This is a genomic window from Streptomyces sp. NPDC111520 (assembly GCF_055635295.1).
The window spans coordinates 1-108355 of the sequence record NZ_JBVKBW010000024.1 but is presented as its reverse complement, the minus strand read 5'-3'; the positions used below and the strand labels follow the sequence as shown (position 1 = coordinate 108355).

At 68.5% G+C, this 108355-nt stretch carries 91 protein-coding genes, 1 tRNA gene and 9 pseudogenes; 48 read left to right on the top strand and 53 right to left on the bottom strand.

Annotation, left to right across the window (positions count from 1 at the left end; translation table 11 throughout):
- Nucleotides 1-90: 90 nt before the first annotated feature.
- A pseudogene (locus tag ACZ7MY_RS37580) lies at nucleotides 91-773 on the top strand (IS5 family transposase); the annotation flags it as partial.
- Here ACZ7MY_RS37580 and ACZ7MY_RS37575 read toward each other — a convergent pair.
- Entirely contained in the window at nucleotides 748-1083 is a 336-nt protein-coding gene (locus ACZ7MY_RS37575) for an ankyrin repeat domain-containing protein (RefSeq protein ID WP_499609332.1), read from the bottom strand. The pseudogene ACZ7MY_RS37580 and the gene ACZ7MY_RS37575 sit on opposite strands and share 26 nt — an antisense overlap.
- Nucleotides 1084-1306: 223 nt before the next feature.
- Between ACZ7MY_RS37575 and ACZ7MY_RS37570 the strand changes: the two genes are divergently transcribed.
- Entirely contained in the window at nucleotides 1307-2413 is a 1107-nt protein-coding gene (locus tag ACZ7MY_RS37570) for a hypothetical protein (RefSeq protein WP_499609329.1), read from the top strand.
- 320 nt (nucleotides 2414-2733) lie between these two features.
- Here ACZ7MY_RS37570 and ACZ7MY_RS37565 read toward each other — a convergent pair whose 3' ends face one another.
- From ACZ7MY_RS37565 to ACZ7MY_RS37555, 3 genes are read right to left on the bottom strand one after another with little or no spacing between them, the layout of a single operon-like run.
- The gene (locus ACZ7MY_RS37565; RefSeq protein WP_499609326.1) at nucleotides 2734-3318 is read right to left on the bottom strand and encodes a carboxymuconolactone decarboxylase family protein; all 585 of its coding nucleotides are present in this window, start codon (nucleotides 3316-3318) and stop codon (nucleotides 2734-2736) included.
- A gap of 45 nt (nucleotides 3319-3363) precedes the next feature.
- Nucleotides 3364-4242, bottom strand: a complete 879-nt coding sequence (locus tag ACZ7MY_RS37560) for an NAD(P)-dependent oxidoreductase (RefSeq protein ID WP_499609324.1) — start codon at nucleotides 4240-4242, stop codon at nucleotides 3364-3366.
- Between the two features lie 6 nt (nucleotides 4243-4248).
- Nucleotides 4249-5055, bottom strand: a complete 807-nt coding sequence (locus ACZ7MY_RS37555) for an SDR family NAD(P)-dependent oxidoreductase (RefSeq protein WP_499609321.1) — start codon at nucleotides 5053-5055, stop codon at nucleotides 4249-4251.
- 306 nt (nucleotides 5056-5361) lie between these two features.
- Here ACZ7MY_RS37555 and ACZ7MY_RS37550 point away from each other — a divergent pair, with 306 nt between their 5' ends.
- From ACZ7MY_RS37550 to ACZ7MY_RS37515, 8 genes are all read left to right on the top strand, one after another.
- On the top strand, nucleotides 5362-6213 hold the full coding sequence (locus ACZ7MY_RS37550; protein WP_499609319.1) for a methylenetetrahydrofolate reductase: 852 nt from the start codon (nucleotides 5362-5364) through the stop codon (nucleotides 6211-6213).
- A 61-nt stretch (nucleotides 6214-6274) separates the two neighbouring features.
- Nucleotides 6275-7621 (top strand): aminomethyl transferase family protein, encoded by a 1347-nt coding sequence (locus ACZ7MY_RS37545; protein WP_499609317.1) that lies wholly within the window; start codon nucleotides 6275-6277, stop codon nucleotides 7619-7621.
- A 67-nt stretch (nucleotides 7622-7688) separates the two neighbouring features.
- Nucleotides 7689-8537, top strand: coding sequence for a formyltetrahydrofolate deformylase (gene purU, locus ACZ7MY_RS37540; protein ID WP_499609341.1), 849 nt, complete (start codon nucleotides 7689-7691; stop codon nucleotides 8535-8537).
- 42 nt (nucleotides 8538-8579) lie between these two features.
- Entirely contained in the window at nucleotides 8580-9080 is a 501-nt protein-coding gene (locus ACZ7MY_RS37535; RefSeq protein WP_499609314.1) for a VOC family protein, read from the top strand.
- 369 nt (nucleotides 9081-9449) lie between these two features.
- The gene (locus ACZ7MY_RS37530; protein WP_499609312.1) at nucleotides 9450-10319 is read left to right on the top strand and encodes a cupin domain-containing protein; all 870 of its coding nucleotides are present in this window, start codon (nucleotides 9450-9452) and stop codon (nucleotides 10317-10319) included.
- The gene (locus tag ACZ7MY_RS37525; protein ID WP_499609309.1) at nucleotides 10316-11668 is read left to right on the top strand and encodes a M24 family metallopeptidase; all 1353 of its coding nucleotides are present in this window, start codon (nucleotides 10316-10318) and stop codon (nucleotides 11666-11668) included. Before ACZ7MY_RS37530 ends, ACZ7MY_RS37525 begins: the two co-directional genes overlap by 4 nt.
- A gap of 218 nt (nucleotides 11669-11886) precedes the next feature.
- Nucleotides 11887-12876 (top strand): MBL fold metallo-hydrolase, encoded by a 990-nt coding sequence (locus ACZ7MY_RS37520; RefSeq protein ID WP_499609306.1) that lies wholly within the window; start codon nucleotides 11887-11889, stop codon nucleotides 12874-12876.
- A gap of 108 nt (nucleotides 12877-12984) precedes the next feature.
- Nucleotides 12985-14070 carry an aldehyde dehydrogenase family protein gene (locus tag ACZ7MY_RS37515; RefSeq protein ID WP_499609304.1) on the top strand — a complete coding sequence of 362 codons (1086 nt, stop codon included), beginning with the start codon at nucleotides 12985-12987 and terminating at the stop codon, nucleotides 14068-14070.
- Nucleotides 14071-14076: 6 nt separating this feature from the next.
- On the opposite strand, the gene ACZ7MY_RS37510 is transcribed toward ACZ7MY_RS37515, so the two are convergent.
- Both ACZ7MY_RS37510 and ACZ7MY_RS37505 read right to left on the bottom strand, forming a co-directional pair.
- Nucleotides 14077-14556, bottom strand: coding sequence for a hypothetical protein (locus tag ACZ7MY_RS37510; protein ID WP_499609301.1), 480 nt, complete (start codon nucleotides 14554-14556; stop codon nucleotides 14077-14079).
- Between the two features lie 170 nt (nucleotides 14557-14726).
- On the bottom strand, nucleotides 14727-15977 hold the full coding sequence (locus ACZ7MY_RS37505) for an IS256 family transposase (RefSeq protein ID WP_499609298.1): 1251 nt from the start codon (nucleotides 15975-15977) through the stop codon (nucleotides 14727-14729).
- 125 nt (nucleotides 15978-16102) lie between these two features.
- On the opposite strand from ACZ7MY_RS37505, the gene ACZ7MY_RS37500 reads away from it, so the two are divergent.
- Nucleotides 16103-16522 carry an aldehyde dehydrogenase family protein gene (locus ACZ7MY_RS37500; protein ID WP_499609295.1) on the top strand — a complete coding sequence of 140 codons (420 nt, stop codon included), beginning with the start codon at nucleotides 16103-16105 and terminating at the stop codon, nucleotides 16520-16522.
- A gap of 377 nt (nucleotides 16523-16899) precedes the next feature.
- Here ACZ7MY_RS37500 and ACZ7MY_RS37495 read toward each other — a convergent pair whose 3' ends face one another.
- A complete protein-coding gene (locus ACZ7MY_RS37495; protein WP_499609292.1) occupies nucleotides 16900-18243 on the bottom strand; it encodes a dihydrolipoamide acetyltransferase family protein in 1344 nt (447 codons plus the stop codon).
- Between the two features lie 62 nt (nucleotides 18244-18305).
- Nucleotides 18306-20486, bottom strand: coding sequence for an alpha-ketoacid dehydrogenase subunit alpha/beta (locus tag ACZ7MY_RS37490; protein WP_499609289.1), 2181 nt, complete (start codon nucleotides 20484-20486; stop codon nucleotides 18306-18308).
- A gap of 377 nt (nucleotides 20487-20863) precedes the next feature.
- Between ACZ7MY_RS37490 and ACZ7MY_RS37485 the strand changes: the two genes are divergently transcribed.
- Nucleotides 20864-22159 carry an MFS transporter gene (locus tag ACZ7MY_RS37485; RefSeq protein ID WP_499609286.1) on the top strand — a complete coding sequence of 432 codons (1296 nt, stop codon included), beginning with the start codon at nucleotides 20864-20866 and terminating at the stop codon, nucleotides 22157-22159.
- On the opposite strand, the pseudogene ACZ7MY_RS37480 reads toward ACZ7MY_RS37485, so the two are convergent.
- Nucleotides 22052-22537, bottom strand: a pseudogene (locus ACZ7MY_RS37480) (bifunctional methylenetetrahydrofolate dehydrogenase/methenyltetrahydrofolate cyclohydrolase); the annotation flags it as partial. The gene ACZ7MY_RS37485 and the pseudogene ACZ7MY_RS37480 overlap by 108 nt on opposite strands.
- A 247-nt stretch (nucleotides 22538-22784) precedes the next feature.
- On the opposite strand from ACZ7MY_RS37480, the gene ACZ7MY_RS37475 reads away from it, so the two are divergent.
- Entirely contained in the window at nucleotides 22785-25817 is a 3033-nt protein-coding gene (locus ACZ7MY_RS37475; RefSeq protein WP_499609283.1) for an AfsR/SARP family transcriptional regulator, read from the top strand.
- Between the two features lie 866 nt (nucleotides 25818-26683).
- Here ACZ7MY_RS37475 and ACZ7MY_RS37470 read toward each other — a convergent pair.
- Nucleotides 26684-27274 (bottom strand): hypothetical protein, encoded by a 591-nt coding sequence (locus ACZ7MY_RS37470; protein ID WP_499609280.1) that lies wholly within the window; start codon nucleotides 27272-27274, stop codon nucleotides 26684-26686.
- A gap of 243 nt (nucleotides 27275-27517) precedes the next feature.
- Nucleotides 27518-27904, bottom strand: a complete 387-nt coding sequence (locus ACZ7MY_RS37465; protein ID WP_499609277.1) for an ArsR/SmtB family transcription factor — start codon at nucleotides 27902-27904, stop codon at nucleotides 27518-27520.
- Between the two features lie 93 nt (nucleotides 27905-27997).
- Here ACZ7MY_RS37465 and ACZ7MY_RS37460 point away from each other — a divergent pair, with 93 nt between their 5' ends.
- The 3 genes from ACZ7MY_RS37460 to ACZ7MY_RS37450 all read left to right on the top strand — a co-directional run bounded on the left by ACZ7MY_RS37460 (nucleotide 27998) and on the right by ACZ7MY_RS37450 (nucleotide 33574).
- The gene (locus tag ACZ7MY_RS37460) at nucleotides 27998-30013 is read left to right on the top strand and encodes a heavy metal translocating P-type ATPase (RefSeq protein WP_499609275.1); all 2016 of its coding nucleotides are present in this window, start codon (nucleotides 27998-28000) and stop codon (nucleotides 30011-30013) included.
- Nucleotides 30010-30555 (top strand): GNAT family N-acetyltransferase, encoded by a 546-nt coding sequence (locus tag ACZ7MY_RS37455; protein WP_499609273.1) that lies wholly within the window; start codon nucleotides 30010-30012, stop codon nucleotides 30553-30555. The genes ACZ7MY_RS37460 and ACZ7MY_RS37455 overlap by 4 nt, the downstream gene beginning before the upstream one ends.
- Nucleotides 30556-30886: 331 nt before the next feature.
- The gene (locus ACZ7MY_RS37450; protein ID WP_499609270.1) at nucleotides 30887-33574 is read left to right on the top strand and encodes a helicase associated domain-containing protein; all 2688 of its coding nucleotides are present in this window, start codon (nucleotides 30887-30889) and stop codon (nucleotides 33572-33574) included.
- A gap of 199 nt (nucleotides 33575-33773) precedes the next feature.
- On the opposite strand, the gene ACZ7MY_RS37445 is transcribed toward ACZ7MY_RS37450, so the two are convergent.
- Nucleotides 33774-34346: a dihydrofolate reductase family protein gene (locus tag ACZ7MY_RS37445; protein ID WP_499609267.1), complete on the bottom strand. Its 573-nt coding sequence runs from the start codon at nucleotides 34344-34346 to the stop codon at nucleotides 33774-33776.
- A gap of 527 nt (nucleotides 34347-34873) precedes the next feature.
- Between ACZ7MY_RS37445 and ACZ7MY_RS37440 the strand changes: the two genes are divergently transcribed.
- The gene (locus ACZ7MY_RS37440) at nucleotides 34874-35101 is read left to right on the top strand and encodes a hypothetical protein (RefSeq protein WP_499609265.1); all 228 of its coding nucleotides are present in this window, start codon (nucleotides 34874-34876) and stop codon (nucleotides 35099-35101) included.
- A gap of 214 nt (nucleotides 35102-35315) precedes the next feature.
- Here the strand turns inward: ACZ7MY_RS37440 and ACZ7MY_RS37435 are convergent, their stop codons facing one another.
- Nucleotides 35316-36542, bottom strand: a complete 1227-nt coding sequence (locus ACZ7MY_RS37435) for a HEAT repeat domain-containing protein (RefSeq protein WP_499609262.1) — start codon at nucleotides 36540-36542, stop codon at nucleotides 35316-35318.
- A gap of 91 nt (nucleotides 36543-36633) precedes the next feature.
- On the opposite strand from ACZ7MY_RS37435, the pseudogene ACZ7MY_RS37430 reads away from it, so the two are divergent.
- Together ACZ7MY_RS37430 and ACZ7MY_RS37425 are read left to right on the top strand one after the other, a co-directional pair.
- Nucleotides 36634-37071 (top strand): annotated as a pseudogene (locus ACZ7MY_RS37430) (transposase family protein); the annotation flags it as partial.
- Between the two features lie 841 nt (nucleotides 37072-37912).
- Complete coding sequence (locus ACZ7MY_RS37425) at nucleotides 37913-38464, top strand: barstar family protein (protein WP_499609259.1); 552 nt, start codon at nucleotides 37913-37915, stop codon at nucleotides 38462-38464.
- A 453-nt stretch (nucleotides 38465-38917) separates the two neighbouring features.
- On the opposite strand, the gene ACZ7MY_RS37420 is transcribed toward ACZ7MY_RS37425, so the two are convergent.
- The 3 genes and pseudogenes from ACZ7MY_RS37420 to ACZ7MY_RS37410 form a co-directional block, all read right to left on the bottom strand.
- On the bottom strand, nucleotides 38918-39451 hold the full coding sequence (locus tag ACZ7MY_RS37420; protein ID WP_499609257.1) for a hypothetical protein: 534 nt from the start codon (nucleotides 39449-39451) through the stop codon (nucleotides 38918-38920).
- A 1134-nt stretch (nucleotides 39452-40585) separates the two neighbouring features.
- Nucleotides 40586-41071, bottom strand: a pseudogene (locus ACZ7MY_RS37415) (IS5 family transposase); the annotation flags it as partial.
- Nucleotides 41023-41526, bottom strand: coding sequence for a DUF6262 family protein (locus ACZ7MY_RS37410; protein ID WP_499609255.1), 504 nt, complete (start codon nucleotides 41524-41526; stop codon nucleotides 41023-41025). The gene ACZ7MY_RS37410 and the pseudogene ACZ7MY_RS37415, both read right to left, overlap by 49 nt.
- 262 nt (nucleotides 41527-41788) lie before the next feature.
- Between ACZ7MY_RS37410 and ACZ7MY_RS37405 the strand changes: the two genes are divergently transcribed.
- Nucleotides 41789-42358 (top strand): hypothetical protein, encoded by a 570-nt coding sequence (locus ACZ7MY_RS37405; RefSeq protein ID WP_499609252.1) that lies wholly within the window; start codon nucleotides 41789-41791, stop codon nucleotides 42356-42358.
- 32 nt (nucleotides 42359-42390) lie between these two features.
- Here the strand turns inward: ACZ7MY_RS37405 and ACZ7MY_RS37400 are convergent, their stop codons facing one another.
- From ACZ7MY_RS37400 to ACZ7MY_RS37375, 6 genes and pseudogenes are all read right to left on the bottom strand, one after another.
- A complete protein-coding gene (locus tag ACZ7MY_RS37400) occupies nucleotides 42391-42621 on the bottom strand; it encodes a hypothetical protein (protein WP_326581589.1) in 231 nt (76 codons plus the stop codon).
- 176 nt (nucleotides 42622-42797) lie between these two features.
- Nucleotides 42798-43895, bottom strand: coding sequence for an AbiJ-related protein (locus ACZ7MY_RS37395; protein WP_499609250.1), 1098 nt, complete (start codon nucleotides 43893-43895; stop codon nucleotides 42798-42800).
- 907 nt (nucleotides 43896-44802) lie between these two features.
- Nucleotides 44803-45300 (bottom strand): Imm1 family immunity protein, encoded by a 498-nt coding sequence (locus ACZ7MY_RS37390; RefSeq protein WP_499609338.1) that lies wholly within the window; start codon nucleotides 45298-45300, stop codon nucleotides 44803-44805.
- A gap of 2 nt (nucleotides 45301-45302) precedes the next feature.
- On the bottom strand, nucleotides 45303-45698 hold the full coding sequence (locus tag ACZ7MY_RS37385; protein WP_499609247.1) for a DddA-like double-stranded DNA deaminase toxin: 396 nt from the start codon (nucleotides 45696-45698) through the stop codon (nucleotides 45303-45305).
- Nucleotides 45699-45794: 96 nt separating this feature from the next.
- Nucleotides 45795-46151 (bottom strand): annotated as a pseudogene (locus tag ACZ7MY_RS37380) (polymorphic toxin-type HINT domain-containing protein); the annotation flags it as partial.
- 297 nt (nucleotides 46152-46448) lie between these two features.
- The gene (locus ACZ7MY_RS37375; RefSeq protein WP_499609245.1) at nucleotides 46449-47327 is read right to left on the bottom strand and encodes an ALF repeat-containing protein; all 879 of its coding nucleotides are present in this window, start codon (nucleotides 47325-47327) and stop codon (nucleotides 46449-46451) included.
- Nucleotides 47328-47425: 98 nt separating this feature from the next.
- Here ACZ7MY_RS37375 and ACZ7MY_RS37370 point away from each other — a divergent pair, with 98 nt between their 5' ends.
- Nucleotides 47426-48271, top strand: coding sequence for a hypothetical protein (locus ACZ7MY_RS37370; protein ID WP_499609243.1), 846 nt, complete (start codon nucleotides 47426-47428; stop codon nucleotides 48269-48271).
- A 28-nt stretch (nucleotides 48272-48299) separates the two neighbouring features.
- Here ACZ7MY_RS37370 and ACZ7MY_RS37365 read toward each other — a convergent pair.
- A pseudogene (locus ACZ7MY_RS37365) lies at nucleotides 48300-48539 on the bottom strand (DUF6225 family protein); the annotation flags it as partial.
- Nucleotides 48540-48720: 181 nt separating this feature from the next.
- On the opposite strand from ACZ7MY_RS37365, the gene ACZ7MY_RS37360 reads away from it, so the two are divergent.
- The gene (locus ACZ7MY_RS37360) at nucleotides 48721-49827 is read left to right on the top strand and encodes a hypothetical protein (RefSeq protein ID WP_499609240.1); all 1107 of its coding nucleotides are present in this window, start codon (nucleotides 48721-48723) and stop codon (nucleotides 49825-49827) included.
- A gap of 399 nt (nucleotides 49828-50226) precedes the next feature.
- The gene (locus ACZ7MY_RS37355) at nucleotides 50227-50805 is read left to right on the top strand and encodes a DUF6300 family protein (RefSeq protein ID WP_499609237.1); all 579 of its coding nucleotides are present in this window, start codon (nucleotides 50227-50229) and stop codon (nucleotides 50803-50805) included.
- Between the two features lie 103 nt (nucleotides 50806-50908).
- On the opposite strand, the gene ACZ7MY_RS37350 is transcribed toward ACZ7MY_RS37355, so the two are convergent.
- The 5 genes and pseudogenes from ACZ7MY_RS37350 to ACZ7MY_RS37330 all read right to left on the bottom strand — a co-directional run.
- Entirely contained in the window at nucleotides 50909-51337 is a 429-nt protein-coding gene (locus ACZ7MY_RS37350; RefSeq protein WP_499609234.1) for a hypothetical protein, read from the bottom strand.
- A gap of 151 nt (nucleotides 51338-51488) precedes the next feature.
- Nucleotides 51489-52211, bottom strand: coding sequence for a GNAT family N-acetyltransferase (locus tag ACZ7MY_RS37345; RefSeq protein WP_499609232.1), 723 nt, complete (start codon nucleotides 52209-52211; stop codon nucleotides 51489-51491).
- Entirely contained in the window at nucleotides 52177-52998 is an 822-nt protein-coding gene (locus ACZ7MY_RS37340; protein ID WP_499609229.1) for an ATP-grasp domain-containing protein, read from the bottom strand. Before ACZ7MY_RS37340 ends, ACZ7MY_RS37345 begins: the two co-directional genes overlap by 35 nt.
- A 39-nt stretch (nucleotides 52999-53037) precedes the next feature.
- Entirely contained in the window at nucleotides 53038-54141 is a 1104-nt protein-coding gene (locus ACZ7MY_RS37335; protein WP_499609226.1) for a GNAT family N-acetyltransferase, read from the bottom strand.
- Nucleotides 54142-54409: 268 nt separating this feature from the next.
- A pseudogene (locus tag ACZ7MY_RS37330) lies at nucleotides 54410-55282 on the bottom strand (MFS transporter); the annotation flags it as partial.
- Nucleotides 55283-55961: 679 nt separating this feature from the next.
- On the opposite strand from ACZ7MY_RS37330, the gene ACZ7MY_RS37325 reads away from it, so the two are divergent.
- Nucleotides 55962-56633 (top strand): hypothetical protein, encoded by a 672-nt coding sequence (locus tag ACZ7MY_RS37325; RefSeq protein ID WP_499609223.1) that lies wholly within the window; start codon nucleotides 55962-55964, stop codon nucleotides 56631-56633.
- A gap of 403 nt (nucleotides 56634-57036) precedes the next feature.
- Here the strand turns inward: ACZ7MY_RS37325 and ACZ7MY_RS37320 are convergent, their stop codons facing one another.
- From ACZ7MY_RS37320 to ACZ7MY_RS37300, 5 genes and pseudogenes are all read right to left on the bottom strand, one after another.
- Entirely contained in the window at nucleotides 57037-57510 is a 474-nt protein-coding gene (locus ACZ7MY_RS37320) for an IS3 family transposase (protein WP_499609220.1), read from the bottom strand.
- Nucleotides 57507-57806, bottom strand: a complete 300-nt coding sequence (locus ACZ7MY_RS37315) for a transposase (RefSeq protein ID WP_499609335.1) — start codon at nucleotides 57804-57806, stop codon at nucleotides 57507-57509. Before ACZ7MY_RS37315 ends, ACZ7MY_RS37320 begins: the two co-directional genes overlap by 4 nt.
- 611 nt (nucleotides 57807-58417) lie before the next feature.
- Nucleotides 58418-58645 (bottom strand): annotated as a pseudogene (locus ACZ7MY_RS37310) (helix-turn-helix domain-containing protein); the annotation flags it as partial.
- Nucleotides 58646-58805: 160 nt separating this feature from the next.
- Nucleotides 58806-59201 carry a hypothetical protein gene (locus tag ACZ7MY_RS37305; protein WP_499609218.1) on the bottom strand — a complete coding sequence of 132 codons (396 nt, stop codon included), beginning with the start codon at nucleotides 59199-59201 and terminating at the stop codon, nucleotides 58806-58808.
- A 1474-nt stretch (nucleotides 59202-60675) separates the two neighbouring features.
- Nucleotides 60676-60749, bottom strand: a tRNA-Met gene (locus tag ACZ7MY_RS37300).
- A gap of 266 nt (nucleotides 60750-61015) precedes the next feature.
- On the opposite strand from ACZ7MY_RS37300, the gene ACZ7MY_RS37295 reads away from it, so the two are divergent.
- Nucleotides 61016-61165, top strand: coding sequence for a hypothetical protein (locus ACZ7MY_RS37295; RefSeq protein WP_499609215.1), 150 nt, complete (start codon nucleotides 61016-61018; stop codon nucleotides 61163-61165).
- 77 nt (nucleotides 61166-61242) lie between these two features.
- Here ACZ7MY_RS37295 and ACZ7MY_RS37290 read toward each other — a convergent pair whose 3' ends face one another.
- Together ACZ7MY_RS37290 and ACZ7MY_RS37285 are read right to left on the bottom strand one after the other, a co-directional pair.
- Nucleotides 61243-61761 carry a DUF2716 domain-containing protein gene (locus ACZ7MY_RS37290; protein WP_499609213.1) on the bottom strand — a complete coding sequence of 173 codons (519 nt, stop codon included), beginning with the start codon at nucleotides 61759-61761 and terminating at the stop codon, nucleotides 61243-61245.
- Nucleotides 61762-61953: 192 nt separating this feature from the next.
- Nucleotides 61954-62196 (bottom strand): hypothetical protein, encoded by a 243-nt coding sequence (locus tag ACZ7MY_RS37285; RefSeq protein ID WP_499609212.1) that lies wholly within the window; start codon nucleotides 62194-62196, stop codon nucleotides 61954-61956.
- Nucleotides 62197-62431: 235 nt separating this feature from the next.
- On the opposite strand from ACZ7MY_RS37285, the gene ACZ7MY_RS37280 reads away from it, so the two are divergent.
- From ACZ7MY_RS37280 to ACZ7MY_RS37260, 5 genes and pseudogenes are all read left to right on the top strand, one after another.
- Nucleotides 62432-63496 (top strand): hypothetical protein, encoded by a 1065-nt coding sequence (locus ACZ7MY_RS37280; RefSeq protein ID WP_499609210.1) that lies wholly within the window; start codon nucleotides 62432-62434, stop codon nucleotides 63494-63496.
- Nucleotides 63497-63752: 256 nt separating this feature from the next.
- Nucleotides 63753-65354, top strand: coding sequence for a hypothetical protein (locus ACZ7MY_RS37275; protein WP_499609207.1), 1602 nt, complete (start codon nucleotides 63753-63755; stop codon nucleotides 65352-65354).
- Nucleotides 65355-66103: 749 nt separating this feature from the next.
- Complete coding sequence (locus ACZ7MY_RS37270; protein ID WP_499609204.1) at nucleotides 66104-67147, top strand: L-dopachrome tautomerase-related protein; 1044 nt, start codon at nucleotides 66104-66106, stop codon at nucleotides 67145-67147.
- Between the two features lie 213 nt (nucleotides 67148-67360).
- Nucleotides 67361-67408 (top strand): annotated as a pseudogene (locus tag ACZ7MY_RS37265) (hypothetical protein); the annotation flags it as partial.
- A gap of 104 nt (nucleotides 67409-67512) precedes the next feature.
- Nucleotides 67513-67692, top strand: coding sequence for a hypothetical protein (locus ACZ7MY_RS37260; RefSeq protein WP_499609201.1), 180 nt, complete (start codon nucleotides 67513-67515; stop codon nucleotides 67690-67692).
- A gap of 93 nt (nucleotides 67693-67785) precedes the next feature.
- Here ACZ7MY_RS37260 and ACZ7MY_RS37255 read toward each other — a convergent pair whose 3' ends face one another.
- The 3 genes from ACZ7MY_RS37255 to ACZ7MY_RS37245 form a co-directional block, all read right to left on the bottom strand.
- The gene (locus tag ACZ7MY_RS37255; RefSeq protein WP_499609198.1) at nucleotides 67786-68367 is read right to left on the bottom strand and encodes a DUF421 domain-containing protein; all 582 of its coding nucleotides are present in this window, start codon (nucleotides 68365-68367) and stop codon (nucleotides 67786-67788) included.
- Nucleotides 68368-68505: 138 nt separating this feature from the next.
- The gene (locus ACZ7MY_RS37250) at nucleotides 68506-69513 is read right to left on the bottom strand and encodes a zinc-binding alcohol dehydrogenase family protein (RefSeq protein ID WP_499609195.1); all 1008 of its coding nucleotides are present in this window, start codon (nucleotides 69511-69513) and stop codon (nucleotides 68506-68508) included.
- A 206-nt stretch (nucleotides 69514-69719) separates the two neighbouring features.
- Entirely contained in the window at nucleotides 69720-70535 is an 816-nt protein-coding gene (locus ACZ7MY_RS37245) for an alpha/beta fold hydrolase (RefSeq protein WP_499609192.1), read from the bottom strand.
- A 595-nt stretch (nucleotides 70536-71130) separates the two neighbouring features.
- Between ACZ7MY_RS37245 and ACZ7MY_RS37240 the strand changes: the two genes are divergently transcribed.
- The 5 genes from ACZ7MY_RS37240 (at nucleotide 71131) to ACZ7MY_RS37220 (ending at nucleotide 78107) form a co-directional block, all read left to right on the top strand.
- Nucleotides 71131-73920 carry an AAA family ATPase gene (locus tag ACZ7MY_RS37240; protein WP_499609190.1) on the top strand — a complete coding sequence of 930 codons (2790 nt, stop codon included), beginning with the start codon at nucleotides 71131-71133 and terminating at the stop codon, nucleotides 73918-73920.
- Nucleotides 73921-74164: 244 nt separating this feature from the next.
- Nucleotides 74165-75001, top strand: a complete 837-nt coding sequence (locus ACZ7MY_RS37235; RefSeq protein WP_499609187.1) for an alpha/beta fold hydrolase — start codon at nucleotides 74165-74167, stop codon at nucleotides 74999-75001.
- Between the two features lie 62 nt (nucleotides 75002-75063).
- Nucleotides 75064-76071 (top strand): alpha/beta hydrolase, encoded by a 1008-nt coding sequence (locus ACZ7MY_RS37230; protein ID WP_499609184.1) that lies wholly within the window; start codon nucleotides 75064-75066, stop codon nucleotides 76069-76071.
- Nucleotides 76072-76388: 317 nt separating this feature from the next.
- On the top strand, nucleotides 76389-76961 hold the full coding sequence (locus ACZ7MY_RS37225; protein ID WP_499609181.1) for an NAD(P)H-dependent oxidoreductase: 573 nt from the start codon (nucleotides 76389-76391) through the stop codon (nucleotides 76959-76961).
- Between the two features lie 324 nt (nucleotides 76962-77285).
- Nucleotides 77286-78107: a helix-turn-helix transcriptional regulator gene (locus ACZ7MY_RS37220; protein ID WP_499609179.1), complete on the top strand. Its 822-nt coding sequence runs from the start codon at nucleotides 77286-77288 to the stop codon at nucleotides 78105-78107.
- A 5-nt stretch (nucleotides 78108-78112) separates the two neighbouring features.
- Here ACZ7MY_RS37220 and ACZ7MY_RS37215 read toward each other — a convergent pair whose 3' ends face one another.
- Nucleotides 78113-78469 (bottom strand): nuclear transport factor 2 family protein, encoded by a 357-nt coding sequence (locus tag ACZ7MY_RS37215; protein ID WP_499609177.1) that lies wholly within the window; start codon nucleotides 78467-78469, stop codon nucleotides 78113-78115.
- 265 nt (nucleotides 78470-78734) lie between these two features.
- On the opposite strand from ACZ7MY_RS37215, the gene ACZ7MY_RS37210 reads away from it, so the two are divergent.
- From ACZ7MY_RS37210 to ACZ7MY_RS37190, 5 genes are all read left to right on the top strand, one after another.
- The gene (locus tag ACZ7MY_RS37210; protein WP_499609174.1) at nucleotides 78735-80165 is read left to right on the top strand and encodes an aldehyde dehydrogenase family protein; all 1431 of its coding nucleotides are present in this window, start codon (nucleotides 78735-78737) and stop codon (nucleotides 80163-80165) included.
- Nucleotides 80166-80263: 98 nt separating this feature from the next.
- The gene (locus tag ACZ7MY_RS37205; protein WP_499609172.1) at nucleotides 80264-80593 is read left to right on the top strand and encodes a helix-turn-helix transcriptional regulator; all 330 of its coding nucleotides are present in this window, start codon (nucleotides 80264-80266) and stop codon (nucleotides 80591-80593) included.
- A gap of 110 nt (nucleotides 80594-80703) precedes the next feature.
- Nucleotides 80704-81060: an HAD family hydrolase gene (locus tag ACZ7MY_RS37200; RefSeq protein ID WP_499609170.1), complete on the top strand. Its 357-nt coding sequence runs from the start codon at nucleotides 80704-80706 to the stop codon at nucleotides 81058-81060.
- A 3-nt stretch (nucleotides 81061-81063) separates the two neighbouring features.
- Nucleotides 81064-81327, top strand: a complete 264-nt coding sequence (locus tag ACZ7MY_RS37195; protein WP_499609169.1) for an HAD family hydrolase — start codon at nucleotides 81064-81066, stop codon at nucleotides 81325-81327.
- Nucleotides 81328-81844: 517 nt separating this feature from the next.
- Nucleotides 81845-82324: a RidA family protein gene (locus ACZ7MY_RS37190; protein ID WP_499609166.1), complete on the top strand. Its 480-nt coding sequence runs from the start codon at nucleotides 81845-81847 to the stop codon at nucleotides 82322-82324.
- Nucleotides 82325-82553: 229 nt separating this feature from the next.
- Here the strand turns inward: ACZ7MY_RS37190 and ACZ7MY_RS37185 are convergent, their stop codons facing one another.
- Nucleotides 82554-83534, bottom strand: a complete 981-nt coding sequence (locus ACZ7MY_RS37185; RefSeq protein ID WP_499609165.1) for an L-dopachrome tautomerase-related protein — start codon at nucleotides 83532-83534, stop codon at nucleotides 82554-82556.
- A 463-nt stretch (nucleotides 83535-83997) separates the two neighbouring features.
- Nucleotides 83998-84951, bottom strand: coding sequence for a LysR family transcriptional regulator (locus tag ACZ7MY_RS37180; RefSeq protein WP_499609163.1), 954 nt, complete (start codon nucleotides 84949-84951; stop codon nucleotides 83998-84000).
- Between the two features lie 146 nt (nucleotides 84952-85097).
- Between ACZ7MY_RS37180 and ACZ7MY_RS37175 the strand changes: the two genes are divergently transcribed.
- Nucleotides 85098-85913 carry a glycine betaine ABC transporter substrate-binding protein gene (locus tag ACZ7MY_RS37175; protein ID WP_499609160.1) on the top strand — a complete coding sequence of 272 codons (816 nt, stop codon included), beginning with the start codon at nucleotides 85098-85100 and terminating at the stop codon, nucleotides 85911-85913.
- A 354-nt stretch (nucleotides 85914-86267) separates the two neighbouring features.
- On the opposite strand, the gene ACZ7MY_RS37170 is transcribed toward ACZ7MY_RS37175, so the two are convergent.
- Nucleotides 86268-87209, bottom strand: a complete 942-nt coding sequence (locus ACZ7MY_RS37170; protein ID WP_499609157.1) for an oxidoreductase — start codon at nucleotides 87207-87209, stop codon at nucleotides 86268-86270.
- Nucleotides 87210-87304: 95 nt separating this feature from the next.
- Here ACZ7MY_RS37170 and ACZ7MY_RS37165 point away from each other — a divergent pair, with 95 nt between their 5' ends.
- A complete protein-coding gene (locus ACZ7MY_RS37165) occupies nucleotides 87305-87943 on the top strand; it encodes a TetR/AcrR family transcriptional regulator (RefSeq protein WP_499609154.1) in 639 nt (212 codons plus the stop codon).
- A complete protein-coding gene (locus ACZ7MY_RS37160; RefSeq protein WP_499609151.1) occupies nucleotides 87927-88394 on the top strand; it encodes a PPOX class F420-dependent oxidoreductase in 468 nt (155 codons plus the stop codon). Before ACZ7MY_RS37165 ends, ACZ7MY_RS37160 begins: the two co-directional genes overlap by 17 nt.
- A gap of 60 nt (nucleotides 88395-88454) precedes the next feature.
- Here the strand turns inward: ACZ7MY_RS37160 and ACZ7MY_RS37155 are convergent, their stop codons facing one another.
- Complete coding sequence (locus ACZ7MY_RS37155) at nucleotides 88455-88736, bottom strand: helix-turn-helix domain-containing protein (protein ID WP_499609148.1); 282 nt, start codon at nucleotides 88734-88736, stop codon at nucleotides 88455-88457.
- 537 nt (nucleotides 88737-89273) lie between these two features.
- On the opposite strand from ACZ7MY_RS37155, the gene ACZ7MY_RS37150 reads away from it, so the two are divergent.
- Both ACZ7MY_RS37150 and metE read left to right on the top strand, forming a co-directional pair.
- Nucleotides 89274-89588: a zinc-binding dehydrogenase gene (locus tag ACZ7MY_RS37150; protein ID WP_499609145.1), complete on the top strand. Its 315-nt coding sequence runs from the start codon at nucleotides 89274-89276 to the stop codon at nucleotides 89586-89588.
- Between the two features lie 143 nt (nucleotides 89589-89731).
- Nucleotides 89732-92050, top strand: coding sequence for a 5-methyltetrahydropteroyltriglutamate--homocysteine S-methyltransferase (gene metE, locus ACZ7MY_RS37145; protein ID WP_499609143.1), 2319 nt, complete (start codon nucleotides 89732-89734; stop codon nucleotides 92048-92050).
- Between the two features lie 341 nt (nucleotides 92051-92391).
- On the opposite strand, the gene ACZ7MY_RS37140 is transcribed toward metE, so the two are convergent.
- From ACZ7MY_RS37140 to ACZ7MY_RS37105, 8 genes are read right to left on the bottom strand one after another with little or no spacing between them, the layout of a single operon-like run.
- Nucleotides 92392-94143 carry an ABC transporter ATP-binding protein gene (locus tag ACZ7MY_RS37140; RefSeq protein WP_499609140.1) on the bottom strand — a complete coding sequence of 584 codons (1752 nt, stop codon included), beginning with the start codon at nucleotides 94141-94143 and terminating at the stop codon, nucleotides 92392-92394.
- Complete coding sequence (locus tag ACZ7MY_RS37135) at nucleotides 94140-95900, bottom strand: ABC transporter ATP-binding protein (protein ID WP_499609137.1); 1761 nt, start codon at nucleotides 95898-95900, stop codon at nucleotides 94140-94142. Before ACZ7MY_RS37135 ends, ACZ7MY_RS37140 begins: the two co-directional genes overlap by 4 nt.
- Entirely contained in the window at nucleotides 95897-97081 is a 1185-nt protein-coding gene (locus tag ACZ7MY_RS37130) for an alpha/beta hydrolase (RefSeq protein WP_499609135.1), read from the bottom strand. The genes ACZ7MY_RS37135 and ACZ7MY_RS37130 overlap by 4 nt, the downstream gene beginning before the upstream one ends.
- Nucleotides 97082-97085: 4 nt before the next feature.
- Complete coding sequence (locus ACZ7MY_RS37125; protein ID WP_499609133.1) at nucleotides 97086-97940, bottom strand: ABC transporter ATP-binding protein; 855 nt, start codon at nucleotides 97938-97940, stop codon at nucleotides 97086-97088.
- On the bottom strand, nucleotides 97937-98995 hold the full coding sequence (locus ACZ7MY_RS37120) for a FecCD family ABC transporter permease (RefSeq protein WP_499609131.1): 1059 nt from the start codon (nucleotides 98993-98995) through the stop codon (nucleotides 97937-97939). Before ACZ7MY_RS37120 ends, ACZ7MY_RS37125 begins: the two co-directional genes overlap by 4 nt.
- The gene (locus tag ACZ7MY_RS37115) at nucleotides 98992-100035 is read right to left on the bottom strand and encodes a FecCD family ABC transporter permease (protein ID WP_499609129.1); all 1044 of its coding nucleotides are present in this window, start codon (nucleotides 100033-100035) and stop codon (nucleotides 98992-98994) included. The genes ACZ7MY_RS37120 and ACZ7MY_RS37115 overlap by 4 nt, the downstream gene beginning before the upstream one ends.
- Nucleotides 100032-101042 carry an ABC transporter substrate-binding protein gene (locus ACZ7MY_RS37110; protein ID WP_499609127.1) on the bottom strand — a complete coding sequence of 337 codons (1011 nt, stop codon included), beginning with the start codon at nucleotides 101040-101042 and terminating at the stop codon, nucleotides 100032-100034. The genes ACZ7MY_RS37115 and ACZ7MY_RS37110 overlap by 4 nt, the downstream gene beginning before the upstream one ends.
- 41 nt (nucleotides 101043-101083) lie before the next feature.
- A complete protein-coding gene (locus ACZ7MY_RS37105) occupies nucleotides 101084-102949 on the bottom strand; it encodes an SIP domain-containing protein (RefSeq protein ID WP_499609124.1) in 1866 nt (621 codons plus the stop codon).
- Nucleotides 102950-103076: 127 nt separating this feature from the next.
- Here ACZ7MY_RS37105 and ACZ7MY_RS37100 point away from each other — a divergent pair, with 127 nt between their 5' ends.
- The 3 genes from ACZ7MY_RS37100 to ACZ7MY_RS37090 all read left to right on the top strand — a co-directional run bounded on the left by ACZ7MY_RS37100 (nucleotide 103077) and on the right by ACZ7MY_RS37090 (nucleotide 106871).
- The gene (locus ACZ7MY_RS37100) at nucleotides 103077-104690 is read left to right on the top strand and encodes a helix-turn-helix domain-containing protein (RefSeq protein WP_499609121.1); all 1614 of its coding nucleotides are present in this window, start codon (nucleotides 103077-103079) and stop codon (nucleotides 104688-104690) included.
- Between the two features lie 318 nt (nucleotides 104691-105008).
- Nucleotides 105009-105326, top strand: coding sequence for a hypothetical protein (locus ACZ7MY_RS37095; RefSeq protein WP_499609118.1), 318 nt, complete (start codon nucleotides 105009-105011; stop codon nucleotides 105324-105326).
- A 351-nt stretch (nucleotides 105327-105677) separates the two neighbouring features.
- Nucleotides 105678-106871 carry a DUF4241 domain-containing protein gene (locus ACZ7MY_RS37090; protein WP_499609115.1) on the top strand — a complete coding sequence of 398 codons (1194 nt, stop codon included), beginning with the start codon at nucleotides 105678-105680 and terminating at the stop codon, nucleotides 106869-106871.
- A gap of 225 nt (nucleotides 106872-107096) precedes the next feature.
- Here the strand turns inward: ACZ7MY_RS37090 and ACZ7MY_RS37085 are convergent, their stop codons facing one another.
- Complete coding sequence (locus tag ACZ7MY_RS37085) at nucleotides 107097-107528, bottom strand: hypothetical protein (RefSeq protein WP_499609112.1); 432 nt, start codon at nucleotides 107526-107528, stop codon at nucleotides 107097-107099.
- A 28-nt stretch (nucleotides 107529-107556) separates the two neighbouring features.
- A complete protein-coding gene (locus tag ACZ7MY_RS37080) occupies nucleotides 107557-107997 on the bottom strand; it encodes a hypothetical protein (protein WP_499609109.1) in 441 nt (146 codons plus the stop codon).
- Between the last annotated feature and the right edge of the window lie 358 nt (nucleotides 107998-108355).

Below are 108355 nucleotides of genomic sequence, written 5' to 3'. Positions count from 1 at the left end.
GTGGTGCAGTCCTAGACAGCTCCACCACACCGGAGGTCTTCGCCTTGATCAAGCCCCCGCAGGTGTCAACAACGCTCGTGATCAATACACCTAGCGGCCATCGTGTTCGTGGCGACGTCGGGGTGCACGTGGCAACAGCTGCCCGCTCCGTCGTTCGGACCGTCGGGAGCGACCGCCCATCGCCGGTTCACGGAGTGGACCAAGGCCAGGGTGTGGGCAAAGCGGCACCGCCTGGTGCTCGACGAACTCGGCTCGCGCGGTGAGCTGGACTGGAGCCGGTGCGCTATCGACTCGGTGAACATGCGGGCCCTGAAAGGGGGACCTGACAGGTCCGAATCCTGTCGACCGGGGCAAGAAGGGGTCGAAGATCCACTTGATCACCGAAGGCTCCGGTCTGCCCGTCTCCATCGGGATCTCGGGAGCGAACACACACGACAGCCAGGTCCTGATACCCCTGATCCGCGGCATACCTCCGATCCGCTCCCGCCGCGGACCACGCCGGCGAACAGCCCTCCAAGCTCTACGCGGACAAAGCCTACGACTACGCTCACCTGCGACGATGGTTACGGCAACGAGGCATCGCCCACCGTATCGCCCGCAAGGGCATCGAGTCCTCCGCACGCCTGGGCCGACATCGCTGGAAGATCGAACGCACCATGGCCTGGCTCGCCGGCTGCCGCCGTCTCCACCGCCGCTACGAGCGCAAAGCCGAGCACTTCCTCGCCTTCACGAGCATCGCCTGCACCCTCATCTGTTACCGGCGGCTCGCCTGATGATGTGGGCCCGCAGCAGATTCACCGCCAGGTCATGACCGTAGTGGGCGGCCATGTCCAGGGGGGTGTGACCGTCTGGATCCGCGAGCTCCGGGTCTGCGCCGAAGGCAAGCAGCACATCAGTGATGTGAACGGTCAGTGGCTTACCGCTCTGCAGGGATCCGTCACCCTCCGCATCGATGGCGTGGGTCAGCAACGTCATGTTGCTGAAAACCTCGTCGGGGTCAGCGCCGTCGGCCAGCAACCGGGCGAGGGCCTCCGCATCGTCGTGCTCGACCGCGTGATGGGCGGGTGTCCAGTAGTTACTCACCAAGGCATCCAACCGCCATCGCGACCCGCCTGCCAGCGTCTGGCTTTGTTCACGAGAACGGACAGCAGATGTTCACCACTTCGGGAGGTACGAGGCACGTTGAGGATTCGAACGGTGACGCTTCACGTCGTGGCGATGCCCCGCTGCGCAGCGGGTGAGAAACACGTTGGCTGGTCCGCCGCGGAGCTGCGACGATGCCTTCTGTTTTTCTAGCGGAGGACGTTTGTTCGCTTTCGTGTGTGCAGGGTGCGGTGCCAGGCTGACCATCCCGCTGTCCCAGGTCGCACTGCCGACCCACGCCCGTCAGAAGTACGGGAACGGGATTCAGCTCCCGGTGCTCATGGAGTCGGGCACGTTCGCTGTGGATCCGGAGCCCTGGGGGCCGCCGTGGCGGAGCGGGGAGGAGATCGATCCGGAGGAGGCGGCAACCCGCGGCATCTACGCGCCGGTCCACGCCTTGTCCGAGGGCGCGCCCGGCACGATCGTCATCGCACCTGGGGATACCCGTGGCACCGTGCTGCTCCCGGAGAAAGCCGGCGGCTACTGCTGTGGCCTCGACTGGGGTGACGGCCCCAACATGGCCTGCGAGGCGTGCGGCCTGCTTGTGGCGAACCGGATCGACGACTGCTCACTCTGGCAGGCGGTCTGGCTCGCGCCAGACGCCGTTCGCCGCGTCACTGTCGACAACGCCGGCATCGCGATGCTCTCCTGGGCGGAACTGCTGGTGGAAGGAAAGGGCACGCCCCCTGTTGCGCCGATCACCAGATGGGGTTCGCTGCTCGGGCTTTACCACTGGTGGTCATGGAGCCCGCAGTGGGAGGCGGCAGTCGGCCGGGCGCTCGCTCACCTGCTGGCAGCCTCGGAAGGTCGGCCGGTGAAGGTTCCGCACGGCCTGATCGCGGAAGTGTTCCAACGCGCCCTCGATGCTCTGCTGCCTGCGGGCCCGCCGGCGCGGCGCGCCTTCCTGGCCGGACCGGGGCTGTCCGACCCCGACGCGGACGCCGACATACTCCTCCTGCCGACCCACCCGCAGACAGGAGAGCTCTGGAGCCCGACCGGCCCGGCCGCCTCGGCATACCCGGTACCGCTGCCATTCGGGGTGTGGATGTGGCTGGCCTTCCCCGAGCCACACCTACCCCTCCCCGCCTCGGGCACCATGCCCGACGGCGTTCTCCGCGACGACCCGCCCGCGCCGCGTCCCCATCACCTGTTCCGGGCCGACCCGGGGACCTTCGAGCACACCCTGGTTCGGCTGCCGGCCGTCCGCAGCCGATGGCTGCGCGAGATCCTCGAGAACCTCACGCAGTACATGCGCGCCGGCCTTTTCTAGCCGGATGACAGGGGGCGCCCGTACTCACTCTCCGAAACCGCTGCTATCGAACAGTGCCGGGCAGGGGTGCCTCCCGAAGTGGTGAACATCTGCTGTCCGTTCTCGTGGACAAAGCCACAGCGTCCATCTCCGTTGGTAACAACCATTTGAGATGACTTCTTAAGCCCTCAGCGGTTCGGGGCCCCACGCTGACGTGCCCGGCCGATCGCCGCCGTCGACGGCACCCGGCACGTCTTCTCTCACCTCCGATCGTACTCAAGCCCGCAGGTCAACAGCCGGGCTACTTCCTTGCAATAACCTCAAAGTCACCGGTATTGCATCTAGACCGCAGCGTCCACCGCGGCCGGCGGCTCACCGAGATCAAGGTCAAAGTTCATCACTCGGTGAAATCGACTGAGGGCGTTCCACAGTCCGACGGACATGACGAGTTCGACGAGCTCTCCGGGTGTGAAGGCGTCCCGCATTTGAGCCAGCAACTCAGGGTCGACTCCGGTGACGCTGCCGCTCCGGTCGGTGACCGGGATGTCGACCGTCAGAGCGCGCGTGAACTCAAAGGCGCGGCGCTCCCTGGTGGTGAACGACGCGAAGTCGCCGGCGGCGAGCCGCTCCAGTTCCTTCTCGCTGACGCCCTTGGCCAACGCCGAGTAGCAGCGGTGGCTCGTTGTGTACCGGCAGTGGTTGAGCAGGGCAACGTAAACTGCGGTGAGTTCCTTGACGCGCTGGTCCAGTGCTCCGGGACCGCTGACGGCGCGGACGAACGGCAGGTACGTCGCGAACATGCCGGGGCTGTTGGCGATGGCTAGCCAGGTATTGAGCAGCGTGCCGAACGACTCCTCCCCCGCCTCGATCAATGGCAGGTCGATCGGATCCATCTGCTCTTTGCTCACCAGCGGTACGAGTGCCATGTCAGGACCTCCGTCAGTCGGATGGTGATGGTTTGCACATATTGGTCAGCCATGTCGAAGCACTTCCACAATGGACGCCCAGTCGTGGTCGGCCCCGCCCTGGTCGATTGCGGCCTCGAAGGTCCGTCGCAGTGCGGGCATCGCGGGCAGGTCCAATCCGACCGAACTGGCGGCGGCCTCAGCCAGACCGAGGTCTTTCGCGCCCAGTGCGGTACGGAAGCCCGCGGGTAGGTATACGCGGTCCGCCATCAGCTTGCCGTATCCCTGGTACACCGGGCCCGGCAGCAGGGTTCCCGAGATCAGCTCCCGCAGTTCGTGCGGGTCGACCCCATGGCGCTCCGCCAGCGTGAAGCCCTCTGCCATCGCCTCCAGCGCGTGGATGATCAGGAGGTTCATGGTGATCTTCACGACGTTGGCCTGCCACGCTTCGTCGCCCACACGCCACGTCCGCCTGCCGAGCACAGAGAGCACCGGTTCCAGGGAATCGATCAACCGACTGTTTCCGGCGGCGAGGAGGTTCAACTGCCCCGCCTCGGCGACGGACGGGCGTCCCAGCACCGGGACCGCCAGGTAGCCGACCCCGGCGGTCCGGTGCTTCTCGGCCATGGCCCGTCCGGCTTCCACCGAAATCGTGGACATGCCGACGTGGACGGCCTCCGGCCCGGCAGCGGCGAGCACCGCGTCGTCGAAGACCGCGGCGACCGCGGCGTCGTCGGCCAGTGCGGACAGCACGGGTCCAGCGGCGAACAGTTCGGCAACGGACTCGGCGCGCTCGGCGCCCAACCCTACGAGCTCGTCGCAGGCCTCGGGTGTCCGGTTCCAGACGGTCACCCCGAAGCCCTCCGCCAGCAGGCGGCGGACCATGCCCTGACCCATGTTGCCCAGACCCGCGATGGACACCTGTCTCATGCGAAGCTCCCTCACCCGTGGTCAGATGACGGACTTGCCGAGACCGCCGTCGACCTGGAGGACCTGCCCGGTCACGTACGAGGCGAGGTCCGAGGCCAAGAACAGCGCCGCGGCCGCGATCTCCTCCGGGCGCCCCCAGCGGCCGAGGCGGATCCCGAGGTTCTCGACCATGCCCTCCCGCACCTGCTCGGCCGTGAGGTTCTTCGCCTTCGCGGTGGCCTCATGACGGTCGCGCCAGACCTGGGTGAGCGTCATGCCCGGCGAGATGCCGTTCACCAGCACGCCCTGCGGGGCCGCTTCGGCGGCCAGGTAGCTGGTCAGGGCGACCACGGCCGCGTTCACCGCGGCAGCGACACCGATGTTCGGGACGAGCACGTGCGCGGCCATGCCGGCGACGTTGATGATGCGTCCGGTTCCGTCCTTCTCGATGAGCGGAAGGGCGGCGCGTGCGACCCGCAGGTACCCGACGGCCTTGGCGTTCAGGGCGTCGGCGAGGACGGCCTCCTCGGCGTCCGCCAACGGGCTGACGGCGAGCAGCGGAGCAGCGCAGTTGACGACGATGTTCAGCCGGCCCTGCCACTCGTGGACCTGGCGCAGCGCGTCGGCCACCGCCTCGTCGTCGTTGACGTCCGTCACCACGGAGAGCACCGGGCTGCCACCGCGTCCGGCAAGCCGCTCGGTGGCCGCCTCCAGCTTCGCCTTGTTGCGGCCCAGGACGGCCACGGCCGCGCCTTGTGCGTGAAGTGCCTCGGCCGTGGCGAGGCCCAGTCCGCTGCCGCCGCCCGTGACGAGAGCCACGCGTCCGTCCAGTCCGATCCCAAGGGTCATTTCCGTTTCTCCGTCCGTCGATTCCGTACTGCTTCTTAAAACGTCAATCGTGATCGTCCGTCACGGACGGGAAAGCGACAAGGGCGATTAACGCCGTGGAGGGTTCCGCCGGATCCGGTTAACGCTTCCCTAACCGTTCACGCCATAGGATCTCTCCCCGCAAAGGCTTCTGCAATCGACGACTTCCGTCGACGGAGCGGGACCGCCGTCCATGAGCGGACAGGGGAACTCCGGGTTCGAGGACCCGGGGTGACCGGACCGTCGCGCTGTCGGATCAGCTCCAGCTCGAGAAAGCGGAGAATATCAATGACCCAGCCAGTCGGCAGGGAAACGTCGGTCGACGACATCGTCCGAAATTCGAGTATCGAGATCATTCCCCTCAAGGGTGCGGAGGAGAAGGTCACGGTCGTGCCTGCCGGCACGACCGTGACCATCACCTGCTCGCCCAGGTTTGGGCTGGCGCGCACTCTCGACCACGTCGAGGCGGCATGCAGGACGGGGCACCGGGTCGTGCCGCACCTGGCGGCCCGGATGGTCGGCGATCGCCGGGAGCTGCGGGAGTTCGTCCGCAGGATCACCGACCTCGGCGTCGACGACCTTTACGTGGTCGGCGGCGACGGAGAGGAACCCGTCGGCAGGTTCGGGGAAGCCGCGGAGATCCTCGAGGAGCTGGGCGAGTTCGACCACACGCTGAAGCGGCTGGGGGTCGGATGTTATCCCGAGGGCCATCCGAAGATAGCCGACGAAACGCTGTTCGCCGCCCTGGCGCGCAAACAGCGGTACGCCGACTACATGGTCAGTCAGCTGTGCTTCGACGCCACCGCCCTGATCCGCTGGTTGGGCGTCGCTCGCGAGCGCGGCGTGACCCTGCCGTTGCGCATCGGCGTCGCGGCCCCGCTGCAGACGAGGAAGCTGATCGAGCTCTCGATCAAGATCGGTGTCGGCCAGTCGGTGCGGTTCCTGTCCAAGCAGCACGGCGTGGTCGGCAACCTCCTTCTCGGGCGGGCCTACGAGCCCATGGACCTGCTGCTCGCGCTCGGCAAGGGGATCTCGTTCGACGATCTCGGGGTCGAGGGACTGCACTTGTTCTCGTTCAACCAGGTCGAGATCACCCTCGACTGGCTCTCCCGCGCCGGCACCGCGGAGAGGGCGGGATAGCTCAACGACCCCGATTTCGGCACCGGCAAGCCCCCACGAACCGAAGACAGGGCGTGACCCCATGAATCTCGACGAGAAGATCCAGAAGAGCGGCAACGTGGCGGACATGCTTCGCAATGCGCCACAGGGCCCCTATGCATATCCCATGCGTGCCGAGTACACCAATTGGCGGGACGAACAACGCGCTTGGAAGGAGAGCGCCGTTCTGTTCGACCAGTCCCACCACATGACGGACATCTACTTCAAGGGTCCGGACGCGCTGCGGCTGATGTCCGACCTGGGAGTCAACGGATTCAAGAACTTCGGCAGGAACAAGGCCAAACAGCTCATCGTGTGCAACTACGACGGCCATTTCGTCGGTGACGCCATCCTGTTCGGCTTCGAGGACGACGAGTTCAGCCTCGTGGGCCGGCCGGTCGCTCCCAACTGGGTCGCTTTCCACGCGGAGACCGAAGACTACCGGGTCGCCGTCACTCGTGACGAGCGCTCCATCGCCAACAACGGCAGGAGGCTCACCTTCCGTTTCCAGCTCAACGGCCCCGCCACCCACAAAATCGTCGAGAGGGCGGTCGGCGCTCCACTGCCCCGCATCAGGTTCTTCACCATGGGCGAGTTCGAGATAGCCGGTGTCCCGGTGCGCGCGCTGAACCACACCATGGTCGGTGTCCCCGGGCTCGAGTTCACCGGACTCGAACTCGTCGGACCGTCGGAGCACTCCGAGCGGGTCAGAGAGGCACTCCTGGAGGCGGGCGAGGACTTCGGGCTGCGCCAAGGCGGCGCACGGGCCTACCCGTCCACGGCCATCGAGTCCGGATGGATACCCGCGCCGGTGCCGGCCATATACACCGGCGAGGCGATGCGGCCCTTCCGGGAGTGGCTGTCCGCGGACGGCTTCGAGGCGAACGCATCCATCGGCGGCAGCTTCGTTTCGGACGACATCAAGGACTACTACGTCACCCCGTGGGACCTGGGCTACGGACACGTCATCAGGTTCGACCACGAGTTCATCGGCCGGGCGGCCCTGGAGCGGATGGCTACGTTGCCGCACCGAAGGAAGGTGTGGCTGCGCTGGAACGACCGGGACACCGCCGAACTGATCGCCGACAGCCTCTTCGGCGGCGGGTTGCACGCGAAGTACCTGGAGATGCCGGTGTCCAACTACGCCACCAATTCCTACGACCAGGTCCTCGTCGACGGACGCCTGGTGGGAGTCTCCGCCAACGCCGGCTACAGCGTCAATGTGGGCGGCTGGTCCTCACTGGCCATGGTGGACGAAAGCGAGGCGATCGACGGCCGTGAGGTGACGATCGTTGTCGGCGAGGAGAACGGCGGATCGGCCAAGCCCACCGTCGAACGCCACGTACAGCGCCGCATCCGCGCGACGCTCCGCACCCAGCCGCTCGTATGACGGCGTCCCACTACAGCATGCCTGGGTGGCCCGACCTACGGCGGAGGACGTGATCGGTTTGACCTCGATGCGCTATGTACTGACCCTGACCTGTGTCGATAGGCCTGGGATCGTCTACCACGTCTCGAAGTTCCTGCTTCGCAACGGGTGCACCGTGGTGGAGAGCCAGCAGTTCACCGACCGTGCGGCGGACAAATTCTTCATGCGGGTGGAGTTCGAGGCCACGGACGCGCACACGACGGCCGACTCCTTGCGAACGGATTTCGGCACGGTATCGGAACAGTTCTCCCCGGAATGGCGACTGCTGGAAGCCGCCAGAAGGCAACGGATCCTCATCATGGCCAGCAGGTTCGGGCACTGCCTGAACGACCTGCTGTTCCGGGCTTTCAACGGAGGGCTGGACGTCGAGGTCGCGGGCGTCGTCTCCAACCACGCGGACCTTCGTTACCTCGCCGAGGCCTACGGCGTCGCCTACCACCACATCCCGATCACCCAGGGGACCAAGGCGGCTGCCGAGAGGGAACTGGTCGGCCTGGTCCGTGACCTCGAGGTGGACCTCGTGGTGCTGGCCCGCTACATGCAGATCCTGTCCGCCGACCTCTGCAAGACGCTCGATGGACGCGCCATCAACATCCACCACTCCATGCTCCCCAGCTTCAAGGGTGCCCGACCGTACTACCAGGCACACGACAGGGGCGTGAAGATCGTGGGTGCCACCGCGCACTACGTGACTGCCGATCTCGACGAGGGGCCCATCATCGAGCAGGAAGTGGCGCGCGTCGACCACTCGATGACCGCCGTCGAGGTGACCACCCTCGGCCGCGACGTCGAATGCCTGGCTCTGTCCCGTGCGGTGCGCTGGCACACCGAGAACCGCGTGCTCCTCGACGGCAACAGAACCGTGGTCTTCCCCTGATCAGGCCACACAGGCCGACGGCAACCGATGGAGGTTCGTTCGATGCCCATCCCCGGTATCACCCGTGTCGACCATTTCGGGATCACGGTTCCCGATCTGGATCAGGCGCGGCAGTTCTTCGAAGAGGTACTCGGCCTCGAGTACCTCTACAGGCTCGGTCCACTGCGGGGCGAGGGCCACTGGATGAGCGAGCACCTGAACGTGCACGACGAGGCGGTGGCACCGCGGATCTACTTCTTCCGACTCGGTGGTCAGGCGATTCTGGAGGTCTTCGAGTACGCATCACCCGACCAGCGATCGGAGCCGCCGCGCAACAGTGACATCGGCGGCCACCACTTGGCACTGTACGTCGAGGACATCGATGCCGCAGTGGCCGACCTGCGTCGGCGCGGAGTGCGGGTGCTGGGTGAACCCACGCGGAGCAAGGGCCCCCACGAGGGCCAGCGCTGGGTGTACTTCCTGGCGCCCTGGGGGCTGAACTGCGAGCTGGTCTCCTACCCTGAGGGCAAGGCGTACTTCCGTGACCCGCAGGCATTCGCCTGAGCCGCTTCGTCAGGCACCGGCTCGTCGGCCGGCACACGCTGAGCGCGTGCCGGCTCGAACAGCCTGAGCAGCTTCACACCAACAGCCCGGCCCCTTCGTCCAGGACGCAGGAGCCGGGCTGATGCGTACATCGTTGTCGGTCGCCGGCTCTCGTCACACGCTCCGCCTTCCGCGTTAATCCGCCCTGGCGGAATCGAGCGGGTGCACACCATGAACGCTGTCGGCGAGGGCGGCTCGGGTTCACCCCTCTCCCTCCTCGCCCGTGTCCATCACGCGACGACGACTGCGGACCGCTGATTGCGAGGCAATTAACGCCCCTTCCACCACACTCAAGCCCGCCACATTCTGCCAAGGTGGGAGGAGAACCTCATGACTTACCACATCTCACGCGCCTCCGAACGTGAGTGGGTCGACGTCAAGGACGTGCCGGGACTACGCCAAGCGCTGATGGTCGGCGAGATCCACGGATCGCACCACATGGAGATCTCCCTCTACGAACTCGAAGCAGGCGCCACGCTCGGCTGGTACCGCTGCCCGTTCGAGGAGTCGTGGTTCGTGACGGCCGGCAACGGGCGTGCCGCAATAGCCGGGCTGGAGTACGACCTCGGCGCTGGGGACTACGGCGTGGCCCCCGTCGGGCTCGCGCACTCCCTGTCGGCCGGGGACCAGGGTTTGAGCTGGTTCTCCGTCCGGGCACCGAAGCCGCCCACGTTCGACGGCGCGCGCAGCAGCATCTCGACGCTGCCGCTCTCCGGCGAGTACCTGGGACGGCCGTCGGAGACCGACCCCCGGCACCGCTTCGTCGGGCACTTCAGTGAGTCGGACGTGGCCCCGCACGGCGATCTGGCCATGCCCGGGTACCACGGCCCCAACATCAAGAACATCAGCATCCGCATGATGGTCGACCAATTGCTGGGCGCCCAGCACCACACCACCTTCATCGCCAGCATCGCGCCGCGCTCCGGCCCCGGCAAGGCCGCCAAGGTGCACTACCACCCCTTCGAAGAGATCTACTACTTCATCGGAGGAGGCATGCGCGGATGGATCGACGGCAACGAGGAGGTCACCGAAACCGGCGACCTCGTATGGGTGAGCACCGACGGCACCCACGGCTTCGTCAACGACCGTGACGAGCCCGCACGCTGGATCGAGGTGCAGTCGCCCGTGCCGCCGACGTCGGACGCCTTCTTCTTCCCGGACGACTGGCGCGCGCTGCCCTCGGACGGGGAAACCCGATGACCTCCGCGGCCACCTCCACGTTCGGCCTGAACACCGTCGACTGGGAGCGCCGTATCGACGTCGACGGGCTCCGCGACGACCGGCTGCAAAGGCTCCGAGAGCAACTGGAGGCATCGGAGCTGGGCGCCGTCCTCGCATTCGACTTCACCAACATCCGCTACATGACCGCCACCCACATCGGCACCTGGGCGGTCGACAAGCTGATCCGGTTCGCCCTTCTGGTGCGAGGCGGCGAACCCATCGTGTGGGACTTCGGTTCGGCTGCGCGGCACCATCAACTGTATGCACCGTGGCTCGACCACCCGAACAACGAGCGCAACCCGTCGGGCGCGCGAGCCGGCATCTCCACCCTGCGCGGCGCGTTCGATCCCAACGCCGGTGTCGCGGCCGAGGTGGCCCGTAAGGTGCGCCACGAACTCGACCTCTACGGCCTGGCCGGAGAACCGGTGGGCGTGGACGTCATCGAGATGCCCGTTCTGGCAGCGCTGCAGGACGCCGGCGTGACCGTGACCGACGGTCAACAGGTTTTCCTGGAGGCCCGCCGCATCAAAACCGACACGGAGATCACGCTGCTGACACAGGCGTGCGCCATGGTGGACGCCGCATACGACTCCCTGTACACGTTCCTGCGCCCCGGCGTACGCGAGAACGAGTGCGTCGGGTTGGTCAGCAAGGCCTTGTACGACCTGGGCTCCGAGCACGTGGAGGGGGTGAACGCGATCTCCGGCGAGCGGTGCTCCCCGCACCCGCACGTCTACTCCGACCGCATCATCCGGCCCGGTGACCCCGCGTTCTTCGACATCCTGCACAGTCACATGGGGTACCGCACCTGCTACTACCGCACCTTCGCGGTCGGCAGCGCGTCCCCGGCGCAGCGCGACGCCTACACGCGATGCCGCGAGTACATGGATCGGGCCATCGAACTTGTGAAGCCGGGTGCCACGACCGCGGACATCGTCTCTGTGTGGCCGACGGCCCAGGAGTTCGGCTTCCCAGATGAGGAGGCCGCCTTCGCCCTGCAGTACGGCCACGGCGTGGGACTGTCGATCTGGGAGAAGCCGATTTTCTCCCGCCTGGTCTCGCTGGACCATCCAGAGGTCCTCGAGAAGGGCATGGTGTTCGCCCTCGAGACCTACTGGCCGTCTTCCGACGGCCTGGGGGCCGCCCGGATCGAGGAGGAGCTGGTCGTCACCGAGGACGGCTGCGAGGTGATCACGAAGTTCCCGGCGGAGGAGCTGCTGGTCGCAGGGCAGCGCTACTTCGCCGTCGGCGGCCCGCTACCCACGCTCCGGGAACCCCAGTCGCACCGCAACCGTCCCGCCACCGACCTGTTCGACCCGGCGTCCTGACGGTCCGGACATGACCGAAGCGGTGGCCGGCCTCGGGCCGAACCGGTCGCCGTACTCGCGGAGCCACTGCCCGGGGCTGCCCGGCCAGCCCTGACACGGGCGCCCCGGGCGGTGTCCGCCCGCCTCCGGCACCGGGCGAACACGACGTCGGCACCGCGCCCTACCCGGCCTGCGACCCCGTCAGGCCGGACGAAGCCCCTGACGGAAAGCGAGGAACCATGACGCGGACAAGCCGCGGAACCGACATCCCACCCGTCCCCCAGAACGCACTCGGCCCGGAGGTACCGCCGGCCGGCTACCTGGTCCAGGAGATCGTCGACGGCGTCCACTGGATCACGGACGGCGGATACCAGTGCGCGTTCGTCGTGTGCGACGACGGGGTGATCGCCATCGACGCACCCCCGTCGCTCGGCGACCTCGTCACCCGCGCCATCCGCGATGTGACCAGTAAGCCCGTCACCCACGTGGTCTACACGCACTTCCACGGCGACCACATCGGCAGGGTCGACCAGTTCCCCGACGACGCCGTGCGGATCGCGCAGCAGGAGACGCACTCGATGCTGCGCGAGACCGGCGACCCGCTGCGCAGGCTCCCGGACGTGACCTTCAAGGACTCGTACCGCATCGAGGTCGGCGGCCAGGTCCTCGAGATGCACTACAAGGGCAGCAACCACGCACCAGGCAACAGCTTCGTCCATCTGCCCCGGCAGAAGGTCCTGCTGCTGGTCGACGTGATCTACCCGGGGTGGGTGCCGTTCACCAACATCGCCCAGTCCAAACACATCCCCGGATTCATGGCACACCATGATCACGCCCTCGCGTTCGACTTCGACACGATGATCACCGGGCACCTGACCCGGCTCGGCACACGCCAGGACGTCGAGACGCAGCGCGAGTACATGCTCGACATCCGTGAGGCCGCCCAGCACGCGCTGGAGATCACGCCCGTCAAGCGCGCCCTCGCACGTGACACCGTCGGCACGCATCACATCTACGAGTACTTCAAGACCATGTACGAGGGGGCGGCCGCGGAGGCGGCCAGGCCGGTCATCGACAAGTGGTCCGGCCGGCTCGGCGGAGTGGAGACCCTCGGGGTGAACCACGTGCTGACGATGTATCACAGCCTGCGTCTGGACGGCAATGTCGAGCCCCACGTGGTCTTCTTCCCGCCCACCGACGGCAGCGCCGGCGCCGATCACGTGTGCTGACGGAGAGCCGCCCGAACGGGCTCCCGGACCGGCACGGTCCGGGAGCCCGTTCGGCCGCTCGCCACGCAGGAGCGTTCATTGCAAACGACAGATCCGAAGAGGCTGCCCATGAGAACTGCCGAGCAAGACATGATTCTGCGGAACGTCCCGGTCGACCTGTTCGTCGGCGGGTCCTGGCGGCCCGCGTCCGACCGCCGCCGGATCCCGGTGCACGATCCGGCGACCGGCCAAGAGATCGCCGACGTGGCGAGCGCTTCGGTCGCCGACGGGCTCGCCGCGGTTGGTGCCGCGCACGACGCCGCGTCGGGATGGGCCGCGACCGCGCCACGGACGCGGGCCGAGATCCTGCGGCGTGCCTTCGAACTGATGACCGAGCGCGCCGAGGAGGTGGCAGCGCTGATCGTGCTGGAGAACGGGAAGACGCTGTCCGACGCACGCGGAGAGGTCGCCTACGCCGCCGAATTCTTCCGGTGGTACGCCGAAGAGACCGTGCGGGCGGACGGCACCCTCCAGATCGCACCCTCAGGCACCAACCGCATTCTCGTGGTGCGCAAGCCCGTCGGCGTGTCCGTGCTCGTCACGCCGTGGAACTTCCCGGCAGCCATGGCAACACGGAAGATCGGCCCAGCACTGGCCGCCGGGTGCACGGTCGTCCTCAAACCGGCCAGTGAGACACCCTTGACGGCGCTCGTCCTCGCCCGCATCCTCACCGAGGCGGGGGTGCCCGCCGGCGTGGTGAACGTACTGCCCTCCGCTCGCTCAGGGCCTGTCGTGCAGGCGATGCTGGATGACCCGCGCGTGCGAAAGTTGTCGTTCACTGGCTCGACTGAAGTCGGCAGGCACCTACTCGCGAGCGCGGCCAGGTCCGTCGTCAGTTCGTCGATGGAGCTCGGCGGCAACGCCCCCTTCATCGTCTTCGACGACGCTGATCTCGACACCGCCGTGGAGGCCGCGATGGTCGCCAAGATGCGCAACGGTGGTGAGGCGTGCACTGCTGCGAACCGCTTCTACGTCCAGCGGGGCGCGGCACCCGAGTTCACCGCTCGTCTTGCCGCACGCATGGCGGAACAGAAGGTGGGCCATGGCCTGGACCCGGAAGCGACGCTCGGGCCTCTGGTCAACGCCGCTTCACGGGACAAGGTGGCGCAACTCGTGTGGAGGAGCAATAGTCAAGACTTGTGGGTGGGGCGCTGAGCTTGTTCAGCCTCCGTGGGCTTCGGGGCAGTGCGCTGCGACCCACGTAGCGGTGATGTCGTTGCAGGTGACAATGACCGACCCGGGCCTGAAGGCCATCTCGTGAGTGCAGCCCTGGTCGTGCGGAAGGATCTCGTCCAGGATCAGCGTGCCGAGGGCGTTCCAGGTCGAGGGCTCGTTCGGAGTGCTGATCTGGACGGCTGTCACCCCCGCATAACGAATGACCAGGTCCTCCTCGTGCTTCCAACAGTTGTGACGGAGGCGGAGGTCGAGGGCTTGACCCTCGTCGAGCAACGTCGCCTGGTGGAGCGTCAGGTCCTTGACGCAGCGCTGCCCAGTGAAGTCGTAGTGGCTCGGTTCGGTGGCGAACGCCCTGGCGCCCGGGGGGAGGCTGGTGCTCAGCGCAGGTAGAAGCTCAAGGTAGGGGCCAGGGTCGAGGACCCCGGTCAGTTCGCCGACCCGGGCATCGAGATCGACATACTTCATTGCTCACTCCTGCAATCGTCCAGCGGTCCGCCCTTGGGCGACCTCAGGGTGACATGCCGGCTTGTGCGCCGCTCAGGCATTTCCACCGTTCGTCGACCTCGTCCGCCTCAGCAACCTGCTGTAACTCGTCGAGGAGGCGCTCGCCTGGTTCCGCAGGATGCCGTGGAAGGTCACGCGGCCTGTTCCTCGCGCTCGACCAGGACGCCGTTCTCGAACCGCGCACCGGCACGGACCAGGGACACCAAGTGGGCGCCGGTGATCGCGCGCCACCTAGCCTGGGCCGACTCGACCAGCTTGAACACCATCGCGAGCGCGGCCGCGGGGCTGCCTGCACCGCGGGTGACCTTGGTTCGGAGTTTCACCGTGGAGAAGGTCGACTCGATGGGGTTGGTAGTCCGCAGGTGGATCCAGTGCTCAGCCGGGAAGTCGTAGAACGCGAGGAGTTCGTCCCGGTCGTCGGTGATCTTTGCGACGGCCTTCGGGAACTTGGCTCCGTAGGTCTTCGCGAACACCTCGATCGCCTTCTCGGCATGGATGCGGGACTCCGCGTTGTAGATCTCCTGCATGGCCTTCGTTGCGCCGGGCTGTGCCGACTTCGGCAGGCAGTTCGAGACATTCCGGGCCTTGTGAACCCAGCACCGCTGCGGCCTGGCTGCGGGGAACACCTCGGCGAGCGCCCGCCAAAGGCCCATGGCGCCATCGCCGACCACAAGCTCGGGGTCGCGCATCCCGCGTCGGCGGCAGTCGCGCAGCAGATCGGCCCACGACTCAGTGGACTCTCGCAGTCCCTCGGACAGCGCGATCAGCTCCTTCGTGCCGTCCAGACGGACACCGAGTAGGACCAGGACGCAGGAGCGAGCCTGGCCGAGCCGGACCTTCGGGTGCACGCCGTCGGCCCACACGTAGACGTAGTCGCGGTCGGACAGGTCTCGGGTCTGGAAGGAGGCGTGGTCGTCGCTCCACTGCTTGGTCAGCCTGGTGACGGTGGCCGGGGACAGGCCGGCGGTGCCGCCGAGGAACTGTTCCAGGGCGGGGACGAAGTCTCCGGAGGACAGGCCGTGCAGGTAGAGCAGTGGCAGCACCTCGGAGATCTTCGGCGACTTACGGCACCACGGCGCGAGGATCTTCGAGGAGAACCGCTTGCGCTCGCCCGTGGTGTCGTCGACGCGGCGGTCGTTCACGCGCGGGGCCCGGACCTCGACCGAGCCGGCGGCGGTAACCACGGTACGGGGTCGGTGGTGACCATTGCGGACCACCAGCCGGTGCCCCTGCTCGTCGGTCTCGGCCGTCAACTCGGCTATGTACTGGTTGACTTCAGCTTCCAGAGCGGCGGCCAGCATCCGGCGGGCGCCCTCGCGGACGATCTCATCGATCAGGGATCCGGACTGGGTGGAGCCGTCGTCGGTGACTACGCTGAGCACGGGCGTGCCTTCCCGACCCGCGCTGCAACCCCGGCCTACTCGGTGACCATCACAGGATCAATCGGGAAGGTACGCCTACTGCGTTCCTCCCGGCGTCGATCCACAGGTCTTGAGCATTGCTCCTCGTGGAGGTGACTGTGGCGATGGGCGCATCCGTCGTCACGGGAGGAGCCCCCGTGGACGGTCCCGGCTACTTCTACCTGCCGACGGTGCTCGCCGAGGTACCGCCGGGTGCACCGGTGCTCACTGAGGAGATCTTCGGACCGGTCGCTCCCGTGGTGGTCTTCGACGACGAGGCCGAGGTCATAGCTATGGCCAACGACTCGGAGTACGGCCTCGTGTCCTACGTGTGCACCCGTGATCTCGGAAAGGGACTGCGCGTCGCCGAGGCCATGGATTCCGGCATGGTGGGCCTCAACCGCGGTGTGGTCTCCGACCCGGCGGCGCCGTTCGGCGGAACGAAGCAGAGCGGACTCGGGCGTGAGGGGGGACACGAAGGGCTGATCGAGTTCACCGAGTCGCAGTACATAGCAGTCGAATGGTGAGGACACCTGGCGCGCGGGAGGGGATTCCGCAGACACAGGCCATCGATGCAGGCACCACCGAGGGCATCCGGCACTTCGAACGACTCGGAGGAGCTGCCCCGGACCGCCGGTGCGCCGACACCGGCCTTCACGGCAAGGTGTAGGGTCCTGCGGCCGCCACCCGCGTAACGACTGCCCCTCTGGGGCCATGCGACCCGGCAGGCGCGAGCCTGCCGGGTCGCCGTCGTTCCCTCGCCGGAACGAGTGCACACCGACGCATGGGCGCGCACAGATTCATGCCTACTACGCTAATTCCACGGACACGGACGGCGCCGAAACAACAGCCCGGCTCTCACTGTTGCTGCCGTCCTGGCGGCACCGCGCCGTGCTCGCGGACTTCACGTGACAAGGAGCAGCGGCTGCTCGACAGCCTTGACGAACTCGTTCATCCAGAGCGCGGCATCCGCGCCGTCGGCCGCGCGGTGATCGACGGACAGCACGACCCGTACGATGGTCGCAGAGCTGATCTTCCCGTCCTCACCGACGACCGGTCCGGGCCGGCCCGCGCCCACGGCGAGGATGGCAGCCTGGGGCGGATTGATGATCGCGGAGAATTCCTCCACCCCGTACATGCCAAGGTTCGTGATCGTGAGGGTCCCGCCTTCGAGGTCGCGCTGGGTGAGCCTGCCGTCATCGGCCTGCTGGACGTAGTCCTTGACGCGTTGGGCGACTGCGCTCAGGGACAGGGACTCCACGGACCGGAGTACTGGGGTCACCAGTCCCCGAGAGGAGGCGATGGCAACGCCGATGTCCACGGAGCTGTAGTGCAGCATGCCTTCGTCCTGCCAGACGACGTTCAACTCCGGCACCCGGCGGTGCGCGACCGCGGCCGCCTTGATGAGAAAGTCGTTCATCGAAACGCGCACGGACGACGCGTCGTTGACCTGGCGGCGCAGGTCAAGCAGGCCATCGAGGCGGGCACTGCCCTTGACGTAGAAGTGCGGTGCGGTCTGCTTGCTGCGGGTCAAGCGTTCGGCGACGGAACGTCGCAGCCGGGTGTGCGGTATCAGCTCCGCGGGCGTCGGCCCGGTCGTCCGCCCTGCGGCGACGACGGGCAGGGATGCGGGCTCCGCTCGCCTGACCGGAGCGGGTCGTGAGGGCTGCGGCGGGGCAGCCGCTGCGGCCGGTGTCGCCCCGGCTGCGATCCCGTCCCGTGCCTTCGCGGCGATCACACGCTCGACGTCCTTGCGCACGATGCGGCCATGGGGTCCAGTACCGGACACGTCGGACGGGGACAGACCGGCCTCCTTCAGGAGCCGCCTCGCCAGCGGGCTCGCGAACACGCGTTCCGGCACCGGGGCGACAGGCTGCCACGTGCCCACAGAGGGAGACTCCGTGCGCACGACCGCACCCCCAACGGCCTGTCCGTCACTCTCCGGACGGCCGGAGGCGCCACCCACATTCAGCTCCGCGAGGAGCGCCGCCATGTCGGCAACCTGCTCGCCCGGCGCGAGCAGTACGGCCACCGGCGACCCGACCTCCACCCGCGCGCCTGCGTCGACGAGCGTCTTGGCGAGGGTGGCGTCGAGTTCCGACTCGACCTCGACCATCGCCTTGTCCGTCTCCACCACGGCGATCGGATCGCCGGCGGCGACGTCGGCGCCCTCTTCGACGAGCCACTGCGAAAGCAGCGCCTCCGTCGAGCCCGCAGCAACCTCAGGCATGTGCAGAACCCTGGCCATGACCCCTCCCTCGCTCCTTCCGGTCCTTCATACCGCCAAGAACTCGATGTGTTCGGTCCACGTCAGTCAGCACGGATCTCACGGATCCTCGAGACGATCTCCTCGGTACCGGCGATGGCAGCGCGTTCGAGCACTTTGCTGATGCTCGGAGACGCCTCCGCGCCGGTCACGCGCTGCACTGGCTGGTCCAGCCAGTCGAAGAGGCGGCGCTGGATCTCGTCCGCCAGCCAGCCGCCGTACGAGGTCCCCGAGGCGCCCTGCTCGACGATGAGGACGTTGTTCGTCTTCTTCACGCTCTCCTCGATCGTGGCCCAGTCCACGCTGGCCCGGTCGAGCCACCGCAGGTCGATGACGTCGGCCCGCACTGACCCGATCTCGTCCAGGGCCTCCAGGCACCGGGCCACCATCGAGAGGTAGGAGATGACCGTGAGGTCGTCGCCTCGGCGGCGGACCGCCGCCCGACCCACGGGGATGCAGTAGTCGAAGTCGTCGACCGTCCCCATATCCGAGGAGTTGTACAGGTCCACGTGCTCCACGACGACGACGGGGTCCTTGCACCGCAGCGCGGTGTTCATCAGCCCCACGTAGTCGAAGGGTGTGGTCGGGGCGACGACACGCAGGCCCGCGGCCGTGGTGAGAACCCCCACGGGATCCATCATGTGCTGGGATCCGTATCCCGTTCCCGTCGCAACCTTGCTGCGCAGGACGAACGGTACGTCGTGGTCACCGCCGAACATGTGCCGTGCCTTGGCGACCTGGTTGAACAGCTGGTCTGCCGCCACCCACATGAAGTCGGCGTACATCAGTTCGACGACGGGTTTGAAGCGGCCGTCGAGGGCTATGCCGCCGGCCAGTCCCACGAAGGCATTCTCACTGATGGGCGTGCCGAGGACGCGAGTGGGGAAGCGCTCGGGCAGGTCCTTGGTGGCTCCGTTGGTGCCTCCCTTGAGCTTGTGGACGTCCTCCCCCATCACGACGACGGATGCGTCCTCATTCATCCGGCGCAGCATCACCGCACTGACGGCGTCGATGAACTTGACCGTCCCCGTCGTGCCGGTGAAGCTCTCGGCCTCCTCGAACCTGACGCCGTCGAATTCGCTCAGGTCACCACGGACACCCACGTCGACGAAGCCGGGTTCGGGCCACTCCGACGCCTTGATCCGCCGTCGGCCGGGCTTGCCCCCCGGTACCGGTTCCAGCAGTTCGTCACCCAATGCGGTCATCGTGGCGCGGATGTCCGCCTCCGCGGCGACGACCTCTTCTTCGGTGGCCAGTTCGCGACGGAGTACGTGGCGCTTCACCTCTGCGATCGGATCCCGGTCGCGCCAGGCCTTCTCCTCGCTCTTGTCGCGGTATCCGAAGGCGCTCCCCGGGTAGGGGCCGTTCTGGTGGAAGTAGCGGTAGACGTCCGCCTCGATGATGGTCGGTCCGCCGCCCGCTCGCATGACCTTGAGGGCCTCCTCCATCGCCTGGTACACCGCGAGCGTGTCCATGCCGTCCACCCGCCAGCTGGGGATGTTGAACCCCAGGCCCCGCGCGGACAATCTCGGCTCGGCGGTCACCTCGTCCACATGGGTGGCGACCGCGTACCGGTTGTTCTCGATGAAGAAGCAGATCGGGAGCTTCCACGCGGCAGCCAGGTTGAACGTCTCAAGGACTGAGCCGATGTTCACGGCTCCGTCGCCGAAGTACGTCACCGACACCGCGTCAGTGCCCGCCTGGCGGTGGGCCCACGCGTAACCGGCAGCCTGCGGCACTCCGCCGCCGACGATCGCGTTGGTACCGATCGCACCTGCCTCGTGCCATTGCAGGTGCATGGATCCACCACGGCCGTGGCAGAAGCCGCTCGCAAGGCCGCAGATCTCCGCCAGGGTGCGCTGCAGGACCGTACGGACCTCCGGTGTGATCTCGGCGAGCCTTCCGGTCGGCGCCCCGGCCACGTGGCCGAAGGCCTTGGCCAGGAACTGGTGGTGGCCCCGGTGAGAGCCATTGACCACGTCGTCGCTTCGAAGCGGCAGCACCGACCCAACGGCGCCTCCCTCCTGCCCGATGCTGGAGTGCACCGGACCATGGATCAGACCCTGCCCGGAGAGCTCCAGTACGTACTCCTCGAAGGAGCGGATCCAGAGCAGGTGGCTGAGCATCCGGCGAAGTACATCGCTGTCGGCGCTGTCCCAGTCCGCGGGGGTGGAGCGCAGTTCCACCCAGTTCGACGCCGGACGCAGGCGGTGGTGCGTGGCCATGGAGCCTCCTCGCAACGGGCTCGATGCAGCCCGACGTTGACACACGTTGGATCCAACAACAGCGTCCAAGAAAACCTCGACGGCGTTAATCTGCGGGTTTTCTCCAGGACTTCGCACCGATCGGTTACCTATGGGATCCAATCTCACACCGTTCCCGGAAGGGTCCGGCTGACCCGCGGGCGCGGCACGGCCACCGGGACACCTACTCGTCCGCGCACGCCGCTACGAGTGAATTAACGCTCCGCCGATGACACTCGAGCCGGCCACGGGCTCCCCCGCCTGTTCGGAGACCGCCCCCGCACCGGCCCGCGACTCAAGCACGACAGCACCGCTCATGAGACCTGCGCCCGTTCGCGACCGACCTCCAGGAGAACCTCATGACCGAAGCACCATCCACCGCCGCGTCAACGGCCGCTGCGGCCCCGGCCCCGTCCTTTCCCAAGTGGTATCGCTCCCTGCCAAAGGCACACCGTCCGGCGTTCTGGGCCGGATCCGCCGGGTGGGGTCTGGACGCTTTCGACTTCACCACCCTTCCGCTGGCCTTGGGCTCCATAGCCGCCGCGTTCAGCCTGAGCACCACCCAGTCGGGCCTGATCATGACAGTGACCCTCCTGGCCTCGGCCGTCGGCGGAGCCCTGGCAGGCGTGCTGTCGGACCGGGTGGGCCGGGTACGGGTCCTGATGATCACCATCGCGACCTTCGCGGTCTTCACCGCACTGTCCGGGCTGTCCCAGAACTACGGTCAGATGCTGCTCTTCAAAGGGCTCCAAGGCCTCGGGTTCGGTGGCGAATTCGCTGCCGGCGCCGTCCTGATCGCAGAAGTCGCCCCGGCCCGGCACCGTGGCCGGATCCTCGGCTTCGTGCACAGCTCCTACGCGGTCGGCTGGGGCCTGGCCGTCCTCGCTTACACCATCATCTTCAGCCACGCCGGCCCGGACGCCTGGCGCTACCTTTTTCTCATCGGCATCCTGCCCGCGTTCGCGCTGCTCTTCATCCGGCGCAACGTCAAGGACTCCGACGCGTCAGTGCACCATCGCCGCCGGATCGCAAAGGGGACGGCCGGGCCGGCCCGGAGCGGACTCGTCGCACTCTTCCACGGCGACCTACGCCGCACCACCCTGCTCGCCCTGCTGGTCGGGATCGGAGTGCAGGGCGGGTACTTCGCCGTCTTCACCTGGCTGCCCTCCTACCTGCACACGGAGCGCGGTCTGACAGTCGTCGGCACCGGTGGCTACCTCTCAGTCGTCATCGCCGGTTGTTTCCTCGGCTACGTCAGCGCAGGGTTCCTGCACGACTGGATCGGCCGCCGGGCAACGTTCGTCCTGTTCGCGGTCAGCGGCGTGGTGTGCGTGGTGTCGTACACCTGGATCCCCGAGGGGGCCAACGGGCTGCTCCTGGTACTGGGCGCACCATTGGGAACGGCGGCATGCGGATCGCTCGCCGGTACCGGAGTGTTCTTCAGCGAGCTGTTCCCCAGCCCGGTGCGCGGCACGGGTGTCGGAGTCGTCCACAACTTCGGCCGGGGTGTAGCCGCCTTCTTCCCGTCCCTCGTGGGCGCTCTCTCCTCAGCCTTCGGACTGGAGGCGGCCATGGCTGTCGGAGCTCTGGGGTACGTCCTGGTGATCGTCGGAGTACTGGCCCTCCCTGAAACCAGGGGGAGGCAGATCTCCTAGGACCGACGCAACCATCTGTGCGGCATCCCAGGAGATGATCAGGTGGGCGGATCCGACGGCCGCGACGACGACGTCGGCCCGCCTGAGGTGCACGGAGAGGTCTCGGATGCCGGCGTGGCACTGGGTCACCCTGGCGTTCTCTCCACGTCGGCTGACCAACAGCGGCACCGGACGGCCGGTGGTCACGCCGCGGCCTACGACCACCACCATCGCGCTGTCGACTCGCACGCCGTGGCGGTGGAGCAGTGTCAGGACGCCGCTGGGGGTGCAGGGCAGAGGACCGGGGTCGTTCAGGACCAGTCGCCCTAGATTCATCGGGTGCAGGCCATCTGCGTCCTTGCCGGGGTCCATCAGCGGGAGGACGCTGTTCGAGTCGATACGTGCCGCGGACAAGCACAGGTGGACACGTCATCGCGCGACGCTGCAACCCCTGGATGTCACGGTCGGCAGCCGCCACATGACGAGTAAACACCGTGTCCTCGCTGTTAATTACGGCGAAACCGTGCTTGACCCAGCGGCATCAGGCTGCCGAACATTGTCGCGTGGGGTCGCCCGGCTCTGCCCCGCGGCAGCGGTGGCCGACCCGAAGAGGGCGCACGTGCGACTCCGAGTGAGGCGGGCCACGATGGAGGACGATCCGGGTTCTGGGGCGAACAACCGGCGGATGGTGATCCGGCGAAAGCTCACCGCACCCGAGCCCGGTGAGGACCTCGTACCACGGGACCGGCTGACTGAGCACATCCGATCGCTCATCGACGTGCACCCGGTGGTCACGGTATGCGCGAGTGCCGGCGGCGGCAAGACAACGGCCGTCGCGTCGGCGCTACGCGATCTCGAACGCCCCGTCGCCTGGCTGTCGCTCGACGGAACGGAACAGGCACCTGGCCGGTTGCTGGTGTACCTGGAAGCCGCGGTCGAGAAGTACGTCCCGGCAGCCGCCCGCGTCGCCTCCGACGCGCTGCGGAACGGGATCCAGACCGGCGAGGCTGCGGGCCTGCTGGCGGAGAGCCTGGAGGGAAGCCGCCTGGTACTGGTGTGCGACAACGCCGAACGGATCACGGCCCATGAGGGGTCGGTCGTCGTCCTGTCGGCGCTGGCCCGATACCTGCCGGGCGACGTCACCCTGATGCTCATCTCTCGTACGAGCGTCCCGCTGGAGATCGGCTCGATCCGCGACATGGCCCGCGTTGGAGAACTGGGTGAGAGGGACCTGGCGTTCGACGCCGGCGAGGTGGCTGCGGCCCTCCAGTTGATCGGCCACCCCAACGCCGATGTCCAGGACATCGTCGAGATGACGGGGGGCTGGGTAGCGGGAGTGCTCTTCGAGGGCTGGCGGTCCGCGGAGGTGACGAAGAACCAGTCCGACGCCCTGCGCGGCTACCTGTCCGCCAACATCCTGTGCACCCTCTCCGCAGCCGAGCGAGCCTTCCTGCTGCACACAAGTCCCCTGGCGGAGATCTCGGTTGCCGACGCGGTGGCGCTGGGGCAATCCGACGCGGTTCGGCTGATGACCTGCCTGCGGGTCAAGCGGCTGCCCGTCGCCTGGTCCAGAGACGGTAGCCGGCTGACCCCGCATCCCCAGTTCCGCGAGTTCCTTGCAGACGAACTGACCAGGACGGAGGATCCGGAGACCGTACGCCGGCTGCATCGTCAGCACGCGGACCTACTGGTGCAGCGCGGAGAGCTCGAGGAGGCCGTCGACGCGCTCCTGCGCCTTGGCGAGACCGAAGACGCGTGGCGACAGGCCGCGGTCGCCCTTCCCGATCTCGTGGGACGGATGGACTTCGCGCTCGCGGCCCGGTGGCTGGACGCACTGGACGCCTCCAGCAGAACACCCACCCCCGAAGTCGGCACCATGGTCCTGCGTGTGTCCTTCGCCCTCGAACACTGCCGACGTGGCAACGAACTGCTTGAGCGGCACGGCCAGGACTGGTTGCCGTCGCCCGGCTCGCCTCACTTCGACGAAGCCCTCCTGCTCACCACGTGGTGCTTGTGGCACGCCGGCAGGCTTGCAGAAGCACGCGCACTGGCCGACAGGATGCCCGCCGGCCGTTCCCGAGAAGCCGCCGAAAACTTGCTGGCGTTGGCCGACGGCAGTGCCCCGCCCTTCCCTGAGTACGCGCCGGTGCCCTCCGGCACCGCCGACGGAATGCTGATGCGGATCGGATACATACGAGGCCGCCTGAGCGGACTTGACCGGCCTCCCGCCCTTGACCCGTGGCGAACCATGCTCGGCGCGCCGTGGGTCATCGCCGGACTGCGGGCGACCGGGCGCCTGCACGAGGCTATGGAGATGTACGAAGTGCGCCGCGATTCATGGCAGCCCCCTTGGCTGCACGCATTCGACGCCGTCGATCTCATGGTCGACCTCGGCCGGGGCGACGAAGCGATCGCCGCTCTGGAACGCGGCCACCGGCTGATCGCCGAGACGGGCTCCAGGGTCTACCGGGTGTACGGACTCCTGAACGAGGCGAAACTGTGCCTTCGGCTCCACCATGACACCGAGGCGGCCGACCGCGCGCTCGCCGAGGCGGAAGCCAGCGGAGCGGCTGAATATGCGTTCAGCCGCGAACTGTGCCAACTGTGGCGCGGGCTGTCCCTCCTCTTTCGCAACCGGAACGCCGAAGCACGCGAATCACTGGAAGCATGCGTGGAAGGAATGCGACGCGGCGACCGGCGCCTGGAACTCGCAACCGCCGCAGCGTACCTGGCCGAGGCTTACTGGCGACTCGGAGAGGAGGACGCCTCCGACGCGGCCGCCGAACTCGCACTGGCCGAGTCCGCGGCGCAGGGATCACAGCACCTGCTGCTCAGCGCTCTGACCGATGTGCCGGCTGTGGCCGTCAGGGAAGCGGACGCATCCCCGACCCGCATGTCGCGCTGGCATGAACTCACCACCGCCTTGTCCAGACAGGACACGTTGCGGGTCACCACGAGAGCCCCCCGCCTGCTGCTGGAAGAGTTCGGAGAACCCGTCCTCACCGTTGACGGCCAGCAGTCGCCGCTACGACTGAACAAGAGCATCGAGCTGCTCAGCTACCTACTCGGCGCACGACACCCGGTGCCCAGGCAAGAAATCCTGGACGCGCTGTTCGACAACCGGAGTGAGGCCGCCGGACGTAACTACCTGCGCCAAGCGCTGTACCGGCTGCGCGAAGTACTCCCCGAGGACCTCGTACCGCAGCAAGACGGGAATCGCCTCTACCTTGCGCACCCTGACCTCGTCAGCGGCACGGCACAGGTCGTGCTCGACTCGCTCGTCCAGGCCGACCACCAGGACGGGGAGGTCCGCCTGCGTACCATGACCGAGGCGATCGCCCACGCCGACCGGGGACCGTACTTGTCAACACTGACCAGCGTCTGGGCGGAGGAGCGGCGTTCCGAGATCGGCGAACGGGTCACCACCGGCCGCATCGAAGCGGCCAGACTGGCCTTCCGGCTGAGCAGGTACCGGGAGGCCCGCCAGCTTGTGGACGACGTGCTCAAGGTCAGCCCCTACCGCGAGCAGGCATGGCAATTGGCGATTTCACTGGCTCACGCGAGCGGCAGCGACGATGCCGTGCTGGCTCTGTACCAGCGGTACTCGGCGGCGATGCGTGAGTTCGGCGTCGCCCCATCTGCTGAGATACGCCGGCTCGTCAAGCATCTGCGGCGGTAGCGGCCGGTTACGGAAGGATCAAGGCTCCTCCCACCGCAGTCAAGGTTGGCATGATCCGCCAAACGCGCGCGGCATCCGCGGCACAGCACCGTGCTTGAGCCACGTGCTCATCGCGCTTGCGGCGACGGCACGCCCGGTCCCCTGGACGGGCGGCCGTAGCACGTCCGCCGTGCGTGTCCACCATCACGGGGGAAGGCGATGAACGTGACGCCCAGGTCCACCGCGCGGTTGAGCGTGCTCACGGATTCCCGCTCGTCGCCCACCCTATAGTCCCCGCTCATCCCCATCGCGGTGAGGCCCAGCACCGGCACGCGCAGTCGCTGACTGCCGAGGTCCACCGTCCGCATCGAGAATCCCTCTCCCAGTTGTCCAGGTCCGCCGCGGTGCACCCTCACGGCGAACGTCGGCCATAACCAGACCGCCATCACGAAGAGTGCCGAAGGCGCTACGTCGCGTTGGATCGGACCGTTGACGGATCGCATTGAGGCCGAGACTTACCAAGCCCCGTCTTCGAGGTTGTTCGATGCATACCGAACAACCTGCACGCTCACCCTCCACACATGCGCCCGCTCTCTGCGTGACGACGCCCTCACCGTCGGATACACGCGATGTCACATGCCGCCAGTTGTGATCCGATCGGCGCAAAGTCATGCGCATCGAACAAGTTGACGTCGGCCGATCTTGTCAGTGAGGAGCGCCTGGAGCTCCACCCGGCCGGCACCGAATGCGTCGATCATGTAATCGAAGGAGACGTCAACGTTCTCACGGCGAGCCCTGTCCTTCGCTTCCTCCACAGCCCCCATCGCGTCGCCCGCGTGATCCGGGAACTCACCGCGTCGACCACCGCAACGTCCGGTGCGATCCAGCTACCGAACCCGGCCGCCGACCGCGCTCTCAACGATCTCCCGAGCCCGATCCTCGCCGATACCGTTGTAGGCCAGGAACCATCCGAGGACCTGCATGCAGTGCCCGTACCAGCCGCTTTCTGCTTGTGTCCGGTCGGCCACCACGGTGACCAGGCGCGTGCACGCACGCTCCCGGTGCCAGGGATCCACCGAGGAGACGGTCGACGGCGGTGCCAGGGCGGGGAAGCGCTCCGCCAGATCCTCCAGCCAGTCACGCCATTCAAGCAGGGCTGCGACGACCAGCGGGGCCGTCGTGTCCGGAGTCGTGACGGAATGGACGGCGCAGCACCAGGCGCCGACGACCCCGCCATCGGTGTCGCCCTCACCCACCGACCAGTTCCACCCGCAGGCCCATCGGCCGTTGCGGTTCACCAGGAACTCTGTGACGGGAACCAGCGAGCGCCAGCGCTCCTCCTCCGCGGTATCGGCGTTGGGCAGCAAGGGCGCGACAGCACCGGCCAGCTCCTTCGCCGAATCCTCGTCCAGCTCGAACGGATGCCGCAACGGATCCACTTCTGCCCAGGTCAGGGCATGCGCCCACAGCTGAGTCACCACGCCACTCTGCCGTGCGCAGCCGTGCGAAACCAACCTCATATCGAGCACACGGTCATGGCTTAGGGGAACGATCTCCAACGGAACGGGAAGCGATCTTCATCCGTCTCTGGAGTGCCTGGCCAGAGGTGCTCGTGAACAGCCCTGAGGCTATTCGGGATCAGCGTTGGCACAGCAATGCGCTACATCGCTGCCGCACATCCCGAGCGCACGGCCGAGCTCCCGCGGTAGCCGACGCAGGACTCAGTCGGCGGGGACAGCTTCAGGCAGCTCTGCCGACACATCGCGCACGCCCATACGCAGGTGCTCGACGTGGTACAGGGCTTGGTCGAGGAGCTGGGCGACGTGGTTGTCGTAGAGGGCGTAGATGATCGACCGCCCCTGGCGCTCGCCGGCGACCAGACCGAGGTTGCGCAGCAGGCGCAGTTGGTGGGAGCAGGCTGATGCTTCCATGCCGGCCGCTTCGGCGAGGTCGCTCACCGAGCAGGGGCCTTCCCGGAGCCGCGCCAGGATGTGGAGCCGGGACGGGGTTGCGAGGGCCTGGAGGGTGGCGGCGACGTCGGCGGTGCCGACGGCGTCCAGGCGCTCGCGAGTGGTGGCACTGCTGGTTTCGTCGCGTCCGTGGCCCATGGCGCCATCATACCGATAACACATGAAGACCTCTTCATATGTTCCTGTATGGTGGATGTGTTGCCCCCTCCGCCCGCGAAGGGTCCCTTTGTCATGCCTTCTGTCCTGGACCAGCGGTCCGCACCGGCCCTCGCCGACCCTCGGCCGGCAGCCACTACCCGCCGCCGCACCCGGGTCCTGGCGCTACCGGAGGCCCGGTGGGCGCTCGCCGCGCTGGTCCTGTTCCTGTCCGCCCTCCCCCTGCACCTCCTGGGCGCGCCGACGTGGCTGTGGGGAGCGCTGTTCGCCGCCACCTACGTCACCGGCGGGTGGGAACCGGGCTGGGAAGGACTGAAAGCCCTCAAGGACAAGACGCTGGACGTGGACCTGCTGATGGTGGTGGCAGCGCTCGGTGCCGCCGCGATCGGCCAGGTCCTCGACGGCGCGCTGCTGATCGTCATCTTCGCCACCTCCGGCGCCCTGGAAGCGGTCGCCACCGCCCGTACCGCGGACTCCGTACGTGGGCTGCTCGACCTTGCGCCGTCGACCGTCACCAGGGTCATGGCCGGTGGCGGCGAGGAGACCGTCGATGCGCGACGCCTCGTGGTGGGGGACATCGTCCTGGTGCGTCCGGGCGAGCGCGTTGGCGCGGACGGGCAGGTCCTCGAGGGCGCCAGCGACGTCGACCAGGCCACCATCACCGGCGAGCCTCTGCCGGTCGCAAAGCAGATTGGTGACGAGGTGTTCGCCAGCACCGTCAACGGCACCGGCGCCCTGCGAGTACGGGTCGAGCGGGACCCTTCCGACTCGGTGATCGCCCGGATCGTGAAGATGGTCGAGGAAGCATCCGAGACCAAGGCCCCGACGCAGCTGTTCATCGAGAAGATCGAGCAGCGCTACTCGATCGGCATGGTCATCGCGACCCTGGCCGTCTTCGCCGTGCCCCTCGTTTTCGGCGACCATCTGCAGTCGGCTCTGCTGCGGGCCATGACGTTCATGATCGTCGCCTCGCCGTGCGCGGTCGTGCTGTCCACCATGCCGCCCCTGCTGTCCGCGATCGCCAACGCCGGTCGCCACGGCGTCCTGGTCAAGTCAGCCGTCGTCATGGAGCGCCTCGGCCAGATCGACACCGTCGCCCTGGACAAGACCGGCACCCTCACCGAGGGCACACCCCGCCTCACCGACATCCGCCCCCTGCCCGGCAGCGACATGCATCAGGCCGCCCTGCTCCACCTGGCAGCATCGGCCGAGCACCCCAGCGAGCATCCCCTCGCCCGTGCCGTCGTCGACGCAGCCCGCGAGCGCGATCTAGTCCTGGCCGCCGCCGGGGACTTCACCTCCGTGCCCGGCCAGGGCGTCACCGCGATCGTCGATGACCGCACCATCCAGGTCGGCTCCCCCGCACGACTTCTCGCCGCCCCTGGGCCTCACACCGAGGTCGTCACCGAACTGGAGAACACCGGGAAGACCGCAGTGGTCGTGCTACGCGACAGCCGGCCCGTGGGCGTCCTGGGCATCGCCGACCGGCTGCGCCCAAACGCCGCCGCCACCGTTACCGCCCTCAGCCGCCTAACGGGCCGCACCCCGGTCCTGCTGACCGGCGACAACGAACGCGCCGCGCAGCACCTGGCAGCACAGGTGGGCATCGCCGACATCCGCGCCGGACTGCTGCCCCAGGACAAGGTGTCCGCTGTCCAGGAGTGGCAGGCCACCGGGCAGCGAGTGCTGGTGGTCGGGGACGGGGTCAACGACGCCCCCGCGCTGGCCGCCGCCCACTCCGGGATCGCCATGGGCAAGGCCGGCTCGGACCTCGCCCTCGAAACCGCCGACGCCGTCGTCGTCCGCGACGAACTGGCTACCATCCCGGCCGTCATCTCCCTCTCGCGCACCGCCCGCCGACTCGTCGTCCAGAACCTCGCCATCGCGGCCCTGTTCCTCACCGCGCTCGTCGCCTGGGACCTGATCGGCACCCTGCCGCTGCCCCTCGGCGTCGCCGGCCACGAAGGCTCAACCGTCATCGTCGGCCTCAACGGACTGCGCCTGCTCCGCGAGGCCGCCTGGCCCCGCCACACTGACCGCCCCGCCACGTCCGCGGACACCGCCGACCTCGAAAGGCAGGACGCCGCATGACCCCCGAACCGGGCCCGCAGCCCATACCCACCGACCTCCGCATCTGCGGGCTCGGACTCATCCTCAGGGAATGGCACGACGACGACCTGCCCGCCATGGTGACGCTGTTCGACAACCCTGCAGTGGACCGCTTCACCCCACTGCGCTCACCATTCGATCTCCAGGCCGCCCGCGCCTATCTCACACGGGCTCGCCGGCGCCGCACCGAGGGCCGCATCCAGCTCGCCATCACCACCGACGGACAACAACCCCTCGGCGAAATCCTGCTCTTCCCGACAGACACCGGCCCCACCGACGCCGAACTCGCCTACGCCATCGGCCCACAACACCGCCGCCAGCGCCTGGCCACCCGCGCCGTCCAACTGATCAGCACCCACGCCCGCACCCACCTCGGTGTGCACAACGTCGTGCTCCGAATCGCCGCACAGAACACCGCCAGCTCCGCCGTCGCACGCGCCGCCGGCTTCCACCTCACCGCCACACCGCCCACCACCCGCAAAGGAGCCCAAGACCCCCTGCATACCTGGCAGCACCCCCGTTGAGCCCCCCCTCTGAACACAGGTCCCTCATCACCCCCGTCCTTTCTCAGGGGGAGGGCAGTGAATGGCCACTGGCCATATCTCACGGGTCTCCTGCGCCTGGGTGAGGCGGCGGTCGAGTTCGGCGTCCACATCGTCCTGCTCCGCGGGGAGGGGGGCGTAGCCGTTCCGGGCGTTCACGACGGTGCGGGCGGCCGCCGCGGGCGGGGTGTGGCCGGTAGCGTGTGGCGCATCGGGTGCTCTGCCCGCTGCCCGTTCCGGCAGCCGGTGAAGGCAGCCAGACGAGGCGGTTGTGGGTGAGGCATGGGCGGGGGGCGGAAAAGGAGGAGCGGGCGTGCCGAGAGTGCGGCTTCGAGAGCACCAGGTCGATGCGCAGGCGCGGATCCGCCGGTGGGTGGGTTTCCCGGGACGGGCGCCGGTACCGGCTGAGGGTGCGCGGGCCACGCTGGTGTCCGCGACGGGGTCGGGGAAGACGATCACCGCCGCGCAGGCCGCGCTGGACCTATTCCGGGACGGCCGGGTCCTGGTGATGGTGCCCACCTTGGATCTGCTGGTGCAGACCGCGCAGGCATGGCGCCAAGTCGGGCACCGCGGTCCCATGGTCGGGGTGTGCTCGCTGGAGGGCGACGAGGTCCTTGAGCGGCTCGGGGTGCGGGCGACGACGAATCCGGTCCGTCTGGCGTTGTGGGCGGGGTCGGGGCCGGTGGTGGTGCTGGCCACGTACGCCTCGCTGGTGGACCGTGACGACATCGAGGACCTGTCGGGCCGGGTCCGCGGGCCGCTGGAAGCTGCGCTGGCGGGTGGGGCGCGGTTGTACGGGCAGCGGATGGACAGCTTCGACCTGGCGGTCGTGGACGAGGCGCACGGCACGGCCGGGGACCTGGGCCGGGCGTGGGCGGCGATTCACGACAACACCCGCATCCCCGTCTCCTACCGGCTGTACATGACCGCGACCCCACGGATCCTGGCCGCGCCCCGGCCGCCGGTCGGCAAGGACGGCAGCGAGCTGGAGATCGCCTCCATGAGCGACGACCCGGCCGGCACCTACGGCCAGTGGATCTACGAGCTCGGACTGTCCGAAGCCATCGAACGCGGCATCCTCGCCGGCTTCGAAATCGATGTCCTGGAGATCCAGGACCCCGACCTCACCCTCGACGCCTCCGAAGAACAGGTACGGGGCCGGCGCCTCGCGCTCCTGCAGACCGCCCTCCTCGAACACGCCGCCGCACACAACCTGCGCACCGTCATGACGTTCCACCAGCGCGTCGAAGAAGCCGCCGCCTTCGCCGCCAAGCTCCCGGACACCGCAGCAGAGCTGTACGCCAGCGAGCCGTCCGAGCACGCCCGGGCCGAAGCCCAGGCGCTGCCGGCGTCGTCGATCAACGCGGCCTTCTACGACCTCGCCCCGCACCGGCACGCCACCCCGGAGCGCGTGTGGGCACGGTGGCTGTGCGGCGACCACCTCGTCGCCGAACGACGCGAGGTCATCCAGCAGTTCGCAGGCGGCACCGACGCCCACGGGCGCCGCATGCAGCGGGCGTTCCTCGCCAGCGTCCGCGTCCTCGGCGAAGGCGTCGACATCGTCGGGACACGGGGCGTCGAAGCCGTCTGCTTCGCCGACACCCGCGGGTCCCAAGTAGAGATCGTGCAGAACATCGGCCGGGCGCTGCGGCCGAACCTCGACGGCACGACCAAGACCGCCCGCATCATCGTGCCCATCTTCCTCCAGCCCGGCGAAGACCCGGACAACATGATCGCCTCAGCCTCATACCGGCCCCTGGTCGCCGTCCTGCAAGGCTTGCGCAGTCACGACGAACACCTCGTCGAACAGCTCGCCAACCGCGCCCTGAGCAGCGGACAGCGCAAGGTTCACGTGATGCGGGACGCCGAGGGCCGCATCGTCGACGCCGGCAGCAGCACCGACGGCGGCGAGGGCCAGGGCAGCGCGGAGCGCGGCACAGAAACACAGCCCCCGGTGGAATCGGCACTGCTGCACTTCTCCACCCCCCGCGACCCCGCCACCATCGCCGCGTTCCTGCGCACACGCGTCTACCGCCCCGAGTCCCTGGTCTGGCTCGAGGGCTACCAAGCCCTCCGACGCTGGCGCCAGGACAACGCCATCACCGGGCTGCACGCCGTGCCGTATGACACGGAGGTCAAGCTGGGGGTGACCCGGTTCCCCCTCGGACGCTGGATCCACCAGCAACGCCGCGCGCTACGGGCCGGAGAACTCGAAGAACGCCGCAGGAAACTCCTCGACGAACCCGAAGCCGGCATGGTCTGGGAACCCGGCGACCAGGCCTGGGAAACCAAACTCGCCGCATTCCGCTCGTTCTTCAAAGCTCACAAGCACCTCGCCCCCAGACAGGACGCCGTATGGAGCGACAGCCCCGACGGCCAGAGCCCCGTACCCATCGGACAACACCTCGCCAACGTCCGCCGCAAAGACGGCCTCGGCAAAAACCCCGAACGCGCCACAACCCGCGCCGCACAACTCGCCGCGATCGACCCCGACTGGAACTGCCCCTGGCCCCTGGACTGGCAACGCCACCACGCCATCCTGGCCGACCTCGCCGAAACCGAACCCGACCACTCCGTCGCCGGCATCCAACCCGGCGTCATGTACGAAGGCGACGATCTCGGGGCCTGGATCGTGCGGCAAACCAGGAACTGGACCCAGCTCACGCAAGAACAGCAGCGACGCCTCACCACACTCGGCATCACACCCGCCGAAGAACAAGCCACCCCTCCCCCAGCCGGGCAAAGCGCTGGGGTCAAGCCGACGACCAAGGCACAGCAAGCCTTCCAACACGGCCTGACCGCCCTCGCACAGTGGATCGAGCGAGAGGGAGCGGCCCGGCCCGTACCGCGCCAGCACAGCGAAGAGATCATGATCGAAGGCCAGGCAGAACCGGTCGCTGTGCGACTCGGAGTGTGGATCTCCAACACCAAAACCCGGCGCAACAAACTCACCCCCGACCAACGCACCGCCCTACAGGAGTTCGGAGTGGAGTGGGCGTAACGGCCCCCACCAGCGGCCCTGATCTAGTCTGGGATGGCGGGGACCCTGGACGACGGTCGGGTCCACGCCGCCTGGCATTCCAGCCTTATCGAGGGATGATCAAATCGGTAAGTTGCCCTGCAGACGGTATCCGACCGCGGTAGAAGACGACCGCCACGCACAGCACCACTAGCGACACGAGAGGCGGCGCCCGCGTGCGTCAGCGGACGACGTCAAAGATGTTCTTTTGCAGGCCGTTCGCGTAGACCTCGTGCTCGACCAGCTTCAGCTTCTGCGTGTCCTTGTCCGTCGCACTGAAGAGGCGCTTGCCCGCGCCGAGCAGCAGCGGGAAGACCAGCAGGTGGTAGCGGTCGATCAGGCCCGCGTCCGAGAGGCTCTGGTTCAAGGACGCGCTGCCGTGGACGATGATCGGCCCGCCCTCCGTCTGCTTCAGGGCCGCGACCTCGTCGAGCGAACGCAGGATCGTGGTCTCACCCCAGTTCGAGACCAGGTCGCCTTCGGCAAGAGTGGCCGAGACGACGTACTTCGGCATGGCCTTGTACTCGGCGAACTCCACCATGTCCGGCCACACCGGGCTGAACGCCTCGTAGCTGACCCGGCCCATCAGGATCGCGGCCGCCTCGCTCTGCTCGCGCCCCTTGATCTCGTATGCCTCGGGGACGAACTCGACGTCCTTGAAGGTCCATCCGGAGTTCCGGTAGCCGGGTTCGCCACCCGGGGCCTCCATGACGCCGTCGAGGGAAATGAAGGCGGTGCTGATCAGAGTGCGCATCACGGCTCCTTGGTCTCTCATGTCGGTTCTTCGATCGCTTGGGGCCCACCCAGGCACCCTCAGGCGGCAGTTCGCCACCAGCCGGATCGACTCCTCTGCTCCGACACCGGCGTGTACCCAGGATTCCTCCGACAAAAAAATTTGTCAAGGAGATTTCAGTTGTCGGTGTACGCCCGCAGCAGATCGCCCACCGCCGCGTACGCGGGCTTGCTGGTCCCGGAGGTCGTGCGGGTACCGATTTTCTGGCATATCTAGGGATGAGGGGGCAGGACGTGCCGATCCGAGTGCTCGGTGGGAAGGGGGTCATGGTGCCGGGAAGGTGTGACGGTGATCCCGACAGCGGTGCCGCAGCTGTGTTCCCGCCGGCTGCGGGGCGGGCGGCGGCGACGCTCCGGCTGCTGGACCTCGACAAGCGCGGAGAGCTGCCGACCGCTCATGTGCGCTCGGGGGCATAGGCGTTGGACAAGTCGGAGCGGACGGTGTGGCGGTGGCTGGCCGCTGCTCGGGAGGATCGCCGCCTCGCCCGAATGGAGTCGTCTCATGTCACGGTCACCACGGAGGTCCGGCGGCTGCTGGCGCTGTGGGACAGAAACGCCTCCAGGGTCCACGCCGAGCTGGTGCAGCGGGCGGCCGACGATCCAGACGCACCCCTGGTGCCGTCGCTCTCCACGTTGCACCGGGCGATACGCCGGGACCTGACCCGCGAGGAACGAGCCGGGCTCAAGAGTAGGGAAACCGGCGCGACGTGCGCATGACGTGTTCGGGCAGCGGCCGGCGCCGCACCGCAACGCCGCGTAAGCACGTCGAACAGCTCACCGAGCCCGACGGACCGTCACCGAGGTCAACCTCGGCCAGTTCCTCGACAACACCCGCCGCCGGGCCGAGAAACGGACCGGGCAGCGGCGGACGGAACTCGACGCACTGGGCATGCGCTGGTAACAGCAATGAACCGCGCCCGGGGGCCGCGGGTCAGCAGCCCGGGAGGCGATGCCGATGCACGTCGTACAGGAGCCAGTAGTACGGCGAGTTTTCGTCCGAGGCGGCCAGGGCCTCGAGCAGGTCGTCGCCGCGCGGGTCGTCACGCAGGGCGAGCCTGGCGGCGGCCTCCACGCGTACGCCCTCGTCCGCGTCGCTGAGGTGTGCGGCCAGAACGTCGGAGGCGGCCACCGCGCGTGGCGGGCTTGCGCCGAGGACGGTGCACGCCACCCTGCGGACCGCCGCCTCGACGTCGGCGGTGCACTCCACGACGGCGGCGAGTGCATCCGCGTCCCCTGCCATGACAGCGCGGTGCAGTCCGCCGACCGCCCGCTGACGGACCCTGGCATCGGGATGCCTGGTCAGGGCGGGCAGCCGCTGCTCGGCGCGCGGGTCCCGGACTTCGGCGAGCCCGGCGGTGAGCGCCCGGACCACCCGCGGGTCCGGTTCCTTCGCCGCCCAGGACAAGAACAGCCTGGTCACCGGCCCGTCGTATGGGTCTTCGGGGCTGTCGTCGAAGAGGTGGGTCAGGCGCAGCACTTCCGCACCGAAGTACCGCTCCAGCGGGTCCGGCTGGGCGCGCAAAGACGCGGCTGCTTCCCAGATGGCGGGGTCGTGGCGGGCCTGCAGCTCGTATGTCGTCGCCCACCACACGCCGTGGTCGACATCAGGCTCGGCGATGGTGCGGGCGAGAAGTTCGCCGAAGGAAGCGGTGATGCCGTACCGCGGTTCCAGCGCCGTGAGGATCGCGCTGTGTCCGGTGCGGACGGTCAGAGCACCCGAGGACAGCTCCAGCCAGGTCGTCCCGTCGCTGGACGCGACAGTCCTGCAGGCGGCCGGCGCCGATTGGCCGGTCCTGCGGCGCAGCACCTCCGCGGCGCCCGTCTCGTGCCAGTACCGGGCCAGCGCCAGGGCGTCTCGGCCTTCGGGGTCGGTGTGCCACATCGCAGCGCCGTGGGCGATCAGCATCTCCGTGATGTCGTGGGCACCCCGGTCGACGGCCCGCAGTAGCGCGGTCCGGCCGTCAGGAGCGACACGATCCAGCCGCGCCGACATCACCAGAGCCTCGACGACCTCCACGGCGAAGATATCCACCGCCAGGCAGAGAACCGGGGTGCCGTGCTCGTCGGTGACCTCGGGGTCCGCACCCGCCTCCAGCAGCGCGTGAACCGCTTCGGCGTCCCGGCTGCGCACCGCCGCCAGCAATGGCTCCACACCCACGTTTCCCGTCCATCCTCCGCAGCCGCCCCTCACGCTCGGAGCCCCGGTGAGCGCAGTCGACGAGCTGACAGGCCGGACCTGGCTCCCCGGGCCCGCGGCCGGCCTGGGCATCGACGCGGACAAGAAGATCGCAACACCATATCGGCGTCGGCGCCTCGGCAATCCTCCCGACCGTGCTGGTCACCGCCGCCAGTGTCCGGTAACGCCGGCGGCATCCGAGGTGCTCTCGAGCATCTGCGCCGGCCACCTGGCGTTACGAAGGCGTGAGCCGACACCGGCTACCGAACCAGGGCCAATCGACCCCGGCGCCACCTTTGACATCGACGTCGAGGTCACCCGTCACGACCCGCCCAGAAGGGCTCCATAGTCCGCAACGCCGGGTCGTCGAGCGGACCTTCGGCTGGCTCATGCACCACCGCCGCCTGGCCCGCGACTACGAGACCACCCCCACCGCTGCGAAGCCATGATCAAGGCAGCCATGGTCAACCTCATGAGCCGACGGCTCACCCGCGAATCCACGTCGAACTGGGTGGGGCTCCTGGGCACACGGATGAGCAGCACCGTCGGTGCCCGAAAGACAACTTCCGCTCAGGGGCGCCGGGACTACTACCTGGTGGCCTGCGGCGCACGTGGTCCGGGCGCCGACAGCGAGACATGCCCAGGCAAGGACCCGTCCTCCGTCCACCCCAGGCCCGGGAAGGTCCGTATCGTAGGCACAAAAGCTGTTCACATGTTCGGGGGCCGGGTGCGCGTCGCAGATCACACTGGGTGGAGCCATGATTTTCCGGTGAAGTACCTCCTGGTTCGGGAGGACGAAGACGGCGTGGAACAGTTCTGGGGGAAGTGCGCGGGCGTCGAAGGGTTGTTCGTCGATCCGGTTCCGCCGCCGCGAGAAGTCCTCCATGTCCGCGGGTGCCGCCCCGCCGGCCCCTTGGGCAACGTCATGACCGATCCCGAGGTCGCGCCGCGGGGTCTTGGCGATGTGTGCGTCGAGGTCTGGGATGACGAGCGGCCCGTGCAGTGGTGGACTCTGGTCGATGCGGTCGTGGTGGCCCATCAGCCTCACCCGGCCGACCCGTCGCTGTACGACATCGTGGTCGGCGCCGGCGTCAGGAACGAGGAGAGCTTCTTCGAAGTGCCCGCGGCGCCGCGCTTCGAGCTCTTCGCGGGAACGACGGTCGCTGACGCAAGCCTCGGGTGCTGCTCCGCCGTGGACGGGCTGTTCAAGCCGAGAGCAGACCCCGCTCCCGTCCCCATGGAGCTGATCGGCTGCGAGCCTGCTGAGCCCCTGCTCGCGGCGCTGCGGCGACCACGCGCGCCGGGAGCGGAACTGGGCCAATCTTCTGGTGCTGGACCGCCATGGGGCAGCCATGGCCTCCTGCACCGTGGGCCTGGCCATCACCGGGGCCCGCCCGTCCGTACTCGGCGGCACACTCGTCGACATCGCCCTCACCGATGGTGGAGACGATCGGCCATCGCCGACGGCCCGTCCGATCTGGGAAAAGTGGTACCAGGACGCGCCGGCAGAGCCCAACATGTGGGCGCCGTACGACTCGCAGGGCCGGGCTGCTTGGCTGGACCTCACCACCGCCTGGCGGGTACCCGCGCGCCGGCCGGATCAGTTGGGCGGTGAGCACCACCTCGACGGCCGGTTCATCACCGACGAACCCGGGCTGCACTGCGCGATAGCCGAAGCGCTGCTCGGGCCCGGCCGCTACTTCGGCCGGGAATGGAACGCCTTCAACGACTGCCTGGGTGGTGGATTCGGCGTGGCCCCGCCCTTCACCCTGGTCTGGCACCATTCCGAGGTCGCCCGCCGCGCCCTTGCAGACGTCGTCGAGGATCCGCAGGGCCAGCTCTCCTACTTCGAGGACATCGTGCAACTTCTCCAACGGCGCGGCGTCACAGTCGTCCTCCGATGAGCGGAAGCCGTACTGCGACTGCGTCCCGTCGTCTCCAACGGTGACTGCCGTCACTGCACGGTCGACGCCCCGAGCCGTGTTCTTCAGGCGTTTCCGGCAGGATGGATCTTCGCTCATAAGAGCTACGGGCATCCGGGATGAGAGGACCGTTCATGCAGGTGGAAGATCGAGGTGCGCAGGTCGTGGCGACGATGGCCAGGCGGGAGTTTTTTCTCGTCGTATCGCTCATGATGGAAGCGCTTGAGACTGGCGACGAACGAGACTTCGAAACGCGCGTCGGCGCATCCAAAGATGAGGTGCGGGCCCTCTTGCAGAGCCTGCCCGATCTACCGCTACATGGTAGGCACTAAGGTCTGGCCTGACCGCACAGCGGACCGCCGCCTTACGATTCGACCGTATCGCAGAGGCCTGCCGAGGCAGAGCACGGTGGCCCTGCCGGGACACAACGCTCTTTCAGGTCGCAGGCCATTCCTGGCCGGCTGTCTCTTCGCGTGCGATGTGACACCACTGGTCCTCCCCGCCAGGCAGGGGCCAGGCCCAGGTCGGCTGTTCCGCGGTGTCCAGGTCGTGGAGGAGACGGACGAGCTGTGGACCGGCGGTGGTGGCGCCGTCCGGGACGGTGAGGCCGTGAATGGCGCGGAGTCCGGCGAAGCGCGCCAGTTCGTTCTCATAGAACTGCACGGCCTCGTTGATGCGCGCGGCGCGGTCATCGCCCGGCACCGTGCGGTGCAACTGCAGCAGTGGAGGCTCGACGGACTCGGCGATCGCCGCCGCGAGCCGCGCGTGGCCGTCCAGGATCAGATGGCAGTCAAGGCCACTGACCCACCACAACAGGACGGGCGGAAGCGTCCCTTCACGGGCCTGCTTGCGGTAGGCCTTGACCCGGCTGTCGTCGGCATCGGGCATCGGTCGCAGCGGAAGGATCTCCCACGAACGATTGTGGACAAACCAGTCGATGTATCCGTTCGGATGACCGTCGACGAGCATTGGAGCCCCAGTACTCGGCATGCGAAGCGTCGGCGTGGCGCCAGCGCCGAAGCGGACTTTCGCACGAGAACAGCCACCGGCCCTCGTGCAGCGGGCTGCCCGCCGAATCGATCAGGTACTGGGCAAAGCGGTGAGCCCACCGGTCCGGGCTGCCCGCCAGGGCGCGCCCCACATCGGCGCGCAACGGCGGAACGAAGGAGTGGTACTCGTCAGTGCGCCAGAAGTCCACGCCCTGAAGGTGTTCGTCGACAACGGCGAGCAGCACGGGCCGCGACAGCTGGGAGACCAGCAGCCGCTGCCCCGCACTGAACACGCACAGTCCCGGCTCGAAGCGGTCCTGTACATCCAAGGACAGGCCCACCCACCCGCCGTCGTCCCGCGTGACATCCCCGCGCTCCACGCCCACGCCTCCGCCGTTCCCCCGCCGCCGCCCCTCACCACCGGAAGGAGCCCGGGCGAGCGTAGTCCACGAAAACTTGATCCGGCTTTCGAGCCCGAGCACCAGCGGGTGGTTGTCCCGGTTAGCCAGGGTGCGGTGGCTCCGGCCGCAGCGGTAGAAGGCCGGGCGCCAGCGGCACGTGAGCTGCAGGCGCTGGTCGTGATGAGTCATTTCAGGTTCTCGTCGCGGATCATTCTGCGGAGGCTGGTACGAGTGGCGGCCAGGTCTTCCTCCAGGGAGGTTATGCGTACCTCGGCTGCGGTCTGCGCTGCTGAGGCCTGTTGGAGCTGGCTGGTGAGGTGCACGTTTTGACGCGCCAGTTCGTCGGCTTTGGCGGCCAGGTCGGGGCTGTGGAGAGCGTCGAGTTGCCGGCCTAGGGGCTGTCCGGTCGATCATGCCTCGGTAGGGTGCCGCTGTGTCGAAGACGAGCGTGAGCAACGAGACCGTCAGCATGTTGTGCCTCTGGGTGGAGCCGTGGGGCACGGATCACTGGATGCGGCCGGGCGAGGAGTTCACCGTAGTCACTGAGCAGGACCCCGAGGAGTCGCCATTTAACGTGGTTGTGCATGCGCAGGGCATAACGGTGTGGGTGAACTCTGCCAACGCCTCGGAGGTCGTCGACAGGAACGGTGCCTCAGTACCGTGTGGACATCAGCGTCCGGCTGACGCATGGTCTTGACGAACTTCCACTCTCATCATGTGCGGAGCCAGATGACGAGGGCTGCTGCGGTGGCGGTGCCGAGGTAGACGTAGCCGCGCTTGTCATAGCGAGTTGCCACGGCCCGGTGCTGCTTCAGCCGGTTGATGGCCCGTTCGATGGTGTTGCGCTTCTTGTAGCGCTGTTCGTCGAAGCCGGGTGGCCGTCCCCCATGTGAGCCTTTGCGTCGGCGGGCGGCCTGGGTGTCGGTCTTCTCCGGGATGGTGTGCCGGATACAGCGGCGTCTCAGGTAGGCGCGGATGATTCCGTTGCTGTAGGCCTTGTCCGCCGCAAGGCTGTCGGGCTTCTTGCGGGGCCTGCCCAGACCGATCTTGGGAACCCGGATCTTCTCCATTACCTGCTTGAACTGGGTGCAGTCCGCCCGTTGTCCCGGTGTGACGATCAGGGACAGTGGGCGGCATCGGCCGTCGGCGCTCACGTGAATTTTGCTGGTGAACCCGCCCCGCGAGCGGCCCAGGCCCTCACTTCCTGCACCACCTCCACCAGGCGGGCATGCAGGCTCTGCCACGCTGTTTCGCCCTGGTGTTCTGCATGCTCGGCCCCTTTTGACAGGACAAGTCCTAGCTGGTGGCGTAGGGCGTCGCGGAGCCGGTCGCGTTCCGTGCGGAGCTCCTTGATCTCTTGGCGGGCGAGTTCGAGTTCCGCTCGCAGGCTGGTGAGGGTGGGCGGGTTTCCTGGCTGGGCCGGGGTGGTGGTGATGCGGGCTTGGCGGAGTTGGGCGGCTTCGATGTGCTCGCGCACGCCGGGGGCGTAGGTGAGCCAGGAGGAGACGCTGGCGGTTCGGGCGACGGCGGCGAAGGTGACCGGCTGTCCTTCCTTTTCGAGAGCGGTGATGGCGGTCAGGACGCGGGCGCGTTTGTCGAGGCTGTCGCGACGTCTGGCTTCGGCGAGGGGAGCGGGGTTGCCGCGGGGGTTCACCGAGGCTCCCCTTTGCGAACCGCGGTGAGGGGCAGGAGCGTGTGGGTGTCTGCCGCTCGGGCTTTGCGGAGCACGGTGCTGGCTTCTTCGATCTGGGCCCCCGGCCTACCTGGCGCAGTACGAGCAGCACGGGCCCGTTGTGCCGCTGGGTGGGCGCCGCTGCGGCTACGGGCAGGAGCCTGATCACGCCGTGGTGCTGGCGGTGCCTCAGTTCGCGGCCCGGCACGCGGGCGAGCACACCCGCGACCAGGACGGTCGGATCGTGACTGGCCCTGCCATCGCGCCGGGCGCGAGCGAGCCTGGTGAACAGGAGGTGCTGGCGTTGCTGCGCCGCGCCTACCCCTACCTGCCGGCCGACGCCGCCCGCGACGGCGCGGGGGCGCAGGTTTCGCCGCTGGTGGTCAAGGCCCGGGCCGCGCGGCGCGGCTCCCGGCGTGCGGTGCGCGGGTGGTCGCAAATGCAGCCGGGGTCGACCGAGGTGTACAACGCGCTGGTCGTCGGCCGGTACAGCTGGGTACCCGACGACGAACCGGCCCGGGGGGCGGCGGCTGCGGAGCTCGCGGAGCTGCCGATCCACTGGATGAAGGACTGGATGCTGTGCCTGGACGTGGAGTGCGGACCGCGGCCCGACACTTCGTTGCACCGCCTGTACGGGGCGGTGATGTCCTTCGTCGCCGACTCCGGCCTGCTCGGCTTCGCGCCGACCGGCGGTCACCCGGAGATGACGGTTCCGGTCCACCGGATCGTCGCGCTGACTGGCGATGAGGACCGGCGGCGCGCCTGGGAGGTCCCCGCCCACGAACCGTATGAGGACCTCTCGCTGGAGGTCTGAGCTGAGAGCCCGGCTAGAGGCGCAGGGTTTCCTCAGCCGGTCCCCCACCGGTGCGCGGCGGCACCTCGCCATTCCACCCAGCGCGGGTCGTCGACCACCAGGCCCGGCTCCGGCAGGCCGGCAGACCGCAGAATCAGCAGCAGGTCGTGGTCGGAGAACGCGGTGCCGACGTAGTCGTCCTCCATCCGGCCCTCGTGGTGCATCGTCACCAGCCGGCCGCCCCTCGGTGACAGGCCGTGCACCACAAACCGTGCGCCTTCCATGACTTCCAGCGTGCCGCACAACGATGAGCAGTGCTCGCTGGGGCGAGCGGCTGGCGCCTGCCGCAGTGGTGGCGACCGCCGTTGGAGTGGAGGTCAGCACCGCAGTGCCGCGCCTTCAGATGGCGGGGCTACGTCGGCTTCGGTGTTGACGGTGCGCACTCCCGTAACCGTCACGTTCAGTGTGCGTCGGCGGGGCCCCATCTCCCCCCTTGGGGCCCCGCCCCACGCTCCCGACACCTGCTGACGGGGCCGAGTACGGGACCACGCGGCCTTTTCAGGAGTGGTCGCCGGGGGGGGGGACGGTTCAGCAGTTGGCGGAAGAAGTCGGCGGCCACCGGGCGTGCGCGGTCGCGGTCGCGCAGTTCGTCGTGGCCGAAGCGGAACACCTCGTAGCCCCGGAACTTCAGGTCGCGGTCGCCGGCCATGGTCGCGGCGTACTTCCCGCTGTCCGGTACAGCTCCGCCATCGCGGGTGAAGTGCTCGCTGCCGTCGACCTCCAGCACCACGCGTCTGCCACCCGGCAGCAGCATGAGGAAGTCCATCCGCAGGTTCTGCAGGGCGTTCTCGCCGCGTTCGCGTACGGTCTTGTGGTCCCAGTGCATCCATATCTCCGGCAGGAGCGCGGGCACCTCGTGCAAGACGTCCTTGTACAGATGGTGGTACAGCCAGAACAGGTGACGCTGTCCCGGGGATGTGGGAGGCAGGGACGCCCTCATCCGCTCGTACAGACCCCGGCTCGCCTCTCCTGGGTCGGTGGTGCCTCGGGCGGCCTGCCACCAGGACAGCAGGTCGCGCCAGAGCAGCCCTTCCTTACCGACGGGCGTGTCATAGACCAGGACCTTGTCGGCGCGTTCGGCGATCTCGATGTCGTTGTCGAGAGCGCTGATAAAACGGATGTCGGGCTTTCCCCGGCTGGCGAAGATCAGGTTGCGCGGACGACGGCCGGTGCCACGCCCGGGCTGCACCAGGGAGAAAACGGGGTAGCCGTCGGCTTCGCCTTCCTGGCGCAGGACTGCGCCCACCGGCTGCAGGTGCTCGTTGGCCAGGTCCACGAAGCGGCGCTGCGCGTGCTCGTCGGGCAGGACCGCGGCTGAGGCCAATCCCTCGAGGAAGCGCCCGAACCGGGGGTGGGGGGCCTCGAACGCGCCGAGGCACTCGAAGAGGTCTTCCGCGCTCCAGTCGTCTCGGAATCTGATGACGTGGCGCGTAATCTCGTCGCGCAGGCTGACCGTAGGAGTGCCACACTCCCCCAGCCAGTCGTCCCCGAGATCCATAGCCGGCCCAGCATGGCGAGGAAGCGGTCCGGGTATTCCCGGTAGTGGGATAGGTCGAGGTCCTTGGCCAGCTCGCGCCGGGTACGGCCGGGGACCTCGACGTGGTGCCGTCCGAACCACACCACGTCCTGCAGAGCATGACGTTCGACCGTGCGCAGCGTCTCGCTGTCCAGTACGGCCTCGGCGACCTGGGGCAGACGGCCGCCCGGGCAGGCCTGCAAGCCGGCCGTCAAACGCTGGTGCTTGGTGGGGCCGCCGTCATCGTTGGCTGGCGGCGGCGGAAGGTGGAGGCGTTCGCACAGCTCCGGCAGGTCCTGGTGCCGGTAGCTCTGGTACAGCGTGCCCAGGACGCCCTCGATCAGGGTCCGCAACCGCGGCAGATCCATCTGCTCAGCCATCACACGATGATGAGCCAGACCCTCTCCTTGTTCCAGAGCGGGTCACCGCCCCTTGGGGCGTACACGCCTGGCGACTTCCACCCGGGCGCAGCGCGGGTGTGGCGCCGGTGGGGTCCGCTGCGCGGTCCGGGACAGCCGATCGTCCCACCTTCAGCCCGCGATGCCACACCCCACGGCGCGTGGAGGCAGCCTCAGAAACGCTCCGCGGCTGGCCTTTCCCTGTCGGGCCAGCCATGAGCCATGCAGAACGGCTCTGCTGCCCTGTCCCCCCGGGGAGGGCGGGCGGAGAATTTGGTTTCCACGCCGCCATGCCGGTCGTCTGCTGGTGGTGGGGCTGCGGCTGACCGTTGGCTTCCCACGGCAAGAGAATCAGATCGAAGACCTGAGCGAAACCGCACATGATCCCTGTCTGGCGACAGTTCAGCACACTTACCACACATCCGGTAAGCGGGACCCGCCCCGTTAGGCGGGTCCCGCAGCATTCGATCGCCAGGAATTAGGTTGCCGGACTATTCCTCGAGAAGCTCACCGGTGAAGCCTCCCGTAACCCACTGAACTGCGGTCGGCCGGAATCCTGAACCTTCCCGATAGTACTCCGCCACTGCAGCGCGAGCTTCCCTCAAAGGGATGGCGCTGACTCGGTTAAAAAAGCTTGGGCACCCTGGTTCACTCACAATTTGCGGGTCGACTTGTGGAGGGTTCGGATTCCAGGATACCCATACATATCCCGCTATGTCGGCACCCATGGCGGCGGTAACCCGTTCCTCAACCCCGCCGGTGCAATACCAAATGAGCCCGCCGTATCCAGAGCTATAGTCAACGCCCACCGTAAGTGAGTTGTCGACATTTTCGTTTCCGTCTACGAGAACCTGAAATTCACGGTTCGTCCAACCTTCCTTCCTGTCTTCATCGAAGAGCCCATCGAGGTATTTTTGCAGTTCGCCGGCAGTTCCTAGATATACAGGCGTTTTTCCGAAAACTTTGATGGTTGCTGCTCGGGCCGCCATGTTCACGCTCCACCCCAGAGTACTACCTTGCCGCCAGGATAGTACACCGTGAGCTTCGAATTGCGTGGCAGGATGTATTGGATTGCCGCTGCACAGTTCTTAGACCCAGTACAGACGCCCTTGTTGTTATTGATGACGACGGCGACATCCGTCACCCTATTCTCCGTCATCCAAACCGCACACTTGGTCTCCACGTGGGAACTTGGACTGTATGACTTCAATCCGGGTTTTACAGGAAACTCGGGCTTGCCGCGGATCAGCCTTTCGGCCTCCACCCACAATGGATCGTCATGCTTTACGCCGCCTTTATCCCAAATGACCTCACCGCTGGAGATTCGCTTCAGCTCTTTCGGGAAACCCGGTATCGGTTTTCCCTTAGGGTCCAGCAGTTCCCCCACCGTCTTTTCATCCGCTAGGTCGTCAATCCACTTTGGCAGGCTCTTGAGAATAGGGAGAACCCACTCGCAGGAATCCGTGGAATCCGCGTTGTGGACGAGGACGTACGTGGAGCCGGTGGAGACGAAGTAGGTGTGTAGGTCGTCGACGGTGAGGTTGTAGGCGCCCTGGAGGCCCTGCCAGTCGCGAGTATTCGCGATAGCGGCGGTGGCACCGTGCGAAGTGCGCAGGGTGTCGCCGGGCTCGAGATCACCGGCGTACTTCCAGGTTCGGTCACGCTCGGACCAGTAGGGGTGGTGGCTGGTTGAGGTGAGCGTGGAACCGTCGGTGAGAGTGACGTCAGTGAAGTTGCGGTCGTCGGGGGTGTGGATGGTGTTGGTGACGCGCCGGGGACCGGTTATTCCGGTGATGGGGTCGGCGGCTATGACGAGGTCGGCCGTGTTGACTTGCTCGATGGGGCTGCCTGCCCCCGTCGGCCATGAGGACCTTGGTGCCGGCTGGGAAGCTGTTCGCTGCTTTTGTCAGGCAGGCGGTGGCCAAGCGGGCGGCTCGGCCGGCCTTGAGGAATTCGATTCCCTTGCCTAGCTTCGCGGCGTATTTCAACTTGCCCCAGGGAACGACGCCGGCGACTGCCATCGTGCAGTCCAGCGCGGTGGGGTTGTCGATGCACCGCTCGGTGTCGGCGAGACCCGACAGTTCCCAGCCGATCGTTACCCAGGTCTGAGGGTCCTTCGCCAGCGTGTAGGCGCCCTCTATCGCCCCCCGTCGCAGATGCTCGTGTTAAGGTTGAACGGAAAGAAAGTTTTATCGACCCCATACAGGACGTCGAGGCAGACCCAGCTGAAGCCGTCCGCTTCGCTTCCGTCCCGCGCTTGCTGGAAGGCCTCCTCTTTCTCTTGCTCGGCAAGGTCGTGCGTCGCTGTCCAGGCTTGCTTAGCTTCTGCTTCTGCCTCGGCGGCGCTCTTGCCGGCGGAAATGGCCGATTCCCGGGCCTGAGTGGCGGCGTTCTCTGCTATCTGCGCTGAGGAGCGGGCGTAGGAAGCGGAGAATTCGGCGTCGGCGGCGGAGTTCTCGGCTGCGGTGGCATCCTGTGCGGCTGCGTTGGCTGCGTTGCGTGCGGTGGTCGCTGATGCTGCTGCGTCGGCGGCGCTTTGGGTGGCGGCGTCCGCTGATGCCTTGGCGTCTTCCGCGTACTGCTTGGCCTGATCGGCCGATTTCTTTGCCTCGGCTGATGCTGCTGCTTCCTCGGCAGCGTTTTGTGCCGTTCCTGAGGCTTCGGCGGCGTACCAGGCGTTCTCCTGTGCTCGGGCGGCGATCAGGGAGCCTTCGGCGAGGAGCCGTTGGACCTGGTGGATGTGAGTGGTGGTGAGGTCGTCCTTGCGCTGGGCCGTGTACTGGCCGGTGCTGACGAACTCGTGGATCAGCTCTGGCGGGCCGGCGAGGGCGATTTTTGCGGCGGCCTGGAGTTCGGCGCCGCCGGTCTCGGCGAGGTGGGCGGTGATGACTCGTTCGTCGGACAGTCGCTCGCCGTACTGGCCGATGCGCAGGAACTTTGCGAGGGTCGTGCCGTTCCCGTCGGCCAGTGCCGCCTTGGCGGCGTTGCGCCTGGATCGACCACGGCGGGCGAACACAGGCCGGCGCTATCTGGTGGGACCGGTACCGGGATCCGGCACCAGAGCGCAACATCCACAATGTCGCGTTCGAAGACTGGGCGGAGTATTTCAACACCGTGGAGGTCGCCGCGCAGCGCGCGCGGAACGCACGACACAACGCTCTGGCCGGGCTGGACGGCCATCGCGGCGCGGAGTACCGGTACGGGGAGCGGCTGGAGGAGGAGGCCGGCTGCTTTGTCGATCGCGTCCGCGAGCCCACTCGTCAGGGCCCGGACCCGGCCGCGAGGCAGTTGTACGGAGGGATGCGGGTCCTGCTGCCGCCGGGGCTGTACCGGCGCGTGCACGACAGTGGCCGCGACCCAGCGACGCGTGCCGAGGCTCTGTTGCGCCGGATCGGGCACGGTAACCTGCCCGCCGGTGCCGCCTGGCACACCACCGAGCATGCCGCCTACCAGGACCTCGCCCGCGAAGACGCTGTCGACCTGACCACGGACCCGGTGACCCACGTGACGTTCCATCTGCTGCCGCTGCCCCGGGCGGGGCTGCCGCAGCACGAGGTGAAATCCACCTGGATCGGCTTGGTCGGCTCCCTGGGCATCGAGGTGCGCATCGCGGGCATGTCGTGGCGGTCCCCCAGCCGTCCCAGGGTCACGCACCGCGCCGCCTTCACCCCGCCGGTGAACGCAGCCATCGCCTCCGAGTTCTGGCAGAACGCCTCACCCGCCTACCTGGCCCGCTACGACATGCTCGGCGAGCTCCGCCCAGGCCAGTCACCCCACGACCCTGGCCCCTCCCCGTTTGCGGGGCGCGAGAGCGACATCCGCGCCGCCGAGGACCGGCTCCTGCACGGCATCGCCCAACGCTCAGCTGCCCCCGCGCGGCCGGTGCCCGAGCGGGGCCGGGCGCACCAGCAGACCGCGCGTGCGGCACAGCCCCACTCGTCCCCTGCGCGACGGCGCTGAGCAGCAGACGACTACCAGAGCGTGGCGGTCACAGGTCTTGCTCGTACCGGCCACTGGGGAAGTCCGCGTCGATGGTGACGTAGTCGTCCGCCGGTTCGCCGGCAGTACCCACTTCGCGCGTGCCGGTCGCCACGCCCGTGACGACGTAGCGGTCGTCGACGGTCTGCGCCGGATGGGGCGCGGGGTCGTCGGGCACCGCGATGTGCAGCGGCATGTCGTCGGAGTACGCCGCCAGCGCCTCGCGCAGCCGGCCAACCGTCCATTGGTTTTGTTGATGAGAACGGACAGCAGATGTTCACCACTTCGGGAGGCGTCCGGGCCTGTCATGGATTGGAACGGTGATGCTCGACGTCGCGGGTTGCGCTTCGGCCTCGCGGTAGATTCAAAACACGTTGGCCGGTCTGCCACGGAGCTGCGACGATGCCTCCTGATTCTGTAGCGGAGGGCATTTGTTCGTTTTCGTGTGTGGGGGATGCGGCACGGAGCTGACTACCCCTCTGTCCCGAGTCGCCCTGCCCGCACACGCTCATCAGAAGTACGGGAACGGGCTTCAGCTCCCGCTGCTCATGGAGTCGGGCACGTTCGCCGTGGACCCAGAGCCCTGGGGGCCGCCGTGGCGGAGGTGGGAGGAGATCCATCCGGATGAGGCGGTGGCTCGCGGCATCTACGCGCCGGTGTATGCCCTCTCCGACGGCGCCCCCGGCTCGATCGTCATCGCGCCCGGCGACGCCCGCGCCACCGTACTGATCCCGGAGCGGGCCGGCGGCTACTGTTGCGGCCTCGACGGCGCAGACGGCCCCAACATGGCCTGCGAGCGATGCGGCCTGCCCGTGGCAAGCCGAATCGACGACTGCTCACTCTGGCAGGCGGTGCGGCTCGCGCCCGACGCGGTGCGCCGCCTGACCGTCGGCGGCGCCGACTTCGTCCCACTTACCTGGGCAGCACTTTTGGAGGAGGGCGAGGCCACGCCTCCGTTCGAGCCGATCGCCACATGGGGGCCGCGGCTCGGGTCAAACCACTTCTGGTCGTGGAGCCCACGGTGGGAGGCCGCGGTCGGCCGGGCACTTGCCCACCTGCTGGCAGCCTCGCGAGGCCAGCGGGTGACCGTCCCGGACGGTCTGAGCAAGGAAGTGTTCCAACGCGCTCTCGATGCTCTGCTGCCTGCCGGGCCGCGGGCACGGCGCGCCGTTCTGGCCGGACCAGGGCAGCCCGCCGTCGACGAGGACGCGGACATCGTCCTGGTGCCGACCCATCCGCAGACCGGACAGATGTGGACCCCGGCCGGCCCGGGGACCTCGGCCTACCAGGTGCCTCTGCCGTTCGGGGTGTGGTTGTGGCTGGCCTTCCCCAAGCCGCACCTGCCGCTTCCCGCGTCGGGCGGCATGCCCGACGGCGTCCTCCGCGACGATCCGCCCGCACCGCGCCCTCGGTACTTGTTCCGGGCCGATCCGGGCGCCTTTCAGCATACCCTGGTTCGGTTGCCGACCGTTCGTTGTCCGTGGTTGCGCGGGATCCTCGAAAACCTCACCCAGCACATGCGCGCCGGGCTCTTCTAGCGGACTGACCCAAAGGTGCCGGAATCGAACGGCGCCGGACAGAGGTGCCTCCCGGAGTGGTGAACATCTGCTGTCCGTTCTCGTGAACAATGCCAGTCCATGCCTGGACGGTATGGGTGTAGATCTGGGCGGTCTCGGTCATGCCACTCCTGCTCTCTTGAGGTGGGAGCAGTCTCCCGGCAGGCGGTGGTCATCACGACGGACACGGCCCGTCACGTCGCACTGATAGCCCTGCCGATGTCGTGACCGGGGCGCCGGGTACGGACGAGCCGCTGGCCGGGTGCGGTGGGTCCCGGCCGGGGCGCGCAATCCCCGGTTCGGATCAAGTCCGGGCGAACCGGTTGACCCGCTCGCAGCGCAGGCCTTGGATGGCAGCCTGAGCCGACCAAGGGGGTACGCGTGAAGGCCCGGATCCATACTTCTGGCGACCTGCCGCCCTGCTCACGCTGCCACGGCCCGCTGACGATCAGCGTGGACATGCCGCAGCAGGACGACCAGGGGCAGCCGATCCACCTCGAGCTGTGCCGGGCCTGCGACGCCGGCAAGGAAGCCGCCGACGTTCTGCTGGCTTGGTTCGCCGCCGGCGGCGGACACGACCCCGCACGGTTCGAGGAAGGCGCGCGCCTGCTGATCACCTGGCAGAAAGAAGCCATGGCCGTCCACGGCTGGGTCCTGGCGGCACCCCCGGACGAGGACGACATCACCCGCCTCAGCCGCGAACGCGACCTGCTGCGCACCCGGATCGAGCATGCCGCACCGGACGAACGCCGCCGCCTGCAAGAACGCATCCGGGCCCTGTCGGGCGACCTGGCCGCCGCTTCGGCCCCGGACGGCCCCGCCGTCTTCGGCGACCCGCGGCACATGCCACCGCGCGTGACCCCTCCTGGCCCGCTCTCCCCCGAAGCCGAACAGCGCCTCCGTGACACCTTCGACCGCCTGTCCGCCGAGGAGGCCCACGAACGCGAGCACGGCGACTGACCGACGCGGCCCCCGCCACAGCCGGGCCGAAACGCCGGGCGCGACGGCCACGCAACCTCCCGCTACCGGTCGTCGGCCCACTCCGGCACAGGGGCCCGGTCGCTCATCGCCCGCCGGTGGCACCGTCCTTGGAGCGGCGCGCCGTGCGAGCATCGGGGCTCCGGCCGACCTGCTCGGTCACGAAGTCGACCTCGGCCTCACCGAACGCCGTGCGCACTCCGGAGGGGGTCATGCCGGACGCCTCGGCCAGAACCTCCAGCTTGTAGGGGCGGCTGCCGTGGAACGCCCGCCCGTAGGCCAGCAGTCGGCGGATCTCCGCCTCGGCGGCCCGCCGCCGTGCGCGGGCGTCGCTCAACGCCACCAGCAGCGGATCGGCCTCCAAGCCGTCGGTGGCCGCCTCCAGACCCACCGCCTCCTGCGCGCGCGCCCGTTCGGCCTGCTCCAGCGCATCAGGGAACAGTTCTGGCGGCGTGACGTCCTGCGGCCGCGGCAGCGGATGACGGATCGCTGCGATGTCACCAATCACATCCATAATGCGACCATCGCAAAAAATTGTGCTCGGCGCAATAGGTGGGCGGAGGTCGGAGGTCCGCCGTAGACCGGGCGACTGGCGCGAACTGGGCCGCTTTCTCCGAACCGTGGGCGGCGCCGCAGAACACCGCCATCGGACGGCATCGCCCCTCTTAAGCGATCTTGATGCTGAGTTGGGAGCCCAGTTCCTCGAAGCCCAATGCGGCCGCAACACGTCGGGAGGCGGGAGGGCGCGCGCGCCACTGCGGCAGCAGGCCGGCGGCAAGGGCATGAGCGACCGCAGCTGAGCCCGTCACTCGTGCCAGTCCTCGCCCTCGCGCTTCTGGCGCCGTCAGTACGCTGATCTGGGCCGTTCGTCTCGGCCAGGTCAGATATCCCGCAGCAGCAACCACCTGGTTAAGCTCGCGAACCACGAACGTGGGCGACGTGATCTCGTCCAGAGCAGCCTCGTCAGCGTCCTCCTGCCCAACCCCCTGCTCCAGGATCCGCAAATCCGGGTGATCGGCTGGCAGTTGTTCCACCGTCAACGCGCCAGCTTCCACCGGCCGGAAACTGGCTGGGGACGCATAGGACAGCGCCGCTGGCCCGAGCACCCGAGCCACCGGAAGGACCTCCCGGACCGCGGCGATGTCCACGGCTGCCTCCAGCGGCAGGTTGCCGAGTGCGTCACGAACGATCACGGCGGCACTATCGCTCGGTGCGGTCACGATCGCTGATCCGCCCAGAGCCACCACCCCGACCCAGCCCACCGGGCACAGCCGGGACCGGGGGGAGACCACGACGTTCACACCGCCCGGCGGGGCGAACGACACCGGCACCTGAGCCAGGTCTTCCCAGAGCTCACGGGCTCGGTCCACTAACGCATCCATCAACATGGCGCCGATCCTGCCAGCCGAAGCAAGCTGCTGCCCTGGCAATTAACCAGCGGCGTCGACGAGTAGGTGCTGCCCGGGGGGCGTTTTGGTGCGGGGCTTGGACGTACCCGCTGACCCCGACGCCCTGCGCGACGTCCTCGAAGCCGACATCGCACACCTCCGCCAGCTCTGGCACGGCCGGTAAGGCTGCTCCGGCCACCCGGCCGCTGTACCGGGAGCGGCGCGATGGAGGGAGGCCGGCGGAACGCCCGCGGCCTGGGCATGACGCGTCCCGGCAGACGGTGCACACCCTTGAGTCCACGGACCGCCCTGCGGGCTTTCTGCCGGCGCCGTCGCGGGGCTTGACCATCACACCGGCGTTGCAGCGGCGGGCGAAGGCGGTGACGTCGGCGATCGTCGTGACCGGCTCGAAGCGCGGCGCGGCCAGACCCGCGGCGGCCAGCCGGGTCTTGGCGGCGGCCTTGTCGCGGAACGGGGTGATGTCGGCGACCCGGGGACCGGGGACATTCCAGCGTTCCCGGAGCGCGGCGCCGGTGAGCAGGTCGTACTCGGACATGGACAGGATGCGGTCGACACCGCCCATGCGGGTGCGCAGGTAGTCGGCGGCCCGCTCGACCGCCGCCGTGTCGCTGAGGGAGTCCAGCACGACAGTCCCGGCGGCGTTGGCCGGGATCATCGGCTGGTGGCTGGGGACGGTGACGTAGGCGACCTGGTGGAGGTCGTGATCGATGACGCGGCCGAAGTCGGAGAGTTCGTCGTCCCACCGGTTGATGATCAGGATGCGCACGATGGTCGGTCCTTTTCGCGGATCGGTTCGGGTGGTGGGTCAGGCGGTGGGGCGGAGCCCGGCGCAGGTCTCCATGGCGTGGCCCATCGCGTGCAGGGCGCGGGCGGTGGAAGCGTCGCGGGCGGGGAAGTAGGCGAGCGTGCGCAGCGCCACCGCCGACAGGCCGAGGCTGCGCTTGTAGCGGTAGTTGGCCCGGCCGGCGTCGATGGTGGTGGCGCCGAGGTCGGCCGCCAGGTCCACCGAGGCGAGCATCAGGCCGGTGTAGGTGTGCAGGGTCCGCAGCCGGGTGTAGTTGATGCCTGCGGCCCACAAATACAGACAGTCCCGGTAGTGGAAGGACAGGAAGCCGCCGACGAGGTCGCCGTCGTGTGCGGCGGCCAGCAGCACGGCGCCGGGGATGCCGGCGACCGCGGTGAAGATGTCGACGCCGTACAGGGAGCCGCCGTTCTTGACGGCGGCGGCCTCCGCGAGGTCGGTGAACCGCGGCAGCAGAGGCAGCATGTCCCTGCCGTGCAGGCGGCGGAACGTCAGGCCCTGCTCGATGCCGCGCCGTCGCTGGCGGCGCATCTCCCTGGCGTGCTTGGCCGACGGCACGGACTCCAGGAACCCGTCGAGGGAACCGTGGACGGGCCCGATGTGGGCGAGGTCGAAGAACAGGTCGGCGTCCGGGCGGCAGGCGGCGGTCCACCGGTGGGCGAGGTCGGTGGTCAGGCCGGGCACGACCAGTGCCTGCGCGCCCCACTCGCGGGCCAGGTCCACCCCGGCGCTGACCGCGTACCGGATGGTGTCCGCGCTGGCCGACCCGGCGCCGCCGTACTCGCCGTAGGGCGTGCCGGCGTACACCACGGGCGCGTTGAAGACCGGGCCGGTGGCGGCGTCCCGCTCGACGGCGGCCCAGTACGGCGAGTCTTTGACCAGGTAGTAGGAGACGAGGTCGCCGGGGCCGGTGCCGTCGGTCAGGTGCAGGTGGCGGTGGGCGATGACCGGTTCGGTGGTCACCTGCTCCCACGCGGATTCCCAGGCGCGGCTGGTGGAGATGTGGCGGCCGGGCGTGGTGGGCGGGGCGTCGGCGGCGTGGGCGTACCAGGTGCCGGTGGTGTCGTGGGTGGTGCGCGGTGCGGGGCGGGTGGTGGTGACGGTCACTTCGGACTCTGACGAGTTCAGGCTCGGGGGCGGGCGGCTGGGCGGGTTGGGGGAGGTCGAGGACCTGGCGGTGGCGGCGCAGGCGGCGGGCGGCGCAGGCAGTGACCGTGGCGTGGAGCACCGCGACGGTGATCAGTGCCGTGCCCAGCTGGTAGGCGGGTACGAGGGCGAGGACGGCGCCGCCCAGGGGCATGGGCGCGATCAGCACCAGGACCATCAGCGCGACGGCCGAGGCGAACACGCGGGGCGGCAGCAGGCGGGCTCGGGCGGTGCGTAGCGCGACCATGGCGATGCCCTCGCACGCGGCGAGGCCTGCCAGGGCGGCGGCGTAGGCGAGGCAGGACGGGGCGAGTCCGGCGGCGGCGGCGGCCGCCGCGCCCCCGGCCGCGGCGGCGATCGCGAGGCTGCTCAAGCGGATCCGCTTGAGTAGGCAGGCGCAGGCGGCGGCCGCCAGCAGTACGGCGGCGGCGCTGGCCGTCCACACCGCGCCGGTGGCCGCCTGGGAGTGCCCGAAGTTGGTCACGATCACCGGGGTGGCCGCCTGCAGCAGCGCGGCCATCAGGTTCATGCTGGCCAGCGTGGCCAGCAGCCATGCCAGCGCCGGTAGCGCCTTCAGCGCGGCGGCCCCGCCGTGCAGGCCCCGGCTGTCCGTCTCGGCCATGGGCTGCGACTCCTGGGAGACGGGGTGGGGGCGGGCGGCGACGGTGTGGGCCAGGGCGGCGGCCGTCAGCGACAGCATCGCGATCAGGCCGGGGCCGTACTGCGGGCCGAGCAGCAGGGCGCCGCCCAGGAGCGGGCCGGTCAGGATGGCGCCCTGGTCGATGGCGATCTGTGTGGCCTGAACGCCTGCGGCGCGGGGGCCGGTTGCCACCGTGGCGCCCAGTGACTCCGCTGCGAGGTAGGTGACCTCGGCGGCCACGCCGCAGCCGACACCGACCGCAGCGATCGCCAATTGCCCTGCCCCGGCCGCGTACGCGGCCATGCCAGCCGCGATCAGGCCGCCGCGGGCGAGCGCGGCGACCAGCATCACGGTGCGGGCCGGTACCCGGTCGCCCAGCGGGCCGCCGACGCCGATCGCCAGCAGTCGCGGCAGCCACTCGGCGACGAAGACGATGCCCGCCCAGGCCGTGGAGCCGGTCACCTGGTACACCACGACCGGCGTCACGTACGCCGCGACCTACGTGGCCAGCCCATCGCACGCCCGCAGAGCGTGCACCCGGGCCACCACCGGACTCCACCTCCTCGCGCGATGCGCCCTCGGGGCGGCGGTCGCCATTGCGTTGTGCGCCATGACCGCCGCTCTCAGACCGCTACCGGCACGGAAGCGGCGGGCTGGCGGGTGCGGGTGCAGGTCACCGGGATCGACGTCCTTCAGGTCGGCGAAGCAGAGGCGGGGCGGAGCCCAATGTGCCGCCCTGGCGGTGAGCCTGGTCAGGCCACGGGCCGCCCGGCGCAACGCCCGCCGCCCGGTACCAGGGCCCGGCACGGCATTCGACGCCCGCGTCCCGCCACAAGCAACGCCCCCCAGTTCCGCGTTGCCGGCATCGATCGTGCCGAGTGGAGGCCGTCGCCTTCACCGATGTCCGCACGGACTCCTGTCAAAGAGGCGCCCTCCCCAGCGAAGGGGTGAAATGCGCGGGCCTTCTGCGATGGGTGACGGCTAGGTTGTCGTCGTGCATCCCATCCGGTTCGAGGCCGTCCCACGCCACGGCATCCACATCTTCCACTACCTCCCGGGCGACGACATACCTGTGTCCAGGCACTGGCCAGGGCTGTTCAGAGAATGGCCGCAGAGACAGACACCGTTCTCCGAATGGGCGGTGAACAACAACAACATGGAGGAAGTCGCCGTCTACGTGGGTCTGATCTGGCGCCTCACAGACGGGCTGGCCCGCTATGCGATTCCGACGTACTACCGCGACGACGCCACACAGACGCTGGGACGCGAGCCGATCATGGTGGATTGGGAGTACGACGTCGACGCCGAGCAACTGACCGCCCAGTCGCGGGACAACGGCTTCGTTCCCGGGCGCTCCGCGCTCACGATCCGCCCTCAGCCCACCGCGTGGCAGGTGGAGAACGCCAGTCGCGCGGGCCTGTTCCCGCTGGCGACCCCGCGGGACCTGGTGTCCGCGCTGCACGCCGTGCTCTTCGACGCCTCATCGCAGATCACCGTGTTCGCCATTCCCCCAGGCGCCGAACGCCTCGAGCGCCTCACCGCCGCGTTGCGGGGCCCAGTACGCCCGTCCCTAGGCGACGTCCTCGAAGACGACGGGATCTTCCTCGACCTCACGATCGGCTCCGATCTCGGCAACTACGACTCGATCATCGTCGCCTCGCGTACGGATCTGCTGAGCCCGCTGACCGACCTTGCCGCGGACTGCGGGCAGCGTGTCGAGTCGTACGAGCAGCGGCTGGATGAACTCCGCAGTATCCCTGATTTTCTTCGGGCGATGCCCCAGCTCGCGGGTGTGGATCTGGACGCTTCCTGAGCACGACCCGCTCCTGCAGCGACGGCGAGCGCTGAGCTGTCCGCCCCGCCACAGGAGCGGAAGCTCCCTGCCGACAAGGCTCGGCGGCATACCGGAACGTTGCGGACCCTGTACCGGCTGGTGCTGGGCCCGGGCGGCCCAGGGGTGTCATCAGGGCGCGCCGCGGCCAAGCGGAGCCTGGTTCCCTTCGTGCGGCGACCGCTCATGAGCCATATCGGCATCGCCTTCGTGGGCCCCGGGACGAAGGGAGCCGGACAAACCCGCGTGCACCGCATCGTGGCTGGTCCGCCGCCGTTGCGCTGTTGGAAGGGCGTCTCGCTGGAAGCCGCTCGGATCGCGCTGCCCGAACCGTCACCGGGAACAGTGCGGCATCGTCGTGACCACACCCCTCTCTGTTTGCACGTCAGGCAAGGTCGATGACGGTCGCCAGGTAGAGGAACTTTCCTTCCTCCAGGGAGAGATAGGTGATGTCGCCGACGTACTTCGCGTTCACCACCGCGGCGGTGAAGTCGCGGCCGATCAGGTCCGGGGCCTTCGTCGCGGCCGGGTCCGCGATCGTGGTGCGGTGCCTGCGACGAAGCCGCACTCCCGCGAGATTGATGGTCCGCATCACCCGCGCGATCCGCTTGTGGTTGATCCGCTCGCCCTCCTCACGGAGCTCGGCGGTGATCCTGAGGACACCATAGGTGCCGTCCGATGCACGGCGCACGATTCGTATCCGGGCAGCGAGGCGGGCGTCGGCCACCTGGCGGGCGGCCCGGTCCGCGGCCGTCGCGCGCCAGTAGTAGTAGCTGGAGCGGGCGATGCCGAGGATGGCGCACAGCCGCTTCACGCCGTAGCGGCGCTGGTGGTCGGCGACGAACTGGAAGCGGTTCACCAGCGCGTCTCCCCGGCGAAATACTTGGCCGCCTTCCGCACGATCTCGCGTTCCTCCTCCAACTCGCGGACCTTCTTGCGCAAGGCGGCGTTCTCCGCCTCCAGCGGCGTCGGCGGCTCGGCCGGTACTTCCGCGCGGCGCCCTCGCGGCCGGCTCGCTCCGGCCGCCCGGACCCAGTTCCGCAGGGTCTCGGGATTGATCCCCAGATCGGCGGCAACCTGCCGGATCGTCGCCTCGGGCCGCGACTGGTACAGCGCGACCGCGTCCGCCTTGCACTGCGGCGGATAGTTCTTCATGACCACGAGATGTCCGTTCTCAGATCCTCAGGATCCAGTGTCTCGTGTGTCCAAGATCAGGGGTCAAGGCCCAAATCTTGTAAGACCTTGGCTGGACACACCCGCCCGTGGAAGTTAGGGCCTTGCCTTCTGGGAGGGCCGCATCAGCAGCGCGATCACGAACGAGACCCCGAGGAACACAGTGACGCCGAAACCGACGCCCGATAGCCCTCGTTGCCAGCGCTGATGCATGCAAAGCCCAGACCGCCACAGGCGTCCCGAGCAGCACGGGCCCACTGGCGTTGGGCGGAGTCGCGGACGGCCAAGGCGAGGGAGGCGACGGCGACGGCGACGAGAGCGAAGAGGACCGAACCAGTCGAGTGACCAGGCACCGGCCGATGATGGCACGGCTTACTGATCACGGCCAGAGGTGGCGAGGGTGACCGTGCACGCGACGGCCCCGTAGAGCTCGCGAGACGTCAGAGTCGTTCTCGGTGGGCCCGCCAGAACGTCACTGCCATGAAGATCCCGAAAAACAACATGGCGCCGCGCGGGGCGACCCCGTACCCGGCGTAGTAGGCGGCATTCCAGGCCGCGCCCAGCGAGCCGCAGCCGAACCGGAGCACTTCTTCGTCACTGAGCTTGGGCAAGGACGCCGGCCCCTTCGAGACCAGGCCCGCTTCACCCCGCTCGGCCCACTCGCGCCGCCAGCGCTGTACCGAGCGCACATGCACCCGTAGCACCTTCGCCACCTCGGCGTTGTCGCTACCGGCCGCGAACATCTCACCCGCGTCCAAACAGATCTGCTCGCGAAATGCCCTCCGCTCGGCAGTCAGCCCACCACCCTGCGCGTACCTCATGACCGTGGTGTACCGCGACGATTACCTGTCAGCACCTGGGCCCCGGCCCCGCCCCTGTGCGGCTGCGTGACGGGCTGACTGGCACGAGGCGGCACATCCCCGCGGTACCGCTGACACGAGGTGCCAGACGGCTGTACGTGCCCAACCGAAGGCGTTGCGGTCAGCGGCTTTGAGCCGACGGCTTCCGTTCGGTGCAGGCCCTACGCTCCACTTCCTGCGCGAAATCATCCAGACGCTGCTTGAGCCCACACTGAAGATTTTCATGGGTGCGGCCCTTGTCCCAGGTCGTCACCGTCCCACGGACCGTGCCACCCGCGCAGGTGGCAGTGAACTCGCCCGTCTCGAGCATAATTCCTACCGCCGCTACGAACCGGCCGCGAACCGGGGCGTCCGTGTCATTGATCGTCTTCGACGTGAGGCGTGTGCCCGTCTCTGAAAGGGCAAGGTGCGTGCCGATCGGCTCCACGGCGATCGAGATCTTGTCTTCCAGCGATGCCAGGACATCGGCGGGGCGAACCCCCGCCTCGACGGCCGCGGCAGAGATACGGGCCGACATAGGGCGGAACAGCCTCGGCTCGGGGAGACGTGCCGAGCCGTGTGCCGGAATCTCGATCTCTTCTGTGTCCGAGAGCCCCACCAAGACAGTTCGGTGCACAATGGACTGCCAGGCATAGCCATCGGCGTCGCACTTGGGTGGAGTCGCGTGTGACGGGGACGGTTTCCGGGCTCCGGCGGCGCGAAGGGGGGATTGCTCCTGCGCAGCGCAAGCAGTGAGCAGGACGACGGCACACGTCACCGACACGGCAGATCTCAACGCGATTCCTTGCTCGTACGACGGCCCCCCGGGGCCTGATGGCCGCCCAGTGTGTCAGGACGGACACCGCATTCGTCGGGAGGGGCCGGCGCCGTCCCGCTCAACGTAGCTGGCAACCCCGCGCCCACCGCGGGTTGACAGCTGCAAGGGGCGTTGTGGGGCCTCTGTGCGCGCCCGGATGTGTGACCGTCCACGGTGCAGTCGCTCAGTTCAGCAGGTCGGCTCGGCGCAGTTCGTTCAGTATCCAGCCTGGCGCCTCGGCCGAAGTGATGGCGCCGCCGTTGGAGTGGAGGTCAGCCTCGCGGTGTCGCGCCTTCAGACGGCGGCGCCGCGCCGGCTTCAATGTTGACGATGCGTACTCCATGGCCGTCGCGCCAGTGCGCACCGGCGGGGCCCCGACCTCCCCCCTTGGGGCCCCGCCCCACGCCCCACGACACCTGCACGGGGGCCCGGGTGGGATGGCGCGACTTCTTCGCAAGGAGTGGTCGCCGGGCGGTCGCGGCCGTGTAGTTCGTCGTGTCCGAAGCGGAACACCTCGTAGCCCCGGAAGTTCAGGTCCCGGTCGTCGGCCACCATCGCGGCGGGCTTTTCGCTGTGGGCACGGCTTCGTTGTCGCGGGTGTAGTGCTGGCTGCAACGCAGCGCGGGTCCTGCCGGTGATGCCGATGGCGCGCAGGGCCGCCAGCAGGCCACCGATCGCGGTCAGGACCTACAGGTGCGACGATACGGCGACGATGAGCAGCGTTGCTGGGGCGTGGGCGGTGGCAGGTCGAGTATCCGGGGGCTGCTTCGTCAGCGGAGCTGTTGCGAATTTCCTGCTCGGTGGCGTCTTCGGACTCACGACGCTGTACGAGCGGTGCCGGCAACGCCGTCTGCGACGGCTGGGCTGTCGAACCGGCGCGATGTCGATCTTGCTCTGTGCGTAATGGAAACGGGCGATCTGTTCGCCCTCGGCGGCGTCCACCGCCCGGTCGGGAACTGGGAAGAGACAGCCGAAGAGGCAGGTACGGATCACCAGCGCCAAATATGTCTGGGACCACGGGGACGCCCACGGCGGCACCCGCCAGAAACGCTGGGAGCGGGCCCAGCACACCATCGGTGATGTCCATCCCGCAGCCAGATACACCTTCTAACCCCTGGATGCCTGGTCGCCTGAGGATCTCGAGGGAGCTCAGACGCAGTGAAGGCCCGGTGGACACCGGGCCTTCACTTGTGAGTAGCGGGGACAGGATTTGAACCTGCGACCTCTGGGTTATGAGCCCAGCGAGCTACCGAGCTGCTCCACCCCGCGTCGGTACGGTGGACTGTACGGCATAGATCCCGCTGGGACCGAATTGACTCTCGCCCAAAGGCAGAGCGGGCGCCGGGGGCAGGGCCGCGCGGTCACGGCCGCTGTCTCCCCACTCGCCCCGCAGCACTCAGATCTTCAGCAAGGTCACCAACCAGATGAGGCCAGCGTGTGCGCGAACTCGGGAGAGGAAGCCATAACCTCTTGTTCCTGATCGACCGACACGGCACCGCCCGCCAACTTGGAATCGGGCTTTCTCGCAGGAACCCGTGCTCACGGAAACGCGAAACCTGCACACCGGCGAACTCGGCGTGCTCGGCAGCTTCCTTCCGCAGGACTTCGACGCGGTGACGGCCGGCCTGACCCTGCCCTACAGCTCAGGCGTCGTCGAAGGTCACGTTTGCCGTGTGAACTGCTGAAGACGAGCATGTACGGACGCGCAACATTCGCTCTGCTGCGGGCACGCGTTCTCGCGAGACCCTGAGCCCGGTCCAGGCTAGGCCGGCCCTACCGCCTTGCCTGACCTGCGGATCGGCGGGCCCAGAACCTTGGCGAGCTCCGTGGCCGCGACGTCGAGAAGTTCCTGACCGAACAGGCAGAGAGACTCTTCCCAGGGGTGTCCGAAGCTGCCGAAACGGAAGTCCTCTGTAAGGAAGATGAAGTAATCCCCGTCGGGATACGGGCTCAACGGCCAGGCCGGTTGCCCAGGACCGCCCACCTCTTGCGGCGCGAAGCGGTACGACGGGTGCTGCCAGTCGAGGGCGAACAGAGTGCCCGACGGGCCCACGCAGGAGGACAGTCCTTGCTCGACGACGGCGACCAGGCGGTCCAGACGCTCGTAGTCAGGTTCGTCGGGAAGCGTCGCCAGACTCCATGTGACCGATGCACTGGGCTCTTTGATGGCCGGCCACTTGGACGGACTCGTGCTCGGCTGGAAGCCGAACTGTTCGTAGAAGCGGTCCCAGACACGGCGGTCCTCAGCCTCAGACAGCTCTATCACACGTTCGTCCACCACCTGTCGATCGTACCGTCCGGCCAGCAGACAGGGTGCTGAGAGATCGTTCACGCGGACAGAACCAATGCAACGAGCCTCATCACCCCCACATGCTGTCTGCCCCGCACCGCTTCCCACCCAGTTGCCCCAACCAGCACCCGCGCGCACCTGTCCCAGGGTCACGAGCGCAGCAATCATGAGGGACGGTAGGGATCACTGCACGGCGTAGGCGACATACAGGGCACCGAGGGCGACGGCGAGCGTTCCCAGCGTCAAGCGCAACGCGCTCTCGGGCAGTCGAGACTGAAACCGGGCGCCGAGGTGACCGCCGATGAGGCCGCCGAGCCCACAAGCCTCCTTCTCCCCCGCGGGCCACTTGGCCAGCAGCCCGCACGCCGGCAGGTCGACACCCTCGGTGGCCTGCCGGATCTCACGCCCGGCGGGCCGGATCCGCAAGACAACCTACGACGCATGACCAGTGAACCCGGGCGGTCGGATCGCAGGGAGAACGTCATGTTCGACGCGGTGAGCAACCACGCCTGCGGACCTCGGGGCGTATCCCGCGCTGACCGCGACGGCACACCACGCAACAAGTACGTCACCGCTGCGCACCAGTGCGGTCTGGGAGGCGCCAAAGCGTAACGCCGTGCCGCATCGTGGGGTCGGTCACAACTGACGGGGGGATGCGGCAATGGAGTTCACTGCCGGTAGACGGATACGGCAGACCGGGCGGCGTTTCCTGGGCGTCGCCGGCGTCGGGCTAGCGGCAATGGCGGCGTGGTTCGTGGCGGAAGGGCGCCCCGACCACCTCACGGACCTTGCGTTTCCTGTGCTTGCCTGCGCTGTGTGCGTGCTCTTGGGAGTGGTGCAATTCGCCCGGCTGCAAAAGCCGTTCCGGCTCGTCGTTGACGAGTTCGGAGTGACGACGTACGACGCGGCACTGAGCTGGGCGCAGATCGAGGCTGTCGCCCTCCGCTACCCGGAACCGGTGTACGGCGAGGACGGAACCAGCTATCCCGCTCCGCTGCTCACCCTCCGGCCCGTCGCGGGCGTCACGTTGCCACGCAAGCCCGATCCGACCCGCGACGGACGGCTGCGGTACACCCTGCTCCACACTGACAAGCTCGATCAGGGTATTTCCGAGCTCACGGATGCACTGGCGTACTACGGGGGTGAACGGTTCGAGACGGTCCCCTTGTCCGTGCGGCCTCCTGCTCCCCCCGTCGTGGCCGACGCGGCGTGGAATGTTCCCGGTGGCGAGTGCGTGTTCCTCGGGCGGGAGCCCAACGGGACTCGGTTCTTGACCCGGCTCGGCGTCGCCTGCGTCACCACTGTGCCTGCCGGTGTAGTGGCAGCCACGTCGGCCGGTCACTTCGGAACGTTCTGGGCCCTGTGGGGCTGGGGCACCGTGATTGCCTGGGGGATGACGATCCACTCCTTCCGACGCTGGAGGCGGCCTCTTCGACTGCGGATCGGGCCAGGTGGCATCGGGATGCGTGAGTACGCCACCTCCGAGTTCTACGTCCCTTGGTCCAAGATCGCCGCGGTTGTCTTCGAGACCCGCCCCGGCATCTCGAAGCAGACCGTCCAACTGACCCTCCTGCCCGTCCCCGGCGCCGACCTCGGCCGGGATCGCACGCACCTCATCGACGGCCACCAGGCCTATGCCCTGGTGCGCCTCGACCGCCTGCATGACGGGGAACACGCAGTCGTTCCCGCCCTTGAGACCTATGCGGGCGAACGCTTCAGCCACTGACCGAAGCGCGGATAGCAAGCCGGGGCCCCCACCGCGACAGTCCCCCTCACGGCCACACCACACGCCGGCCCCGTCTGCGTCGGACACCCAGCACGCAGCGGACGAGGCAAGGCTGACGCAGAGCCCCGGCCGCACCGATCCCATCGAGCCGGCCGGGACCCCGCCCTCGTCGGCCCGGCAACCGCTCCGGTACGAATCGCCATCGACGAGGTCGTCTCGTCCTGCGGGTCGACCACGGCGCGCTCGCGCCTCCGGCGTGGGGCATCGGAACGTATGGGCGACGTGCCGATGGGACGGCGGCATCGACATCGAGGTGCGTTCCGGCTCGAGGCTGCGGATCATCCAGCAGAAGTACTACCGGGACGGGTTCCCTGTGTCGTCGTTCAAGGGGCTGCAGACCTCGATCAGGCGGTCGTTCGCCCGGGCGATGGCGCACGCCCCGTACGAGTGGGTGCTGGTGGTGCCGTGCACCCTGTGCCCGAGCGAGCAGGCGTTCGTGGACGCCCTGGCGGCCGGGCGCGGCGTGCGGGTCAGGGTGATGGACCGGGCCGAGCTGGATGACCGGATGGCCGCGCACCCGGACCTGGTGGACTTCTTCACCCGGGACCAGCTGATGGAGAAGGCGAAGGTCTTCAGCCAGGAGCAGGCCGTGCTGCCGGGCGGGGAGCGCGACCTTGCCGAGCGGGTCGCCGCGCTGGGCGCGGTGGCCGACGGCATGGATGATCACTGGACGGTGGACTTCTCCCGCTCCGGGGACATGGTGGTGCACACCCTGCGGGCCAAGCATCCGCGTGCCCATGAGGTCAGCCCCATCACGTTGGAGCTGAAAGGCAGGCCGGGCGGGATGGACGCGGATCTGACCGCCACGCTCACCAGGACGCTCGGCTTCGGGCTCGCCGAACAGGTCGTGCTGCCCGCCGAGGCGATCGCGTCGCTGACCGTCAACGGGCCGCAGTGGCTGGCCAAGACCCTGACCAACGTGGAGGTGGTCTGGCGGCCCGCCGGGCCGCTGCCCGGGGCCGGCGCCCCGGCGGAGCTGGCCTTCCACGACGAGCGCGGTGCCACCGTCGCGCCGTTCGCGGGGCAGGTGAACGGCCTGCGGAGCGGCAGCATGGGCCGCTCGGTCGACGTCGACCTGCACGACAGCCGACTGCAGCTGCCGCTCCCCCACGACCTGGACCGCCCTGCCAAGCTGAACTTCTCCTTCTACCTGGCCGGAGCCACCCCCGCCCAGGCACTCAAACGGCTGAGGCTGCGTCCCAGGCTGATGTCCGACGGCACCTCCGCTCCGACCGCCGACGGCAACGACGCCGACGGGGGCCAACTGGCGGCCGCGAGCACCAGCGAACGCGACGAGCTGGAGCAGCTACGGCTGTATGCGCAGGACCTGGAAGTCCTGCAGCAGCACTGCGAGCAGGACTTCCCGCTTCCCAACGACATCACGGCCGCCGAGCGGATCGCGCTGCGCGTGGCCCGGCTGGTCATCGAGGGGCACTGCGTCATCTCCCCGTTCGCCCGCATGCTGACCGTCACCCTCGACGGGCGAGGACCACCCAGCACTGCGGGCAGCCCTCAGCGGCGAACCCAGTCAGTGCGCGTCCTGGACCCGCAATTCACGCTGACCCTGGCCGGGCGCACCCTGTCACTCGGCGAAGTGATGGCCTTCCACACCCAGGTCGTCGCCGAAGACGGTCCCGCTGCCCTGGCCGCCCTGGACGCAGGCCAAGCCGAAGGCCGACGCGTGGCACTGCCCCCCATCGACGGGCAGCGCTACCGGCTGTGTCGGCGAAACCTCGACCCGCACCGGCCATTGGTACCCGTCCCGCTCGAACTGCCCGGATACCCCGGGCCGCACTGAATCGCAGACACCAAGAGCCGAACCCTGACGGTGATCACCTCCCGGGCGGCGGTGAGCTACGCCCTCACGTGTGGTGCGGGCCTGCGTGACGCGCACCCAGGCGCAGTGCACACTCAGCCGGCAGTTTGGCGCCTGGTCCCAAGTGGTGGCGCCCGCCGCCCACTCCTGATTGCCGCGTGAGACCAATGCCTGGGAGGCATTCGTATAGGCCATGCTTCAGCTGCGCGGATGATTCCGCTGCTGCCTGGCACCAGGCCCCCCGATTACTCGGGGGGACTGGTGCGGCACGGAAGGGTAATCCGCGAATGGCATCCGCGCCTCTGGCCATGTGGCCTCAGGTGAGACTATCGACGCTCATGGCCAGGACGGCCGGTGGGGTCAATCGTCGACCGGCTACAGGTGCGCCGCATCACATGCCAGTGAGCCGGTCACGGGTGTGCTGGCCCTGGACCGATCTCATAGCCGCCGGGCTGCTGATGGGCGATGTCGACGCCTGCGTGTCTTTGACGGACTCCGGGATCGGTGACAGGTACCGTCGTCCTCGTCGCCCATTAAGACGTCGGTCCCTTGTTGCAAAACCTCAGGCACCTCTGGTCGAGAATCCCCGGTCCGGTGGGATCGGGGTATGCGATATCTCCCGCGCGTCAGCAACGGCGACTGCCATGAAGCGATGCCTCACGCGAAGGAGAAAAGCCATGCCGTCCGGTGCCACTGGGCCCTCTTCGGCCCCTGCTCCGCTGGGGAGTTGGGTGGCTCCCGATTATGAGGTGGTCGCAGAGTTCGGCGACCTGATGCCTACGGGCGTGACCGTCACGGACGAGGGGCGAATCTTTGTCTCCTTCCCGCGGTGGGGCGACGACGTTCCCTACACTGTCGCCGAAGTGGTGAACGGAGAGGCTGTCGCCTATCCGAACCGTCAACTCAACGAATGGACCGATGGACCCTCCGGCGACAATCTCGTCTCCGTGCAGAGCGTCATCACCGATCCGATCGGCCATCTTTGGCTTCTCGACACGGGCAGCCACGCGTTTGCCCCCTGGGTGGAGAACGGGCCCAAGCTGGTGGAGGTGGACCCCGCCACGGATCAGGTGGTCCGCGTGGTTCGCCTTGACGCGGAGGCACTGAATCCGACCACGTACCTCAATGATGTGCGCTTCGATTTCTCACGTGGTTCCGGCGGCTACGCCTACGTCACGGACTCACAGCCCGAAGGCGCCCTGATCGTGGTGGACCTCGGCGCGGGAAGGAGCTGGAGCCGACTGCGGGGACACGAGTCCACCAAGGCGACCGAACAGTTCCGCGCGATCGTCCAGGGAATTGTCCGGGACAATTACGCGGTTGGCGCGGACGGCATTGCGATCAGTGCGGACGGGAGTCTGCTCTACTATTGTCCGCTGTCCGGCCGCCGACTGTACAGCGTACCGACCAGCGCGTTGACCGATCGCTCGCTGAGCGACGAGCAGGTGGCGGCGAGTGTGGTGGACCTCGGTGACAAGGGTTGTTCCGACGGGCTGGAGACGGACACCGCCGGCAATCTTTATGCCACCGCGTATGAGCACAGCGCTGTCCTCAAACGGGACCCCACGGGCGTTTGGTCCACGGTCCTACACGGTCCGGAACTTTTGTGGCCGGACACGCTGGCGGTGGCCGCCGACGGTTACCTCTACGTCAGCGTGAACCAGCTCCCGAGGACGCCACTCTTCAACGACGGCGTCGACTTGCGGATCCCCCCTTACCAGATCGTCCGAGTAAATATCGGCGCGCAGCGCATCCGGCTGACCGCCGCTGGCTGACGGGATACGGTCGTCATGAAGACTCCGTCCGACGCCATCGCGTAAGTTCCCGCGTTTTCTTTGAGCAGCGGTGACGTCGAGGACGGCGGCAAGGTGCAGCTTGCTCAGGCAAGCGGAATGCTGGGGGCGGGGGGATCTGACGTTTCGCCTTAGCTCAGCTCGTCGGGATTTCCGCAAGGAACCAAAAGCTTCGCCGTCGCTGTTCACGACCCCACTGCGTCGACGGCCAGTGGATTCTGGCACTGGGCCGTGACCGACATCCCCGCCGCGCTGAACGACTTGCCGACCGGCGCCGGCGACGCGCCAGGGTCGGGCGTCCCCGACCCCGGCTGGCAGCTGTTCTACGAGTCGGGAGGGATCGCTATATGGGCACGGCTCCGCCGCCCGGCGGCAGTCAGCACACGTGCCACATCGTCGTCCACGCGGTCGATGTGGCGACGCTGGGCCTGGACAGGTCCGGCAGGCCCGCTCTCCTCGGCTTCGACCTGGCTACGGACACCTTCGCGCGCGCCGTCATCAGCGCGGGATTCACCGTCGCCGGCTGATCACCGCGGTCGTTCATGCCGGCCATCGGTAGGGCTTGTCTGGTTCCCGGACGGAGCACACCTCGCGGCGGGGCGAATCGTCCCCCGAGGGGCTCACCCGCGCTCTCCCTGCTGCTGCTTGCGGGCGCGCAACAGATCCTCCATACGGATCAGCCGGCGCTCCAACTCGTCGAGGTCATTGCGTGTCGCACCCACTTCTCCCCGCCGAAGTACGACGACGAGGCGGCCGTCCGGCTCCAGGCGCGAGTGGGCGACGCTGCTGATCTCGCAACCGGTCTGTTTCCGTACGGCGTCGCCGAGTTCGTCGGAGCGCAGCCCCAATCGCCTGACCGCGGACGCGACGGGCTTGCCGTCCTCGATGACCGTGGTCGGTGTTCCTTCCAGGACCCGGGCGGCACGTGTGTCGACTGCGAGCCACCGGTTCACCGCCGCATTGAGGGCGACCAGGGTGGCCGCTCCGATCGCCCCACCCGTAAAACTGTTGTCATCGCCGATGATCGCGTTTTGGACGACGTTGGACAGCAGAAAGATGACGACGAAGTCGAAGGCGTTCAGATTTGCCAGTCCGCGCTTTCCGGTAAGGCGGAAGAGCATCAAAATAAGAGCGTAGACCAAGACGGTCCGCGCTACCTTTTCGGCAACCGAGATATGTAGTTCGAAAATATCCTGCCACATATCAAGCGCCCCTCCTGGTGATCCGGCCGTCGTCTTGTCGGTGGTGTGCGGTGGAACGCGCTGCACGCGGGAGGCCGGTGCCGGCGGCCCTGCTGCTCGGGGCACGCTCGCGGCGGACTGCGCCGGCACCGGTCCGACTCAGCGCGTGACGACGACCTTTCCCGTCATACGACCCGACTCGACCAGTCGGTGGGCCTCGCGCATGCCTGCCGCGGAGAAGTCGTTGACGGACGTGGTGAGGGTGGTCCGCAGCCGCCGGTCGTCCAGCAGCGTCGCCACCGTTTCCAGCAGCCTCTTCTGCTCGATCATGTCGTCGGTTTGGTAGATGCTCCGGGTGAACATCAACTCCCAGTGCCAGGCGATGCTCTTGGCCTTGAGCGGCAGCAGGTCAAGTCCTTCGGGCTCGTCGATGGCGGTGATGTGCCCGAAGGGCCGCATGATCTGGGCGAAGGCCTCGATGTTTCCTCGTGAGTGGGGGCTGAACAGGTGGTCGATTCCCTTGGGGGCCACCTCTTCGACGGAGGCGACCAGGTGGTGGTGGTCGACGATCTCGTCCGCTCCCAACTGCCTCACCCACGACTGGGACTCCGGACGTGTCGCCGAGACCAGGACGCGTACCCCGGTGAGCTCCTTCGCGAGCTGGATCATGATCGAGCCGACCCCGCCCGCCCCGCCCAGCGACAGGAGGGTGCCGGTGGAGTCGGCGTTCAGCCGGAAGCGTTCGAAGAGGGTTTCCCACGCCGTGATCGTGGTGAGGGGCATGGCGGCGGCTTCGGCGAATGTCAGGGAGACCGGTTTGCGGGCGACGATCCGCTCGTCGACCGCGTGCAGGTCAGCGTTGGTCCCGGGACGGGTGATGTCGCCGGCGTACCAGACCTCGTCACCTACGGTGAGTGTGGTTGTCTCCGGACCGACGGCTTCCACTACGCCCGCCGCGTCGTAGCCGAGGATCCGCGGCTCGGCGGTGGCCTGCAGGCCGATCCGAGTCTTCACGTCGGCCGGGTTCACGGAAACCGCCTGCACGCGGACCAGCACGTCGCGGGGGCGCAACCGCGGTACCGGCACCTCGACGTCCTGGAGGCTCTCCTGGTCATCGACGGGGAGTCCCCGGTACGAGGCGATCGCACGCATGGTGGTCGAGCTCATCGTTGTCTCCTTCACAAGGGGGGCCGGTCGAGCCGGATGACCCCTCTCCATCATTGGTCCTGCAACGGTCGTACACGTCCAGCGACACAGAGCTGTCCGTGCTCGGGACGCTTTTCAGGCGCCGCGGTGGGAGCCCCGGCCGGCCGTTGCGACGGCCGGCCGGGGCCGCTGATCCCGGGTCTGCTCGCGGCGGCTGTCCCGCGTCGTCAGCGGGAGGTGCGCGCGGCTTTCTCGATCTCTGCGGTGACCACGGCGGGATGCGACACCGGCATGTCGTGAGCCGAGTCGACCACCCGGTACTCCGCGCCGGCCCGTTGGGCCATCCACCGCTCGGCGGCAGGAGCGATCGCCCGGTCCCGCGATCCCACAAGGGCGTACTTCGGGACCGAGGCCGGGGCCGCGTCCCGTACCGGCTCCGTCATGGCGGCAATCGTCAGGGGGCGTTGGCCCGCGGCGGCCACGGCTGCCTTGTCGGCCGGGAGATCCCCGGCGACCACGGCGCGGAAGCTGGCGGGCTTGATCGTCACGTCGGGGCCGTCGGCGTGGTCGACGACCGTGATCGTGTCCGGGCCGAGGAGGCTGCCCGGGAACTTGGCGTTCAAGCCCTGAAGCGTCTCGCCGGCCTGCGGGATGAAGGCGTTCGCGTAGACGAGTGCCTTGATGTTCGGGGTGGTCGCCGCCACCTGGCTGATGAGCAGTCCGGCGTAGGAGTGCCCCACCAGGACCACCGGTCCGTCGATCGACCGTACGACGTCACTCACGGCGGCCGAGTCACCGGCCATGCCGCGCAGTGGGACGGCCGGCGCCAGGACGTGGTAGCCGTCCCGCTGGAGACGGGCGGTGACGCCGCTCCATGCCGAGGCGTCCTCGAACGCGCCGTGCACAAGAACCACCGTGGGCTTCGGGTCCTCGTGCGGGTGCCGCGCGGGGGACCCACTCCCGGCATAGGCGGCTGTGGTGCCTGTCGCCGCTACGACCGCTGCCGCTGTGGCGGCCCAGGTGGCAGCCCGGCGTATGCGCATTGTTACTCCCCAGTATTTTCGTGGCGGCCGCCTTCTTCGCGGAGGCTCGCCAAGGGCGTCACGGCGTCCAATCAGGACCGCCGGCGTGCTCTCCATGCTTCGGGTGGCGGCTCGGCCGACGCATCCGTCGGATGACCGCGACGCGGAGGCGTCGGCGAGTGACCAGTCGGACCCAGTCATCGAGCGGCATCGTGGCGACGCCGGGCCGACTTGGGCAGAGGGCCTCGTTTGAGCGACGGCGCCCGCGCGCGGGTGTACTGGTTCGGAGCTGCTCACGGCTGGGGAAGGCGTGGGTGGGTGGCCTTCCCCGGGTCGATCCCCACCGTCGGCCCCGTCCGGACCGGCGTCCTCCTGCCGCCCGGTGATCAGACAGAACTGTGCGGAAAGAGGCAACCCGCGAGTCCGCGTGCTGCCTAGGCTCGCCAGGTGATGTGCCTGGCTGCGGCGCGCGCCCCCGCCCCCTCGGAAATCCAGGGAGAGGAGCGGCGTGCGGACGGTCCGTCCTTGAACGGCCGGTGTCTGACCGCTGGTCCTTCGGGGCGGCGGGGTGGACTTCCGTCGTCGCCGTCCAGGACAGCGATGGGAACGAGGTCCGATGGAGTACGGCCAGCCATGCGTCGGCGGAGCCCGCGGCCCCCTGGTCGGGCGTGCCGACGACGTCCGGCGCATCAGGGCGCTCCTCGAGCCCGGCACCGGTCAGGCGCTAGTGATATCCGGCGAGGCGGGCGTCGGGAAGACCGCCGTTCTCGACGCGGTCGCCGCAGCCATGGCAGCGGCCGGGACGAGGGTGCTGCGAGCGGCCGGAGCGGAGTTCGAGGCGGACATCAGCTACGCGGGCCTCAACCATCTGCTGTTCTCGCTGCGCGGTGCGCTCGGCGGACTCGATGAGATTCACCGTGAGGCCTTGACGGTGGCTCTGGGACTCGCCCGCGGCGCTCCTCCGGACCGGCTGCTGGTGTGCAACGCGACGCTGATTCTCCTCCAGGAGGCCGCTCGCAGCGGCCCGCTGCTGCTGGTGGTCGACGACTTCCCCTGGCTCGACCGGGCCAGTCGGGCGGTGCTCGGTTTCGTTGCCCGCAGACTCGGCGGAAGTACGATCAGCGTCCTCGGGGCGGCTCGTACGTACGTCGGTGGCTCCGAGGGCGCCGGGCTTGTGGAGTACGAACTTCCACCGCTGACGGACGAGGCGGCTGACGCCCTGATCCTCGGCCGCTTCCCCGATCTGCCCCGACCCGTACGCAGCCGTCTGTCGAGCGCCGCGCGGGGGAACCCCCTCGCGCTGCTCGAACTGCCCGCGGCGCTGCGCAGCACCCAGCGCACGGCGCAGGAGGAACTGCCGGCCGTGCTGCCGCTGGGCAAGCGGCTGCACGACCTGTTCGTACGGCGTGTGTCCCGGCTGCCTGCCCCGTCCCTGCGGTTGCTGCTCCTCGCGACGCTGGAAGGGAGGGGCGATCTCGGGGTCATGCTGGCCGCTGCCGGCCTCCAGGACGGGACGATGGACCTGGACGCCCTCGCCCCGGCTGAGCGAGACGACCTCATCGACATCGACCACTTCAGCGGCCGACTGATCTTCCGACACCCTTTGATCCGTTCGGGCGTGGTGGCGGCGTCGACCAGCGCCGATCGCCGCTCGGCCCACCAAGCCCTCGCCGCTTCCCTTCCGCGCCACCCGGAGCGGCAGGCCTGGCACCTGGCCGAGGCGTCCGTCACTCCGGACGAACAAGTGGCGGGCCGCCTGGAACAGGCGGCCCGGCTCATCATGGGACGCGGTGACGCCGTGGGTGCCGTGAAGGCGCTGACGCGCGCCGGGCATCTGAGTCCGTCCGACACCGACCGGGCCAGGCGCCTGGCCGAGGCCGCGTACATCGGCGCGGACGCTGCCGGCGCCCTGAGGGCGGCGTCCGAACTGCTGGAGGACGCGCGGCAGGCAGACCCGAACCTCGGCGCATCCCTGCGAGCTGCCTCGACCGCGGTGATGCTCGTCCTCAACCGTGACGGCTCCGTCGACACCGCGCACCGGCTCCTGGCCGGCGCCGTGGAGGCCGGCGGACACCTCTACGACGCCGGTGATGAAACGCTCGTCGACGCCCTGCACCTGCTGGTGCTGGTGTGCTTCTTCGGCGGCCGCGAGGAGCTGTGGGCACCTCTCTACGCCGCTTTGGACCGCCTGCGACCGGGCGTCCCCGAGCTGCTCTCCGCGGTCATGCAGACCTTCGCCGACCCGGCCCGCACGGCTGCGGCTGCACGGCGGCAGGTGGGCGACATGCTCGGCCGACTCCACGACGCGTCAGACCCCGCGTACATCGTCCGGGCCGGCTCGGCCTCTCTCTACGCAGACCGCCTGGGTGATGTGCGTGACGCCTCTTGGCGCATCGTGCACCAAGGACGCGACGGGGGGCCGGCTCGCCGGCACATCGGCGGTCTGATGCATCTGTGCCTCGACGACTACCTGACCGGCAGATGGGACGAGGTCCTGGACCTCGCGACAGAGGGCACCGCCGTCTGCGACGATTCCGGGTACGACTTCTTCCGCTGGTACTTCGAGTACTGCCGGGCGATCGTCGCAGCGGCGCGCGGTGACGTCGACACCAGCGGCGCCCTCGCGGACCACATCACGCAATGGGCGCTGCCCCGAGGCGTACTGGTCGCCACCGACTACGCCAACCACTGCAGGGCGACGGCGGCCCTCGGGACCGGCGACTTCGAGAGCGCCTTCCACCACGCCGAGGAGATCAGTCCTGCGGGCACGCTCGCCTCCCACCGCCCCCACGCCGTCTGGGTGGTCATGGACCTGGTCGAAGCGGCGGTCAGAACGAACCGGCTGGAGAAGGCCACCGCGCACGTGCGCGCCGTACAGGAATCCGGCGCGGCCGGCATCTCCCCCCGGCACACCCTGCTCACCCTGGGCAGTGCCGCCTTGTGCGCTCCTACGGACGACGAGTCGCTGGCCCTCTTCGAGAAGGCACTCTCCGTACCGGACCTCGTGCGCCGGCCCTTCAACACCGCTCGGGTGCAACTGGCCTACGGCGAACGGCTGAGGAGGGCGCGCGCGACCGTCGAGGCCCGTAGGGCGCTGAAGTCGGCCACGGACACGTTCCGGCAACTGGGGGCACGGCCGTGGGCGGAGCGGGCGGCGAAGGAACTACGCGCGAGCGGCTGGACGCAGGCGCGGACCGCCGCGCCCGGGGCGCAGCTCCTCACCCCGCAGGAGCTGGAGATCGCGCGGCTGGCGGCCTCCGGCCTCACCAACAAGCAGATCGCGGCACGCCTGTTCCTCTCACACCGCACGGTCGGCTCTCACCTCTACCAGATCTTCCCCAAGCTCGGTATCGGTTCCCGTGCCGCCTTGGGCGACGCGCTCGCAAAGGCCATGCCCGACGACTGACCTGCCCGGCAACCGACGCCCTCCGGCCCGGCGGGTCGACGACTGAAGGGACGACTGATCGGCGCGGCGGCGGCGCGGACCACGCCACCGTCGTTCGACCGATGCAGGCCAGACCGGTCCACGGCGAAGGTGTGCTGCGGGAATCGCCGCCGCGGAGGCGGCTGCGCCACGAGCCCACCCGACACACCGGCGGCCGTGGCCGCCATCCCCCTCATCCAGCGTCAGGAACGACAAGGAGCACGACATGCCCCACATCACGGTGGGCCGGGAGAACACGGCAGACATAGAGATCTTCTACGAGGACCAGGGAAGCGGCAGGCCGGTACTGCTCATCCACGGCTTCCCCCTCGACGGAAGATCCTGGGAGAGGCAGACGGCGGCACTGCTGTCGGCCGGACACCGCGTCATCACCTACGATCGGCGCGGCTTCGGACATTCGAGTCGACCCGCGACCGGCTACGACTACGCCACCTTCGCCGCCGACCTCAACGCGCTGCTGGAAGCCCTCGACCTGTCCGACGTTGCGGCGGTCGGGCACTCCATGGGCACCGGCGAGATCGCCCGCCACCTCGCGACCGCGGGCGCCGCGCGAATCAGCAGTGCCGTCCTGATCTCCCCACTCCTGCCGTACCTCGTCATCACCGACGACAACCCCGACGGCGCAGGACCGGCCGCGTTCTTCTCGGGTGTCTCCGCCGACGTGGCGGCGGACCGCTACGCCTTCTACGCAGGGCTGTACCGGGACTTCTTCAACCTCGACGAGAACCTGGGCACGAGAATCAGCGCAGAGGCGCTCCGCCAGTACATGAACGTCGCCGCCGCCGGTGGGGCGCAGGCCGCTGCGGCGGCGCCGCTGACCTGGCAGACCGACTTCCGCGACGACGTCGACGCGATCACCGTACCCACCCTGATCCTGCACGGCACCGGCGACCGCGTCCTGCCCATCGACGCCACCGCGCGACGCCTCAGGAAGGCCTTGCCGGCAGCTGAGTACGCCGAGATCGACGGCGCGCCCCACGGCATGACGTGGACCCACGCCGACGAGGTCAACGCCGCCCTGCTCGACTTCCTGGCCAAGTAGCCACCCCTCACACGATGCCGAAGCCGCACGGGCCGTGAGCCCGCGGTTCGGAAGGAAGTGCCATGATGGACCCCGTTCACCCCGTCCCGGTTTACCGCCTTCACCAGGACCGGACCGTCAGGCCCGTCGTCCTGGAGGCCGCCGCCGCGGCCTTCGCCGAGACGACGTCCCGACAGCCGTTCCTCCACCAGTTGCCCCCGGCCCAGGGCCGGGCCGCCGTGGAGCAGGCACAGTCGGGGGAAACAGCCAAGCCCGAGACCGACGAGGAGTGGATCACCGTCCCCGGCGGACCGACGGGAAGCGTCCGAACCCGGATCGTCCGCCCGAAGGGAGCCACCGGGACCCTGCCCGCCATCCTCTACCTGCACGGCGGGGGATGGGTGTTCGGCAGCGCGTACACCCACGACCGCCTCGTCCGCGAACTGGCGGCCGGCACCGGGGCCGCCGTCGTTTTCCCCGAGTACGACCGCTCACCCGAGTTCCGCTTCCCCGTCGCGATCGAGCAGAACTACAGCGTGGCCCGCTGGGTCGTCACCGACGGCGCGAAGGTGCGGCTGGACGGCTCCCGGATGGCCGTCGCGGGCGACTCTGTCGGCGGGAACATGGCCGCAGCGCTCACCCTCCAGGCGAAGGAGCACGGAGATCTCCCCCTTCTGGCCCAGGTGCTCTTCTACCCGGCGACCGATGCCAGCTTCGACACCCCCTCCTACCATCAGTTCGCCAACGGCTATTTCCTTACGCGTGAGGCCATGGAGTGGTTCTGGGACCAGTACACGATCTCGGAGGACGATCGGGCACGGATCACCGCCTCGCCGCTGCGCGCCACCACCGAGCAGCTCGCCGGCCTCCCGCCGGCTCTGGTCGTCACCGGTGAGGCCGATGTCCTGCGAGACGAGGGCGAGGCGTACGCCGCCAAGCTCCGCGCCGCAGGCGTCCCCGTCACTGCCGTCCGGTTCCAGGGCGCCATCCACGACTTCGTGATGCTCGACGCCCTGCGCGGGACCCACGCCGCCGACACTGCCATCGCCCTCGCGATCAGCACACTCGGCAAGGCGCTGCACACCGGCTGACCCAGGTCCGGCCGCGTGAGGCGCCCACTCCGGGCGGTCCGGGACCGGCCCGTTCGGCGCTCCCCGTCAAACGGGCCGGTCTGTGCGCCGAGCGGGGAACGGCTTGTTCGGTTGCCTGTCGGCGAGCGCCGCGATGGAGACGCCGCTGGACTCCGAGGCACGGGTGACCACGATCGCCCACACCTGAGCACGCGACGGCCGGCCCGGCAGATCGGCCTCATCGTCGGCGGCGCGCTTGCCTCGGGCCGCCCGCGGGCCACCAAGCCTGCACATAGCACCTTCCCCCCTTTTCGTTCTGCTTTTCTGGAGGTATTCCCATGACCGCTCCGGCGGATATTTCCACCCGACCCCGGGCACCGCGCACCCTGGTCATCGCGGGGCATCCCGCCCCCGACCGGTCCCGCGTCAACGCGGCGATGACCGATGCCGTCCGCGACCTGCCCCACGTGACCGTCCGCGAGCTGGCCCGGCTCTATCCGGACGGGCTGATCGACGTGCCCGCCGAGCAGCGATTGGTGCGGGACAGCGAGGCGATCGTCTGGCAGTTCCCAGTCCACTGGTACTCCCTGCCCGCCCTGCACAAGAGATGGCTCGACGAGGTGATGTTGCGGGACTTCGCCTACGACTCCGGGCCACTGCTCACCGGAAAGACGCTCCAGGTCGTGGCCAGCACCGGTGGTAGCGCGGAGATGTACCGGTCCACCGGATTCCACCGCTTCACCATGGAGGAACTTCTCCGCCCACTGGAGCAGACCGCTCACCGCATGGGCCTCGCCTGGGCCGCGCCGTTCGTCGTGCAAGGCGTACGGGACGTCACCGGCGAAGAACTGGCCGTGCACGCCAAGCGCTACCGCGCCCTGCTCGAACAGGGCCCCGACGCTTCCGCGTGAATCTGGGGGCGAGGGCAGGCGGGGCGGAACACCGGGCGTTTCCGCCCCGCCGGGGCCGAAGAGGCGGCTCCACCGGCCCCACACCGAGAGCAGCACGCCGTCTCCTGCAGGCGAAGACCTGCCGGAGACACCTCTGCTCGATGCCGTTGCCGATCACGTCGCCCCTCCGGACAGCCCCGGAAAGCCGACTCGGTGACACGCTATGTGAAGTCCGCCGGACAAGGAGAGGCCGGAGCCTCCGATGGATTCTCCGGCTCCGCTGAGCACGCCGAACGGCCCGGCGGCGGCCGCGGGACAGGCATCGCGCGGCAGTAGCATGATGTGGTGCGTGCGACAAGCAATGGTTTGGGTGAGTTCCTCCGCGCCAGCCGTGCCCGGGTGGATCCCGGCCAAGCCGGTCTGATCGCCGGGGGCTTCCGGAGGGTGGCCGGGCTGCGCCGAGAGGAGGTCGCGGTGCTGGCCGGGGTCAGTGCCGACTACTACGCGCGGCTCGAGCAGGGCCGGGAGCGCAATCCCTCCGCGCAGGTGGTCGACGCGGTGGGCCGCGCTCTGCGTCTCGACGCGGATGCCCGGGGTCATCTGTTCCGGCTGGCCGGGCTGACTCCCGGCATGGCACCCCATAGTTCCCGCGCCCTGGTCCACCCGTCTCTGCTGGAACTCCTGGACGCCTTTCCGGGCGCCGCCGCCTACGTGCTGAGCCCGGCATTCGATGTGCTCGCCACCAACGCGATCGCCACGGCGCTGCTCGCCCCCTTCGCCGGCACGGACAACATGGTCCGAGTGCTCTTCCAGCATCCCGCCGCCCGCGAGGTGTTCGCGCAGTGGCCGACGGTGGCCGAGGCGACTGTGCACGCGCTGCGGCTGAACGCGGGGATGCACCCGCAGGACCGCGCTGTTCGCGCCCTGGTCGACGAGCTCCTCACCACGTCGGACGAGTTCCGTTCGCTGTGGAACGACCAGACCGTGGGCGGTCTGTCGCGTGCGTACAAGGTCTTCCAGCATCCCGAGGCGGGCCGCATCGAGCTCACGTACCAGACCTTCGACGTGCGCGACGCTCCCGGCCAGCAGCTGCTGGTCGGCACACCCGCGCCAGGCACCGCGAGCGCGGCAAGGATCGCGTCGCTGGGTGCCTCGCGTCCTGCGTAGCGCCGTCAGACCTCGTTGTTCCACATGCGGAACACGGAGCACCTACCGTCAGGAGCCAGGGTGACCACCCACAGGTTGTCGAAGGTCCCCAACTTCTTGTAGACGCCCGTGCCCTGAACGGCGGCGGTGTCGCCGGTGACCATCAGGATCTTCCAGTCGAAAGTCCACCCACCCTCCTGCCAGTTCTGCCGTGAGAGCCACCCCTCGACGATCCGGTCCCGGCCGACCCACGAGGTCTCGTAGGGCAATTCGTGGTACTCGGCGTCCGGCGTGAAGAGCGCCTCGATGTCGTCGGCGGCTGCCGTGGCCCAGGCATGGACGTATGCCTCGAGCCATGCCGCCACCTGCTGTGTCGTGATCACCGGCTGTCTCCTCGTCGGGGCGGTGGTTCTCCGTCGCCACTTTCCTCGCAGCCTGCCCGGCCGCCTGGGACCGGGGAAGGCCGCGGCTTCCTGGGTGCCGCGCACCCAGGAAGCCGCGGCCTTCTTCACGCACCGCACAGGAGGCACCGTCGTCTTCGGTGCGCCGTCGCCCGGCTGACTCGTTGAGCCGGCCCCAAACGCGCCCCGGCGTGTGCCCGGATCTCCGGCCACGCCCGGTTGTCCGCAGACACAGAGGAAGAAGAGCATGACCAGCACCTTCGCCGCCGAGTTCACCATGACCATCGACGGCCTTCCGATTGCGGGGACCTCGTGGATCGATGTGACGAACCCTGCCGACGGCACCGTTCTGGTCCAGGCGCCGGACTGTTCACCCGAGCAGCTGGAAGCCGCGGTTTCCGCGGCCCGCTCCGCCTTTCCTGCGTGGGCCGCCACGGCGTACGAGGAGCGGCAGAAGGTCCTCCACGAGATGGCCGACGCGATCGAGGCCCACGTCGAGCCGCTCCGCCAGGTCCTCGCCCGCGAGGCCGGCAAGGCCCTCGACGACGCCCGGGGTGAAATCCTCGGTCTGGCGTACTGGCTGCGCGGGATCTCGGAACTGCGGCTGCCGGAGACGGTCAACGAGGACAGCGCCGCACGCAGGTCCGTTACCCGCCATGTGCCTCTCGGCGTGGTCGGCGCCATCGTCCCATGGAACTACCCGCTGGGGCAGATTGGCTTCAAGCTCGCTCCCGCGCTGCTGGCCGGCAACACGGTCGTCCTCAAGCCGTCGCCGTTCACGCCTCTGGCGACGTTGCGTCTCGGCGAACTGCTGCGCAGTGTCGTTCCGCCCGGCGTGGTGAACGTCGTCTCCGGCGGAGACTCACTCGGGCCCTGGATGACAGCCCACCCGGGCATCGACAAGATCAGTTTCACGGGCTCCACGGCTACCGGCCGCAAGGTCATGGCGGGAGCAGCCGGCTCGCTGAAGCGCGTCACGCTGGAACTCGGTGGCAACGATCCGGCGATCGTGCTGGCCGACATCGATGTGCCCACGGTCGCAGAGAAGCTGTTCTGGGGCGCCTTCGGCCATAATGGCCAGGTGTGTCTGGCAGCCAAGCGCGTCTATATCCACAGCGATGTCTACGAACCGCTGAAGCGCGCGCTGGCCGATTACGCCGCCACCGTGCGCACGGGGAACGGCGTCACGGAGGACGTCCGGCTCGGACCGCTCCAAAACCGCCCCCAGTACGAGCGGATCCTGGACCTCATCCGCGACTGCGAGGATCACGACTACTCCTTCCTCACCGGCGGACTCCCCGAAGACGGCCCGGGCTACTTCGTTCGCCCGACCATCATCGACAACCCCCCGGAGCACGCCCGCATCGTCCAGGAGGAACAGTTCGGCCCGGTCCTTCCCCTGCTGAAGTTCGACGACATCGAGGACGCCATCACGCGGGCCAACGCCGGCGACTACGGCCTCGGCGCTTCGGTGTGGTCCGCGGACACCGACGCCGCCCTCGCGGTCGCTCGACGGCTGGAGGCCGGCACCGTATGGATCAACGAGATCCAGCACCTCACCCCACAGGTGACCTTCGGCGGCCTCAAAGACTCGGGCATCGGCTCGGAGAACGGCATCGAAGGGCTCCTCGCCTTCACCGCACCGCAGACGATCACGGTCACTCCGGGCCGGCCTTGACCACGCCCTCCAGACCGTATGGCGGCCCGCAACATCACCGGTCCGGCCCGGACGCGAACGCGACTCCGGGCCCTCCCGGAAGCACGCTCACGGACAGAGTGCTGGCCTACGTACGGCAGCACCTCGGCGAGAACGATCTCAGTGCTGCTCGAATCGCCGCCGCGCACCACATCTCGGAGCGGCACCTTTACCAGGTCCTGTCGCGGGAAGGGGTCTCACTCAGGGCGTGGATCCGCACCCAGCGGCTGGAACGGTGCCGCCATGAACTGGCATCGGCGTGCTGCGGTCGCTTTTCGATCGAATCCATCGCCAGCCGCTGGGGATTCATCAGCGCCCCCCACTTCAGCCGTACCTTCAAGCTGGCCTACGGTATGACGCCGCGGCAGTGGCGTCACCTGAGTCGCCAGGGGGCAATGCATCGGGCATAGCGGCACCGCTCAACCGCCGCGTTGGCAGTTGTCCGGTCGTGTCGGCCGAGCATTCATTCGGCACTCGGTACATTAACCCCTGTCACGTCCCATCACGTTGGAGTTTGTACATGACCGCCAGAAAAGGCCTCATACTGGATTTCGGTGGTGTGCTCACCACCCCACTCCTGCCGTCAGTCACCGAATTTGAGCGCCAGGAGGAGCTTGAAGAGGGTCGTGTCATACGGCAGCTCTATCTGGACCCCGAATTTGTCCAGTTGACCGAGAGCCTCGAGCGGGGCTCGGTCACGCAGGAGCAGTGGAACGAGATGGCGGCAAGCCATCTAGGAGTAGATGATGACAACTCGATGGGAAGAATATTCGCAGGGCTGCAGCCAGAGCCACTCATGTTGCAGGCAGCGGCTACTGCCCGCCGACACGGTATTCGTGTTGGTGTCCTGTCCAACAGCGTCGGCATGAAGCCGTGAGACTTGTATGACGGCTACGATCTCGACACCGCGTTCGATGCCGTAGTCATCTCCGAGCAACACGGACTGCGTAAACCGGAGAAGGAGATATACGAACTCACACTCCGGATGCTCGAACTACCCGGCAACGAGTGTGTGTTCGTAGACGACACCCAGCCCTACCTTGCGCCGGCAGCCGACCTTGGCATGGCAACAGTCCTGGCAGAGGACCCGAAAGACACAATCAGATACCTCCAGTATGCGCTGGGCATTGACCTTCTTCCGTGAGGTGCTATCAGCCCCTACCGCTGTCGCAGCATGCCCCAGCCCGCAGGCAAAGCCGCGGCGACCAGTCCCAGCCAAATGGGCGGTCTGTACGGTCTTCGGCGTAACTCCCGATCGAGGAAGTAGCACCTGATGAGCGTTACTGCCCCTGTTGAGGCGGTTGAAGAGGTTCGGCCGGTCGAACTGTCAGCGGACCACAGCGGGCCGTCTGGATCGGCGATCCTCCCCGGCCACGCCCGTGTGTGCTGCACGGGCATCGCGTGCCGTGGCCTCATCCAGCCGCCCGCAGGCCCACAAAACGACCTGCGCGACTGCGGCAGCCTCTGTCGGGGCCAGCGCCTCCATCAGCAGCGCAAAGGGACCCTGTCCCTGCTCATCGAAACGATCTCCTGGGCGATCACCTCGGACGGCAGGCTGTCATCTCAGGTGCCGACGAAACGGGCCCCGGCGATGTCACGGCCTTGATGGAGCTCTGCAAACGTGGTCTGCACCTTGCGCCGGTCCTGACGATGGGATGACGATGAGAATTGAAAGCCGCCTGGCGGAGTTGGGCCTGGAACTTCCCGAGCCCATGCAATTGCCTCCGGGTGTCAGCCTGCCCTTTCCCTGGGTCAGGATCCACGGCGACCGCGCCTTCATCTCCGGTCACGGGCCGCTGATGCGCGATGGATCGCTTCCTTCGGTGCTGGGCAAGGTGGGGGCGGAGGTATCGCAGTCAGAGGCTTACGACGCTGCGCGCTCCACAGCCCTCGCCGTCCTGGCGAGCTTGCGTACGGCTCTCGGCGATCTGGACCGTGTCGTCGCCTGGCTCAGGGTTTTCGGCATGGTCAATGCCGCGCCCGGGTTCACCTCAGCGCCGGCGGTGGTGAACGGTTTCTCCGATCTGATCCTGGAACTGTGGGGCCCTGAGGCCGGCAGTCATGCCCGGTCGGCAGTCGGCCTCGCGGAGCTTCCCTTCCGCATCCCGGTGGAGATCGAGGCCGAGGTCCTGATCCGCTGAGCTTGCCCCGCCGTCCGGGTCGGGCGGCTGGGCGGTCGACGCCCGTCGATCACGTGCCCCACTCGCACCTACGAGTATTAAGACCATCCTTTTTGGTCCTGAAGACGTACGGGGGGTCTGCGGGCGTCGACCCCCACTGCGTCTACGAGCCTGAAGGGGGCCCGCCCGCAGTCACCCTCGCATCAGTGCTGGTGGATTCGAGCCACCCATGCACAACGTTTGCACGGCTCTACCGTCGGGCGGGGCCGCCGTCGACCGGGACGCGGTAGAGCGCGTAGGGCTTGCGCCGAAGATCGACGCCGGAATTGTAGGCGGCTTGCCGGTTGAGCTGGTTGGCCATGACGTACAGGTTCCGGTCGTAGCCGATTGACAACGTGTCGGGCCAGATCAGCCGGTTGTCGTGGACCAGCGTGTGGAATCGCCCGTCGGTGTCGCGGTAGACGAGCGAGTTGTGTTCGATGTCGCCTCCGTAGACGCGGCCGGCGCTGTCCGTCTCCAGCCCGTCGGACATCCCCTTCGTGCCGAGATCACGAACATTCTTTGCGATCTTGGAATCGGCTACCCGACGGTCGGTCAGACCGCTGGTCGGCACGGAGTACAAGGTGCGGCTGGAAAGGGGGCAGTAGTAGAGGGTCTTGCCGTCCGGGCTGAGCGCGATGCCGTCCGATCCGATGTTGATGGGGCTGGTGGGGCCGTGCGCCGGCCGGTTGAGCATCCGCTTCCCGTTGATGACGGGGACGAAGTCCGGAACCGGGCGTACGGAGGGCTCGTTGTTGAGTCGCCGCCAGGATGTCCCGGACGCCAGATCCACGATGATCAGTCCGTTGGGACCGTCCGGCGAGGCGTCTGTGAGGTAGGCGGTGCCTGCCTTGCCGCGGGTGAGGTCGAATCGCACGTCGTTGACGAAGCTGCGGGGGCCTGCGACCTGACGGGGCAGCAGGATGGTCCGGACGACCTTGTTGGTGCGCAGGTCTATCGCGACGAGCTTGGGCCCGCCCACTGGCGCGTTGCCGAACTGGATGCGCCCGGTGTCCACAACCCACAGCCGGTCTGCCGCGTCGACGACGACGCTCTGCACCCCCAGGAAGTGGTGCGCGGGGTCGCGCGTGTCGGCGGTGTTGATCTCGCGGTTCGGGTAGGGGACCGCCTTTCCGTTGCGCACCTCGGCGACCGAGTATGGAACCTTGTCGCCCCAGTGGGGGAAGTTCACGAACACCCGGCCTGTGCGTGAGACGCTCACTCCCGTGGGCATTGCTCCGCTGAACTCCGCGACGGTCTCCAGGTGTTCCTTTTTCTGCGTGGGGGCGGCGGGGGGTTCCCCAAAATCGGCCAGAGAGCTCCCTTGGGAGGTCTGGGCGGCGCCGCCACCGATACAGAGAGCGGCCAGCAGTGCGATGGCTCCGCGGCTCGCTGTTTTTCTCCCAGTCACGTTCTGCTCCTGTTCCAGAGTCGAAGGAACGAGAATTTTCCGATTGATTGACCCATCCGTTCATTTACGGTCACAAGAACTCAAACGAACCTATGAGCGATGAGTGTGGATCGCAACTGGAGCATTGTCGGGCCGGCGGACGGAAGGCGCCCAAACACGTTCGGCGCACGTTCCGGCACTCTCTGGAATTCGCGAATCGCGTCGTGCTGCCCAGACGGGCCCGGTCATATGCGGGGCAAGGGCGTCATTCACGATTCCGTGGTGCCGCGTGCGGGGCGCGGTCCGCGTCGCGCAGGCGCTCTGCCACGTGCGCGGGCATCAGGGGGGCATGGGTACTGAGGGCGTCGAGGAAGGAGGTGGTGACCGGGTCCGGGCTGGTACGGGTGTATCCGGTCAGCTGTCGGCGCACGGGCGGATCGGGGCGCAGGACGGTGCCGGCGAAGTGCGGCGGGACGGTGTTGGCGGGCACGAGCGTGGGCCCGAGCCCTGCCCCGGCGTACGCGATGGCCGAGGGGGCCTGTTCGGTGCGCACGGCGATCCGGGGTTGGTACCCGGCGGCGGCGCAGGCCCTGTCGAGGATTTCGGAGAGTCCGCTGTCGGGGGTGAAGTGGACCCAGTGCCGTTCTGCGAGATCGGTGAGCCGGACACTCGGCGCCTCGGCGACAGCGGCCGCGGGGTCGTCAGCGTCGGTGACCACCAGGAACTCCTCGGCCCCGATGTGGCGGGCGGTTCCCTCCCAGCCCTCAGGCAGGGGTCCCACCGCGACGTCCGCCTGGCCGGCGGCCATGGCCTGGGCCAGTTCGTCCCACCTGCGGTGCTCGAACAGCCGGATGCGCACCTCCGGGTGCTGCTGCCGCCACAGGCCCAGGACCGTGGGCAACACGCCGCAACTGATCGAATAGAGCGCCGCCAGATGCAGCTCGCCGGTGGACACCCCGGTGGCGCGCCGTGCGGAGGTGGTTGCCCGGGCCGCTTCGGCCAGCGCGGCCCGGGCGTGCGGCAGCATCGACCGGCCGGCCGGAGTGAGCCGGACCCTGCGGGGCAGCCGTTCCAGCAGGGGGCCACCGACCTCACGTTCCAGTGCCTGGAGCTGATGGGAGAGCCCGGGCTGGGTGACATTGAGGCTTTCGGCGGCTCGTGTGAATGACCCCTCGTCCACGATGGCCACCAGGTATTCCAGCTGTCTGAGCGTTGCCATGAACTCAGCATATAGAAACCATGCCAAATATCTCTTGGACATATGGGCGGTGCGGGGAGAGAGTCGTAGAGGTACGACGATCCGACAGGATCGGGCTTGCGGCCGCCTTTCGGCCGTATCTATTCAAGCGAGATCGGCACTGCTCCATGCAGGGAGGCGCCATGTCCGTTACTACTTCTGATCCGATCATCGTAGGGAATATTTCTCTGTCCTTTCACCGTGCCGCAGCCGCCGTTACCCGCAGGGTCCTCGAATCCCACGGTCACCAGGTGAAAAGCGTCGAAGCCAAGCACGAGGAACTCTTTGATCTCCTCAAGAATGGGGATGTCGATGTGCTGGTGTCGGCCTGGCTCCCGTCCAGCCACGGCAAGTATCTGTCCGCATATCGGGACCAGGTTCGGGTACTGAGGCCTCACTATCAGCCGTACTGCGTATGGGCGGTGCCACCGTATGTTCCCGTCGACGAGGTCAGGGAGATTGCCGATCTCGGCCGGCCCGGGATCGCCGAGCGAATGACGACGGCCATCGACGGAATCAACCCCGGCGCGGGCATCAGCCGCTTCTCCGCCACGATGGTGGGTGCCTACGACCTCGACCGGGCCGGCTACACCTTCACACCCGGGGACGAGGAAGGCTTCATCGCCCGTGTGAACCGCGGCATCGCCACACGTGAATGGTTCGTGATCCCGCTGTGGCGCCCGCAGTACCTCAACCGCCGCCACCGTCTGCGTCGGCTCGAAGAGCCCAAGGGACTGCTGGGCACCGTGGACGAGGCCTGCCCGGTCATCAGCCTGGAGGCACTGGAACGCATCCGCCCCGCGGCGATCTCTCAACTGGACGCTCTCCGCATGGGCAACAACGGCGTCGAGGAGATCGACGCCCTCATCAACGTCAGCGGGTTGAGCCCCCTGCAGGCCGCCGACCGCTACCTCGCCTACCACCACCCCGCAGTCTCTCCCTGACTTGGGCCACGGCACCACGAGCACGAAACCGTCCGCTCACGCCGGAACTGAAAAACACCCATCCCCCGCATTAGCGACAAGGAGAGCCTGATCGACCTGGAACTGCCCGATCCGGAGCCTGGACCGCATGATCTGCCGGGCAAGGTGGAGGCTGTCGCTCTCAACCCTGTTGAGCACAAGGTCCGCCGGAACACCGATTGCGTCAGGGCAGTCAAGAGTCAGGCTGGGATGCATCAGCCGGCGTCGTCGCCCGTCGGCGAGAGGGTGCGGCGGTTCGAGGTCGGTGACGGCGTCTGCTACCGGGGCCAATTCCGAATACCACGCGGTCGATGGGTATGGGCCCGGCCCGTCCGTTCACCGCGAGGGGAAGGAGACCCCGGTCAGTTCTTCGGAGATCGTCCACAGCCGGCGCTGGAGCGACGCATCGTAGGACTGACGGCTCGACCGGACGGCCTTCGGGAAGCCCCTGCTCTGCTGGAATCCACGCGGGCCGTAGAACTCTCCTCCCTGGACGCCTGGGTCCGTCGCGGCACGGAGAACGGTCAGTGCCCCCATCGCCGGGGACTGAAGGAGGAGTGGCCTGACGGCGGCGAACGCCGTGCGGGTGAGGGCAGATGCATGCGTCATCGCGTCCCTGGAGCCCGTGGTGTCGGCGCCGCCGGGATGGGCGGCGACGGCGAGCGGCCCGCCTGGGGGCAGCCTGCGCTGGAGCTCGTAGGTGAACAGCAAATTGGCCAGCTTGGAGTGCCCGTACGCGGCGGTCCGGTCGTAGGGGCGCGAACGCCATCCGAGATCGGTCAGGTCGATGGGACCTCCCATGCGGTGACCGGCGCTGCTCAGGGTGACGACGCGCGAGCCGGCGGAAGCGGGCAGCAGGTCGAGCAGCAGCCCGGTGAACGCGAAATGCCCCAAGTGGTTCGTCCCGAATTGGAGTTCAAAACAGTCAACGGTCGTCCCGTGCGGTGCATACATCACGCCGGCGTTGTTGATCAACAGATCGATCCGGGAGCAACTGCCGCGCAACTCGTCGGCGGCGCCGCGGACCGAGGCCAGGGAGCTCAGATCCAGCCGCAGCACATGCACCTCCGCGGCGGGCGCGGCAGAGGTGATCTCGGCTGCGGCCCGCTTGCCCTTATCCGGGTCGCGGACCGCGAGGACCACGGATGCGCCGCTCCGCGCGAGGGCCATGGCGGTCTGGAACCCGATGCCGGTGTTGGCGCCGGTGATGACCGCGGTACGGCCGTGCTGGCCGGGGATGTGGCCTGCGGTCCAGCGTGCGGGGGTCGGTCGGGGCATGTCGTCTCCACGTGTCGCGCCGGGGCGGCCCGGTACGGGCACACCATGAGGTGAATGCCATTCACCTCATGGTTAATAGTGTTAACCTAGGGGGTGTGACAGTCAACCGGCGCCCCAGTGGCACCCATCACGGAGATCTGCGCAACACGCTCGAGCAAGCCGCGCTCGCCCTGGTGGCGGAGCGCGGCCCGCACGGTTTCACCCTCGCCGAGGCGTGCCGGAGGGCCGGGGTGAGCGTGTCGGCTCCCTACAAACACTTCGCCGACCGGGACGCCCTCCTGGTCTCGCTGGCACTGAAGGGCTACCAGGAGCAACAGCGCCGCTACAGAGCCGCACTGACCTCCACGGCGGACCCTGCCGACCAGCTGGCCGCGTTCGCCGCCGCCTACGTACGCTTCGCCGCCGAGGAGCGCGCGCTCTTCGACATCACGTTCCTGGCCGGCCTGGACAAGAGCCGACACCCTGAACTGGCGCAGGCAGGTGGCGCCCTGCACGACGACCTGATGCCCGTCACCAGCCGGCTCACCGGCGACCCGGAGGCAGCCTTCGGCCTGCTCGTCCGGGTCTCCGCCGTCGCCCACGGACTTGCTCTGTTCCTCCAGCAGGACATGCTTCCCGGCACCTGGAACACCCTGGCAACGGTCGAGGCCCAGGCGGCACTGGCGGCCCACGCCCTCATCGACCAACTGGCACACGCCACCGGCGTGGAGGGCCACCATGCCGACCGCCACTGACGACTTCGACCACGCTCTCGACCGCATCCGGCGAGGCAAGTACGTCAGCCTGACCACACTGCGCAGGGACGGACGCCCGGTCGCCACGCCCGTCGGCTGCGTCGTCCGGGACGAAATCCTCTACGTCCTGACACCGCCGGACTCCGGCAAGATCAAGCGGATCCGCAACAACCCCCACGTCTCTCTCGCGCCGTGCAGCATGAACGGCACGGTCCCTGCCGACGCACCCGTCGCCATGGGGACGGCCCGGCTTCTCGACGAGGCGGGGACCGCTTACGTGCGCGAACTGATGCGACAACGGTTCCTCACGTACCGCCTGGTGCTGCTGACCGACCGGATCCTGCGCCGTGAACGCCCACTGGTGGCCATCGCCGTCTCCGCAGGCATCGGCGAATACGGTGGTGAGGACGTCGATGGGGAGGAGAGGCGAGAGGTCTTGCCGAATAGATGAGGCGTAATCCTCATCGGAGCCCGGACGATGCACATCAGGCGGGAGCCAGTCGCGATGCAGCTAGTAGTGCTTGGTCACGTCGGTTGAGTCTGTGCGTGTCTTTGTGGGTTGGTGGTGGTTGGAAGGGGTGTGAGTCCGGACGAAGTTGCTGCGCTCGCGGTCGTCATCGCTGATCAGGCGGGGACGGCCTCCCACCCACCGAGGGTCCAGCGCGGCCAGGCCTTTCTCGTTGAGGGCGTGGATCACGTCTCGGACAATGTCCTCGCGCGGCGCGACCAGCCTAGCGATCGCCGTCGCGATGGTACCCGATGCCGACGCCATGATGATCAGTGCCCGGCGCACCCGCACCGACTCGTGGTCATTTCTGTAACGGCCTGGGCTGCATAGGTGTAGGAGACTCACCAGCGCGGGTACGGTTCCCGCCTGGCTGCGGCTGACGCCGTGACCTGGGGGCAGGGGGGTGTAGGGAGCTGTCCGTCGGTCCGGAAACAGACACCGATCTGCAGGTCGGTGACCGCGTGATGGCGATCGTCATCCCCATCGACCCCTCCGGCGGTGCCTACGCGCAGTACGTCGTCCTCGACGCCCGGCAGGTCGTCAAGGCCCCCGCCGGAACCACCCATGCCCAGGCCGCCACCCTTCCGATGAACGGGCTGACCGCACGCCGCGCCCTCGACGTACTCGGCTTGGCCCCCGGCGACTGGATCGCCGTCACCGGCGCCGCAGGCGCCATGGGCGGCTACGTCGTACAACTGGCCAAGGCGGACGGGCTGCGCGTCGTGGCCGACGCGGCTCCCGCAGACGAGGAACTGGTGCGCTCACTGGGCGCCGACCGAATCGTCAGCCGAGGACCGGGCGTGGCCGCGCGCATCCTCGAGGTTGTCCCCGGCGGCGTGGAAGCCATCGTGGATTCCGCGGTCATGGGCCCCGAGGTGCTCCCCGCCATCCGGCCCGGAGGTCAGCTCGCCCTCGCGCGCAGCGAGGGAGAACCCGGCACGACCCCACATCGTCCGGAACGTCTTCGTACCCGACTACCGCCATGCCAACGACAAGCTCAACGACCTGCGCGCGCTCGCAGAGGAAGGCCGCATCTCACTGCGGGTCGCAGCCGAATATCCCGCCGACCAGGCAGTCGAGGCCCATCGCCGTTTCGAAGCAGGCGGCGTACGCGGCCGGCTGGTCCTCACCTTCTGACAGCCCGAACCCGCCGGTCGGCGTACATACCTGTCGGACTGACGCGCGTGTTTCGCGTGTACCTTCCGTCCGGGTCATGTCCCCTTTCGCGCTCTCGTCCCGTCGCCGGGATCTCAGGGAGTCATCTCGCGAAGGAGATATCCGTGACAGCGAAGTCCGCAGCCGCGGCAACACGGGCCACCGTGTTCGGCTACCCCCGTCAGGGTGGGAACCGGGAACTGAAGAAGGCGATCGAGGGCTACTGGAAGGGCGGCGTCACGGCCGATGCCCTCCGGGAGACCGCAGCCGGTCTGCGCCGCACGAACTGGCGGCAGCTCGCCGAAGCCGGCATCACCGAAGTGCCCACCGGTGACTTCTCGTACTACGACCACGTCCTGGACACCACGGTCATGGTCGGCGCCATCCCCGAGCGCCACCGCGAGGCCGTGGCCGCCGACGCCCTCGACGGCTACTTCGCCATGGCGCGCGGCACCAAGGACTCTGCGCCGCTGGAGATGACGAAGTGGTTCGACACGAACTACCACTACCTCGTCCCCGAACTCGGCCCGGAGACCGTCTTCGTCGCCGACTCCTCCCAGCAGGTCTCGGAGGTAGAGGAGGCCCTGGCGCTCGGGCTGACGCCCCGGCCGGTCCTGGTCGGCCCGGTTACCTACCTCCTGCTCGCCAAGCCCGCGCCCGAAGCTCCGGCCGACTTCGAACCGATCTCGCTGCTCGACCGGCTGCTGCCGGTCTACGCGGAGGTTCTCGCCGACCAGCGGGCGGCGGGTGCCGGCTGGGTCCAGATCGACGAACCGGCTCTCGTCCAGGACTGCGGCACTGCCGAACTCGACGCCGCTGAGCGCGCGTACGGGCAGCTCGGCGGTCTCACGGACCGGCCAAAGCTCCTGGTAGCCTCCTACTTCGACCGGCTCGGGGAGGCCCTACCCGTGCTGGTCAAGGCACCGGTGGAGGGCCTGGCGCTCGACTTCACCGAAGCGGCCGCCGCCAACCTGGACGCGCTCGCCGCCGTGGGCGGTCTGCCGGGCAAGCGCCTGGTGGCAGGCGTCGTCAACGGACGCAACATCTGGATCAACGACCTGGAGAAGTCCCTCACCACTCTTGGCACCTTGCTGGGACTCGCAGACCGGGTCGACGTGGCGGCCTCGTGCTCTCTGCTGCATGTGCCGCTCGACGCTGCTGCCGAGCGCGACATCGACCCGCAGATCTTGCGCTGGCTGGCCTTCGCACGGCAGAAGACCGCTGAGATCGTCACCCTCGCCAAGGGACTGAGCCAGGGCACCGGGGCCATCGCCGGGGAACTCGTCGCCAACCGGGCCGCCCTGGCGTCCCGTACCTCGTCGCCGATCACCCACGATCCGGCCGTGCGGGCACGGGCCGCCGCGGTTACCGAGTCCGACGCCCACCGCTCGAAGCCGTACGCCGAACGTGCGGTCGCCCAGCGCGCCCACCTCGGACTGCCCCTGCTGCCGACCACCACCATCGGATCCTTCCCGCAGACCACACAGATCCGCACGGCGCGGGCCGACCTGAAGGCGGGACGGATCGACGAGGCCGCGTACGAGGAGCGCATCAAGGCCGAGATCGGCGACGTGATCGCCTTCCAGGAGAAGGCCGGCCCGGACGTCCTGGTGCACGGCGAGGCCGAACGCAACGACATGGTGCAGTACTTCGCCGAGCAGCTCACCGGCTACCTGGTCACCCGGCACGGCTGGGTGCAGTCCTACGGCACCCGCTACGTCCGCCCACCGATCCTGGCCGGCGACATCTCGCGACCTGAGGCGATGACGGTCCGGTGGACGGCCTACGCCCGGTCGCTCACCGACCGCCCGGTCAAGGGCATGCTCACCGGCCCGGTCACCATGCTCGCCTGGTCCTTCGTCCGCGACGACCAGCCGCTGGGCGACACCGCCCGACAGGTCGCCCTCGCCCTGCGCGACGAAGTCACCGATCTGGAAGCCGCCGGCACCTCCGTCATCCAGGTCGACGAACCAGCACTGCGCGAGACCCTGCCACCGCGGTCGGCGGACCGTGCGGGGTATCTGGCCTGGGCCACCGAGGCGTTCCGGCTGATGACCAGCAGCGTGCGCCCGGACACCCAGATCCACACCCACATGTGCTACGCCGAGTTCGGCGACATCGTCGCAGCCATCGACGACCTCGACGCCGACGTCATCAGCCTGGAAGCCGCCCGCTCCCACATGCAGGTCGCCCGCGAACTCGCCGCCCACGGCTACCCCCGCGAGGCGGGACCAGGCGTGTACGACATCCACTCGCCGCGCGTTCCGGGCGTGAAAGAGTGCGTTGTGCTGATGCGTAAGGGGCTCGAGGCCATCCCCGCAGAACGGCTGTGGGTGAACCCCGACTGCGGCCTGAAGACCCGCGGCTGGCCCGAGACCCGCGCCTCCCTGGAGAACCTGGTCGCCGCGGCCCATACGGTACGCTCCGAGCTCACCACGTCCTGACGCGCCGGGTGGCCGGGCGGATGCGCGCCGCGTTCCGCCCGGCCGTCCCTTGCCCACTCGGACGGGGCCTACGGCCAGACGGCAACTGCGGCAGATCGTGGTGGACGGGGAGAACGTGATCGTCCTGCGCGTCGGGGAGTTCGAGAACTTCGCGACGATGCGCCGTCGGCTGGGCGGCCAGGGCGCGCCTCAGGAACCTGCGGCACACCGGCTCGTGGCCCCCGAGCACCTCGGCCGACCGTCCGTCAGGTCACCGCCTGGCTGACCCGCAGCCCCGAGCGACTCACCCAGGTCGACGAGCTCCGCGGACTGCGGCGAATCCCGGCCTGGTCATGCTGGTGTCACCGAGCGGCCTCCCAGGCCGTCCACAACCCGGCGTACACACCACCGGCATCAACCAGCTCTCTATGGGTGCCGGTCTCGATGATCCGGCCGCGCTCCATCACCATGATCCGGTCGCAGGTTGCTGCTTGGGAGAGACGGTGCGCGACCACGACTCCGGTGCGCCCAGCGAGGACAGCGTCAGCGGCGCGGTCGAGCTGTCCGGCGTAGGTGGAGCCGGCCTCGGCGGTCGCTTCGTCGAGGATCACCAGGTCAGCGTCGCTGAGCAGCAGGCGGGCGAGGGCGAGTTGCTGCGCCTGTGCGTCGGTGAGCGGGTGTCCGCCGACACCTAGCAGGGTGTCCAACCGGTCGGGGAGAACATCGAGGATCGATGCAGCGCCGGTGGCTTCCAGCGCTGTATGGAGGTCGCGGTCGCTGGCCCCGGGCGCGGCGAGGGTGAGGTTGTCGCGCAGGGTGCCCGCGAAGACGTGGACCTCCTGGGTGATCATCGCGGTACGGCTGGGGCGAGTCACCCTCCCGGCCTCAGGTAGGTGGGTACCGGCGACCACGCCGGCGAGCGTGGTCTTGCCTGCCCCGGACACGCCGACGACCGCCACGCGCTGACCGGACGGGATGTCGAGGGTGATGTCGTCGAGCACCCGTTGCCCCTCGCCGTAGCGGAATGAGACCTTGTCGAGCTGTACGGCGGTGCTCACGGTCTGCGCTGCAACATCCGACGAGCCGAACGGAATCGTGACGACCCCGATCATGCGGCTCAGCGATGCGAGGGCGGACTGGAGGGTGTCGATGACCAGCAGCAGCTGGTTGACCGGTCCGAGCAGGCGTAGCACGAGCAGCATGGCGGTGGTGGCGCCGCCGACGGTCGATGCGTTGTGGTCGATGAGGACGAAGCCGACGACGAGTACAGCGGCTAGGCTCAGGCACTCCCCGAGGTTGAGCCGGGCGTTGAGCATGCTCAGCACGGTGCGTGCGCGCAGCGACTGCCCCGCGACGCGCCAGGAGTTCGCCATCACAGCCCGGTGCCGTTGCTCGGCGAGCCCGAAGCCGAGCACCGTGGCGTAGCCGCGCTGGGACTCGAGGATCTGCTGGGCACGCGCGCTCATCGCCGTGCGCTCGGCGCGGTAGACCCCCAGCCCGGTGCGCAAGTACCACCGCACGGCCAGCGCGTAGACCGGTAGCACGACGGCGAGGGCGGCCGCGTAGGGCCATTCCAGTGCCGCGAGCCCGCCGAGCGACACGACGATGGTGAATGCGGTGACGGTGAGCACCGGGATCACGGCGGGGGCGGCGTCGGCGACGGCGGTGACGTCGTCGCTGGACCGCGAGATGAGGTCTCCGGTGCCGACGCGCTCGACGAGGTGCTGTGGGAGCGTCATCGCGTGGCCCACGAGCTGCTCGCGCAGCGCGGCGAGGATGGAGTGGTAGACGCGGGTGGCGAGCACGATCGTCAGCGCGATGCCCGCAGCACCGAGGACTGCCGAGAGCGCCATGACGACGGTGACCGTCAGCACGGTGGCGAGGTCGGCGGTGCCGGCCTGCACGCGGTCGACGAGGAATCCGATCGCCACGGAAACGGCCAGGTCGACGCCGGTGCTGACGATCCCCAGCACCCCTGTCGCGGCGAGCCGGAGCCGGTACCCGCGGCTGAGCCGCCACACCTGCCTGACCGTCTCGCGGCCGCTCGCGACCGGCAGCCCGGGCGACCCGGCATCGGTAGCCGCGGTCTCGGCCACGGCCCAGGTGCCGCTCACTGCGCCGTCCTTGAAAGCACGGGTACCTCGTCAGGCACCTCGACGACGCGGTCGCAGGCAGCGAGCAGCGCCGGGGACGAGGCGATCAGCAGCGTCGAGCGGCCTGCCCGGACACCGCGCAGCCGGCCCGCGATCGTGTGCTCGGTGACCGAGTCGACCGCGGTCGTCGGGTCGTGCAGCACGAGCACCGGCGCGTCGCTCGCCAGGGCGCGGGCGAGCGCGACCCGCTGGCGCTGGCCGCCCGAGAGCCGGTTGCCGCCCTCGCCGACCGGGACGTCGAGGTCGGCCGCGAAGTCGCCGCAAGCGGCCGCTCGCACCGCGGCGTCCACTCGCTCGGGCGCGCCCGCGATCACGGCGACGTTGTCGCGGAGGGTGCCGCTGAACAGCGTTGCGCGGTGCGGCGCGACGGTGACCCGGGAGCGGTACTCGACCGGCGACAGCTCCCGCGCCGCGATCCCGTCCAGCCGCGCCTCGACCCCTCCCCCGGCCCGCGGGTCCAGCAGCGCCTCGACGACACGGGCGGCGGTCCGGTCGTCGGCGCGCACGCCCACGAGCTCGCCGGGCTCGACCCGGATCGTCACGCCGGGCCCGGAGACGCGCGGCACGACCACGTCCAGCTCCGGCAGCGCGCTGACCTCCCGCCGAAACGCGTCATCGGGCCCCGCCGTCGACGGGGCGTTGTCCCGCAGCACGTCGAGGACACGCACGGACGAGGCGCGGGCGCCGGCGAGGTTGGGGATGGACGTGCTCGCGATCGCCTGGATCTGCGGCAGCAGTGCCTGGGCGAGGCCGACGGCGGTGATCAGCCCGCCGATGCTGAGCTGTCCGTCGACGGCGAACCAGCCCGCCAGCCCCACCACCGCGGCGACGAATGTGCCGCTGACCGCGCCCGAGCCCGTGAGGAACCTCCCCAGCAGGCCCGCGTTGCGCCTGGCGCCGGCAAGGGTCTCCTGGCTTGCCCGCCGGTACCGGCTGGTCGCCTCGGCCTCGGCACGCATCCCCTTGATCACCCGGTAGCCGGCGACCAGGTCCGTGGCCTGTCCGACCGTGGAGGCCAGCAGCTCCTGGTACTCGCGTGTGTCCCGGGAGAGCCGCCGGCTGAGCACGCCCATCGTCCAGACCGCGACCGGCGCTCCGAACAGCACCACGAGTCCGAGCAGCCAGTGCGTCGCCAGCAGCGAGACCGCGATGAATCCGATGGCTGTGACCCTCGAGACCGGGATGATCGTCAGGATCACCGCGTTGGACAGGCGCGCGACGTCGTTCGTCATCACCGAGACCACGGTGCCGTCCGGTGCACGGCCGGTGCCGCCGACCGGGTGCAGCACGCCCGTGGAGAGGGTGCCGCGGAGTAGGTGCTGCAGTACCTGCACCGCATGGGCGGTCAGCCGCAGCGAGAACCTCGCCGCCGACGTCAGCGCGACGTAGAGGGCCACCAGCACGCCGAGCCACAGGACCAGTTGTCCCTCATCCCCGGTCGCGACGGCCCCGTCGATCGCGAGTCCCATCACCACCGGGACGGCGGACTCGCCCACCTGCCACACGATCGCCAGCAGCATCGCGGGAACGCTGACTCGCCTCACCGAGAAGATCACGCGCAGCAGGAACCGGCCCGGGGTGGTCCCCGGCCCGCACTCGAACGGCCGCGCACCGAGCGGCTCGGCGGGAGCGAGCAGGAACACCGGCAGCCGGCGGGTCAGTGGTCCCCGCCCCAGTCCTGCGGTGTCGGCGCGCGGGAAACGCAAGGAGTTCCTCATGTCTGGCTCCGATCCATGCTCCTGAGCGGGAAGCACCAGAGCAGGGCATCGGCGAGGATTCCTCGCCACCATGCGTAGTCGTGTCCGCCGGCGAACTCTGTGTAGAGGGTGTCGTAGCCCTTCCCGGTGAGTACGTGGTCCAGCCAACGGCTGTGGGTGTTCGAGCTCTCCAGCTCACCGACGTCGTGGAAGATGCGGATCGGTGCCGTTTCTGCGGCCAGGTAGTCGGCGATCAGTGTCGGTACGGGGGTGCGGCGCAGCAGTTCACCTGACCCGGTGCCCCACCTGAGGTCAGGGTGGTACCCGCACGAGGGGGATTGGAGGATGGCGTTGCCGAACGCCGTCGGGTGGTGGAGCGCTGTCCAGCCGGCGCACAGACCGCCGAAGCTCTCGCCGGCCAGCGCGACGTCACCGGGGTCCCGCGAGAGCGGATACCGCAGGTGGAGCCACGGCAGCAGTTCCTGGACCAGCATCTGGGAGAACGCCGGGTTGCAGAGCAGCTCTTTGTCGCGCTGCGGTGCGGGCTGATCGACGAGGACCATCACGCAGGGTCGGATCAGTCCCGCCCGGACCAGGGCGTCACGTACGCTCGGCGCGCTGTGGTCCGGTGTCCCGTCCAGGTGGATCACGAAGGGCAGTGCGCTCTCTTCCGAGAACTCCCCCGGGGGCATCGAGACCCAGATGCGGCGATCGTCTCCGAGGAACTCGCTCGTCAGCACGGCAGCTTCCACTGCCGGGGCCGGCCGCGCTTCGGCCTGATCGAGAAAGGGCAGCGGAACCGCGTCGGGCAGCACTGCCACCGAGGCCCCGGAGAACCGCTCGACCGAGCACTGCGAGAACCTCGGTGGCGGGTTGAACGGGTCCGGGACCCGTTCGCCCACACCCGTCGGCCCACGTCGTACGAACACGTACGAGAAGCGCAGGTCGGAACGCATCCGCAGAGTGTGAACGCGGAACGGCGTCCCGGCCACCGAGGCGAACTCCCCCTCGATCGGGTTGAAGCCGATTCTGGGGCCGATCACCACCGAGAGGGTGACCGTCGTGTCGGCCCCGGGCTCGTCGACGAACGTCACCTCCACCTCGTCCGCAGAGACCCGCTCGACCAGCGGTGCACCCGTCTCCTTGAGGTGTCGTCTGAACCGTTCCGGGCTCCACTGACCGGTCGACAGCTTCTCGACCAACGGATCAGCCATTTCTCGCACTCTCCATGCCGGTGTGGTCAGCGGACCTTTGTCGGGTTCGTTCGCGGCCGAGCGGCACCACCTGGGGGCTGCCGGCCACCGGATCGGGCACCACCAGGCAGCGCAGACCGAACACCTCCTCGACGAGCTCGGCCGTGACGACCTCGTCCGGAGTGCCCTCGGCGACCACGGCGCCGTCCTTCATGGCGATCAGGTGGGTGCCGTAGCGGGCGGCGTGGTTCAGGTCGTGCAGCACGGCGACCAGGGTGTGGCCGACGTGGTGCAGGTCGGTGAACAGCTCCATCAGCTCGATCTGGTGAGTGATGTCGAGGAAGGTGGTCGGTTCGTCGAGCAGCATGATGTCGGTGTGCTGCGCCAGCGCCATCGCCACCCACACCCGCTGGCGCTGCCCGCCCGACAGTTCGTCCACCAGGCGCCCGGACAGGTCGGCGACCGAGGTCTGGCGCATCGCCCTGAGCACGGCCTGCTCGTCGTCCTCGGTCCACTGCCGGATGAACCCCTGGTGGGGGTACCGTCCCCGGGCCACGAGGTCGGCGACGGTGATCCCGTCCGGGGCGATCGAGGTCTGCGGCAGCAGCCCGACCCGCCGCGCCACCTCCTTGGTCTTGTAGGAGTTGATGTCGGCACCGTCGAGGACGACCTGCCCGGCCGAGGGCTTGCGCAGTCGGGACAGGCTGCGCAGCAGGGTGGACTTGCCGCACGCGTTCGGGCCGACGATGACCGTGAACGACTCGTCAGGGATCGCCACCGAGAGGTTCTGGGAGATGATCCGCTTGTCGTAGCCGATCGTCGCCGACTCCACACGCAGGCGCGCGGTGCCGGGCTGGGTTGCGCTCACAGGCGTCTCCTGGCTTCGGTGAACAGCAGGTATCCGAGGTAGCCGCCGCCGAGCACGACGGTGATGATGCCGACCGGCAGCGGGGTGGGGGCGACGTGCTGGGCGAGGTAGTCCGATGCCAGACACAGCAGTGCGCCGACGAAGGCGGCGGGGGCGAGGGTGATCCCGGCGGTGCGGGCGAGCCGGCGTCCGATCTGCGGGGCGACCAGGGAGATGAACGCGATCGGCCCCGACGCGGCCGTGACCGTCGCCGTCAGCGCCACTCCCACCAGGATCAGGCCCAGGCGTGCGGGCGAGACCCGTACCCCTTGCGAGGCGGCCGCGTCGTCACCCAGCTCCATCTGCCGCATCGGCCGGCTCGACATCCCGGCCAGCAGCAGGAGTCCGGCGATGCAGGCTCCTCCGACGGTGACCTGGTTCCAGGACACGCCGTTGAGCGACCCGGCACCCCACGCGGCCGCGGACATCGCCTGGTCCAGGTCGGCTTTGAGGATCAGCCAGGTGTTGAGCGACTCGAGCATCGCCGCGACGCCGATGCCGACAATGATCAGCCGGAACCCCTGCACCCCTCGTCGGTAGGCGAGCACGTACACGGCGACGGCGGTGGCCATCCCACCCAGCAACGCTCCGCCGACCAGTTGCACGTAGGTGCCGTTGACGACCAGGATGACGATCAGTGCGCCGGTGTAGGAGCCTTGGGTGAACCCGACGATGCCGGGGTCGGCGAGAGGGTTGCGCAGCAGTGACTGGAAGACCGCCCCGCTCACCCCCAGGGCTGCGCCGAACACCACCGCCGCGGTCACCCGGGGCAGCCGCCACTCGACCACGATGTCGTGGACAATGCCGGTCTCCCGGCCGGTCAGGGCGGAGAGCACCTGCCCGGGGCTCAGCGCGTACGAGCCGGTCATCAGCGCGAGCACCGCCGTACCGGCGATCGCGACCGCGAGCACCGCGCAGACAACGACCGAGCGCCAGCGAAGCAGTATCGCGATCCGCCGGTGCCGCAGCACCAGCACCCGCCGGCCGAAGTCCACCGGCGGAATGTGCGTGTTCATAGTCCGCTCGATTTCTTCCGCCGCACCAGCGCGACGAGAACGGGGGCGCCGACGAAGGCGGTGACGATACCCACGGGGATCTCGCCGGGTCTCATCACGACGCGGCCGAGGATGTCGGAGACCAGCAGCAGGCTCGGGGCGAGGAGGATGCTGTAGGCGAAGATCCAGCGTTGGTGCGGGCCGACGATCCAGCGGGCCACGTGCGGCACCATGAGGCCGACGAATCCGATGGGTCCGGCGATCGCGGTGGCGCCGCCGGCGAGGAAGGCGAGTGCGATCACCGCCAGCGCACGGGTACGTACCAACCGGACCCCTTGGGCGACCGCCAGCTCGTCGCCCAGGGCCAGAGCGTTGAGCGGGCCCGACACCGCGAAGGCCAGAACGAGCGCCACCGCGAAGAACGGCAGGACCGGCCACACGACGTCGAGCGGGCGGCCCGCGATCGACCCGGCGTTCCAGTTGCGCATCGCGTCGAAGGCGTCCGGGTCGGTCAACTGGAGCGCCTCTCGGGCGCCGCCGAGCACGGCGCTGACGCAGACTCCGGCGAGCACCATGACCACCGGCGAGGAGCCCTGCCGTGTCGACCCGAAGGCGAGCACCAGGAGTGTGACGATCAGTGCTCCCGCGAACGCGAACCACATGTAGCCCTGGACGTCGCGGACGCCGACCAGGCCCACGGCGACCGTCACCGCGAAGGACGCACCGGCATGGACGCCGAGGACACCCGGATCGGCCAGGGGATTGCGGGTGAGCGCCTGGATCAACGCGCCCGACAGACCGAGGGCTACGCCGACGACCAGACCCACGATCGTGCGCGGCAGCCGGAAGTCGCGGATCGCGAACTGGTCGGTGTCGGCCGAGGAGTGGAACAGCGCGTCCCACACCACGGACGGCGCGATCGCCGTAGAACCGATCATGACACTCAGCACCAGCAGGACCGCCAGTACCACCAGCGCGACAACTAGGCCGAGCAGACGACGCCGCGGTCCGGGCACCGTCTCGGTGCCCGGACCGTCCTGCCGCAGGGCGAGGGCTGTCACTGCTTGCCGGGGAGGGTCGCCAGTGCGCTGTCGAGCGAGTCCAGGTACTGGTTGACGGGCCCGTAGGAGTTGTTGCCGGGGCAGAAGACTCCCAGTGCTCGACCGGAGCTCACGGCGGGCAGCGCCTTCCAGGTGTTGGTCTTGACCACCGGCTCGAAGGGCTCTGTCGGCTTGCCGTCGGCGTCGACCGGGTAGGTGATCACGTCGTACTTGGCCAGCTCACTGATCTGCTCGAACGGCAGGGACTCGTAGGCCAGGGGGTCCTTGCCCTCGGCCGCCTCGGGGAGGTCCAGGCCGATGTCGTCCCGGGCGATTTCGGAGCAGCCGATGTCCGCGATGTAGAACGTCCCGGGATCGCTCCAGTCTCCGCGGGAGACGTCGACGAACGAGCCGTCCTTGATGATCTCGCTGTAGGTCTCCTGGATCTTGGCGACCTTCTCCTTGAACTCCGCCTTCTGCCGGCTGAGCCCATCCGCTACGTTGCCGGCCTCCGCGATCGCGTCGGCGAAGGCCTTCCACTCGGTGTCGAGTCCCCAGTTCACGGTCGGGGCGACTGTCTCGAGTTGCTTGCCGACCTTGTCCCAGTCATCCGAGGAGAACTGGACCAGGATGAGGTCCGGCTTGAGGGCGGCGAGCTTCTCGACGTCCACCTCGCCACCGCTGCTGCCGACGATCTCGGCCGCCTCGTACGCGGCCCTCTGTTCCTTCGGCAGTACGTCGAGGTCGGAGTCGGACACCTCGGTGACGCCCACCGGCTTGCCACCCAGATCGATGAAGGGGAGGTTCGTGTTGCCGATCGTGACGATTCGCCGGGGGTCGGCGGGAATCTTGATGGTGCCGTTCTCGGCCTTGACGCTGCGGGTCCCGGCGGACTTGTCGCTGCGGGTCTCGGCGGCCTTGTCGCCGGTGTCGTCGCTGTCACTGCCGCAGGCGGTGAGGACGAGTGACGCGCTCATCAGTGCGGCGGCAAGGGCTGCGCCGCGTCTTATCAGGGAGGTGTTGCTCATGGATGTTCTCTTCTTCTCTCTTCTTCTCGGTGTGGAGGGGTTCAGTCGGCGGTGGAGCGGAGCAGCTCATGGACGGTGGCGCCCAGGCCGACGGTGTGCGCCGCCTGGCGCGTGAGGCCGGCCCGGGCGATGACGGCGTCCAGTTCCGCCGCGGTGCGAAGGCCGGCGCCGTGGCAGACCAGGCCGATCAGGTCTTCCTCGCCGTCGTGCTCGTCGAGTTCGTCGGTGTCGAAGACCTCCTCGATCAGCAGCACCCGTCCGCCGGGGACGAGATTCTCGGCTGCCCGGCGCAGTGCGTGAGCGGCGTCGGCGTCGGCCAGGGTCTTGAAGGCGCGGCTGATGAGCACGGCGTCGGCTGCCGGGCTGGGCTCGAAGACGGACTGCTCCAGCACGCTGACCCGCGTGCGTTGCTGCTCGTCGGGAATCGTGGCGGGCAGGTCGCGGCGCAGCCAGTCGGCCTGGGCGGGCAGGGCGCAGATCGTCACGCGCAGGCTTTCGTGGGCTGCGACGTACTCACGGGCGTGGGCGCCCGCGCCACCGGAGTGGATCACCAAGTGCCTGACTCCGACGAGCAGGTCGGACGTGGCGATCGGTTCGGCCAGTGCGGGCTGGAACTTCGCCAGGCGCTCCAGATGACGGTCCTCGTAGTCCTGCTCGGCCCGCACGTCGGCGAAGGTCTGGCCGGTGACCGAGGCGTAGGCGGGCCGGCCGGTGCGGACCGACTCCGTGAGGCCGTGGATCCCGAGCAGCGCACGACCGACCACCCCGGCGGAGTGGAGCCGATCGGTGATGAACTCGAGAGTAAGGACGTCGCCGACCGGCGTCAGGGCGTAGTGACACGGTTCCGTCTCGGTCACCACGTCCAGGGTGTGCAGGTACCGCAGCAGCTTGCCCAGAGCGCGCTCGTCGGCGCCGGCCTTGGCGGCCAGCTCGGTCACGCCGGTCACACCGCGGGAGAGCAGATCGGGAACGCCCAGCTCGACGGCGGTGCGGACCGCGATCGGCGCGACAAGCTCGGTCAGGTCGTGGAGCTTCTGGAACGGGGTGACCGTCCTGTCCGGGTCGGGTACCGCCCCGTCGGTCTTCGAAGCGACGACTTCGGAGCGACGCCAGTAACCGGCGAAGTCGATGTCCTCCTTGGGCACGCCACGGTCCTCGACCAGGTGCCGGCGGATGTCCCGGACGGCCGTGTGCTCGCCGGCCAGCCACACGAACGCCTGGCCGGACCACCACTGCGCACTGCGGACGGTCTCGGTGAGCAGCGACACGGTCCGGGCCGTTGCGCCGGGGCGGACCAGCCACGTCACGTCGACCCCGGGCAGCTCGCGCAACTCCTGGCGGTGGGTGTCCTCGGCGATCTCGATGAACACCTGCGCCCGGGCGTCTGGCGGGAGCTCGTCGAGCAGGCGGCCGATCGCGGGGAGTGCGGTGTCGTCGCCTGCCACGAGCAACCAGTCGGCGCCGGTCGGGAACGCCTTGGACGTGCTCGGGCCGCTGATGTGGATCCGGTCACCCGGCTGGGTGCGATAGGCCCACGTCGTTCCCGCGCCCACCCCGTGCTTGACGAAGTCCACGTCCAGCTCGGCGGCCTCGGGGTCCCACCGGCGGACCGTGTAGGCCCTCGACAGCGGTCGAGGATCCTTGGGCGCGATCAACTTGGCCTCGCCCTGGACCGGGAGCGCCGGATCGCGCCGACCTGGGTACGGGAAGTAGAACGCGAGGTCGTCGTCGAAGCCCGGGGACTCGAAGGCCGGCCGCGCGAAGCCGTCCGCCGTGGTGAACGCACGCAACTGTTCGCCGCTCAATGTGACCCGCCGCATCCCCGTGGTGATGTCGACCGTCCGGACCACCTCGACCTCACGCAGGGTCGGCGGGTGCACGGTGAGTCGGCGCGAGGTCTTGGGCATGCGGGAACTGACCTTTCCGGTCGCTTCGAGGGCAGGAGTCGCGCACCGGCATCGGGAGGGCGCGCACTGCTAAGGTTAGGCACACCTTACCTTCGATGGTGTGCGTAGACTGCCGCATGGTTAGGACATGGTGGTTCACTCCTCGTTCGCCGCAGGCGCCGGCGACCCGCCGCCGATTCCGACCGCGCGGTTGGGTTCGGCAGACGCACCCGTTCGACCGCTGCTGCTCTGGGTGCGCACTGGCGCGGCGCGAGTGCGCCTCGACGGCGGTCCGGTGCTCCGCCTCACAGCCGGTGAAGGGGCATGGATTCCCGCAGATGGCTGGGCGGAGCGGGCGGTCATCACTGAGCCAGGCACTGTCGCCTTCCCGCTGTGGCCCCACGCCGGCGTCGGCGCCTGGGGGCTGTCGGAACTGACGCGGTTCGACGTTCCCGATGGCTGGCAGGACTGGTTGATCCAGCTCTTCAACCTGCAGGTCACTCCGTTCAGCGGCCGCGGGTACTCCCCCGAGGCGATCGAGGAGCTCCTTCGGCGTCCTGGCTCGCGCTCGCCGGCGCCCGTCGCAGTCGGGCGAAATACGAGCTCAGAGGGGTTCGCCTCGCCGGCGATGCCGCGAGCCATCGGCGCGAGAGCAATCGCCGAGGAACTGATTCGCGACCCCGCGCTCGACCTCACGGTCGAGCAATGGGCTTCGCGGGTGCTCTCCAGCGCACGCACCCTTCGCCGTGACTTCCTCGCCGACACCGGGCTCACATTCGATCAGTGGCGGCTGTTCTGCCGACTCGGCGCCGCCGTGGAGTTCCTCGCCGCCGGTTACGACGTGGACCAGGTGGCCGCTCGAGTGGGCTTCGCCAGCCGCAACGGCCTCACGCGGGCCTTCAAGGGACGGTTCGGACTGACCCCCCACGAGTTCGGACGGAAGCTCTCCGCCCGACCTGGCGCCGGCGGGCTGACACAACGGGCAGCGGCGGCACGGCAGACAGACGACCTGATCCGGATGATGCGCAAGACGGACACTCCCGCCGCGCCCGAAATGCTGCCCGCAGCCAGCACGCCGTCGCACACCAACGACATCCACGTCCTCAGCTGGATGTATCGAGGCAGCGGGTACCTGGACATCGGCGACCAGCGCTACGAACGGGAGCGAGGGGTAGCGACCTGGATCCCCGCGCAAATGGAGCACGTCACCGGCCTCCGCGAGAACTCCGTCTCCCTGCCACTGGGCAACGCCAGTACCGGCGACCTCCAACTGACCGTGCCGCTGCAAGTGCGGTTCTCCCCCGCGTGGGACGACTACTTGATGTTCTGCTCGATCAGCGCCCGGTCCGGACTGCGCCCTGACGACCACAACCCCCGCCACATCCTCGACCTGTTCGCGGAACAGGTTGCCGCGCAGCGAGCGCTGTCGGTGCCGATGCCCACGAATCCGCGCGCGCGTGCTGTCGCGATGGAGTGCTTGCGTCGTATCGGCGAGCCCGGCGGGACGCATCATGTCGATGTCGGTGCCGAGATCCACCGTGCCTTCCGTGACGAGACAGGTATGACACTGAGTCGCTGGCGCTATGCCGCCCGCATGCGCATCGCTCGCGACCTGCTCGCCGGGGGCGCGCCGCCCAGCGCCGTCGCGCGCCGGATCGGGTACGCCCACCTACCCACGTTCAGCGCCGCATTCTCCCGCTTCCACGGACTGTCCCCGCGCGACTACCAGCAGCGCGAGTCCGAATCGCCTGCGCCTCGATGACGGCCGGCAGGGGCCGGCCCGCGGGTCCGGGGCTCATCCCTGCTCACCAGCCGACGTTGAGGCGCTCATACGGCGGCTGAAAGCATACGAATCGCAGACTGCTCGGGTCAGGGTCGGAAAACTGCCCGAAGACGACTACTGCACAACGCGACGCCGTGGAGGTTCATACAGCACCTCGCAATGTCAAAAGGACTCCTCGGCGAGGGCCAGTCGCTTCAGGGCCGGCTCGGGCAGCTCGGGATCCCGCAGGCCGACGTAGCGCACGTGGGAATCCGGTGCGTCGGCAAGCGTACGCAACATGTGGCGAGGAAAGTTGGGGTGCTCGATGAGAGCCGGAATGCCACATGCCCGCAGTCCAGGTACGTCAAGCGTTCGGCCAGCGGCGCTTCGCTCAGCCAGCCCGGGCTGACCGGGTTCCAAGCCAGCGCGACCTCGGCCTCGCTGCTGCCGATCGTCCACGTCCAGGAGCCGGGCCACCACGTCAGCGGTCAGGTGCGGGTTTTCGGCGACGGCCTGCCGAACGTCCTCGTCGTCCCCGTCCCGCGTGAGCGCGAGGAAGTGCTCCCATGTGAGCGCTCCCCACTCCGCGTGCAGGGACTACAGGCGCTCCTGCGCGAGCAGGAACAGCACGCCTGAGGACGGGAACCGGAAGAACGCGAGCAGCTGGAGCGGGAGCGGTGGGAGGCGTCCGTGTTCAGTGTGGACGTAGCACTGCCACGTTCATGCCTGCACGATGACTGGGCGGTTCCCAGTCTGCCGACCGGAGCACGCGTTGATCTCGGCTGCAGCCCAAACGTCATAGCGCTACTGCCCGCGGCCCCCAGGTGCGCTCATCTATTGCTGGCCTCGCACAATCCTGTGTGTCACACCTCGGTGGCAGACTGGCGGCACAACGAAGCTTCGGAAGGGCAGTTTGATGCGGCAGGGTCACCCGTCGGCCGTCCCTGCTCGGGGGTGGCTGGTGCCACGGGGGGGAGATGCGCGGCTGTGATATTCGACAGTCTTGATGTGTCGTACGGCGACATGTGGGGTTCCCAGCAGGGGATGACTCATCCGGACCCGATGTCGCGCGCGGTCGCGGCACGCAGACATGCTGCCGGGATGGAGTACGCGGTTCTGCTGTCTGCGCGGGAACGGCCGCTGGCACTGGTCGAACGCTGGCCGCGCCGGATGTGGCGTGTGTATCTGTTCGACGACAGGTCCTGGCGCGTGCAGATGATCGACTTCAAGCCGCACAGCACGGGGATGTTGTTGGCTCACCGGAACACCCGATGGCAGTTTTCCGACGAGCAGGAGCACTGGTCCTCGAGGTGGGATGTTCAGGAGACCACGACCGTCTCGGCCGACGGGCAGGTCGAGGTGAGGTCCGAGTTCGCCGGGCCGAGGGGAGCACTGCACGCTCTGGCAGCCGGCCCGTCGGGCGTCCCCGTGCGGCGGTTCCCGGCGGCCATCGAAGGCTTCCTCTGCCCCGTACCGAAGTTCGGCGACTGGCAGGTGTTCGCGCCGTTCCTCGCCCAGCAGGGCCACGAGCCCGCCACGACCGTAGTCCTGAACGACGTGTCGGTGGACGAAGGTTCGGGACCGCTGCGCGCCACCGGAATCGAGCAACTGTTCAGCCCGGGCGCGTGCGACACTCCGGATGGGCCGGCCGTCGTCGAGCCCGTTGACGCCGGCCTGCTGCGGATCACCTCAGGGCAGCTGGCGGTCTCGGACCCCGGCTGGATCGGAGAGACCCCGCGGATCGTCACTGTGCCACCAGGCGAGTACCCGGTCACGCTCTCGCTTGTGCGCACCACACACGGGACCAGTGTCGCCGCGGCCAGGGTGACGTGCCTGGACATCCCGCCCCGCGAGTGGGAAATGGCCCTCCGGCCCGACGAGGACCTCGGGCTCCTCGGCCAGGGCCAGTTCTACGGGGTCGGCGTGGACACCGGCACAGCGGCTTTCATGGATGCGACTCGCACAGTGATAGAAGACCGACTGGACGAGGACCTGTTCATACCCCTCGACAGCCACTTCAGCGTCGAACTGCCCAGCACGGAAACCGAGCCGAACCTCATCGCCTTCCGCGCCGGCCGGGGCGACGGGGCCTACCCCGTCTGGATCGGCCGCACCGACGACGGACAGGTCGGTTGCGTCGTCATCGACTTCCAGCTCCATTCCGCCAACGGGCGAGAGTAGTGAGCCGCCGGCCATCGACACAAACCCCGACGCCGGGGTGCCGGATCAGCCGGGCGGCCGGCGGCTCGGCCTTACGCGTCGGGAGCACATCGACCAAGCGATGGTCTTCGACGCTGGTCAGGACGGTGGGGTAGGTCTGGCCAAGGCGGATCGCGAAGTCATCCACACCAAACACCCTCGGAGTACCGGACCGTGGTCGGGCAGTGCCATAATCCTGCGCAACGGTCATTCTTCCTGCGCCGAAGCCCATCTGGGCCGCCAGCCGCGCGTCGGCCCGCGCGGCCAGGGCCAGCCCCACTTTCGCTGCAAGGCGCGGTTGAGTCGCATGGATCGCGCGTGCGGGACAGTCAGCCGGGAGAACGGCTCCGCGAACGTCCGGCGTGGGCAGCCGGCCGACCCCCAGATGAAGCGCCGGACTGCCAGCCGGATCACGAAGCCCCGGTCAGCCTGAGGGAGGTCCATCAGGCTGCGCTGATAACGGTCGTAGACTCGGCCCGAGAAGCCACCGCAGTCCGGACTTGCAGCGTGACCTGCGCGGCCTCTCGCCACCACCTCGGCTGTGCCGAAGGCCCGAAGCGCCTCGACATCCACCTCGTCGATCCCGTCGAACACCAGCGAGTCCCAGAACAGCGCATCGGTCAGCACGACCAGCACCATCACTGTCCCCCGCTTGGTGCGGCTCTTCCTACTTCCTGTCCCCAGGTCCCGAGGCGTACACCAGGGCATCGAACGCCGCTCGGGCCTCGGCGATACGGTGGCGCCACTGCTCGCTTCGCAAGGCCGCGGTGTCCCACTCGATCACCGGTTCGGAGTCAGTCGTGCAATACCCGTAGACCTGGTGGGCCATCTGGTCGGTGAGAAGTTCGCCGTAGTGGAACGTCCCCTCGAAAGCTGCCCAGGCTACTGCCCGCGTGTCTGCGCATACCCGCCGAAGTGCTGCTCGCGTGTACTCACGCAGATCGAGTGAGGTGTCCTCGAAGTCGATGTCGTACGACACCAGACCCAACCGTTCGATGGCTTCAGGTTGCTCCAGCACAGGGAACCGCAGGAGCGCGTCAGGCACCAACCCCGCGAGATGAAAAGCCTCCTCCGGCAATGGCGTGTTGCCAGCGCCGACGACGAACACACTTACCGAGGCCGGACCCCGCCAACACAGCAAGTCACGTATCCCACCTGCCATCGTCATTGCGGCCTCCCACCCTGCGTCTGCCTCCCAAGTATGTACGGGTCTCCTGCACGACGGGACTATACAAAGCAAACGCCTTCGGAGACGGCCTGCGGCGAGATGACGCTCCGTTACCACCGAATGGTGAGACAGGCCCGTCTATTAGACACTCCCGAACTTGGGGAACCCCCTGCCACACTCGGCGGTCACCGAGTCGAGGTGGACGGGGGGGTGCCTCTATGTCCTTCGTCAAGCCTGTGCTGGTCACGCGGTGGCTGTTGCGGATGGGCGCGGTTCGTAGAAGGTGCCGTCGCGGAGC

Coding starts and splice junctions, on each gene's coding strand:
- ACZ7MY_RS37565 (WP_499609326.1), bottom strand. CDS start 3,318: ATGGCACTCGTACCGCTGGTGAGCAAAGAGCAGATGGATCCGATCGAC.
- ACZ7MY_RS37555 (WP_499609321.1), bottom strand. CDS start 5,055: ATGACCCTTGGGATCGGACTGGACGGACGCGTGGCTCTCGTCACGGGC.
- ACZ7MY_RS37550 (WP_499609319.1), top strand. CDS start 5,362: ATGACCCAGCCAGTCGGCAGGGAAACGTCGGTCGACGACATCGTCCGA.
- ACZ7MY_RS37545 (WP_499609317.1), top strand. CDS start 6,275: ATGAATCTCGACGAGAAGATCCAGAAGAGCGGCAACGTGGCGGACATG.
- purU (WP_499609341.1), top strand. CDS start 7,689: ATGCGCTATGTACTGACCCTGACCTGTGTCGATAGGCCTGGGATCGTC.
- ACZ7MY_RS37535 (WP_499609314.1), top strand. CDS start 8,580: ATGCCCATCCCCGGTATCACCCGTGTCGACCATTTCGGGATCACGGTT.
- ACZ7MY_RS37530 (WP_499609312.1), top strand. CDS start 9,450: ATGACTTACCACATCTCACGCGCCTCCGAACGTGAGTGGGTCGACGTC.
- ACZ7MY_RS37525 (WP_499609309.1), top strand. CDS start 10,316: ATGACCTCCGCGGCCACCTCCACGTTCGGCCTGAACACCGTCGACTGG.
- ACZ7MY_RS37520 (WP_499609306.1), top strand. CDS start 11,887: ATGACGCGGACAAGCCGCGGAACCGACATCCCACCCGTCCCCCAGAAC.
- ACZ7MY_RS37515 (WP_499609304.1), top strand. CDS start 12,985: ATGAGAACTGCCGAGCAAGACATGATTCTGCGGAACGTCCCGGTCGAC.
- ACZ7MY_RS37510 (WP_499609301.1), bottom strand. CDS start 14,556: ATGAAGTATGTCGATCTCGATGCCCGGGTCGGCGAACTGACCGGGGTC.
- ACZ7MY_RS37495 (WP_499609292.1), bottom strand. CDS start 18,243: ATGGCCAGGGTTCTGCACATGCCTGAGGTTGCTGCGGGCTCGACGGAG.
- ACZ7MY_RS37490 (WP_499609289.1), bottom strand. CDS start 20,486: ATGGCCACGCACCACCGCCTGCGTCCGGCGTCGAACTGGGTGGAACTG.
- ACZ7MY_RS37485 (WP_499609286.1), top strand. CDS start 20,864: ATGACCGAAGCACCATCCACCGCCGCGTCAACGGCCGCTGCGGCCCCG.
- ACZ7MY_RS37475 (WP_499609283.1), top strand. CDS start 22,785: ATGGAGGACGATCCGGGTTCTGGGGCGAACAACCGGCGGATGGTGATC.
- ACZ7MY_RS37465 (WP_499609277.1), bottom strand. CDS start 27,904: ATGGGCCACGGACGCGACGAAACCAGCAGTGCCACCACTCGCGAGCGC.
- ACZ7MY_RS37460 (WP_499609275.1), top strand. CDS start 27,998: ATGCCTTCTGTCCTGGACCAGCGGTCCGCACCGGCCCTCGCCGACCCT.
- ACZ7MY_RS37455 (WP_499609273.1), top strand. CDS start 30,010: ATGACCCCCGAACCGGGCCCGCAGCCCATACCCACCGACCTCCGCATC.
- ACZ7MY_RS37445 (WP_499609267.1), bottom strand. CDS start 34,346: ATGCGCACTCTGATCAGCACCGCCTTCATTTCCCTCGACGGCGTCATG.
- ACZ7MY_RS37440 (WP_499609265.1), top strand. CDS start 34,874: ATGGAGTCGTCTCATGTCACGGTCACCACGGAGGTCCGGCGGCTGCTG.
- ACZ7MY_RS37425 (WP_499609259.1), top strand. CDS start 37,913: ATGGCCTCCTGCACCGTGGGCCTGGCCATCACCGGGGCCCGCCCGTCC.
- ACZ7MY_RS37420 (WP_499609257.1), bottom strand. CDS start 39,451: ATGCTCGTCGACGGTCATCCGAACGGATACATCGACTGGTTTGTCCAC.
- ACZ7MY_RS37400 (WP_326581589.1), bottom strand. CDS start 42,621: ATGGAAGGCGCACGGTTTGTGGTGCACGGCCTGTCACCGAGGGGCGGC.
- ACZ7MY_RS37395 (WP_499609250.1), bottom strand. CDS start 43,895: ATGGATCTCGGGGACGACTGGCTGGGGGAGTGTGGCACTCCTACGGTC.
- ACZ7MY_RS37390 (WP_499609338.1), bottom strand. CDS start 45,300: ATGGCGGCCCGAGCAGCAACCATCAAAGTTTTCGGAAAAACGCCTGTA.
- ACZ7MY_RS37350 (WP_499609234.1), bottom strand. CDS start 51,337: ATGGATGTGATTGGTGACATCGCAGCGATCCGTCATCCGCTGCCGCGG.
- ACZ7MY_RS37345 (WP_499609232.1), bottom strand. CDS start 52,211: ATGTTGATGGATGCGTTAGTGGACCGAGCCCGTGAGCTCTGGGAAGAC.
- ACZ7MY_RS37315 (WP_499609335.1), bottom strand. CDS start 57,806: ATGAAGAACTATCCGCCGCAGTGCAAGGCGGACGCGGTCGCGCTGTAC.
- ACZ7MY_RS37305 (WP_499609218.1), bottom strand. CDS start 59,201: ATGTCGGCCCGTATCTCTGCCGCGGCCGTCGAGGCGGGGGTTCGCCCC.
- ACZ7MY_RS37280 (WP_499609210.1), top strand. CDS start 62,432: ATGGAGTTCACTGCCGGTAGACGGATACGGCAGACCGGGCGGCGTTTC.
- ACZ7MY_RS37260 (WP_499609201.1), top strand. CDS start 67,513: ATGGGCACGGCTCCGCCGCCCGGCGGCAGTCAGCACACGTGCCACATC.
- ACZ7MY_RS37255 (WP_499609198.1), bottom strand. CDS start 68,367: ATGTGGCAGGATATTTTCGAACTACATATCTCGGTTGCCGAAAAGGTA.
- ACZ7MY_RS37250 (WP_499609195.1), bottom strand. CDS start 69,513: ATGAGCTCGACCACCATGCGTGCGATCGCCTCGTACCGGGGACTCCCC.
- ACZ7MY_RS37245 (WP_499609192.1), bottom strand. CDS start 70,535: ATGCGCATACGCCGGGCTGCCACCTGGGCCGCCACAGCGGCAGCGGTC.
- ACZ7MY_RS37240 (WP_499609190.1), top strand. CDS start 71,131: ATGGAGTACGGCCAGCCATGCGTCGGCGGAGCCCGCGGCCCCCTGGTC.
- ACZ7MY_RS37235 (WP_499609187.1), top strand. CDS start 74,165: ATGCCCCACATCACGGTGGGCCGGGAGAACACGGCAGACATAGAGATC.
- ACZ7MY_RS37230 (WP_499609184.1), top strand. CDS start 75,064: ATGATGGACCCCGTTCACCCCGTCCCGGTTTACCGCCTTCACCAGGAC.
- ACZ7MY_RS37225 (WP_499609181.1), top strand. CDS start 76,389: ATGACCGCTCCGGCGGATATTTCCACCCGACCCCGGGCACCGCGCACC.
- ACZ7MY_RS37210 (WP_499609174.1), top strand. CDS start 78,735: ATGACCAGCACCTTCGCCGCCGAGTTCACCATGACCATCGACGGCCTT.
- ACZ7MY_RS37200 (WP_499609170.1), top strand. CDS start 80,704: ATGACCGCCAGAAAAGGCCTCATACTGGATTTCGGTGGTGTGCTCACC.
- ACZ7MY_RS37190 (WP_499609166.1), top strand. CDS start 81,845: ATGAGAATTGAAAGCCGCCTGGCGGAGTTGGGCCTGGAACTTCCCGAG.
- ACZ7MY_RS37180 (WP_499609163.1), bottom strand. CDS start 84,951: ATGGCAACGCTCAGACAGCTGGAATACCTGGTGGCCATCGTGGACGAG.
- ACZ7MY_RS37175 (WP_499609160.1), top strand. CDS start 85,098: ATGCAGGGAGGCGCCATGTCCGTTACTACTTCTGATCCGATCATCGTA.
- ACZ7MY_RS37170 (WP_499609157.1), bottom strand. CDS start 87,209: ATGCCCCGACCGACCCCCGCACGCTGGACCGCAGGCCACATCCCCGGC.
- ACZ7MY_RS37160 (WP_499609151.1), top strand. CDS start 87,927: ATGCCGACCGCCACTGACGACTTCGACCACGCTCTCGACCGCATCCGG.
- ACZ7MY_RS37135 (WP_499609137.1), bottom strand. CDS start 95,900: ATGAGGAACTCCTTGCGTTTCCCGCGCGCCGACACCGCAGGACTGGGG.
- ACZ7MY_RS37120 (WP_499609131.1), bottom strand. CDS start 98,995: ATGAACACGCACATTCCGCCGGTGGACTTCGGCCGGCGGGTGCTGGTG.
- ACZ7MY_RS37110 (WP_499609127.1), bottom strand. CDS start 101,042: ATGAGCAACACCTCCCTGATAAGACGCGGCGCAGCCCTTGCCGCCGCA.
- ACZ7MY_RS37105 (WP_499609124.1), bottom strand. CDS start 102,949: ATGCCCAAGACCTCGCGCCGACTCACCGTGCACCCGCCGACCCTGCGT.
- ACZ7MY_RS37100 (WP_499609121.1), top strand. CDS start 103,077: ATGGTGGTTCACTCCTCGTTCGCCGCAGGCGCCGGCGACCCGCCGCCG.
- ACZ7MY_RS37085 (WP_499609112.1), bottom strand. CDS start 107,528: ATGGTGCTGGTCGTGCTGACCGATGCGCTGTTCTGGGACTCGCTGGTG.